The organism is Neglectibacter timonensis (assembly GCF_900048895.1).
Taxonomy (GTDB): domain Bacteria; phylum Bacillota; class Clostridia; order Oscillospirales; family Acutalibacteraceae; genus Acutalibacter; species Acutalibacter timonensis.
The window spans coordinates 120,344-235,686 of the sequence record NZ_LT160639.1 but is presented as its reverse complement, the minus strand read 5'-3'; the positions used below and the strand labels follow the sequence as shown (position 1 = coordinate 235,686).

Here is a 115,343-nt window from a genome sequence, read left to right as displayed (position 1 = left end):
TTTGGAGATGACGGGATCGTCTTCCACCAGAAAAATTTTATTCATTGCAGAGAAACCTCAAAATTTCTTCATAACTGCGCGCCAGAAGGGTGTAGGGGACCTTGTTTTTGTTTTCCGCAACCGAAGGCGCGTACCAGATGCTGTCGAGGCCGGCGTTGGCAGCCCCCTGGATGTCAGAGGAGAGAGAATCTCCGATGACCAGGCCTCTTTTAGCAGAAAAACCGGGAATGCGGGAAAAGACATAATCAAAAAAGCGGATGTCCGGTTTGGCAAACCCGGTATCCTCTGAAATGAAGCAGTCCTCAAAATAGGGCTGCAGGCCGGAACGCTCCAGTCTGGTGCGCTGGGTACTGGCTTTGCCGTTTGTGATCAGGTAAAGAAAATATCCGGCGGCCTTCAGCCGCTTAACCAGCTCCTCCGCACCGGGCAGCAAATCCCCACCCTCTCCCAGCAGCGGGAAGTAGGCTTCATGCAGCGCCTGCGGGTCCCCGGAAAGCCCGTTTTCCTGCAGAAAATCGGCAAACCGGCCCAAATACAGCTGAGGTCTTGTACATTCGCCGCGTTCCAGCTTGCCCCACCAGTTTTCATTGTTCTTCCGGTAGGATTCCAAAAGCTGAGCTGAATAGGGCTTTTGTAAATCCAACCCTTGGGCGAAATAAGTGCGTTGGAAAGCATGGGCACAGGCTGTTTCAAAATCCAGAAGGGTGCCGTCGGCGTCAAACAGCAGGAATTGATAGCGTTTCATGAGCGGTAGCTTCCTTTCTTCAAGGGTTCCTCAGGGCAGCAGAATACGGAGAATGTCCCCGTAGTTTTTCGCTTCATAGGTGTAAGGCACGGAGACGGGATTTTTCCAGGAACCGTCGGGATGGTACCAGATACTGTCCAGCCCGGCATTTTGCGCGCCCTGAATGTCAGAGGCCAGAGAATCCCCAATCACGACGGCCCGTTCCTTCTGGAAACCGGGAATGTGGGAGAAGACATACTCAAAATACAGCGGGTCAGGCTTGGCCGCGCCCACAGCCTCGGATACGAAATAGTCTTTGATGTAGCTGCCTATTCCGGAATGACCGATGCGGGTGTTGGCCGTGCCCGCGTTCCCATTGGTGATGATATAGAGGGGATATTCACTGGAAAGCAGTCGGAGCATTTCCTCTGCACCGGGATAGAGCACGCCTCCTTGGCCCAGGAACGCGAAGTAATCCTCATTCATTTGGGCCGGGTTTCCGGAAAAACCGGTCTCAGCAAGAAAATCGGCGAAACGGCCCAGAAACAACTGGGATTTTGCACACTGACCGGCCTCAAATCGTTCCCACCACTTGTTGTTGTGCTTTTCGTAGAGCTCCAGCATAGCGGGAGTATAGGGGATGAGCTTGTCGAACCCGCAGTGCCGGTACAGCTGCTCAAAAGCCATGAGCATATCCGCGTCGAAATCCAGCAGGGTGTAGTCCAGGTCAAACAGGAGAACGTCGTAGGGCTTCATAGGAGTCACTCCTTTCCAACGGTATTTTCATGGGGTGAAAAGAGGGGAAATCAAAAGATTGCAGCCAGGCAATAGCCGGAGATGGGCCGTGCAGATACAGAAAGTGCCCAGTTTAACCTTTGTCTGTTACAAAAGTCAGGCTGGACCAAGAAACAGGGTGGAAAGCCGGTTCAACAGCGTGCCGGGAACGGCGGCGGGCTTGAGAGCGAACGGGCTTATGATATTCCGCCCTGAAAGCACCCAGCCAAAGGCGGCAGGCACAGCAGAGCTATGTGGAAAGCCAGGAACAGTGGCATCAACACTGTAAATTTGCGGTGCTTCGTCTTATGACGGAACAAGAACATTCCCAACAGCCCGCCCAAGCTTCCGCCAAAAAAGCCGAAGAGCAGAAGCGCCCGCTCGGATATTCTCCACTGTCCTTTCACTGCCCGGCGTTTGTCCAGTCCCATCAAGCAGAAGGAAAGGAGGTTCATAGCCAGCAGAAATCCCAGCAGAAGCGTTTCTGATAAATGGAAAGGCATGGGTTGTCCCCCTTCTTTCAGTGTGTCTGTCACGGGCCTGTAACCGGGAACCGGCATCTGGCGGCAGGCCTGCAGAAAAAGCTGCTGTCTACACTTGTGTGAAAACCTGTCCATTTCAGGTATTCACGCAAAGCAAGGCGCATAGGTATTATCAAATGATACCTGAAAATAAAAGAGCTGTCAACGGAAAGGAACGCCTATGGGAAAGTTCAATTTTAGAAAATACTGCTATGTCTTTTTATGGCTTGCTCTGGTGATGACGGTAGGAGGAGTATGGCTGTTTGGCGGAATGCAGCAGGGAAAAGGCGCGTCTTCCATCTCCTCATCAAGCGGGGAAAACAGCGCGTCCCCTGCTCCGGCAGAGCACACCCTGACCCCTCCCCTGCAGCAGGAAAAACAGGAAATGGCAGGAGTCTGGGTCCCCTATATGTCCCTCACGACTCAGGAGCACACTCAAGAGGCTTTTGAGGACAATTTTCGACGGATTGCGGATACTGCGAAAGAAAAAGGGATCAACACCCTGTTTGTTCATGTCCGGCCATTTTGCGACGCCCTATACCCCTCAGAGCGCTACCCCTGGTCCCATTTGTTGACAGGGGAACAGGGAAAGGACCCGGGATACGACCCGCTCCAATTTATGGTGGAATATTCCCATAAGAACGGAATGGAGTTTCACGCGTGGATCAATCCGCTGCGGATAAAGACTGCAGAAACGCCTGCCACGCTGTCACCTGACAACCCTTATCTCTCCCTGCGGGAAGATTCCCCGTATTACTTTATGGAATATGAAGGCGGAGTTTATCTCAATCCCGCTTATCCATATATCCGTACCCTGATTGCCGACGGAGCTGCAGAAATCGTGGAGCGCTATGAAGTGGACGGCATCCACTTCGATGACTATTTTTATCCCAGCCAGGAGGAATCCCTAGATGCGGAAGCTTACCAGCTGTACGCACAGACAGTGGAAACACCCCTCACACTGGAGGAGTGGCGCCGGACAAATGTGAGCGCTTTGGTGGCTGAGGTCTATGAAAAGGTCAAACAGGCAAATTCCGGCACGGTATTTGGAATTTCTCCTCAGGGGAATATTCAAAACGATGAGGCTATGGGCGCGGATGTAAAAAGTTGGTGTGCGGTTCAAGGCTATGTGGATTACATCTGTCCTCAGCTCTATTATAGCTTTGAAAACAAGGCGCTGGGTTATTCAGAGGCTTTGAAAGAATGGATGGCCCTGCCAAAGCATGAAGGCTTGAAGGTATATGCGGGCCTGGCCCTTTACAAAGCAGGCAGCGATGCGGACGAGGGAACCTGGCAGATGGACAGCGACATTATCAGCCGGCAGATTGAAGCGGCACGGGAGGTGCAATGCAGCGGTGTGATTCTCTACTCCTCCGATTATCTCGATGCGGAGCAGACGCAGAAGGAAGTGGAAAATGCCATGGCTGTGCTTGCCGGCGATGAGGAATAGGATCGATTGGCATGCCGGAAGCCCCATTTGGCAGGGGAAGGATAATGGGCGTGAGAGCTGCACGATAAAGGGATTAGGCGCACTGCGGAAACTGGCGGTGCGCCGTTTTTCGTTTCAGACCTCTGCTTTATTTCCAAAATGAGAAAATATGACAAATATAATTTTCTGGGACTACAAAAAAACTGTATAAGACACAGAGATGACAGCTCTTCGATTGACTAATACCGATTTAAAGTGATATAATCTCCTTTATATCGAAATTATTCAGAAAAGGAGTCAGGCGATATGTGTGAGATCAATGAGATCGGCGCTAGACTGCGAGAATTGCGGGAAACCAGCGATTATACTGTGGAGCAGCTGGCCGCCGAATTGAACGTAAGCCCGGAAGTATACCGTTCCTATGAACAGAACGGCAGGGATATCCCCATCAGCGTCATCTATGAGGTGGCGAACAAGTTCGGCGTGGACTTCGCTGAGATTGTCACCGGTACTCCCGCCCGCCTGGACACCTATCACATTGTCAAGAGGGGCCATGGCCGGGTGGTCAACCGGAACCCGGAATACCACTTTGAGGATTTGGCCTACCGGTATGCCGATAAAGTGATGCAGCCGCTGCTGGTGACCCTGGAGCCCACAGATACGCCTGCAAAGCTGATTACCCATACAGGCCAGGAATTTAATATGGTTTTGGAAGGCACGGTGGTAGTTTGCATCGGCGACAAGGAATTCACCTTGACAGCGGGAGATTCCATCTATTTCAACCCCACAATCCCCCACGGGCAGCGCTGCGGCGGGGAAGAAAAAGCCCGTTTCATAACGGTAATTGCGGAATAGCGGCGGGTATGGGATAAGCTGTTTCCAGTCAGGCGGACGTACCGCCGGATTGGAGCGGACGAACGGTGTGAAGAAAAAGTCTTTGGCGTACCTTTCTTCAGAAAGGTATAGAAAGGATGGGAAAAGCCAATGGATATGCTGTTACATAAATTCCTCCCGCGGATCGAATTTGATTCCTATGAGGATTTCAAAGAAAATTATAAAGTGAACGTGCCGGCGGATTTCAATTTCGGCTTTGATGTAGTGGATGCCTGGGCGGATGCGGAACCGGAAAAGAAGGCGCTGGTCTGGTGCAACGAAGAGGACGAGGAGAAAATTTTTACTTTCACCGATATCAAGCGCCTGTCAAACCGTGCGGCAAATTTTTTCAGGGATTTAGGTGTGAAAAAAGGCTCGGTGGTCATGTTGGTTCTGCGCCGCCGGTGGGAGTACTGGATTTGTGCCACAGCCCTGCACAAGCTGGGCGCTGTGCTGATTCCCGGCACGCTTCAGCTGACCAAGAAAGACATCGTGTACCGCGGCAATGCCGCTCAGGTCTGCGCTGTTGTCTGTGTCAACGACCCGTTTGTCATCTCCCAGGTAGAGGCGGCTGAAAAAGAGATCCCCTCCCTGAAAAATAAGATTCTAGTTGTGGAAAAGCGAGAGGGCTGGCTGGATTTAAACGAGGAGCTGGAAAAGTATTCCGAGGAATTCCCCCGTCCTTCTGGGGCGGAGGCCACCCGCTGGGACGACACCATGCTGGTCTACTTTACCTCGGGTACCACCGGGATGCCTAAGATGGTGCGCCACAATTTTTCCTATCCGCTGGGGCACATCGTCACGGCAAAGTATTGGCAGCAGGTAGAGGAAAATAAATTGCATATGAGCGTTTCCGATTCCGGCTGGGCCAAGTTCGGCTGGGGTAAAATCTACGGTCAGTGGGTCTGCGGCGCCGCTATTTTCTGTTATGACATGCTGGGAAAATTCAATCCCCGCCGGCTGTTGGAGCATCTGGAAAAGTACAGGGTCACCACCTTCTGCGCACCGCCTACCATGTTCCGCTTTATGCTGCAGGAGGATGTGACGAAGTTTGATCTTTCCAGTATCCATCACTGCTGTATTGCGGGGGAGCCGCTGAATCCTGAAGTATTTAAAAAATGGCATGAACTGACGGGATTAAAGCTTTACGAAGGCTTTGGACAGTCTGAAAGTTCTGTTATGCTGGCGAACTTCCAGTGGTTTGAGCCTATCCCCGGTTCCACCGGGAAGCCGTCTCCTCTTTACGACATCCAGCTAATCAGCCAGGAAGGCAATGTCTGTGAGGATGGTGAAGAGGGTACCATTGCGGTGATGGATGTGAAAAACCATCCGCCGGTGGGCCTGTTTACCGGCTATTATCTCAACGAAGAGATGACGAAGGAAAAGCTTGGCGGGCAGTATTATGATACCGGCGACGTGGCTTGGCGGGACAGCAACGGCTATTACTGGTTCGTGGGCCGCAATGATGATGTGATCAAATGCTCCGGCTACCGTATCGGCCCGTTTGAAGTGGAATCGGCCCTGGTGGAGCACCCAGCAGTGGTGGAATGCGCGATAACCGGGACTCCGGACCCGATCCGCGGCCAAGTGGTCAAGGCCACAGTCGTGCTGGCAAAGGGTTATGAGGGAACTCCGGAGTTGACCAAGGAATTGCAGAACTACGTGAAAAAGGCCACCGCGCCTTATAAATATCCCCGTGTGATCGAATATGTGGACGAGCTACCCAAGACCATCGGCGGCAAGATCAAGCGAGCGGAGATCCGCAAAGCGGATGAGAGCTGACCTACAGTCGGCCGGCTGCATTTAGGAAACAGACAGGGTCTGCTGAAAAAAGGGAAAAAGCGGTTTGCTTATCCCCGGCGGACGCCCTGTCTGTCTTTTTTAAAGAGGAACTGCAATTGGGAGAATGGGAAAGGGGGAGATATCATGAATGATCGGAAGCTGGGAGTTTTTCTCTGGTATGGGTATCGGATTCCTGTGCCGGAGCGGATCCGTCAGATCAGGGAGGCCGGCTTTGAGACGGTTCTGCACTGGTGGGACGATTCTTTTAGAGAGGAAGAAGGGCTTTCGAAGGAAGAACAGGCCTGCCTGATCCGCAGCGGAGGCCTTACTATTGAAAACGCCCATCTGCAATTTGACCGGGCCAATGACCTTTGGCTGGATACCCTGGACGGGCAGGCTTTGCTGGAACGGTATCTGTCCGACCTTGACGGATTGGCAGAGTTTCATATACCGGTTGCCGTGCTGCATCCTACACGGGGCTTTGCTCCGCCTCCGGTGACAGAGGCAGGGTTAAAACGAATTCGGCTTCTGGTGGACAGAGCCGAGAAGAGGAACGTCCGCATGGCCCTGGAAAATGTGCGGAATAATCAAACCTTGGTGCAGCTTCTCGACACAATCCCCTCTCCCATGCTGGGACTGTGCTACGATTCCGGCCACGATTTTGTATGGAGCGGCAAACCTTATGATTTGCTGAAGCGATATGGCCATAGGCTTTTTGCCGTACATCTTCACGATAACCGGGGACGTGAGGATGAGCATCTGCCAATCGGCGAGGGAGACGTGAATTGGGAGACTGTGCGACAAGGAATCGGGGATTCCGCATACGCCGGATCTTTTACCCTGGAGGGAGACAGCAACGTGATCCCGCCTACGCGCACTCCACAGGAACACTTGAAGCTGCTGTACGAGGGGGCCGGCCGGCTATTGTCTGGCTTTCCCGGGGAAGCGGACGCAGTGCGGCATTGACGGAAAATCTGGATTTTTTAAAAGAGCGCTGCGAGGCTGCAACGCTCTTTTTTCTTTTCCCTTTTCCTGCTATTTTAAAGTGGAGGAAAAGAGGAAAGATGAAGGTTGACATTTATAGAACAAGGTGTTAAGATGAAGCTGTAGGTAATAAAAGACAGAGACGGAGAGTTCGCGGAGAAAATCAGGAGCTTGGGCGGTCTTACAGGAACAGGACGATTATCGGGCGCGTATGCCGTCCGGAAAGGAAGAGGGTCATAGAAATGAAGAAGAGGAGAGGGTTCGTACTTTTATTGTGTACCGCCGTTTTGGCGGTTTCCCTGTCCGTCTCTGTTTCAGCGGCATTTTCGGATATACCGGAAACAGCCTGGTATGCCCCGGCAGTGGAATACGTGCAGGAGAACGGCATTATGAACGGCGAGGGCGAAGACAGGTTTGACCCGGAAGGGAAAATGACCCGCGCCATGTTTGTACAGGCGCTCTATCGTATGACGGAAAACCGGGACAGCAGTTTCATGGGGTACTGGTACGACTTTTCCGATGTGGATCCCAGCTTATGGTATAGTGAATCTTCTCGGTGGGCATATCTGACGGGGGTGGCGAACGGCTGTGGAGATAACCTATTTGAGCCGATGCAGCCTGTAACACGGGAGCAGATGGCACAATTTTTGTATCGGTATGCTGAAAGGACAGGAAACGAACTATCCGGATTTCCAGAGAAACCGCTTCCTGCAGATTTTCAGGAGGTTTCCGCCGGAGCCAGGGAAGCTTTGGCTTGGGCATGGAACTGCGGGATTCTGCGTGGGGAACCGGGTGGAAATGTGCGGCCCAGGTCCGGCGCTACCCGGGCTGAGGCGGCACAGCTGCTGTCAAACGCTGCTCCGTTATTGGAAAATAGAATGGTAAGGCCCTATGCGCGGGAGAATAAAGAAGCCGCGCAATGGGGGCTGACGGGAGAAAACTATCCACGGGTGGACGGCTCTACCTCCACACTCGGATTAGTGCAGTCTGCCTTTGAAACTATGCACCAGAGCTGGGAGAGCTCTCTGCATCCGGAAACAGCCTCCCGCACCGTGCCCTCCTATGAAAAGCTCATTGCCGGAGAGGTGGATTTGATTTTGGTACCCTATGCTTCAGCCGATGTGCTCCATGTGGCGGAGCAGGCGGGCGTGGGGCTGGAATTCCACAAGGTGGCTTTAGAGGCGCTGGTGTTTATTACCCGCTCAGATAATCCCACGGAGAGTATTACTCAAGAGCAGGCGGTTTCCATTTACCGGGATTACGCCATCCGCAATTGGAAGGAGCTGGGAGGGCCGGACAAAGAACTGGTTCCCATCTGCCGGAACGCAAACAGCGGCAGCCAGTCACAGATGGACAATCTTGTTTTGAACGGGCAGGCCATGCACCCGGAAATTGAAGAAAATTATGTGGAGCTGACCATGCCAGGCATGCTGTATCAAGTAGCGAATTTTCAGTTTGGCGGTATCGGCGGAGAACCCAGGGATTGCTACGCTTTGGGATATACCTTGTTTGCCTATCTGAGCAATTACAGAGAGGATCCCTCTGGTGGTGTGACGGAGAAGCTGAAAATGCTCTCCTACAACGGTGTGGCGCCTACGGAGGAGAGCCTGAAGGACGGTAGCTACCCGTTGACAGACGGTTATTATGCCGTGCTGCGGAAAGATACGCCGGAGGATGCCCCGGCCAGAAAGCTGCTCGCCTGGTTTCAGAGTGATTCAGCCGCTCCAGTCATACGCAGCGAGGGCTTTCTTCCCGCTGCCTAAGCATGGGAGATGCAGTTAAAATATTCGGAGTTGGAGTTTACGGCAAATGTTTCTTTTTGCCGTAAACTCTTTTTTTCTTTTTCAGGCTATGCTATAGTAAGATTGAATCTGTAAAACGAAAAAGAAGAAACTGTGACTGTCCGGCCGTCTATAGGAAAGTCTGGTTTCTTCTCAGAAAAGAAAGGATGGTGCCGCACATGTATCAATTCAATCGGGAAGAGTATGAGAGACGCATGGCTTGGCATACCGATGCCAGATTCGGTATGTTTATCCATTGGGGCCTTTATGCCATCCCCGCACGGGGAGAATGGGTCCGCAGCATAGAAGAGATTCCGAAGGAAGAGTATATGCGTTACTTTGAGGAATTTGACCCGGTGGATTTTGACCCTAAACAGTGGGCGAAAGCCGCCAGGGATGCGGGCATGAAATATGTGGTGCTCACGGCGAAGCATCACGACGGCTTTTGCCTGTTTGACAGTAAGTATACAGACTTTAAATCCACCAATACAAAGTGCGGCCGCGATCTGGTGGCGGAATATGTGGAGGCCGTGCGGGCCGAAGGGCTGAAAGTGGGGCTCTATTTTTCTCTGCTCGACTGGTATCACGAGGATTTTCCTCATTATGGGGACAAACAGCATCCCATGCGCAACAATCCCGCCTATGGGAATGAGGGCCGGGATTTCAACCGCTATCTGGAATACATGCACAACCAGGTACGGGAGCTCTGCACCAATTACGGCAAGCTGGATGTGCTGTGGTTCGATTTCTCCTACGACGAATTGAGAGGCGAGGCCTGGAAGGGCACGGAACTTATCGAGATGGTGCGTTCTCTCCAGCCCGAGGTGATTATCGATAACCGGCTGGAGGTCAGCGGCGAGGGCTACGGTTCCCTGGCAGCCGGAAACCCCACCCCTTATCATGGGGATTTTGTAAGCCCGGAGCAGATCATCCCACCCAACGGCATTCAGGATGTGAACGGAAGGGATCTGGCGTGGGAGGCCTGTGTCACCATGAACAATCACTGGGGCTACTGCCGGGAAGACCGTTTCTTTAAGCCTGCCCCCATGCTGATTAAGAAGCTGGTGGAGTGTGTGTCGAAAGGCGGCAATCTGCTGCTGAACGTGGGACCGGATGCACGGGGATCCATTCCGCCTGCATCTATGGAAATTCTGGCGCAGATAGGCGGCTGGATGCGGAAGAATGGAAAAAGCATCTACGGCTGCGGCAAAGCGGGGATCGAAAAGCCGGACTGGGGCAGGGTGACCCGCCGGGGAAACAAGCTGTACTTCCATATCTTTGAAAACACCGTAGGGCCTCTGCCTCTGTCCGGGGTTCAGAAAGAGGAAATTGACCGGGTGCGGATGCTGGCTGACGGGGCGGAGGTTCCGCTCTCTGACAGCTGGGTCCACAGCGATTATCCCAACATCACCTTTGTGGATCTGGGTCCGGACCCCGTCCTGCCTGATCCGGTGGACACGGTGCTGGAAATTTCCTTGAAATGAGGGCGTGTGAGCTGTGAGTGAGAAAAGGATACTGGAGGTCTGCGTGGACAGTGTGGAATCCGCCTTGGCTGCAGAACAGGGCGGCGCGGACCGGTTTGAGCTCTGTGGAAACCTGATCATCGGGGGGACCAGCCCCAGCCCGGCGCTGTTTCGGGCGGTCAGGCGGGAGACAAAGGCAAAAATCCATGTGCTGCTGCGGCCCAGATTTGGGGATTTTCTCTATACGGACCGGGAGTTTGGCATCCTTCAGGAAGAGGCAGAGTCCTTTCTGGAATGGGGGGCGGACGGCATCGTGTGCGGCTGTCTGACGCCACAGGGGGCTCTAGAGGAAAGCAGAATGCGGCGGCTCGTGGAGCTGGCGCATGGTGCGGGAGCCTGCTTTACCCTGCACAGGGCCTTCGATGTGTGCCGCGACCCCATGGAGACGCTTTCCTTCTGCGAAGCCCTGGGAGTGGATCTGATCCTGACGTCGGGGCAGAAAAATACCTGCCTGGAGGGTATCCCCCTTCTGCGGGAGCTGCTTACCGCGGCAAAGCGTACGGAAATCCTGATCGGCGCCGGTGTGGACGCAGGAGCTGTTCTGCAGCTGCGGGAAGAGCTTCCTGCAGCGAAACAGTTTCATATGAGCGGAAAAACCGTGCTGCAAAGCGGGATGGAATACCGGAAGCAGGGGGTCAGCATGGGGTTGCCCTCTCTCAGCGAATTTGAGCTGTGGCGTACGGAGGAGCGGAACGTACGGGCGGCAAGGGAGGCTTTGGATCGGGCGTGAAGATATCGACGGAATTTAAAAATTATGTAAACTCAAAGTGGGGAAACCGGTTTGAGGTTCTTGGCGCCAGGCAGCAGGAGGTACTCTCCGCTATAGGCGGAGGTACGGAGGAGGCGGCGCTGCTGCTGAAATACCTGTATATTTCCATGCCGCTGTCTGACGCGGGAGATTATCCGGTAGAACTGTTTCGGGAAACAGTTTGCCACGGATTGTTCCTGCGGGAGGCGGTTCCCTGGTGTGCAGAACTTCCGGAGCACCTGTTTTTGCTCTATGTGCTGCCGCCGCGGATCAACACAGAAGAATTGCGCTCCTGCCGGCACTTTTTTTATGAATCCCTTTGGCCCAGAGTCTGCGGTAAAAGCCTGCAGGAGGCGGTGCTGGAGGTAAACCGGTGGTGTGCGGAACAGGCCACCTACCGCTCTACCGATGACAGGACGGCTGCACCGCTGTCGGTTTATCAATGTGGCTACGGCCGCTGCGGGGAAGAATCGGCCTTTTTGACGGCAGCCCTGAGAAGTGTGGGCATCGCAGCCAGGCAGGTCTATGCCCCTTGGTGGTCCCACTGTGACGACAACCATGCCTGGGTAGAGGCTTACGACGGGACGCGCTGGCGTTTCCTGGGAGCTTGTGAGCCGGAGCCGGTCTTGGATCTGGGATGGTTTGTCCATGCGGCCTCCCGGGCGATGACGGAACAGGTGAGAGCCTTCGTACCTGGTACGAAGGAAGAACTTGCATTCCTCTTTCCGGATTCCTCTCCGGAGGATTTGCTGGTAGGGGAGGGAATGGTCACAGAACTCGTAACCTCCCGCTATGCCGTGACGGAACAGCACTGCGTCAGGGTGCTGGGGGAAGACGGAAAGCCTGCGGCCAGTGCAAGAGTGTGTTTTGAAGTGCTGAATATGGCGGGTTTCCATCCTGTGGCTGTTGCCGAGGCCGACGCCGCAGGGGAGGTGCGCCTGCGGCTGGGCTTGGGCAGTGTTCTGATTGTGGCGGCGGCGAACGGCCTATTGGGAGAAAAGCTGGTCAATACGGCAGAGGAGAGGGAGACGGTACTTGTCCTGTCTGAAAAGCCGCCGCTGTCCGGCTGGACAGAGTTTGACTTTATCGCGCCGGAGGATCACCCGCTTTCTGTTGTCTCTTTGACAGCGGAACAAAAGCTGCTTCGGACACAAACGCTTTGCCGCTGTGCCGCACTGCGCAGCGGCCGCGCCCGGCAAGGAGCGGAGGCCGCAACGGAAGAGGAAGCTCTGTTTCTCTCGCTGCTCACAGAGAAGGACCGGGCGGCGCCCCTGCCGGAGGACGTTTGGAAGGACGCTCAAACGGCATTCCAATGGCGGGAGAAATTTCTCCCGGAAGTATTTGAGAGGGCCCTACTTTCATCCCGTATTTCGCGAGAGCCCTTGCGGCCCTGGCGCCAGCTTCGAACTGTGGTCCCCGAAGAGCTGCGAAAGGCCTTTGCAGAAAACCCGGCCAACCTTTGGGAATGGATGAACCGGGAAATTAGGGAAGAAAAAGAAACCTATCAGGCCATCCCTGCTACTCCCGCAGGGATGGCGGCTCTGAAGGCGGCTTCCCCGGAAAACAGAAAAGCTCTGTTTGTAGCTTTCTGCAGGTCTTTGGGGGTACCTGCCCGTTTGGCCGGAGAAAGGGAAGAACCGGAATATTTTCAGGACGGCAGTTTCCGCAGGCTGTTTTCAAAGGAAGCTGTAGGGAGGCTGACGGTGCAGGCCCCCGCTGGACATGCGGGGCTGTACAGACAGAATTGGAGCTTGTCTGAGCTGACGGAACAGGGCTTTCATCTTCTCAGCGCCTCAGACATCCCTGCTGGGGAGGAGGAAACTTTTGTTCTACCCCAAGGCGTTTACCGTATCCTCACTGTCAGCCGCACTCCCGGCGGAAATCAGCTGGCAAAACAGTGTACCATTGCGGTGAAGCAGGGAGAGGAAACCCTTCTGCCCCTCTCCTTCCGGCAGGTACAGATTGCAGACCTGCTGGAACAGTATGAGCTGCCGGACTGTCCTTGGCATCCGGTTGGAAAGAGGGAAGCAGAAGATTCTGCCGCAGCGGTGCTGGAAAACGGAAAAGCAATTTCTGTCTGGCTGGAAACCAGCCGGGAGCCCACAGAGCATATCCTCAATGAACTTCGGGAGGCTGCTGACAGCGTCTGTAGGGCAGGGCTTCAGGTTCATCTGGTGGTAGAGTCCGAAAAAGATCTGGAAGATCCGACCCTGAGAAGAACGCGAGCGGTTCTGCCGGAGGCGAAAATTTGGTGTGGGGATTTTCAGACAGACGTTCCGGCTCTGGCCAGACGGACCTATGTGGATCCGGAGCGTTTGCCTCTGGTTTTGCTCACGGACGGCCGCAGCATCCGGTATGCCTGTTGTGGATATAATGTAGGTACGATAGAGCTGTTGCTGCGTATGTCTGAAATGCTGCAAGAATAAGGATGAAGATATCACCATTTTGAAAGGGGATAAAAGCGTATGGCAAAAGAACTGTTGGAATTGTTGAAGACCAGAAGGAGTATCCGCAAATACAAGGCGGAGCAGGTGAAAACAGAGGAACTGGATGCCGTGCTGGAAGCCGGAACCTACGCGCCGACAGGGATCGGGGCCCAGTCCCCGGTGATTGTGGCGGTGCAGGATCCTGAAACCCGGGAACTGCTCAGCCGGATGAACGCTATCGTCATGGGAACAGAAAGCGATCCCTATTATGGGGCGCCTACCCTGGTTATCGTGTTGGCGGATCCGGAGCGGGGCACATGGGTGGAAGACGGCAGCTGTGTGCTGGACAATATGATGAATGCGGCACATGCCCTTGGGCTGGGTTCCTGCTGGATTCATCGGGAAAGACAGATGTTTGACTCTCCGGAAGGAAAGGATTTACTAAAAACATGGGGGTTGCCGGAAACGCTGCGGGGAGTGGGATCCATTGCCCTGGGATATCCTGACGGCGCTGCTCCCGAGCCCAAGCCCAGAAAACCTGGGTATATCGTTAAAATTGAGAAATCTCGTCAATAAGAACTTAGCCCGCAGATATTCCGGCAGCTTCCGCTGTTTTATCTGCGGGCTTTTTTTTGGAAATTTTACATCACGCCGCTTTTTTCTTGTTTTTCAGCCCTCTCCCAGATATAATAGGAACATCCGTATTACCTTGCGGAAGAAAGGAAGGAGGCAAAAATTGAGACACTTTTTGCGGAAAGTAAGAGAGGAAATTTTCAAATACAAAGCATATGGGCGCATTCGGCGCTTTCGGAATAGAACAGGTAAGACTTGTCTGTTAGGAAGAAGACGCAGAGCGGCTCTGTGGGCCTGCGCAGGGGGGATCGTCTGCATGCTGCTGACTGGCTGTGCGGCGCCAGCCAGCACTGTGCCGGAATCCTCAGAGGAACAGAGCCGGGTGAGCCTGCGCAATGACGGGGCAGAAGCAAAACTGGTATTGGTGGAGCTCGAAACATCACAGGCGCGCACCGACGCCCTGAGGGAGATCGCGGATAAATACGAGGCTGATTTCCCCAAAACGGAGATAGAGATTATTACCCTGAAAAACGCTCAGGAACTGGAGGCTCGCCTGAGTGCAGGCGGACAGACAGACCTGTTGGAATTGCACAGCGGATGGGTTCCAGCTTATGTGGAGAAGGGAATGCTGACGGATATCAAACCTTACATGGAGGTGTGGGACGAATGGTACTCCCTTTCTGCCGCCGCCAAGCAGGGGGCAAGGTGCATGGGAGAAGAACATGTTTATTTGTTACCGGCAAGTACGTCCCAAGATGCCCTCTACTATCGGAAAGATTGGTTTGAAAGCTATAACGATGCCCATCCGGAGTCTACGCTGCTGGTGCCCCGGGTCTGGGAAGAGGTGGAAAAGGCCGCCGCGGCTCTTTCTGATCAGGGAGCCGGCTTGGCAGTGGCTGGAAAGGACCGGCTTGTGGATTATATGGATTCCGTCGTCTGGAGTTCTGTCAATGTGGGGCGGATGGTGGATATCAGTGCGGCTTACTTTTCCCGGGGGTTTGAAGGGAAAAGTATCTTCTCCCTGGAGCAGGCGCAGAAGGGAATGAGCCAGTTTGTGTCGGTGTTTTCGCAAGCTGTGCCTGCAGAGGCGCTTCAATGGGAAGAAGCAGAGGCGGCAGAGGCTTTCCAGCAGGGGAAAACCGCCTTGCTGCTGGCGGGAGAGGATGTATATCCTTTCTTAGAAGAGAACATGGAGGAGGGCGAGTGGGGCGTTGCCGCTTACCCCAGAGGCGGAGCTGGTCTGGCCGTATTCTCGGATGATTTCGCGGGATGGGGCGTGTCCGCTGCTTCGGCGTCGACAGAGACGGCAGTTCATTTTCTATGCTTTTTATCCAACGCAGACAACAATACACATTTGTCAAAGGTGACGGATACCACGCCTGTCCATCTGACCTCCTATGAACTGGATGATTTTTTCCTGGAGGGAAAACGGGCGGTTTACACGGAGATGATGAAGCGCAGCGATTGGTATCAGTTTGCGTCGGAACCTCAGAGGTACGAAGCATATTCCGGGTACAGGCAGGAGGCTAATGATAAGCTTCGGGACCTGCTTTCCGGAAAAATGACCCAGCAGGACTTGCTTTCCTGGTTGGGGGAATATTGGGATTCCGCCTATGCGCAGGAAGGGAAGAAATGGTAAAAACTGCTGCAGAAGTTTTTCTTCTGCAGCAGTTTTACACGGTGAACTTTTATGGGTGAAAGCCATGGCATTTTTCTGCCAGCGATAAAGTTTTGAATCTTAATCACCCTGCGCCGCAGTTTGTTCTGCCCGTAAAAATCCCTTTTTCATTATGAAACAATAGCAAAAGCAGGAAATGTTTGCCGAAGCATAAAAGAAGTATTTGTAAGGAAAAGGGAACGGCGTCCGTCTTTTCTTAAAAAGCCGGGGGTTGAGAAGAGATGGAATCTTTGCTATAATAACAGACAATTGCAAAGGTGAGATAGAATTTTGTCCCTGGAGGAACCATATTATGCTGCATGTGGAATTGCTGGCCTATACGCCAGAACCGGAAAAAACGGTGGCCTGCGCCGCCAAGCTCTGTTATGCCTCGGCGGATATCGGGACCGTAATGGAGGGGCTCACGGAGGAAAAGACCGCCTCCTTCCTGGATATGCTGGGGGAGATCGGGCATGAAAGCCCCATTGAACATGCCAGCTTTACTTTTGGGATCGAAGGCGTATCCCGTTCGCTGCTGGCGCAGATTACGCGCCACCGCATCGCCTCCTACAGTGTGCAGAGCCAGCGCTATGTCAGGGAGGATGATTTCGAATTTGTCCTGCCGCCGGAGATAGAGGGTATTCCTGAGGCAAAGGAGGAATTTCTGCAGGCAATGGTTGAGGACGCCCGGCATTACGAACGCCTGACGGCTCTGCTGAAAGAAAAACACCGGAAGGAATTTCTTGCGCAGGGAGAGGATGAAAAGAGCGCGGCCCGCAAGGCGGAAAAAAAGGCCATAGAGGATGCGCGCTTCGTGCTGCCCAACGCCTGTGCTACTAAAATGATCTGTACCATGAACGCCAGATCGCTGATGAATTTTTTTACCCACCGCTGCTGCAACCGGGCGCAGTGGGAAATCCGTGAGCTGGCTACCCAAATGCTCCGGGAGGTGAAGGCAGTGGCACCCCATCTCTTTCAGAAAGCGGGCCCGCCCTGCCTGCGGGGCGGTTGTCCGGAGGGGAAAATGTCCTGCGGCCTGCCGCAGGAAGTCCGAAAGAAGTTTGAAGCGCTTTGAGTCTGAAAGGGCGGAGCTGTTTCACAGGTTCAATTATTCTGTTTCGGGGAGAGTGTGTTCATGAGCCTGATTGTGCTGGAAGGACTGGATGGAAGCGGAAAGGGCACGCAGGCCCAGCTCCTCTATGAGGCCCTTTCCGCCAGATACGGAAGGGTGCGGAAAATTACATTTCCAGATTACGGTTCCCCTTCCTCTGCCTTGGTAAAAATGTATTTGAATGGGGATTTTGGAAAGAATCCTGAAGAGGTGAACGCCTACGCTGCCAGCGCCTTTTATGCGGTGGACCGGTATGCCAGTTTCCAGATTGACTGGAAGGCGGATTATGAAGGTGGCGTGCCCATTTTGGCCGACCGCTATACCACCTCAAATATGATCTATCAACTGGGGAAATTGCCCAGGACAGAGTGGGAAAACTACCTCTCCTGGGCGCAGGATTTTGAATATGACAAGTTGGGGCTTCCCAGGCCGGATCTGGTGCTTTTTCTCGATATGCCGGTAGAAGTTTCACAGGCATTGCTCTTGGGCAGGTATCATGGGGACGAAGAGAAAAAGGATATTCATGAGAGTGATCTGGCCTTTTTGCGGGACTGTGCGCAGACTGCCCGTTTTGCTGCACAACGTCTGCATTGGCATGTGATTCCCTGTTCGGAGAATGGAGTTCCCCTGGAGAGGGAGAAAATCCATCAGTCAGTGCTTTCCGAGCTGGAAGAACTGCTCTGACAGCGGGCAATATTATGAAATGGAAAGGAAGAAGAAATATGGTCTATGTATTTTTGGCGGAAGGTTTTGAGGAAATTGAAGCCCTAACTCCCGTAGATCTCATGCGGCGTGCTGGACTTGAAGTTGGCTTAGCAGGCGTGGGAGGGCTGGAAATTACCGGTTCCCATGGCATTTCCGTAAAGGCGGATCTTCTCGCTGAAGAGGCGGATATGGCGCAGGCAGAGGCAATTGTGCTTCCGGGTGGAATGCCGGGCACTCTCAACCTGGAGCATTCTTCCGCCGTGCAGGAGAGCATCGACAACTGCGTGGGGAAGGGTGTCCTTGTTGCGGCAATCTGCGCGGCGCCTTCCATTTTAGGACATAAGGGTCTGCTGCAGGGGAAAAAAGCGACTGCGTTTCCGAAATTCCAGCAGGAGCTTGAGGGAGCTGTTCTTTCAGCTGACTATGTCTGCCAGGATGGGAACATACTAACGGCAAGGGGAATGGGTGTTTCCACACAGTTCGGCCTGAAGCTGGTGGAGCTGCTGATTTCCAAAGAAAAGTCCGACGAGCTTAGGGATTCCATACAATGGGAGTCCTAAACCCGTCAAAGCAGGAGCTGCGAAAGAAGCTGCTGGAGGTGCGGGACGGTTTGGAACATCGCAGGGAACGGGAGGAAGCCATTGCGGAAAACTTGCTTTCTCTGCCGCAATACCGGCGGGCCGCCAGCTTGCTGCTGTATATCGGCAGAGCCAGCGAAGTGGGCACTGCTCTTATTCTGCGCCGGGCTCTGGAGCAGGGAAAAGAGGTTTGTGTCCCCTATTGTCCTCCAGGGGACGGCGCCATGTTTTTCTGCCGGATCGATTCAACAGAGGAACTGAAACCGGGCCGGTACGGTATTTTGGAGCCGGATCCGAAGAAAAGTCTGGATCATACGGATTGGCAAACTGCTCTTTGTTTGGTGCCGGGCATAGCTTTTGATCGGTTGGGCTACCGGTTGGGCTATGGAAAGGGATATTACGACCGCTTTTTGGCGGGGAAAAAAATCGTGGCGGCGGGACTGTGCTATCGGGAGCTGGTACAGCAGGAACTGCCCCGGGAACCGCACGATCAAAGGGTGCAGATTCTGATCACGGAGGATGGAAGCTTTGCGGTTTCTCCGCAGTGCCCGGAAAGGAAGGAATTCTATGGACGATCGCAGTAGAAATAACAGGAATGTGCCAAAAGGTACGGGAACTTTTAAACTCAATATTGACGAGAATAAGCTTGCGACAGGTCCTGTACCTGTGCCGGAGCGGAAGAGAGAAGCCTCCGCTTCCTATGCTGAACCTCCCATGAACAAAAAAATCTATTATACGGAAAAAGAACGCAGGGCGGAGGAAAAAGCCCATAAAAAGCGCAATAAGCTGAAAGCAAGAAAAAACCGCCGGGTGTTTTCCCTGGTGTGGCTGGCCATGGTGCTGCTGGTGTCGTTTACATTGGCCAGCTATCTCATTGGCGGTTCCAACGATTTCTTTGCGGTGGGCCGGAACCAGGGAAAAGCGGAAGTGGTGATTCCTGCCAATGTGACGGCTGAACAGCTGGCGGACATCCTCTATCAAAAGGGAGTCATTTCCAAGAAGGAATTCTTCACCATTTATTGCAAGGTGACTGCTGATATGCAGTATTTTCAGCCCGGTCCGTATGAGCTTGCAACCAACTTGGACTATGAGGATATCATTAACAAGCTTCAGGGCGGCAATGAGAGCAGGGAAACAGTTACGGTGACCTTCCCTGAGGGTTATACGGTGCTGCAGGTGGCGCAGCTGCTGGAAGAAAATGAGGTCTGCTCTGCCCAGGAATTCCTCGATATTCTCAACAGCGGGGATTTCAGCGGCTACCCGATGGTTGCTCAAATGGGGGATGCCTCCGGCAAGTATTATAAGCTGGAGGGATACCTGTTCCCCGACACCTATGATTTTTATAAAGGGGAAGAGCTGGCTGATGTGGTGGGCAAGCTGCTGACGAACTTTGAAAAGCGGCTGACGGACGATCTGCAGACCAAAATCGCAAATTCCGGCATGTCCCTGGATCAGGTTGTCACCCTGGCTTCCATCATTCAAGCTGAGGCTGCCAATACCAACGACATGTACAATGTCTCCGCGGTCCTGCATAACAGGCTCAGCTTTGGGGTGGATTATGGGGTGCCGATGCTGCAGTGCGACTCCACCATGTTCTATCCCTATAAGACGCGGGCTGATATTCCGGAACAGGGCGCACTGCCCCATGGCAATTACGATACGTATGAGATCACAGGTTTGCCGGCGGGCGCCATATGCAATCCGGGCCTGGACGCCATCAAGGCGGCGCTGCAGCCAAATACCGACGGCGATGCTGCAGAATATCTCTACTTCTGCCATAGCGCCGACGGTACGGCCTATTATGCCACGAATGAAGAGGATCATCTTGCAAATTTGGTTGAGGCGGGGCTGACGGATTGATGAAGGATACAATAAAAACGATGGAAAGAAAGCCGGAGCTGCTCTCTCCCTGCGGGGACCGGGAGCGGCTCCTCTCGGCTGTACAGTACGGAGCGGACGCCGTGTATCTGGCGGGGAAAAATTTTGGAATGCGCCGGGCTCCCTCTAATTTTGGGGAAGAGGAGCTGCAATGGGCCGTTCAGTACTGCCATCAGCACGGAGTGAAGGTATATATTACCTGCAACACGCTTCCACGGAATTATGAACTTGCAGAGCTGCCGGTATTTTTGGAGTTTTGTGCAAAAATAGGCGTGGACGCCTTTATAGTGACGGATCTGGGCGTTATGATGCTGGCAAAGCAGTATGCGCCCGGAGTGGAGCTGCATGTCTCCACACAGGCCGGCGTGGTGAATTATGAGACGGCCAACGCCTTTTACGAACTGGGAGCCAAACGTGTGGTGCTGGCCAGAGAGGTATCGCTGGCGGAAATCCGGGAAATCCGGGAGCATACGCCCCGGGAACTGGAATTGGAGGCGTTTGTACATGGAGCGATGTGCATGTCCTTCTCTGGAAGATGTTTGATTTCCAACTATTTGACGGACAGGGATGCCAATCGGGGAGAATGTGCGCAGCCCTGCCGTTGGGAATATTTTGTCACGGAACGCCGGCGTCCGGAAGAGAGGTTTTCTCTGGTGCAGGAAGAAAAGGGCGCCTATTTGTTCAGTTCGAAAGATTTATGTATGGTTGAACATATCCCGGAGTTAGTAGAGGCTGGAATCTCCAGCCTGAAGATTGAGGGCCGGGCTAAATCCGCCTACTACGTTGCTTCAGCGACTTCCGCTTACCGCAGGGCAGTAGATTTTCACTGGGAACACCCGGGGGTTCCCCTGCCGCAGGACATTGTGGAAGAGACGGAGAAGCTGAGCCACAGGGAATATTCCACTGGATTTTACTTCGGCGGCGAACCGGGACAGACACCGGAAAATGACAGATATATCCGGCATTATGAGGTGGTGGCTGTCTGCGTGGGAAGTCGGAACGGTTTCATCGAGTTAAGGCAGCGCGGCAGGTTTTTCCGTGGAGAAACTGTCGATGTGCTGCAGCCCCATGCCGATCCAGTTACTGCAGAACTGCAGGAGCTGTGGAATGGGGAGATGGAACCGATTGAAGTGGCGCCTCATGCGGAGATGACTGTGTTTTGGAAAACAGAAGCTCCTATTGTCCCTGGAGCCTATTTGAGAGTCAAGAGAGAAAATGCTTGAGGGGATCGAAAATGTGGGAAAACAGGAGGAAAAGAGAAAAATGCCGCTGCCCATGGTACATTTGGGAACTGCTCATGGAATGATAGAGGAAGGTCTGCTGCATGTTCGGGATTTTCCCGCATTCTATTTGGGCAGCATAGCGCCGGATGGTGTACATATGCGGAAAGATCCAGGACCGGAAGCTAAGGTGGCGTCCCATCTGGGAACACGCCATACGTCTGATTTGACGCCTGTCGCCATGTTTTTACAGCGCCATACAGGCAGAGAGAATGCGGATTTTTTTCTTGGCTATGTGGTGCATGTGCTGACAGACGCCTATTGGAACGAACTGGTTTATGGCCCCTATACCGCTCGGTACGGTGCGGATCCCTCTCCGGTGCAGACGGTCCGGCAGGCCTATTATAGCGACACGGATCAAATCGACTTGCTTTTGTATCGGGAACTGCCATGGCGGGAAAGGGTCTGGGAGTACCTGAGACAGGCGCGGGGACAGGATGTGGGGGAAGTACTTTCGGGACAGGAGGCTGATCTCTGGAAGGACAGAACGCTGAACTGGTATGCCCAGCAGCCGGAAAAGCATCTGCCGCTGCGCTACATTGGCGTTGTAACGGTACGGGAGTTTATGGGGCGCGCCGCTATATGGACCGCCGGATTTATAAGAAAGTACGCCTCCTTGTAAGTCTGGCTGCGGAAAATTTTGCTGGTCTCTGGAAAAAAGAATAATTTTGCTGCCAAATATGCGAGCCATGGAATTTCTTTCCATGGCTCATTTTTTGCCATGATTTTGCAGAGAAATGCATATCTATAAATTGGAAAACGGCAGCAAGAGAAGAAAGGTGGAACAGAAATGAAACGGAAAATAGCGGTGCTTCTGGCGGCAGTCCTGTTAGGAATAGCAGTCATGCCTGGCGTTTTAGCCAGTGCGGATGAGGTGGAAATCTCAGCTCCGTCGGCTGTGCTGATGGAGGCGTCCACTGGGAAAGTCCTCTTTGAAAAAAACTCGCACGAAGTGCGGCCCTGTGCTTCTATCACAAAGGTGATGACCTTATGTCTCACTTTCGACGCCATTGACTCCGGGCAGCTTTCCTTGACAGATACCCTCACGGCGTCGGCCCACGCCTCTTCCATGGGCGGGTCGGATATCTGGCTGAAGGAAGGCGAGGCTATGACGGTGGACGATCTGCTGAAGGCGACGGTGATTATGAGCGCCAACGATGCGGCGGTTGTGCTGGCAGAAAACGTGGGGGGCAGTGAGGAAGCCTTTGTTCAGAGGATGAACCAGAAAGCCCAGGAATTGGGTATGAACGATACTGTGTTTAAAAACTGCAATGGACTCGATGAGGAAGGCCACGTGACCAGCGCACATGATGTGGCGCTGATGAGCCGGGAACTGCTGACGCACCCTAAAATTTTCGATTATACTTTGACTTGGATCGACTATGTACGGGACGGGCAAACCCAGCTGGTAAATACCAATAAGCTGATCCGTACCTATAACGGCATCACCGGTTTGAAAACCGGCACGACCTCTCAGGCTGGAAGCTGCATCACCGCTACGGCAGAACGCAATTCTCTGGGATTGATTTCCGTTATACTGGGAGCTGACAGCACAGATAACCGGTTTAAAGACGCAGCGGCACTGTTGGATTACGGTTTTGCCAATTGGTCCGTGACCGTGCCGGAGACGCCCGAACTTCCTGAAGTGCCGGTGAAAGGGGCCATGCAGGACACGGTGAAGGTTAAAGTTGGGGAGATGCCGAAAATTTTGTTAAAGTCCAGCGACCAGGGAACGGTTGAGGAAAAAGTGGAGCTGCAGGAAACGATTGAAGCTCCGGTAAACGAAGGCGATGTCCTCGGTAAAGTAAAGTTTCTGGTAAATGGGGAGACAATGGCAGAGGTCGAAATTACAGCGGCAGGAAACGCGGAAAAAATCACATTTGGCTCTTCCTTTTTTTATCTGCTGCGCAGTTTTGTGAGTTTTTAGGCTTTCTGAACTTTTCGTAAATATCCATGGACGCCAACTTGCAAATTCCTTTGACTTATTGTAGAATATAAAAAACAGGAAAAATAAAAATTCAGGAGGTCTTAACAATGCCTTTAAAGCTGGAGGACGGGTACCTGAAGGGATTTGTTTCCGGACAGGAATATAAAGCTATGGAACCGCAGGTAAAAGCTGCGCATGAACTGTTGCATTCCGGTACTGGTTTGGGCAATGATTTTATCGGTTGGGTGACGCTTCCCACCGATTATGACAAAGAAGAATTTGCGAGAATTAAGGCTGCGGCCGGGCGTATCAAGAAAAATTCCGATGTTTTTATCGTCATCGGAATCGGCGGTTCCTATCTGGGTGCCCGGGCTGCCATTGAGTTTTTGAAGTCCGACCGTTATAACGACCTGAAAAAGGATACCCCCAACATCTACTTTACTGGCAATAGCATTAGCTCTACCGCTTTGGCAGAATTGGTTTCCATTTGTGAGGGCAAGGATGTTTCCATCAACATGATTTCAAAGTCAGGCACTACCACTGAGCCTGCCATTGCATTCCGCGTTTTCCGGGAACTTCTGGAGAAAAAATACGGAAAAGAGGGCGCAAAGGACAGAATTTTCTGTACAACCGATAAGGCGAAGGGGACGCTGAAGCAGCTGGCCGATAAAGAAGGCTATGAGACCTTTGTGGTGCCTGATGACGTGGGCGGACGCTACTCGGTGCTGACCGCGGTAGGCCTGCTTCCCATTGCGGTGGCCGGCGCGGATATCGATGCGCTGATGGCCGGTGCAGCCAAAGCGGCAGAACTGTATGGAAAGCCTTCTCTGGAAGAAAATGATTGTTATAAATATGCCGCAATCCGCAACATCCTTTACAACAAGGGAAAATGCACCGAAGTGATGGTAAGTTATGAGCCGCGCTATGCCATGATGAACGAGTGGTGGAAGCAGCTGTTCGGAGAGAGCGAGGGCAAGGACAATAAGGGACTTTTCCCGGCATCCGTCGTCTTCTCTACCGATTTGCACTCCTTGGGACAGTATATCCAGGACGGCCGTCGTACTCTGTTTGAAACGGTGATGCTCATCGACCAGCCAAAACAGGAAATAACCCTGGGCAATGACCCGGAAAATGTGGACGGACTCAATTACCTGGAAGGCCGCACCATGGCGTTTATCAATGAAAAGGCTTTTGAAGGTACTGTATTGGCGCATAATGACGGCGGCGTCCCCAATGTGGTGATTCATGCCCCTGATTTTTCAGAGGATACGTTGGGCCAGATTATTTACTTTTTCGAGAAGGCCTGCGCGATTTCCGGCTATCTGCTGGGAGTGAATCCCTTTGACCAGCCTGGTGTGGAAAGCTATAAAAAGAATATGTTCGCTCTCCTGGGCAAGCCTGGTTATGAGGCTGCCAAGGCGGAACTCGAAAAGCGGCTGTCGAAGTAATCAAGGTACTTCCCGCCCTTTTCGGGCGGAATAATAAATTAAGGAGAGTTGCAATATGATTACTCTTTTAACTGGTAAAAAAGGCTCCGGCAAAACGAAAAAGCTCATCGAACTGGCAAATGCTGCGCTCGAAACTTCGAAGGGCTGCGTCGTGGTGATTGAAAAGGGCCTCAAGCTTACCTATGATATTTCGCATGCTGCGCGTCTGGTGGATGCCGATGCCTATAAAATTCAAAGTGCTGATATGCTGTTTGGCTTTGTCAGTGGAATTTGTGCAGGCAACTATGATGTTACGGATATTCTGATTGATTCTACGTTGAAGATTACCGGAACAGGGGCAGAGGTTGTGGAGGAACTGGTGGAGAAGCTCAAGAAGCTTGGTGAGGAAGCAAACACCAATTTCGTACTTTCGATTTCCGCCGCTGAAGATGAAATTCCGGCGTCTGTTGTTGAGTTTGTTGCCAAATAAGGAAAAGAGGGCAGGTGAGGAAAAAGCGGGCTGTAAAATGGCCCCATGATTCTTCACAGAAAATATCCCTTACCGGGAGGCGGCTAAATAGCCGCCTCCTTTTCTGGAGTACCTTTTGTCCAGAGAAAACTCTTGACAAGAGAAATGGAACTTATTATAATATATCAGTACGGCATGAGGTAGGGTTATGGTAATCGATTTAAAAAAGTATTTTTTGTCGGATGACCTGTCCGATACCGTCGAATACGATCTTGATCTTTCCCAGGTTGAGGTGAACGGTGTCAAGCCGTTTCTTGAACCGGTGAAAGTGCGTGCAGTGTTTCATAGCTTTGCGGGATCTGTGGACTTGGGAGCACATTTGCATTACACAGTGACGATGCCCTGTGACCGGTGCAATGAGGAGACTGTACAGGAAAAGATCGTGCGTTTTTCCCACACGCTGGTGCGGGAGCTTAACGAAGAAGAGGATGACGATGATTACATTCTCGTACCTGGAGAAAGGCTCGATTTGGACGAGCTTCTCACTGAGGATGTCCTGCTTGAGATGCCCAGCAAATTTTTGTGTTCACCAGACTGCAGAGGGCTGTGCCCCAGTTGTGGTTTTAACTTGAATTTAGGGGATTGTTCCTGCGAAAAAGAGCAGACAGATTCCCGGCTGGAAATTCTGAAGAAATTGTTGCAGGATTCATCGGAAACAAAATGAAATCTCAATTTTCCATATAAGGAGGTGCTACTCATGGCAGTACCTAAGGGTAAGGTATCCAGCGCAAGACAGAATAAGAGACGTTCGAATGTGTGGAAGCTTCAGGCTCCCGCGCTTATGAAATGCCCTCAGTGCGGAGAATACAAAACACCTCACAGAGTTTGCGGCAATTGCGGCTATTACAACGGCAGAGCAGTCGTGAAGAAAGATGCGTAATTTGTTCTGAAAGAGTGGAGAGAAGGGAACGCGGCCATGCGCTCCCTTCTCTTTTTTCGAAAAAACCGTATGTGGACGCAAACGGTATGGCGCTGAAAATGCGGAAGAAGGAGGATGAGAGGCAATGGCGGTGAAAATTGACGGTGTGGAACCGCACAGCAGGGCTGAAAAAGCGGGAGTCAGAGCGGGGGACATATTGCTTGCTATCAACGGCCATGAAATTACTGACGTTCTTGACTACCGTTTTTTTGAAACGGAGAGGAATGTGCGGCTTAATTTGTGCCGCAGTGGGAAAGAATATAGTGCTGAGATTGTGAAACCTCAATATGCACAGCTTGGGCTTTGCTTTGATACGTATCTGATGGATCAGCAGAGGTCCTGCCGCAACAAATGCATTTTCTGCTTTATCGATCAGCTTCCTCCTGGAATGCGGGAAACTCTTTATTTCAAAGATGATGATGACCGGCTTTCCTTTCTGTTCGGCAATTATATCACGCTGACAAATATTGATGACCGTGAGATCGATCGTGTGCTCAAAATGCATATCAGCCCCATCAACATTTCGGTACACACGATGGATCCGGAGCTCCGCTGCAAAATGATGAATAACAGGTTTGCCGGGGACTCTTTGCGGCATCTGTATCGGCTGGCGGAAGGCGGCATCAGGCTGAACTGCCAGATTGTACTCTGCCCCGGCGTCAATGACGGCCCGGCGTTAGAATCTACTTTGCATAAGCTGTTTGATTTGGGGGAGAGTCTCCTGAGCGTTGCCTGTGTGCCGGTAGGGCTGACACGCTATCGGGAGGGCTTGTATCCGCTGACTCCGTATAACAGGGAAACGGCAGGCGAAGTTCTGGACCTCATTGAGCGTTTCGGAGAGCAATTCAGAAAGGCGCGGGGCAGCCGGACTGTGTTTGCCTCTGATGAGCTGTACCTGATGGCGGAACGGCCCATTCCTCCCTTGGAGTTTTATGAGGATTTCCCGCAGATTGAAAACGGGGTGGGGATGCTGCGGAATCTTCAGGATGAGTTTGACTGGGCGCTGGAGGAACTGCGGTTACCGGAGCAGCCCCGGAAAGTCACGATTCCCACAGGAGAGGCAGGCTATGCTTTTTTAGATTCCATGCTTGACGGATTGCGCGCAAAATGCCATAATTTAACTATAGATCTGGTGCCGGTGCACAATGATTTCTTCGGCGGTACAGTGGATGTGACCGGCCTTCTCACTGGCGTGGATATTGTCGGAGTGCTGAAAGGCAGGGAACTGGGGGATGCCGTACTGTTGGCTTCCAACATGATGAAGAGCGGGGAAGATATCTTTCTGGACGACATGACGCTGGAGGAATTGCGCCGGGAGCTGGGGGTTCCCTCTTTTCGGGTGGAAAACACCGGCGAGGCCCTGGCTGGGGCCATTGCGGGAAACTATGTGTCTGACGCCCCGCGCCATAATCCTTATGAGGGAGCGGGGCAGTGACGGCTTCTGCCTGAGCGTGGGAGGCACGACGGAAAACAGGAACAGGAGCCGCCCTTTCGGGACGAGCTCACAGAGACAGAGAGGCTGCCCCGTTCGGGCAGACAGGAAAGCGGGGTAAGAACTAAGTTATGGGAAAACCGATTGTTGCCATTGTAGGCAGGCCGAATGTGGGAAAGTCTACACTTTTCAATAAAATTGTGGGGCAGAGGCTCTCCATCGTGGAGGATACTCCCGGCGTGACCCGGGACCGGATTTTCGGGGATGTGGAATGGTGCGGAAAAAAATTTTCCGTGGTGGATACCGGAGGGATTGAGCCCGCCTCCAAAGATATCATTTTATCGCAAATGCGGGAGCAGGCGCAGCTTGCCATTGGGGCGGCAGACGCCATTGTGCTGGTGACGGACGTTCGATCCGGCGTCACCGCTACGGACGCCGATATTGCAGCTATGCTGCTCAAAAGCGGCGTGCCGGTGGTTTTGTGTGTTAACAAGTGCGATCAGGTGGGAGACCCGCCTGCGGAGTTCTATGAGTTTTATAACCTCGGCCTGGGAGATCCTATGATGGTTTCCTCTGTCCATGGCCACGGTACCGGCGACCTGTTGGACCGGATCTGCGAGCTTATCGAATTCCCGGAAGAAGAGGAGGAAGAGGGCGAGATCATCAAGGTTGCCGTAATCGGAAAGCCGAATGTGGGGAAATCCTCTCTGGTCAACAAGGTTGCGGGAGAAAACCGCTGCATCGTCTCTGATATCGCGGGGACTACCCGTGATGCAGTGGATACCACGATTGAAAACACCTTTGGAACCTTTACCTTTATCGACACGGCTGGGCTGCGCCGGAAAAGCAAGGTGGAAGATGCCATTGAGCATTACAGCAATCTTCGTGCTGAGATGGCTGTGGAGCGTGCCGACGTATGCCTGATCCTCATTGATGGAGAGGTAGGGTTCACTGAGCAGGACTCCAAGGTGGCCGGTATTGCCCATGAGGCGGGCAAGGGCTGCATCATCCTGGTCAATAAATGGGATGCAGTGGAAAAAGATGACAAGACCATGCAGGAAATGCGCACACAGCTTGAAAAGGATTTTTCCTTTATGTCCTACGCGCCGATCCTGTTTATTTCGGCTAAAACCGGCCAAAGGCTGGATAGGATGTTTGAATTGATCCACTTGGTCGCTTCCAGCAACGCCATGCGGGTAACCACTGGAATGCTCAACGATATCCTGGCCCAGGCTACTGCACGGGTACAGCCGCCCACGGACAAAGGCAAACGGCTGAAAATCTATTATATGACCCAGGCATCCACAAAGCCCCCTACTTTTATCTGTTTTGTCAACGATAAAGAATTGTTTCATTTCTCTTACCAGCGCTATCTGGAAAACCGGATCCGGGATACGTTCGGCCTGGAAGGGACCCCGGTGAGAATGATTGTGCGTGAGCGAAAGGATAAAGAATAGCAGAGGAGGGAAGAGCGCTCTGCCCGGGAATGGGCGGGAGCGCCTATACAATGGAATATCTGGGATATCTTGTTTTGCCCATGCTTCTCGCTGCTGTGGCCGGTTATTTGCTGGGCAGTATCAATTGGTCGATCATTTTGACCAGACTGTTTAAACATAAGGAAGATATTCGCAAATACGGCAGTGGGAACGCCGGAATGACCAATGTGCTGCGCACTGTCGGGAAGGTGCCTGCCATTCTCACCTTTGTGGGTGATTTTGTCAAGTGTGTCGCCGCCGTGCTGCTGGCCTACCTCATTATGTACCTGGCATTTTTTCTGCTGGGCCTGCCCGTCTCTTATGAGCTGGTAAAAGCGGGCCAGTACATAGCAGGGATGGCCTGCGTGATGGGGCATATCTTTCCTGTTTACTACGGTTTCCGGGGAGGAAAAGGCGTGGTTGCTTCCGCGGCGATGATTGCCCTGCTGGATTGGAGGGCATTTCTGCTGGTGATCGGAACCTTCCTGCTCGTGTTCCTCTGGAAACGGATTGTGTCCCTGGCCTCAGTGGTCTGTGCTGTGGCCTACCCTGTGTACACGTTTCTCCTGGTTTACTTTTTCGATTTTTCAGGAAGTCCGCTGCAGGGCAATGCGGGGCGTTCTCTTTGGTATCTGCTGTTTGTAACGGCGGCCTCGCTCTTTATCGGGGGGACTGTGCTCATCAAACATCGTTCCAATATTGGCCGGCTGCGCAGAGGGGAAGAGAAGCCTGTTGTATTTGGCAAAAAAAGTAGTTGATGTCATGCTTTTATAGATAAATCGCCGAAATGCAAAACGCTGTCGGATGACGTAAATTATGTGCAGATTCGGTAAGGTTTTGTGAGTATCAGGGCGTTGGGCGTTCCTGATATTGACTTTTTGACCGGTATGTATTATTATTAACAACGGTCAAATACTAATTTAACAAGTAAAAATGTTCTTCAAACTGACTTGTCCTCAAAGTCGTTAGGAAGTGTAAATTTGGATAAATACGTGATCAAAGGCGGATGCCGTCTGACAGGCGAAGTAAATATCAGCGGAGCCAAAAATGCAGCAGTGGCCATTCTCCCCGCTGTGATTCTTTCAGATTCTCCCTGCCGCATCGAGAATATCCCGGATATTTCCGACGTGAAAACACTCACCTATATCCTGAAAGAAATGGGAGCCAGAGTGGAATACCTGGATCTTCATACCGTGGAGATCGATCCCCGTCCCATTATGACAGACACTGTTTCGGCAGAGATTGCCCGCCGCATCCGTGCTTCGTATTACTTTATCGGCGCACTGCTGGGGCGCTGCCGCAATGCCGTGGTGCCGCTGCCGGGCGGCTGTAATTTTGGCGTACGGCCCATTGACCAGCACCTGAAGGGGTTTGTGGCCCTGGGCTGTGATTACAGCCTTGATAACGGCATGATCTCCGTCTCCGCTCAAAACGACCTTCACGGAGCCAATATCTATCTCGATGTGGTCACCGTAGGCGCGACGATGAATATCATGCTGGCTGCTGTAAAGGCAAGAGGGCTTACAGTAATTGAAAATGCCGCCAGGGAGCCCCACATTGTAGACTTGGCCAACTTTTTAAACACAATGGGGGCGGATATCCGCGGGGCGGGTACTGACACCATTAAGATTCATGGGGTGCAGCGGCTGCGCGGCGTCACTTATTCCATCATTCCCGATCAGATTGAGGCGGGTACGTACATGGTGGCTGCGGCGGCTACGGGCGGCGATGTGGTTGTGAAAAATGTGACGCCGAAGCATTTGGAATCTATTTCTGCAAAACTGGTGGAAATGGGCGTCACTATAGAAGAAGGGGACGACACTGTCCGCGTTTTATGTGAGCGGCCTCTGCGCAAGTGCAATGTAAAGACTATGCCTCACCCCGGCTTTCCTACGGATATGCAGCCGCAGATCACGACGCTTCTCTCCGTTGCGAAGGGGACGAGCATGGTAAACGAGAGCGTATGGGAAAATAATCGTTTTAAATATGTGGACGAGCTCAGACGGATGGGAGCACAGATCACAGTGGATGGCAAGGTGGCCATTGTAGAAGGTGCGGACCGTCTGAAAGGGGCTCCTGTTCGGGCGCTGGATCTCCGCGCAGGCGCGGCGATGGTGATTGCCGGTTTGGTAGCGGAAGGCACCACGCAGGTAGAGGATGTACAGTATATCGAGCGCGGCTACGAGAACATTGTGGAGAAGCTGGTAGAGCTTGGCGCTGATATTTACCGGATGGAAGAGCCGGAACGTACACTGGACAAGATCGGCTGAATTCATTTGAAAAACCTGCAGGGAAACCCGAATTGGGTTTCCCTGCTTTAGCGATTGCAGAAACGAGGATATTTGTATGGCAAGGTTATGCCCCCTGTTCAGCGGAAGCTCAGGGAACAGCTATTACATAGGTTCAAGAAGCGCAGGTTTGCTGCTCGACGCCGGCCGCAGTGCGCGGCAGCTGGACAACATGCTGCGCGTCTGCGGGATTGACCCGTTGGCGGTTCAGGGAATTCTGCTCACTCACGAGCATACGGATCACGTCAATGGCGTGCGGGTGTTTGCCAAAAAATATCATCTGCCCATCATTGCCTCCCAGGGGACCCTGCAGGCATTGGAAGGGGCTTTGGCGGATGCGGAAACTCATGTGGCGGAAACGGGGATGCAGTTGGCGGATATGACGGTCACACCCTTTCACACGTCTCATGACTGTGCGGAATCCCTGGGATTTCGGATTAAAACAGAGGACGACAGGTGTTTTACCTTGTCCACGGATCTGGGATGCCTTTCAGAGGAAGTGATGGAAAACCTGCTGGGGGCAGATTTCGCAGTGATTGAATCCAATCATGATGTGGAGATGCTTCGTAACGGGGGATACCCCTATCATCTGAAACGGCGTATCCTGTCAGACCGGGGCCATCTTTCCAACGCGGCTTGCGCTGCGTTTTTGCCGAAGCTGGCCAGGAGCGGCACGAAGCGGATTTTGCTGGCGCATTTGAGCAGGGAAAATAACACGCGTGCCATTGCGCTGGAAACCGCCCTTGCCTCGCTTGTGGAAGCGGGTTATGTCCCCAATGTAGATTTCTTGCTGGATGCCGCCAGACCGGAGAATACGGATGGGAAAACTATGATCTTTTAGAAATTGCCAAATCTGTTGTGGAAACAGGCGGGTCAAAAACCTTTTACAGAGAAAAACGGGAGGCCCTGTCTGACTGTAATCTCTGTACAAAAGGGGCGAAATGACGCCGGTGGAAAGCGTGGTTTTGTTTCAGTAGTTTGAAGATGGAGGAATTTCTGGTGTTCACTGTAAGGCTGGTGTGTGTAGGAAAGCTGAAAGAGACCTATTGGCGTGAGGCGGTGGCGGAATATGAAAAGCGCCTGCGGCCGTTTTGCAAGTTTGAAATCAGGGAGCTTCCGGAAGAACGGCTGCCTTCCGATCCTTCTTCCGCCCAAATTCAAGCCGCCCTGGAGCGGGAAGGGGAGGCGATTCTGAAGCAGTCGGCCGGGCAATTGATCCCACTTTGCATCGAGGGAAAACAGACGGGTTCTGAAGGGTTTGCCAGACGATTGTCTGCAGCCATGCAGTCCCCAGGCGCCGTTACCTTGGCAATCGGCAGCTCCTATGGCCTCTCCCCGCATGTCAAGCAGGCGGGAGAGGGACTTTCCATGTCAGAGATGACCTTTCCGCACCAACTGGCTCGGGTAATGCTTTGCGAGCAGCTATACCGGGCATTTCAGATCTTGAACCATACCAAATACCACAAGTAAGGGACAGCATTTCCGCTGCTGCTTTCCGAATAAGAAAATGCCTGAGTTGCCCCGAGAGGGAAATTCAGGCATTTTCTTGCCACAGCGGAGGAGATAGATTTGCGGCTCAGCTCTTTTTGCCGGTGTTCCTGCGGTATTCGGTAGGGGAAACGCCCACCATGCTGCGGAATACCTTCATGAAATGCTTTTCATTTTCGAAGCCTGCCTGCAGGCTGATTTCAGCGATGTGCAGGTCGGTGGTAACCAGCAGTTCTTTCGCATGCTGAATGCGGAGATCCTTAAGATAATTGATGAAATTCATGCCAGTATATTCTTTAAAGGCTTGGGAGAAAAAGGAATAGCTGACAGAGATGTGGTTGGAAACCATGGCCATGTTCAGGTCCCTTTGGTAATTCTGCTGGATATAAGCCACAGCCTCCTCCATCTTTCCGGTCTTGCGAGAGGCGCTGTGCTGCTGTAGGATACTTTTGTTGGCTTCTGTGAGAAAATTCCAAAGGGCAGTCTGAAAGTCCTGCAGGGAAGGATAGGAATAAGGATGATACAGGGGATGAAGCCGGTCCACCCTGTTGGCAAGCTTGTTCCGATACAGGGTTTCCACCTGATGAAGCAGATTGGCAATGCTGCCGCTGAAAGAGACTCCGGACAGTTTACCGGAGCCGGCCAAAAGAAAGAATTTGTCCAGCAAGGCCTGAACCTGATCCAACTTTTCTGTCCCTATCAGCTGTGCTATCCGCGCCGCATCCTCCTGGGAGAGCGGCGGAGCCTCCTGTTCCGGCATCCCGTTAGGTTGAATCAATTCCGCATCGGTAAGGAAAGCTCGGGTCCAGCATTCCACAGCGATGCGGCAGGCTTCCGGCAATTGGGAAAAATCTGTTTGGGGGCGGCTTAGGCCGGCCCTTTTTCCAGCAAAGCAGGTCGCGGCTAGATGTGGCCACTGCGGTTCCCGGATCAAATATAGGCAGGCCGTATCATCCACGTTTTCCAGACAAAGAAAGGGCAGGTCCGCTCCTGGGGATTCAAGCTTCTCCCTGCAGGCTGCCACAAGGTAAGGTCCTTTTTCCACCCAAGATTCAAACAGGACCCTGGCGGCCTCTCGCTCGGAAGTAGTGACGTTTGGATTGAGAAGAAAATATTTCAGCGGCTGACAGCCAACACCTTGGGGGCTTGGCCGGGAACGGGATTTCTGGGATTCCTGCAGCATCCCCTCCAGCCGCTGCAGGACCTGGGAAATGTCCTCCCGTTCCACCGGTTTGAGCAGGTATTCTTTGGCGCCGCAGCGAAGCGCCTCCACAGCATAAGAAAAATCGTCATATCCGCTGATGATGACGGTGAGAGGCGGATGGGGGAGGGTTTGCAGCCTTTGAACCAGAGTAATGCCGTCCATATTGGGCATACGGACGTCGGTAAACATCACATCCACCTCTGTGCCGCGCAGGATTTCCAGTGCTTCCTCTCCGTTTTTGCAGTCCAGAATTTCACTAATTTCCACCGGAGAGCGTTGCGCCATTACCCGCAGCCCCTGTCTGATCATTTTCTCGTCTTCCACGATCAAAAGTCTTTTCACAGAATAACGCACACCTTTCTGTTGGGAAAATTTCTGCCCTGCAATTCTGCTGCTCCAATGCTGCCGTAACCATGGTCAGTTTTCGCAGAAGGGGACGGTTATGGATACCTGGGTATAGCGGTCTTTTTCCGCCGCTACCTGCAACCGGTAGGAAGCACCGAAAAAGAGTGTGATACGGTCCTGTACATTTTTCAGACCGATACCATGACTGGAGCTGGGATTGTCAGGACTTCTGCCGTCAATGCGGTCCTGCAGGGCAGTAAGCTGTTCAGTTGTCATGCCACGGCCGGAATCCGTAATTTCAATGCGGAAAGCGTCCTCGTTGTCCACTTGGCAGCGGTACCCCTGGATTTTGATCGTGGCATCCTCTGGCAAGCCTTCTATCCCATGATAAATCGCGTTTTCTATGATGGGCTGCAGGGACATTTTAGGAATGTGCTGATCCAAAAGCTCCTTGGGGATTTCAATGGTAAGAAAGATGCTGTAATCATACCGCAGTCTCATCAGAGAGATATAGTTACGGATATATTCCAGCTCGTCTCCCACAGTCACCAGAGGAGAGGACCACTTCATGCTGTAGCGCAGGAGCTTCCCAAGAGAAGTGACCGCATCGGAAATATCATACTTCTCATCAATTTCTGCCATCATTTTTATGGATTCCAGCACGTTGTAAATAAAATGGGTATTGATCTGGTTCTGCAACGCCCTGATTTCGGAATCTTTGATCAGCCGTTCTCTCTGAACGCTCTCTGAAACCAGAACCTGAATGCGCTCTGTCATACGCCGGATACTGGAAGCGAGAATACCGATTTCATCATTTCCGGTCTCAGGTATCTCTACGCTGAGGTTTTCGGACTGAATGCTTTCAATGGCGGACACCACTCTGTAAAACCGCTTCAGCACCATGTCTATCAGCTTGCTGATGAAGAGGCAGAAACAGATTCCTAAAAGCACAATTCCTGTTACCAGCAGATTTTGCGTGGTTTTAATTCCCTGCATCTTTTCATCCAGCCGGGAGGCGGTAACAAGACCGCCTGGCAGGCCGGACAACGGATAGTAACAGAGTATGTAGGTTCCCTTCTCTGTCTTTTGGATTGAGTGCTGAGGCTCTGCCCGGTTGGCGTCCAGCTGGCTGAGAATGGAGGTTGTTTCAGGTTCCCATGGAACATCCCCGGTGTTGTAATAGAGGCGGCCGTCTGTGGTCAGGAAGCCGTTCCAGGTCTCCTTGTCATTTTGAAATAAAGTGGGGAACAGCAGATCCATCCGGGTGGATACTTCCAGGATTCCCAGATACATGCCGTCAAAGCTGTAGCAGCAGGATACCAGGGAAGCCAGATGCTGCTCATTGTTCCAGGATTCAGAGTCGAACAGCCGGTCCGAATAATTGAAGTGCCAGCCTTCCATCAGGCTGCGCTCCTTCTGATACCAGGGTTGGCGCTGCATGCGGCGCCTGTTGTACAGCAGCGGCATGATCTCGGTAATCCTGTCAGAGTCCATATAGATGCGAGCTTGATACAGGTAAGGGTTGTTGTTGATCAGCCGGTCATTGGCAGTGACCTCTGTCAGCTTGAAATCCAGCAGTTCCAGGGCGTTGGTGTTTTCTTCCAAAACAAATTTTTGGAGGGCTGCCGTGAGGCCCTGGTTGTTCAGAAAACTCTGGGTGGTCAGTACGCAGGCCTGAGCATTCTGTTCCACCTGTGCCGCACTTTTTTCCAAGGCGGACTGGGCGGATTTAATTGATTGCTCCATCTGCGACTGGGCATAATTGTTCAGCAGGACAATGGAAAAAAACAGAGTAGGCACCAGAAATACGATGATCACGATTAGCAGGAGCTGGTATTTCAGACGGAACCTTTGGTATTGATTTTTCATGGTATCACTCTCACAGGTGGGAATGCGTGAACCGGGAGGAACCCCAAAAATGGGAAACGGTATACCGTTTCCAGGGGCTTTTCTAAAGAAAAGCCCCTGGGGCAGTTATAATTCTAACATATTAGCCAACAAATATCCAGTAAACGACATCGTGTTCTGGATAAAAAATCAAATCATAGGGGACTGTCGTTGCTTGTTAGAAAAAAAGAAAAGAGCGGCCCGAAAAATCGGGCCGCTCTCTATCTGTCAGAACGAGCTTTGAAACATGGAAAACAGGGCTCAAAGACCAAGCTTTTCCTTATTCTTTTCATATTGGGCCTGCTGATAAGCCATCCATTTGTCAAATCCAGCAGCGTCGCGGTCCTTCTTCCACTGCTCAAAGATCTGATCGAATTCTTCTTCTGTAGGAGCGAGCAACAGTTTCGGCAGGGTTTTCCCCCACAGAGCTTCGATGTTGGTCTTTATCGTCATTTCTTCCGAATCTGCGGCAGGCGTTGTAATATTGTAAACGGAAGGGTTGAAAGCGTAGTCATAAGTCCACTCTTCTAGCTGGCCGAGGGGGTCTTTGGGCGGATCAGACCATTCAAGCTGCATGGCGTAATCCAGAAGCATCCACATGCCGCCGTTGATCTGGTTTTCAAAGGCGTCGGTGTCTTTGTCGCTGAGTTCCTTGGCCTCTTCAATCCACTTGGGCTTGCCGTCAACCATGGTGTAACCGACGCCCTCAGGGCCGAAATGCATGGTCATCTGGGTTTCAGGCTCCATGAAATAGGAGAAGAACTGGATACAGCGGTCCGGGTGTTCCGTGTTGGCACCGATCATGGTCAGAGTCCAGCCCTGGATGCTGCCGCCGGGCAGGGTGTAATCGTCACCCTTGGAATTTTTGGGACCGTCAATGGCAATATAGATCTTTTCGGGATCATTTTCATAGACAATCTTCTGCTGGGTTGCCATATCTGTTCTCTGATAGAGCATGGAGAAGTAGCGGCCCTGAACGATCTTTTCCTCCATCTGGGAACGCTTGTCAACGAAGATGTCATTGGCCAGCAGGCCTTTTTCTCCGCATTCGCGCAGCGCTTTCAGCCATGTGATGTATTCGGGATCGGTATACCGGTCATACCACTTGCCGTCCACTTCATAGGGGATGGCAAGGAAGTTCTGCAGGTATGATTCCAATGCCCAGCAGCCGGTGTCCCCGAATTCGTGGGTGCCCAGAGGGATCAGCGGGCTGCCGTCCACGTCCGGGAACTTTTCTTTCGCCGCAACCAGAGTATTGACGAAGCCCTCTGGCGTAGTCATGTCGGGCTTGCCCAACGCTTCGTACATATCCTTGCGGACCATGTAAACCTGGTTGGAGGGGATGTTGCCGTACTTCTCATAGTCGCTGAAGGAATAGGAGGCATTGGGATAGCCGTAGACGTTGCCGTCATCCTGGGTGTACCAGTCCAGACGTTCCTGATTGGCAACCTTGTAGAAATAGGGATCGTGCTCATCCGCAAGTTTATTCAGAGGCAATACCATCTCAGCATCGATCATTTCAGCTACTTGGGTATCGGTGCAGCCCAGAGTGATCAGGTCGGGCAGGGTATCGGAAGCGATCATGGTGTTGAGCTTCTCCGCCTCGTTACCTGCGGGGATGATCAGCTCCACATTGATGCCGGTATCCTTTATGTACTTTTCCGTGGCTTTAGAGCCCTCCCATTTTCTCGGGAACCAGGAATAGTTCACGTACCACTGCAGGGTGATCGGCTCGTCGGCATGCTGCTTCCAGCCAGGCTCGGCGTCGGACACGTCTGCCGTGCTGGGTTCCGACCCTTCCTGGGATACGGCGGAAGAAGCAGAGGAACTGCCCTTTGAGCTCTCGGAAGAGCTGCCGGAGGAGGAAGGGCTGCCGCAGGCGGCTGTACTGACCAGCAGAGCTGCAGCGAGCAGCGCGGCCAGCCATTTTTTTGTCTTTCTCATAGCGATTCTCCTTTGATTGAGATTTATCCTTTTACTGCGCCTATCATCATACCTTTGACGAAATATTTCTGCAGGAATGGATAGACACAGACAATAGGCAACGTGGTGACTACCATGGTAGCCAGCTTCAGAGACATGGAGGTGGTGGATTTTACCACATCCGCCGTCTGGGCCGCCATCTGGTTGGAACCCGCCTCCGCCACCATCCGGTACAGATAGGTTTGTATGGGCTGAAGGGAAGGCTTGTTAATATAGATTACACCGGAAAAATAATCGTTCCAATGGTAGACGCCGCTGAACAGGGCGATGGTGGCAAGCACCGGTTTCGAGAGAGGAAGGATGATCCGCAAAAAAATAAGGAAGTCGTTGGCTCCGTCGATTTCAGCAGATTCTTCCAGGGAAGCGGGGATCTCCCGGAAGAAGCTCATGAAAATGATGGCGTTATAAAAGCTGAACATGGCGGGGATGACGAACACCAGAAAGTTGTCCAACAGATTCAGGTTTTTGTAGAGCAGGAAAGTGGGAATCAGACCGCCGTTGAACATCATGGTGATAATTCCCATAGTCAGGTAAAAGTTGCGCCCGATGAGTCGGGTCTTCGACAGACCGTAAGCTACCATAGCCGTGAAAAAAACATTGAGCACAGTGCCCACAAGAGTTCGCAGCACCGTCACGCCGAAAGCAGTGAGGATGGAACTGTCTTTGAACACGGTCTTGTAGTTTTCCAGGGAAAACACGCGGGGCCACCAGAAAATTCCGCCGCGCATGGCGTCGGCTCCGTCGTTAAAGGAATTTACAATGACATACCAGATAGGGTATATAGTGATGAAGCAGATAGCGCACATCAATATGACGATCAGGACATCGAAGATAATTTCGCCGGTAGTGCGCTGCTTACGCCAGTTTTTTGTTGCTGCCGCCAATAGTCTCTCTCCTTTATTAGTAAGATATCGAAAGCTTCCTCAGAGGGCTCAGAACAGGGAACTGCCTTGAAGCTTTGATGTGGTAAAGTTGGCAATTACAAGCAGAATCATGGACACTACCGATTTGAAGAGACCAATAGCAGTGGCGTAGGAATAGCGGCCCACACGCATACCCATTTGGTAAACGTAGGTGTCGATTACCTCGCTGCGCGGCGCATTCAGCACATTTTTCAGAATAAAGATCTGATCAAAGTTGGAATTCATGATGCCGGAGACCGCTAGGATGAACATGATGGCAATGGTGCCCCGGATGGCGGGAAGCGTGATGTTCCAGATCTTTTGGATCTTGTTGGCGCCGTCTACGGTAGCAGCCTCATACATGGACTGGTCGATACCAGAAATTGCCGCCAGGTAGATGATGGCGGACCAGCCCATTTCCTTCCACAGGTCGCTGATTACCGCCAGACCCCAGAAATATTTTGGCTCCGCCAGGAAGGTGATGGGTTCCTTCAGGATGCCGGCGCCTACCAGGATTTCATTGATCATGCCTACGTCGCTGAGCCAAGTGATCATGATGCCTCCTAAAACCACCCAGGATAAGAAGTGAGGCAGATAGGAGATGGTCTGCACCACGCGCTTGAATTTTACGCTCCTGAGCTCGTTGAGAAGAATGGCAAAGAGGATGGGGAGCGGGAAACAGATCAGAAGCTTCAATAGAGCGATTCCCAGGGTATTCACCATAATGTTCCCGAAACTTTCGTCCTGAAAAAAGGCGGCGAAATGTTCGAACCCCACCCAGGGCGCTTCCCAGATGGATTTGGTGATTTTGAAGTTTTTGAATCCGATCACGATCCCGACCATTGGTATGTAGTTAAAAATAAACATCCAGATGATGCCGGGGATGACCATCAGCTGAAGGTACCGCTGCTTCCATAAGCCCTGAAGCTTCGGATGGGCGGATTTCCGTTCTGCTTTCGCTGGCGCAGATACCATAAGCTGTGTCCTCCGTTTCTTGTTAATATTGTGTTCATAAAGTATTATAAGGACAAAAACAGACGGATACAATGCGTCATTTTTTGTATTAGGTGTCTAAATTTATTCTTGCGCCCAGAGGGACTGTCTTTCAGTGGTGGAATTCTACAGTGAGAAAAAACAGACACCTTCAGGGAAATATGCCCCGTTTCATTTTCTGCCGGGCCGTGTTAAGGTAAGAAACAGGGAAGGGCTGTCTGCCCTTCAGGAATGTTAGACAGGAGGAGATTGTATGATAAAGGATGAGTACTGCCTGGTTTGGGAGGATTCTTTTGACAGGGAGGGCATGCCGGATCCTGAAAAATGGAACTGCGTGGTATCCGGCGGAGGGTTCGGAAACCATGAACTTCAGTTTTATACAGCGGAACCGGAAAACGTGTGTGTGGAGGGAGGAAAACTCCGGATCACCGCACGGAAACAGGAGCGTGACGGGCATGCCTATACTTCCGCCAAGCTTACCACGGCCGGTAAAGCTGATTGGCAGTACGGCAAAGTGCAGGTACGGGCAAAGCTGCCCAAAGGGAAGGGGTCCTGGCCTGCTATCTGGATGATGCCCAATGACTGCAGGGGAGATGCGGACTGGCCGCTCTGCGGGGAAATCGATATTATGGAGCATGTGGGATGGGATCAAAACCGGGTCCATGCCACGATCCACAGCGGGCTTTATAACCACAGGCGAAAGACACAGCGGAGCAGCTCTGTAGTTTTGGAAGATGTGTCAGGCGTTTTCCACGATTATGAGCTGGAATGGACGCCGGAGGCTATGCGTTTCCGCTATGATGGGGCAGAGATCGCCTGCTTTTACAGGGAAGAGCCTGGCTTTGAAACTGGAAAGACAGGCTGGCCGTTTGACAAGCCGTTTTACTTAATTCTAAATGTTGCGGTTGGAGGAGATTGGGGCGGTGAAGTGGAGGCGGAAGCGCTGCCCTTTACCATGGAAGTGGAATCTGTGAGGGTGTCTCAAAAGAAGGTTTAAAATCGAAGGAGTGAATCAATATGCAGAGTCATCTGGAACGCCGGGGTGTTTCTCAATATTCTCAAGCGTTTTGTGATCCCCAGGCCTATCATTTTACAGCGGATTTTTACCCAGCGCTCCGCGATCCGGAGCTGGATGTCAGCGATACGCTGCAGGAGGCTATATTTGAGTTGAAACGGGAAAGAGGGTTCGGTGTCCTCTATATCCCGGAACGAATTTATTACATGACAAAAACTGTTTATATCCCCAAGGCGATCCGGCTGATCGGATATGGGGAAAACAGGCCGAGATTTGTCCTGCGTCCCCATTCCCCTGGCTTTCAAAGCCCAGCACCAGAGGATCTGGGCGATGCGCACTACATGTTTTGGTTCACAAATAACATGCCGGCGGGTCCCCAGGAGATTGCAGACGCCAATCCCGGAACCTTTTACAGCGCAGTTTCCAATCTGGATTTTGAAATAAGAGAGGGGAATCCCTGTGCCGCTGTAATCCGCGCCCACTTTGCCCAACACTGCTTTGTCTCTCACTGCGATTTTGAAATTGGAGAGGGCAAGGCCGGAATTGTTGCGGTTGGCAACGAAATGGAGAACCTTTCCTTTACAGGAGGGGATTACGGAATCATCACCGGGAAACCTTCCCCCGGCTGGCCGTTCCTGCTGGCCGACAGCACATTCCGGGGGCAGCGCAGGGCGGCTATTTCCTCCAGGGAGGGGGGCCTTGTCCTGATCCGTACAGAGGTATCTTCCTGCCCCACTGTGTTGGAAGTGAAAGATGGCTATTTTGAAAAACTGTACCTGGAGGACAGCAGGTTTGATGCTATTTCCGGACCGGCCCTGCTCTTTGGCCGGGAAAAGAACGCCATGACCCAGGTCAATCTGCGGAATGTGGTCTGCAGGGATACGCCGGTGCTGGCAAAGCTGAAGGAGAGCGGAAGAGAGATTTGTCCAGAAGGAAAAGTTTACCGGGTGCACCGTTTTCTCAACGGCCTGTGCATGGATTCTCCTGAAGAGGAGCCTAAACTTCGTACGGCTTTGGAATCGGAGGAGATTGACTTCTGGCCGGATGCGGCGGCGAGCGACCTTCCTGGCTTGCCTGCCCAAAAGGAATGGATCAGTGTCAAGTCCTTTGGCGCTGTGGGGGATGGGAAGACCGATGATACCGATGCTTTATGCCAAGCGGCACAGTCGGGAAAGGCAGTGTTTTTCCCTCAGGGCTTCTATCGTGCCGCGGACACCGTGAAAATGGCTGAGGGTACTTCCTTTATCGGAATGAACCCTGTCTCGACGCAGCTTGTCCTCTGGGACGATACGCCTGCATTTTCCGGTTTTGGAACTCCAAAGCCGTTGCTGGAAACGTCTTCCGGATTCAACCTGGTAAACGGCATAGGCCTGGATACGGCCGGACGTAATCCCAGAGCGGTGGGCTGTAAGTGGATTGCCGGCCGGAACTCCTATATGAATGACGTAAAATTTGTGGGAGGGCACGGCAAAATGACCCGGGGGGTGGAATTTGCCCCGGTATACAATGAGAGCCGTACAGGCGATGTAGATCCCGACAGGCTTTGGAGTACGCAGTATTGGAGCCTTTGGATTGCAGAGAACGGCGGAGGTGTCTTCAAAGATATATGGAGTGCAAGTTCCTATGCGGAAGCTGGTATCTATCTTTCCGATACAGCGGTTCCGGGGCGCATGTATGCGGTGTCTGTGGAGCATCATGTGCAGTCTGAGGTAAGGCTGAAAAAGGTTTCCAACTGGCGCTTCTATGCGCTGCAGACGGAGGAAGAGGTGGCGGAAAGTCCGGAGTGCCAACCTTTGGAACTCATTGACTGTGAAAACCTTCTATTTGTCAATCTCTACACGTTCCGGGTAGTATGGGTGGCGAATCCCTATCCGCAGGCTGTTTTGAGCTGGGGGAGCAGGAACGTGGAACTGTTGAATGTGCATAACTATACGCAAACGCCCTATACCATTGACAATACGCTGTTGGAGCGGGATTCGGGGAAGGCGGTCCTGCCCTGGGAGTTGGCCAGGCTGATGCTGCCCGGCACTGGGACGGTCAAACCAGCTTGCATACAGGAGGTTACAAAGCTTGCGGACGGGTTCCGTTTTGCCGGAGCCCTGTGCGCGAATAAGAAGGGCACTGTTTACTTCTGTGACGACTTGGAAATCTATTCCTATGAAGGGGAAACCGGAAAGCTGCGTCCTGCGGCAAAGTTTCCTTTGAAGCCGCTATCCCTGTTCTGTGATTCGGAAGACAGGCTTGTGGTAGTGGCTTACCGTAAACTTCCGAAACCGGAGCAGCATCCCTACGGTGAGCCGGTTCCAGAGGAAGCCCGGGGTTCCTCCTATCATTGGTATATGCGTGATCAGGCTGTCGGCGTCTATGCGATAGACCCTGACGCGCCGGAGGCGTCTATGGTGGTTTTGAAAGCAGGCCCTGCCAAAACAGAAAACCCGGCCGCTGTCTATTATCCTGCCCATCGCTGGCACGATGCCCATGATTTTAAGGAAGCTGTTATGTATCGCTACAGTTCCTTCTACACCGCGCCTGACGGAAAGACCCTGCTGGCAGACAGTTTTGACCTTGGACGTGCAGTATCGCTTCAGGCGGCTGTCCCCGGCGAGTTTTTCTATGCTGTGGACGAATATGATAAGAGGGTGCTCCGGATGCATGTTGAAAAGGACGGCACACTTTCCCGGCAGGAGGATTTTGCAGAACACGGTGAGTTCAGCGCAGTGCGTGCGGGAAACAGCATTTGCGTGGCGGACGGACACCTCTATGTTTTCAATGAAGAAGGGGAGGAACTTCGGAAGCTTTCTCTCCCGGAACGGCCTACCTGCCTTTTGGCGTCGGCAGGCGGAACCTATCTGGCTGTTACAGCCCGAGGCTCCCTGTATGCGGTGAAACTCTGACAACAGAAAAAATCCAAATTGTTTCAACAGGAATCAAAACTATATCCAATGGGAAGCACGGCAAAGAAGGCTTTGCACATACGTTCACCCCTGACGAATTCCAGGAGAATAGAAAAGCCCGCGCCGGCCGGATACCATAGTGTCCGGCCCAACGCGGGCTTTTCGTTATCTGTGCCGATTATGCAATCAGACTGCTGCAAAACCGGCAGGTCCGTGTACAGGGGTGATGGGAAGCGCGCCGCTGCCAATGAAGCTGTGGCGCGCTCAGTTTGGAATTTAGAGAGTCACGCCGTTGAGAGAATCAAGTGCGGCCTTGATTTTCTGTTCTACCATCCTGTATTCCCGGGCAATGTCTTCGGGAGAATCATCGGTCAGGCTCTTCTGGCGCATATACTCCAACGCCAGCATTTTGGCCTCTGCCGCAACTGAATAATCAAAATTTGCTTCTGCCATTTTTTTCACCTCCGTCGCAGAGCGGTTTTTATAATCATATTATAGCACTTTTTTCGAAAAAAACAATTAAATGCTTTGAAAGCCCCTGCTGTAGATAAGCGTTGCTGGTAAAAATTCCGTCAGCTTCACCAAACAGCCTTGAGAAGGACAATTTCATATGATAAAATATAAAAAATAGGTCGTATTAGGCGGAAAGGATGTACCATAGAAAAATCTTATATTTCGAGCAATAAAGGGGCCTTCACTATGTTCTACAACGCTATAAATTGTAATATTTTAATCGGTGATATAGATATGGATTACATATCGTTTGGAAATGGGGATAAGAACCTCATTATTATTCCCGGATTAGGCGATTCGTTGAAAAACGTGAAAGGGACAGCGTTCCCCTTTTCTTTGATGTATAGGTTATTTGCAAAAGACTTCAAGGTATATGTGTTTAGTAGAAAAAACAGAATTGAAAAGAACTATTCTACAAGGGATATGGCGGCGGATTTAGCCACTGTTATAAAACAGCTTGGCATAGGAAAAGCCAGCATTATGGGGATTTCTCAAGGAGGAATGATTGCACAGTATCTGGCAATAGACTTTCCAGAGATAGTAGAAAAACTCATTCTTGCTGTAACTTTATGCAGGCAAAACGAAACCTCAAAAAGAGTGATTTCCAATTGGATTTCACTTGCAAATAAAAATGACTTCAAAGGCATTTTTGTTGATATGGCTGAAAAAATTTATACTCAGAAACGTGCGAGAGTGCAACGCCCCTTTAACCCTATCCTCTCTGCGTTTATGAGACCGAAAAGCCTGCACAATTTCATAATACAAGCCACTGCTTGTATTAACCATGATAGTTCTGCGCTACTCCATAAGATTCAGTGCCCTGTGCTTATTGTAGGGGGCGATGATGATAAAGTTGTGGGGGGAAATTCGTCAAACGAAATAGCACAGTTTATAAAAGGAAGCCAAGTGAAAATTTACAGCGGATATGGACACAGTACTTATGAAGAGGCAAAAGACTTTAACCGCCAAGTTTTGAAGTTTCTAATCTCATAAATGGAACATAATGCACGTGCGTCTTATTGGTATAAGGAGACACAAATTGGAAAATCCCTATATATTGGGAGGGAGATATAGATGGGAATCAGCGAGAATTACGGAAAGTTGTATTTTGGAGAGCTCCTCTGCGGAGAACAGAATTCCATCTGCGATGTGCCGGGAGTATTGGTCGGACATAAAACCTTGGCGCATGAGGAGATTCAAACTGGGGTCACGGCAGTCCTTCCACACGGCGGAAATCTTTTCCGTGATAAGGTCCCCGCGGCGGTCCATGTCATCAATGGATTTGGAAAAACTGCCGGCAGCATTCAGATATCTGAACTGGGAACCCTGGAAACGCCGATTTTGCTCACCAATACTCTGAGTGTGGGAACTGTGTCCGATGCATTGGTACGATATATGCTGCGGCAAAATCCTGAAATCGGTGTGGATACCGGCACTGTGAACCCGGTTGTACTGGAATGCAACGATGGTTATCTGAATGATATCCGCAGCCTGTCCGTCACCGTCAGAGACGTGGAAGAGGCTCTGAACAGCGCTTCTGTACATTGTGAGGAGGGCGCTGTAGGAGCGGGACGCGGAATGTCGTGCTTCGGGCTCAAGGGTGGAATTGGCACGGCTTCCCGCGTATTGGAATTTGACGGAGTTCCCTACACAATGGGGGTGTTGGTGTTGACCAATTTCGGATCGTTGGAGGATTTTACAATTTGCGGGAATCGTGTGGGCGAACAAATTTCTCTGGATCTGGCCTCTGAAGAGGATAAGGGTTCTATTATTGTGCTGTTGGGGACGGATCTGCCCTTGAGTGCACGGCAGCTCTCCCGAGTTGCCCGGCGCGCTGCAGTGGGCATCAGCCGTACAGGCGGTCTGTGCGGAAACGGCAGCGGCGAAATCGCGCTGGCCTTCTCTACGGCGCAATATATTCCCCATGAAAGTGAAGCTGCCGTCCTACAGCTTTCGGTTCTCAGCGAAGCCTGTATGAATCAGGTTTTCCGGGCTGCGGCGTTTGCAACAGAGGAGGCGATTATCAGTTCCATGCTGCATGCTGAGACGGTCGAGGGAAGGGCCGGCAACACACGCAGAAGTCTTTTGGGGTTTTGGCCCTAATCCAATAAAAAGACGGCATAACACGCGATCCGCCTCTGCCGCGCCTATACTGGGAACTCCCAATATACGCTGCTGCAGCTGCAAGCCGGTGCTGTGCCGTCTTTCAATTGCTTTGGCCTTACTGAATAGAACAATCAAGATAATGTTCCAGTTCCTCGTCGTCCTTCTTCTTATCGAGATAGAGGAGAACGGCGGACAAAGCCGCTACTACAGCCGCCACAGCGGCTACGATGCCGATAAATACAGCAAGTTTGCTACCTTTTTTCATACGGGCACCTCCGGAACTTTAGTATGTCTTGCTTATCTTTTATGATACCCAATCCGGCGGGAAAAGTCAACACAGAAAAGAAAGGCGCCTCTATCACTCTATAATCAATGAGAAAGTGGATGGTTTTTCCAAAGAAGCCAGGATAATGTTTTTACAGAATACTCCGTTTCTCACTTCTGGGACTGGCCGTTGCGATTCACGCTTTCCTCTGTCCTGCATAGGATGTAGGTAAACAAGAAAAAAGGATTGTGTGAAATGGACGAGTTGTTTTTCTATATTGGGTTAGCAGCTATCGCTGCGTTGGTTTTCATTTTATATCTCATCAAAGCAGAGCGTTACTGTGCAGGACTTCTGGCTCCGAAGTGGAGGAAAAGGAACGCTTTTCTGTTCAGCGTTACATTCAACACAGCGCTTGCCGCGGGTCTTCTCTATTTGAATTTTCCGGTAGTGCTTAAGCTGATATTGCTTTATGTAGCGCTCCTTTTTGAATTCCAACTGGTTTTTCAGGGAAAACCAGCTGAGATTCTATTTGTCAGCGGTGTATTCATGTTTCATATTATGAATATCAAACTCCTTCTATCCAGTCTATATATTATGGCGTTTGAAGTGAAGTCAGTGCAGGAGTTTGAAGATGACTTTCGGTATAACATCCTGTTGACCACCGTTTTGCTTTTACTGTTTCTCTTTTTGGAAGCATTTGAAAAATTTACGGATCAGCGGAGTATACAGCTGCTGCTGAAAAACAGAGGGCAGCTCCTGTTTGCCACAAGCTCCATGCAACTGATCAACCTTTATTTGCTGCTGCTCAGCATTTCTTATAACGGCCAAGCCTACACCTCTTTGACCGCCCTTTTCCTGTTTTGTACCTCTGTCCTGCTATTCGGCGCATTTTATACCTCGTTCCGTCATGCGGTCAAAATGAGTGTCATGATGGGGTATCAGGCAAAATCCCTTTCTCTGGAACACAAGCTGGAACAGAGCTATCAGAATATCAGAGAACTGCAGGATTCTGTGTTTATAGACGCATTGACCGGCGTGCATAACAGAAAATATGGGATGGAAAAGCTGGAAAGGCTTCTGGAGGAAGCTGCTCCGTTTACAGTATGTTTTCTGGACATTGACCATCTCAAACAGGTGAATGACAAATATGGGCATGGGGAGGGAGACCGGTATCTGGTGAGTGCGGCGGATATTCTTGAGGGAGTTTTCCGCGGCTTTCCAGTGTGCAGAATGGGTGGGGATGAGTTCCTGGTCTTACTGCCGGATACCACAGAGGAGCAAGCGGAGAAGCTTGCAAGAAATGCCTGCGAGAATATGAAAAGCTTACCGTTTTCCTACGCGCCGTCATTCAGCTATGGGATTGTTTCTCAGGGACAGGAGAGAGAAAAGGGTATGGCCGCAATACTGCAGGAGGCAGACCAGCGTATGTACGCCTATAAAAAAGCACAAAGCGGCTGAAAAAAGAAAAAGCAGGAAACACACAGTGTTCCCTGGCTTTGCTTTTCATATACGAAGCTTTCTGCTCTGCACTTTACGCGCTGGCATGAAGCTTCTTATCGAGGGCTGACTTCTTTCTGGCAGCAGTATTTTTATGAAGAATTCCCTTTGCAACAGCTTGGTCGATCTTCTTCACGGCAACACGCACTGCAACGGCCTTGTCAGCGGAGTTATTCTCCAGAGCGGCATTGGCTTTCTTGATCTCAGTTTTGAGCTGAGAATTGGCGGCCTTATTCTGCAGAGATTTTGCAGCGATCACTTTCACACGCTTCTTGGCCGATTTGATGTTTGGCATAGTCACACCTCCTTAATTTCCAACTAACGCAGAAATTATAATACCACGGAAATTTTCAAAATGCAAGTTGTTTTTTTATTTTCTGCTTTTCAAATTGACAAATCACTTCTCATGTTGTAAAATACAGAAGCAGTTAGTGCGAGGCTTTCCGATCAGTGGGAATCCGCTGATCGGAAGAGAGAAGAATATATCTTTTCGTTTTAACGCCTGATGTATAGGAATATGCCTTTATAGTGAAACAGGTGGAATCCTTCCTTTTAGGGCTGCGTTACAACAAATGCCTCGGCGCGCCTGGCAAATGGTCGCTGTGTTTTAAAAATTTGATGAATGCGCCTGTACTTCAGCAGGATAGAGGGTTGACTCCTGATAGTCGGATGGCCTTAATCATGTGAAGTGAGTTTGCTTTTTCTGTGAAAAATTGCATATGTCCTCGTAGCTCAGCTGGATAGAGCACACGCCTCCTAAGCGTGGGGCCGGAAGTTCAAATCTTCTCGGGGACGCCATGAATACCGTAACTGCAAGAGGTTGCGGTATTTTTTTGTCCCGTTTTCGCTGTAGGTCGGAATGTGTTCTGCCCGTGCGGCTGTTTTCCCTGCCGCAGCCTCCTGTGTTATGCTTTTCTTCCCATGTTGTTTTAGAATTTGGAATGAGACCTTACACCTGTTCCCAATTTTAAGGATGCGCTGCACAACAATATCCATAGTGGAACATGCAGGTTATCTATTGCCAGTATATGACAATGACTGCTCAATCCGAGGCAGGACAGAGATGACTGCAAATTACACTTTGAAAGAAGGTCATCTCATTCTTTGTAATCATCCGGATATAGAGATCGATTCTCTGCACCAGATGCAGGGCTTGCCCTTCACACGGATGTAATTTATATACTGCACAGAATATATTAGTTCTGTTTCATGGAGGATGGTTTCTATCTGACTAGCCATGTTTTCCGTCAAACTATTGATATTTGAGACGGGTTTTGTTATACTCTATATTATATATGCATGTGAACAATTATCAATCCGCTGAGAAGCCCGATCATGGACAGCAACAGGAGAAAAAGCTCGATTCTCGAAGATCAAATTTTAGAATGGACGGGTTGGATCATGAAATATGTGACGGAGCAAAGCAATAGTTTTACGGATAGAAAAATAAAGCTCGAATGCCCGACAGAACTGCTTATGCTGAAGACAGGTGTGTTCTGCTGCCTGTTGGATGATGTTCTTACCTTTTGCTGGGGAAACTCCAGCTTTTTTACCACTATTGGGCATTCTGAGGAAAGCTTTTGCAGCCGTTTTCATGATTTGCGGCAATATTATGCGAAGTTTCCTAATGAGTTTGCCGCTATCCGACAGGAATTGGAGCAGGCTCTGGAGGAGGGCTGCTCTGACTTCGAAATGACCATCCGCCTGCCCCTCCCAAATGGCGGTTTTTCTTGGGCACGCCTCTATGGGACCATCCGTAAAGATTCGGTAACGGACAGACTGATTCTTTGGGGAGAGTTGGCTGGGGTTGACGCACTGGTGGCTGAAAAGGAAGAACAGGAACGGCTCTACCGGCAGAAACTGGATTACTTTCACTTTATGTTGGATACTTACGAGGGTAATGTCTATGTCAGCGACATGGACACCTATGAGCTGCTGTATCTGAACCGGAATTCCTGTGATGTTCTGGGCGTACCGGCAGTGAAGGCGGTGGGACGAAAGTGTTATGAGGTCATCCAGGGAAGGACCTCTCCCTGCCCCTTCTGCACCAACGCGAAATTGACTCCAGACGAGTTCTATGAGTGGGAATTTGCAAACCCGGTATTGGAACGAACCTTTATGATTAAAAATCGGGTCATCAATTGGGAAGGACGCCGGGCGCGGCTGGAGCTGTCCCACGATATGTACAGCGAAGAATACAAGCTGGCGAAAAAGGATCAGGAGCGGGATGCGCTGATCCGCAGCGTGCCGGGCGGTTTGACGCGGGTGGACGGCCGGGATATGCGGACCGTCCTCTGGTACAGCGGCAGCTTTTTGAACCTGATCGGCTATACCAAAGAGCAGTTTGAGGGCGAATTGCACTCCCAATACGATTATGTGCATCCGGATGATATGGAGCATGTTACCGCTGTGATGCTGCAGGCCAGAGAGTCGGGAAAATCGACAGCGGTGGAGAGCCGCGTCGTCACCCGGGACGGAGCTGTTAGAATCCTGATGGTGACCTATAGCTATGTGAGCGGTGAGGACAGCTGGGACGGCATCCCCTCTTACTACAGCGTAGGGGTCGATGTGACGGCGGAGCGCACGGAGCAGGCCCGTCAGCGGCAGGCTTTGGAGGACGCTTTCAAGGCGGCCCAAATCGCGAGTGACGCCAAGACAAACTTTCTCTCCTCCATGTCCCACGATATCCGCACGCCGATGAATGCAATCATCGGAATGTCAGTCATCGCCCAGGCAAACCTGCAGTCCCCGGAAAAAATACAGGACTGCCTGAATAAGATCAATGTTTCCAGCCGGCATCTTTTAAGCCTCATCAACGAGGTTCTGGACATGTCCAAGATCGAAAGCGGGAAGATTGATCTTCTCGCCGAGCAAACTTCCCTGCCTGAGATGATCGAGGATGTGATGGATGTGTTCCGGCCATTGGCGGCGGAAAAGCGTCAGGAGCTGCAGGTCAATGCCGACCATGTCCGGCACGAAACTGTGGTGACGGATCAAAACCGCCTGCAGCAGGTTTTGGTAAACCTGCTTTCCAATGCGGTGAAATATACGCCGGAGGGCGGAACGGTAGGCCTTAGGGTCCGGGAGGTCCCCTCCTTTGCAAAAGACAAGGGGCAATATGAGTTCATCGTCACAGACAACGGGATCGGGATGTCTGAGGATTTCATCCCCCATATTTTTGAACCCTTTTCCCGAGCGGAGGAGTCCAGGACAAACCAGATACAAGGCACGGGCTTGGGTATGGCGATCACCCAGAATATTGTGCGCATGATGAACGGCACCATTGAAGTTAAGAGCGCTTTGGGAACGGGTAGCCAGTTTATCGTTGCTGTCCCCTTTGACTTGTGTTTAGAGGCAGAAGAGAACAACGAAGAATTGTCCGGCCTGCCGGTATTGGTGGTGGATGACGACCGGATCATCTGTGAGAGTGCTGCCGAGATTTTGGATGAATTGGGGATGCGGAGCAACTGGGTGCTGTCCGGCAAAGAGGCGGTTCGCTGCGTGGTAGACGCTCATGAGGCCAAAGACGATTATTTTTCTGTGATCCTGGACTGGAAGATGCCGGAAATGGACGGGCTGCAGACCCTCAAGGTAATCCGGAAAAAGCTGGGCATGGATGTCCCCATCATCATTATTTCAGCTTATGATTACTCCGACATTGAAGCTGAGTTCAAAAACGCAGGAGCAGATGCTTTTATCACAAAACCGCTGTTCAAATCAAAAATATCCCGAACCTTCCACCAGATCTGCCAGAGCGGGCGTTCCGATGCTACCGCGCTTCCCACCCGGGAACCCCATTCCAGCCTGGAAGGGAAACGGGTACTGTTGGTAGAAGACAATCAACTCAACCGTGAGATCGCAGCTGAGCTCCTGACCATGCATGGCTTTATCGTTGACACAGCGGAAAACGGCCGATTGGCGGTGGAAAAATTTAAGGTTTTGCCTTCCGGTACATACGATTGTATTTTAATGGACATTCAGATGCCGGTGATGGACGGCTATCAGGCGGCTGAGGCGCTCCGGGCACTGGACCATGAGGATGCTAAGACTGTCCCCATACTCGCGCTCACAGCCAACGCCTTTGCTTCGGATATTGGAAAGGCGCACAGCGCTGGCATGAACGACCATGTGGCAAAGCCCATCGAGGTCGATCAGCTGTTGGAAACTTTGCAAAAGTGGATCAGATAATCCCTTTATTGTAGATCAGGTCTGTACGCCGCTCTCAAATGGACGCCAGATTCTGGGATCGTGAGGAGAGAAAAATGGAAAGACTGCTGAAAGGGCTTAGCCCCGATGGGGAAGCCCTCCTAAATCTAATCCCCGGCGGGGTCATGCAATGCAGAAACGATGCGGGATACACTATTGTTGAGGTCAACGACGGTTTTTTTGATATGTTCGGCTTTACAAAAGAAGAACTGGCTGAACAGTTTCAAAACCGCTTTATTGAGATGATTCATCCGTCAGACCGGCAGATTTTTCTCATCGAAGTAGAACGCCAACTGAACAAGGGAGACCGGCTTTCCCTGAGTTACCGGGTGGTCTGCAAAGGCGGAAGGTATAAGTGGACCGCCAGCAGCGCCCAACTTTTTGGCGACGAGCGGGAGCAGCGGTTTTTCTGTATTTTTCTGGACCTCACAGAGGTGCGGGACACACAGGAAAAGCTGCGTTTGTCGCTGGAACACTTGGAGATTATCATGAACCAATCTTCGGATGTCATCTTTGAGTGGGATCTTGTGGCGGACGAGATCACCGTTTCTCCAAACTGGCTGGGAAAGTTCGGCTATGCGCCCCACTATGACGCCAGATTGAAAAAGGAAGAACTCCTGCGCCATTTCCATCCTGATGATATGGAACCCATGGCTGTGCTGATGGACGAAGTCAAAAAGGGCGCGCCGAATTCGGTCATCGATATCCGGATCAGCACCGCCAAAGAACAGTATATCTGGTGCCGGCTGCGTGCCACCACCCAGTATGACGCGGAGAACAAGCCGCTGCGTGCCGTAGGTACCATCTCAGATATCGATGAGGAAAAACGGACGATGGAAGACCTGCGCCGCCGTGCGGAACTGGACGCTCTCACCGGACTTTATAACCATGCTGAAATGGAACGCAGGGCCCAGCAGTACCTGCAAGGGAACCCGGAGACGATCTGCGCCATGTTCATCATCGATGTGGATAATTTCAAGCAGGTGAACGACAGACAGGGGCATCTGTTCGGGGATGCGGTGCTGGCGGAACTGGCGGCCGGAATGAAGAAACTGACAAGGAAGTCCGATGTGATCGGCAGGATCGGCGGGGATGAGTTTGCGATGTTTTTAAAGGATCTCCCATCCTCCCAGATTGCAGAGGAAAAAGCACGGAAGCTGCTGGATATGTTTGAAAAGCTGTTTCGTGGGGAGAAGTACTCCTTTGAGGTGACCTGCAGCGTCGGACTTGCCATCTATCCATGGGACGGAAACGACTATCAGACCCTATACCATTGTTCGGATCTGGCGCTTTACCAGGCCAAAAGCCAGGGGAAAAATCAATATGTCCGGTATGATCCCAGAAAGATGGCGGCGATGGAGCGGATTGGCTACTCCTCCCTCGGGGCTGCCATCGATTCCGATCAAACCGCAAGCGGCAAGTCCGGCGATTTGGTCAATTATGTGTTTCAGATCCTCTATGATACCAGTGATATAGATGCCGCCATCGATGCGATATTGGAGATTGTTGGCAGGCGATTCGATGTGAGCCGGGCCTATGTGTTTGAGGACAGCGTCGACGGAACCTATACGGTCAATACTTATGAATGGTGCAATGAAGGGATCACGCCGCAAAAGGAGCTTTTCCAGCATTATTCATGGGATAATGTAAAGGATTATCAGGAACTGTTCCGGGACAATGCTGTTTTTTACTGCCGGGATATCCACGCACTCGCTCCGGATCAGACTGCGCTTTTTGAGAGCCAGGGGATCTGTTCGACACTCCAGTGTGCGCTGTGTGACGGCCAAAAATTCCGGGGCTTTATTGGATTTGACGAATGCTCCGGCCTGCGTATGTGGAACAAAGAGGAAATTGGCATGCTTTCCCTCATTGCCCAGATGCTGACGACTTTTCTTCTCAAAAAGCGCGAAGCGGACCGAAACGAGCAGGTCATGGTGCAGCTCAATGCCATCTTGGATATGCAGGACTCTTATATTTACGCCATCCGGAAAGATACCTATGAACTGTTGTATCTGAATCATAAAACACTTCGGCTAGACCCATCTGCACAGGCGGGCATGACCTGCCATAAGGCGTTTTTTAAGCGAGACCTCCCCTGCGAGGATTGTCCGCTTACCGGAGCGACAGAGGTCTATAATCCACAGTACGATGTCTGGACCCGCGTGCATTATTCCACCATGAAATGGGGGGATAGCGATGCCTATCTCATTAACTGCGCCGATATCACGGAATACAAACGGCTGCTGTGTAAGGAGGGAAGTTCAAAATAAAGCGGATAAAGAGCTGTCACGATGCTTGACATCCTGTTGCTGGTGATTGCCGGTATTATTGCGGTGATCTTGAACTTTTTCTCTAATATGCAGAAGAAAATCAGACGGCGTTCCCTCCATTCCGCACAGTCGGTGAATCGCACCTCTCAGCTGTAATCATGCGTCCCGCCTCGGCGCTTTTCTGCTGGATGCTGGTTTCCGGCGCCTGTAGGAACTGTTTCATCAGATCCGGATCATGATAGGCGTACAAGCGGAACAAAGATACCAATCCTTTGCAGAGGGCTCGCGGTTCCTTGTATCAACTGAGATTGGCTGAGGCGGTTTTCAGATTAAATACAGAACAGCAAAAGCTGGGTGATGAAAAACATCTCCCAGCTTTTGAAGAATAATATCTTCTAACGGTCATCCTTTTTCAGCGCTTGATTCTTCAAAAGACTGACGAAACATTTCGGTAAATGGAAGACTGGCGGGCATTCTTTGTTCCAATAAGACGGAAATAAATCGGCCCGCTAAAACAAAATTGCCTTAACAATGAACCAAACGATAATAACCCAGAACAGAATAATAGGGACTGCATAAAACCATTTTTTAGGCTTACCGCCTTTCCATAAGTCAGCAGCAAGTGCAAGGTTCTTTTCCCAGATGGTTTTTGGGATAAAATGTATTGTTATAGCGGCAAAAACAGGCAGCAAAACAAGGTCATCCAAATATCCCAACAGAGGAATGAAATCAGGTATCAAGTCGATAGGCGAAAGTGCATAGACAACGGTTACCGCTGCAAAGAATTTTGCAATGAATGGGGTTTCATGGTCTTTCAGCGACAAAAAAATAGCCGGCAGGTCGGTCTTCACTTTTTGCGCCTTGCTTTTAAGATCCAAATTTCTGTACTCCTCTCAAAGTTGACATTTTTGAGTTTTCCTCAAGGCTATTACTGCTCGATCTATATTTCATCAGGAATCAGAATGCCTTCGGCTCCCGGGATTCCAAGTTGGAATAAAAGATCCAAATTACTGCATAATTCATAGCGCATAAGCTCTTCCAGCTTGGCAGAGAACCGGGGGAAGTCTGCTTTTTCCAAAGCATCGATCAGCGCGTCGAAATAAGGATCATAAACAGCGTTGATAGCCTCCTGACTTCCTTTCATACCACGGAGTGCATAGCCCCAAAAGTTCTGCCGCAGCAGTTCAGAGTACACGATCTGTATCGCCTGGTAGGGAGCGTGTTTTGCGATCAGATCCAGCACAAAATAAGATAGGTTCTCACCGCGCCGGAATTGTTTTTGCTTTTTGAGTTTTTCGCACAACTTATCGGCTAAGTCTGCGTCAAGGGAAGAAAACGTCAATAGGGATACCTCCCTGCAGGATAAGACGAATATCTGCAGCCCTTCCACCATGTCCAAAAGCCGGCGCTGGAGAACGGGCTTGGTAAAATCGCTGTTTTCGGTGGCTTTGTCAAACGGCAGAACCTGTGTGCCCACATACTGAGCGGACTTGATCGCCCCAACACTGCTGAGAAGCTCAAGCGCCCTGCGAACCGTGCTCAGGGAAACACCTTTCTGCTTTGCAAGTTCCTTTTGCGAGGGGAGCAGGCTTCCGACAGGGTAGACCCCCCGGCTGATGGCGATGAGCAGTTCCATTGCCAGGGAATAGCAAAGCTGCTGGCTCTTCTTATAGGAGCTCCAGGTAAAGGAAACTTCCTTTCCTAGTGAAGGTGTGGTGATCCTGGCTTCGTAAAACCGAGTAAGAGCCAGGGTCAGCCGCCCAAGGGAACGATCCATCACGGCGCGCAGCCTGGCCCAATCCCTATTTTGGCAAAGCGATAAGACCTCTGGCAGATAATCGGAAGCCCCATCGAAATACTGCAGGTTTTCCCCAACGCTGAAAAGAGGATCCTGTAAAAACATGAAGATCTGCCAGACAAGGCGCATGAGCAGAGTGTTTCCGAAGGAACTGTATTTTTGGTTGAGGTGTTCCAACATGGCGTAAGGAGCCGCCGATATGTTCTTTTCATGAAGGAGCTGTTCCATCGCCCGCATGGTCTGGGCAGAAGCGTGTTTCAGCCCGATCCACTGGGCATTGCCAAACAGAGGTGACAGGGCGTTTCCAAGGTCCAGCACTGCATGCTTGCGCGCAGCAAAAAAGGCCTGGATAAACTCTTCCGTTTCCAGAGCGCTGTATTCTACTTTTACTGTGGCGCCTACATTTTTAGACAGGGTGATATAACCCTTTTCTTTCAGTGCCAGATAAGCCGCACGAGCCGTATCGATTGACACATGAAACCGTTCACTGGTCTCCTCTATGTTGGGCAGCTTTTCCCCGTAACGATAGACGCCGAATTGTATTTGAGTCAGCAGGACGCTGTAGACGACCTGACGCAATTCCGTACTGTTTCCCAAATCGGTTCCTCCATTTAAAGGTGCAATACAACATATGATAAATTTAGTATATCATTTTTAAATCCTCGTTTCTACAATTTTTTCAACCGCCCGTCAAATGGTTGCTATTTTCGCCCTGGTTTGATATACTTGAATATATATGCATATGGACACTTAGCGCGCTTTCGACTTGCTTTTGGCCTTAGGACCGATAGATTCAAAAGCCGCCGAATGCGGAAGGCTTTCCAATCAGTCGGCCAGAACAAAGAGGTGGATGTCATGGCAGTGATGGCAAAAAGAAAAATCCTGGTGGTAGAAGACAATGATCTCAATCGCAGTCTTTTGTGTGAGATCCTGAAACCGGAGTACGACGTTGTGGAGGCGGAAAACGGCCGTGAAGCCTTGGAACGCCTGCGGCAGTATGCGGGAGATTTTTCCCTGATCCTGCTGGATATCGTTATGCCCGTAATGGATGGGTATGAATTTCTGGCGGCGATAAAGGAGGATCCAAAATTTGACTCCATTCCGGTCATTGTCACCACACAGAATGATGGAGAGTCAGAAGAGGTGGCAGCCTTGTCCTGTGGAGCCGCTGATTTTGTAGCCAAGCCATATAAGCCTCAGATCATCCTGCACCGGGTGGCGAGCATCATCCACCTGCGGGAAACTGCCGCTTTGGTCAATGAATTTCAATTTGATCGGTTGACTGGACTTTCTAGCAAAGGTTTTTTTTGCCGGCAGGTGGAAGAACAGCTGCGCCAGAATCCTGAGAAAGAATACGATATTATTTGCTCGGATATCGTCAATTTCAAATTGATAAATGATGTGTTTGGCATTCCCGCAGGTGACCGGGTCTTGAAGGCAATCGCGCAGTGCTATACCGAAAACACCCGCGGAAGAGGAATTTGCAGCCACTTTCATGCAGACCAGTTCGCCTGTATGATCGAGCACCGTTGGGAATATGAGGAAAGCATGTTTCAGAAAGCCGGCGCGTGGATCAACTCCATTTCCCAGACACAGAGTATTGTGATGAAATGGGGGATCTACCGGATAGAGGACCGGAATATTCCGGTAGAGCAGATGTGCGACCGCGCTCTGTTGGCTGCCCGCAATATCAAGGGACAGTACAATAAATATTTTGCCTATTATGATGAGGCGCTCCGGAGCAGGCTTTTACAGGAGCAAGAGATCGTCGACAGCATGGAACAGGCTTTACAGGGAGAACAGTTTGAAATCTACCTGCAGCCCAAATACAGGATCAAAGACAGCCAGATGGTCGGCGCTGAGGCATTGGTCCGCTGGAATCATCCGAAATGGGGCCGGCAATCCCCCGCGGTATTCATCCCGTTGTTTGAACAAAATGGATTCATCACCCGGCTGGATGAGTATGTTTGGGACAAAGCCTGCGCTGTACTGCGGGATTGGGAGGAACAGGGGCTGTGCCCTGTGCCCATTTCGGTGAATGTCTCCCGGGCAGACATCTATAATGTAGATCTGCCGGATATCTTGATGAAGCTGATTCACAAATATCATCTACCGCCTGCCTGCCTCCATCTGGAGATCACCGAGAGCGCCTATACAGAGAACCCGCGGCAAATCATCAATACGGTAAACCGGCTGCGGGAGTTGGGGTTCATGATAGAAATGGACGATTTTGGCAGTGGCTACTCCTCTTTACATATGCTCCATGAAATGCCGGTGGATATTTTGAAGCTGGATATGAGATTCGTCCAGAGCGAGCCGGTGACACAGGTCAATCAGGAGATTATGCGCTTCATTGTCAACCTCACGCACTTGATGAAACTGGGCGTGGTGGCGGAGGGCGTTGAAACGGCGGAGCAGTTGGAACGCCTGCAGGAGATCGGCTGCGAATGTGTGCAGGGGTACTATTTTGCCAAACCGATGCCGGTCAAAGAGTTTGAGCTTCATCTGAAAAAATCAGGTATGGGCGGGCGGTGACGGATTCCTATGGTATTGGGAAAGAGGGGCATAAATGAGCGGGTTTCAAACGATATTCAATGCCTACGGTGGGGATAACTCGACTGCTATGGGGCGCTTTTTTGGAAATGAGGGCATGTATCTGCGCTTTTTAGATATGTTTTTTCAGGATGAAAGTTTTCAGCAGCTGGAGAATGCGCTGGATGCCGGAGACCTAAAAGATGCTTTCGCAGCTGCTCATACGCTTAAAGGAGTAGCTGGGAATATGGGACTGACACCCTTCTATGAGGCGGTCTGTGTGATCGTGGAACGGCTGCGGACGGAAGAGCCACGCAAGGACTATCCGGTGCTCTGTAAGGCAATCCAGGCAGAGTTTTACAGGGCAGAACTGTTTCGTAAGCAGTTGAAGAAAGGTGGGGAATCATGACGGAAGAGAAACATTCTCCGGGACAGCAAAAAAAATCAGAACAGGAGATAGCAAAGTCATTTGACAGCATCTCCTGCGGTCTTTGCATTTACCGGATCGAGGGAGAACGCCTTTTTCCCCTTTTTCGAAACCGCGCCTTTTATGACATCATGGGGTTTTCTGAGGAAAATCTCCAGCGTCTCGATCATGAGACGCAGTATCTCAATATCCACCCGGAAGATCTGGAAAATTTAAAGCAAAAAATTGAATGTCTACTCCAAAGTGGCGGGGCGATGGAGGATACCTACCGTCTGTGGAATGACAAAAGGCAGGAATATCACTGGATCCGCCTGGATGGAACGCTTCAAATCGACGAGGATGGCTGGAAGCTTTTCTATGGGGTCTACAGGGATGTCAGCGAACAGGAAGAGCTGAAAAAAGAACTGACTATCGCCAACGAGAAGATGGAGGACATCATCAACGCCATCCCCGGAGGTGTTGCAATCTATAAGGTTTCGGATATCTTTGAGACGGTGTATTTTTCAGACCGTGTGCCGGAGCTGTCCGGCTATACCGTGGAGGAGTATCACGAGCTCATCAAAGGAGACGCGGCCAAGTTGACCTACCCGGAGGACAGTCCTATGGTAGTGGAAAAGCTTCAGGAAGCGATCCGGAACCATTCAATAGCAGATTTCAAGTTTCGAAAACAGCATCGGGACGGGCATGTAGTATGGGTCCATATTCAGGCGCGGCAGATCGGGGAGGAAGATGGGTTCCCTCTGCTTTTGTGTGTCTTTCATAATATTTCTGCTTTGGAAGAAACCCAGCGGGAGATGGATCATTTGATCAATTCCATTCCAGGGGGCATTGTCAGCTACCGGGTGGAGGATGGGCGGTTTATCCCCGCTTTCTTCACCGATGGCACGGCGGAACTCTCAGGATATACTCGGGAGGAGTATGAGAAGTCACTGCCCAGCGATGCACTGGAATATGTCTATGAGCAGGATCGGCCACGGGTACGGGCAGCGGCGCTAGCTGCTGTGGAGAGCGGCGAGGTCCTGGATATCTCCTATCGAACGCGCCACAAAAACGGCAATTTGGTCTGGATCCATCTCAATGGCCGGCGGCTGGGGCCTCTATCTGGCTCACCCCGGTTTTATGCAGTTCTGACCAATATAATCTCGGATCGGGATCTGCTGACGAATGAGCATGCGGACGGGATCTATGTCATTGATAAAAACAGCCATGAGCTGCTGTATGTCAACGAATCAAAACAGCTTAATGTGCATGGTGAAATGTGTGTGGGTGAAACCTGCTATGCAGTCATTCATGGGTTAGATTCTCCCTGCATATTTTGTCCGCTGAATATCTATGGGCCAGATGGGCAGGAACACGAAATCGCAGTGGAAAAGACGGGATTTGTGTACACGGCCCGTGCCAAGGAAAGTGTCTGGAACGGCATCCCAGCATACATCATTTATCTGCGGGATGTGACTGAAGAGGCGCAAGCCCGCCGGGAGAAGGAGCGTCTGGAAATGTATTTTCAGACGCTGGTAAAAAATCTGCCGGGCGGTATATCGGTGCTGCGCTATATGCCGGACGGCGGCATCACGCCGGAATATATCTCAGAGGGTTTTGCCGCACTGGTCGGTATGACGGTCAAGGAAACAGAGGAGCTGTACCGGGAGGATTCCTTTGCAGGCGTCCATCCGGAGGACGTGGAGTCCATTCGCAAAGAGCTGGAAGAGCTTCGCAGCAGCGGAGAAGAACACTGCGAACTTTCAATCCGCTTCAGACGAAGCGACGGGAGCTACATGTGGGTGAGAACTCATATTTCCCTTCTAATAGGTTCGGATGGGATCCAGCGGCTCTACTGTATGTATACAGACATTGATCAGTTGATGGCCGAAAAAGAGCAGATGAGCCGGCAGTACGAAGAGCTGATCCTGCAGCACTACCGCATGCCGGGGCCGGATACCCTGGTCCTGGGCCACTGTAATATTACGCAGAACCGGATCCTGGATATCCAGGACTTTACCGGCTCCGACCTTTTGAATACCTTTGGCCGGGTCAGAGAAGCGTTTTTTGCTGGGGTTGCCGGGCTGATCGTGGAGGAAGAAGAAAGGCAGGCTTTTCTGGATACTTATCTGAATGCACCGTCGCTTGAGGCGTTCACACGGGGAGAACGGGAGCAGATCCAGACCTGTTTTGTCCGGCTGCCCCGGGAGCCCAAAGGCTGTTATGCGAAATTTCAGATGAACATGGTGGAGACGCCGGATACCGGAGATATCACCGGAATTTTGTCAGTGATGGACGTGACAGACCAGGTCGTTTCCGAGCAGATCTACCGCAGGTTGTCTGTCACCGGCCACGACTATGTGGCGGATTTGGATCTCAGGAAGGATTTCTACACCCTTTTGACGAGTAACAAACATGTCAGCCGGATCCCAGCACCCAAAGGGAGCCACAGCGAGCGGGTAGCGTTCATGGCGGGATCAGTGGTGGTGCCTAGGGATCGGGAACTTTTCCTAAAATCCTTGGCATTGGAAAAAATTGAGCAAAATCTGATGGAAAACGACACGTATACTTTTGCTTACTCCATAGAAGATGAAAACGGCGGTATCCGGACAAAAAACATGACGGTATCGGCCATTGACCTGCGCCTGGGTCGGGTCTCTCTGGTATGCACCGATATTACGAATTCAGTTCGGGAACAGCAAAACCTTTTAAATGTCCTGGCCTATACCTTTGAACTAACCGGGATCATCAATGTCAGAGACAATGGCTTTATCTTGTATACCAGGCGAATGGTACTGGAAAACCTGCCTCCCTTTAGCTGTGAAGATTACAAGACAATGCAGGAGAACTTTGCGAAAGCCTGCATAGCAGAAAGTCGGGAGGATGCTTACCAGCAATTCGGCTTGGAGACTATGCTCCAAAGGCTCGGTGAAAGCCCTTTCGGCTATGAATTTATCCTCCCCTTCCAGGAGGAAGGCTTGCGGTATAAGCAGATCAATGTACTCTGGGGGGACCAAAGCCATGAGACGATTTGCTTGGTACGGGCGGATGTGACCGAAACATTGGCTGCGGAGCGGCAAGCAAAACTCTCGCTGGAGAAGGCGCTCGCCTCTGCTGAGGAGGCAAGCCGGGCTAAGAGCGATTTCCTGTCCACGATGAGCCACGATATCCGCACCCCGATGAACGCCATCATGGGGATGTCGGCGCTGGCTCCGGCCCATTTGGATGACCGGGTCTGGATGGAGGACTGCCTTCAGAAAATTTCGATCTCCTCAAAGCATTTGCTCAGCCTCATCAATGATGTACTCGATATGAGCCGCATCGAACGGGAACAGGTTTCCTTGAATCCGGTACAGCTGTCGGTCTCTGAATTGACGGGGCATCTGTCTGAGATGATGGCGGCCCAGGTGAAAGAGGCCGGCATTACATTTACCGTCCAAACAGGGACTGTTTCCCACCCTGCTTTTTATGGGGATTCCCTGCGGATCAATCAAATCTTGATCAACCTGTTGAGCAATGCGATCAAGTTTACCCCAGCGGGCGGATATGTGACTCTTCTGACAGAGGAGCTTTCGCCTGCCCGAGGCGATGGCTGGGTCCGTTACCGTTTCACAGTCAGCGACACCGGGGTTGGAATATCAGAAAAGTTTCTCAAGGTTATCTTTGAGCCTTTTACCCGAGATGAAGGTACGGCGCAGATCGAGGGGACCGGCTTGGGGCTGAGCATCGTCCATGGATTGGTGGAGCTGATGCAGGGAGAGATCACGGTGGAAAGCCAGCTGGGAAAAGGGTCTACCTTCCGGGTGGAGCTGGAATTTGAGACTGTAGCAGAAGAAGTGGCTTCTCAGAGAAACGCCTCCAGCCTTACCTTTGAAGTGAATCCGCATATGTTTCCCGGCCGCCGCTTCTTAGTGGCGGAGGACAACGCGCTCAACGCGGAGATCCTGTGCGAAATTTTACAGGATCTTGGCGCTCAGATGGATGTGAGCCCGGACGGCGTACAGGCTGTGCTGGCGTTTGAGAAGGCGCCGCTGGAAACCTACGATGCCATCCTGATGGATATTCAGATGCCGAATATGAACGGATATGAGGCCGCCCGTGCTATCCGTGCCCTGAAGCGGCCAGATGCGAAAGCGGTCCCGATCATTGCCCTGACAGCCAATGCTTTTGCAGAGGATATTCAGACCGCCATTGCTGCGGGTATGAACGCCCATGTGGCAAAGCCCATTGATGTGGCTGTGCTGCAGGCGACACTCGGCAAGGTTTTACATCCGTGAAAAATAAAATTTGTCGGACGGCAGATATCCGGAAAAAGTCCATGTGCGGCCGAAAAGCGAGGAGTTAAATTAGATGCGAAAAACTGTAAAAAACACCGAGAATTCTCTAAGGCGGAGCCAGTGGATAAGCTTCGTCAGTACAGTGGTCCTTGTCCTGCTGATGATTTGTTATTTGATTATGACGATCAGTAACTCCGCTAAGTTGGCGGATCAGACAGAGATTATCTCGGATCATCCCTTCGAGGTAGTGATCTCCGCCGGGGATGTGAAGCTTTATGTCTCTGAAATGAGCCTGCGCACCGGACGGCTGGAGCGTTACTTCAGCCTTGATGATGTGGAGTATGCCAGGAATAATTTGGAGGAACTGGATCGTCAGTTAGAGACGCCGGTGGCCCGGATTGAGGAGTTGTATTTGGGTGATGCGGCGGATGTGCAGGGACTGAAAGACACGCTGGCCCTGCTGCAGACGGAACGGGAAGCGTATCTGGAGTATTGCGCCCGGCCTGACACCACGGGGGAGGATATTGAGGCTTACGCCAAGGAGCATCTGCAGCCGCTCTATGACAGAGCGCTTGGCCAGACGGAACAAATTATTTCTATCGCCCAGAAGAAAAAGGTGGGCTATGGAGAAACTGCGAATGCAGTGCGGCAATCCAACCTCATTGTTTCCGTTATGCTGATGGGACTGATGGTGGCAGTACTGCTGGTTTCCCAGTATGTTCTTCACCGTCAGCGGAAAGAGCTGGTGTATCGCAGTAAGCTGTTTGACAACCTCTCACTGAGCATCGACGACGCATTCATCATCTGGGACGCCAACACCGGGGCTATTGGCTACCGCGGGCTCAATGTGGAGCGGATCTTGGGAAATCAGATGGCTGATCTGGATAGCCTCTACCAATGTCTGAGCGAGAAGGACGCACAGGAATTCCGGGAAGGGGTCAGTGATCCACAATTTTCTTCCCCGTTTGAAAAGCTTGTGGAATATACCAAGCCCAATAAAGAGAAGTGTTGGATGCTGATTAGGGTTTATCGGGTGGAGGATACCAACACTCCGCAGCTCATTACCGTGTTTTCCGACCGCACCGATGAGGTCCGGTCCCGTCAAATCCTTCAAGACGCCATGCTGACTGCAGAGCGCGCCAATATGGCCAAGAGCGACTTCCTCTCCCGCATGAGCCATGAGATTCGTACCCCGCTCAATGCCATTATCGGTATGACCACGATCGCGGCGGCCTCAGTCAGGGATCCTGGCCGATTGGAGGACTGCCTGGCGAAGATCACCTTCTCCTCTAAGCACCTGCTGATGCTCATCAACGATGTACTGGATATGTCCAAGATAGAGAGCAGTAAAATGGTGCTGCAAAATGAGCCCTTTGATATTTTTGAGATCGTCAACGGGTATGTATCCACTGTTTACGCCCAGGCAAAGGGAAAAGGGATCGAATTCACGGAAACCATGGAGGGCTTTGGGCAGGATACCATTTTTATTGGTGATTCTCTGCGGCTCAATCAAATCCTATTGAACCTCAGCTCCAATGCAGTGAAGTTCACTGCCCCGGGCGGAAGTATTCGTCTGGATGTTTCCCGCCACAAGATCGGGAACACCACCGATGTCCTGCGCTTTGTTCTAGCAGATACTGGTATTGGCATGACCAAAGAAGCTGAGGAACGCATCTTCCAGCCGTTTGAGCAGGCCGACGCCTCCATCTCAAAACGCTTTGGCGGCACAGGGCTAGGAATGTCGATCACGAAAAATCTGATTGCCTTGATGGGAGGGCAGATCCAGGTGGAGAGCGAGCCCGGCGTGGGAAGCACCTTTATTGTAGATCTGCCGTTCCAGAAAGGGAAAGAAAACAGCGTGCCAGAACTTGATTTTGCACAGCAAGGCTTGCGGGCGTTGATTATTGATGATGAACAGCAGGTTTGTGAGCAGACCGCCGTTCTTCTGGAAAAGATCAAGATCGAGGCGGAGTGGCGCCTGTCCGGCGCTGAGGGTGTGGAACGGGTGAAGGAGACGCACCGCGAGGGCCGGGATATCGACCTGTGCCTGATCGACTGGAAAATGCCGGATATGGACGGAGTGGAAGTGACCCGCCGCATCCGCCGGGAGGTGGGAAACGATGTTCCCATCGTGATGATTTCCGCTTATGATATCTCTGAAGTAGAGGAAGAGGCTCGGGCCGCGGGCGTCAACGGCTTCCTTCCCAAACCTCTCTACCGTTCCTCTGTCTATGCCACCATTAAGGCGGCGTTGGAGCACAAAGGGCAGCCGATTGGCGCGGGAGAGGAAAAGCCCGTCAGCAAGCCGCTGGAGGGTCTCCGCCTGCTGATGGCGGAAGACAACGCACTTAACTCGGAGATCGCGGCGACACTGCTGCGTATGAGCGGGGCTGCAGTCGAATGTGTGGAGGACGGCCAGCAGGCGCTGGATTCTTTCCTCGCTTCGAAGCCCGGCGATTATGATGCCATCCTGATGGATGTACAGATGCCGGTCATGGACGGTCATGAAGCCACCAGACGTATCCGTGCGTCCAACCATCCGCTGGCTCTCACGATCCCTATCATTGCGACGACGGCCAACGCGTTCAGCGATGATATCTCTCTGGCGCTGGCCTCCGGCATGAACGCTCATGTCAGCAAGCCACTGGATATCGATCAGCTCTGCAAAACCCTTTCGGACTGCATCCACAGAGAGAATAAGTAGGTGGCTCAGTCCCTCTTAAATATATAAAATCAGACAGTTCCGAAACCAAACTCACTTTGCACAGTCTGTTGACAAAGGAGAATTCCTCCGTTGTCGGCGTGACAAAGTTTTATCGAATCGAAGGCGCTGCAAGGGCTGAGGATTTTCGTCTACCTGGTCTATTGGAGAAGAAGCACTCTGAGTCTTTTTTCTTCTGTTCATCTGGTGGCAGATATAGATATTCTGCATTTTTAGATGTGAGATATGGGGAAGACATGTAATCGTTGTGTTATACTATGGATGAAGGGGTGAGCCTATGGAATTGCGAGTGTTGAATTATTTTTTGATGGTAGCTCGGGAGGAAAACATTACAAAAGCGGCCCAGCTATTACATGTGACCCAGCCTACTTTATCCCGCCAGCTCATGCAGTTGGAGGAGGAATTGGGTGTCAAACTGTTTCAGCGGAGCAACCATAGCATCACCCTTACTGAGGAAGGGATGCTTTTAAGACGGCGGGCACAGGAGCTGATTAGTCTGGCGGAAAAAACGAAGCGGGATTTGATGCAGAAGGAGGCAGAGCTGACGGGCGAAATCTCGATTGGCTGCGGCGAGCTGCAAAGCGTCGACTTCCTTGCAAAACTTTTGGCCCGTTTCCAAGCAACGCACCCCCTTGTTCAAATGAGTATTTTCAGCGGCAATGCGGACAGTATCAAGGAACGTATCGAAAATGGACTTCTGGATATGGGGCTTGTGCCCGAGCCTGTAGATATGACAAAATATGCTTTCCTACATGTGCCACAGAAGGAAATTTGGGGTGTGCTGGTTCACAAGGACTCTGAATTTGCCGGGAAACAATCTGTCAGCCCGTCCGACCTGTTACATGTTCCCCTGATGATCTCCGACCGTGATTTGGTTCAGGGGTTCATCGCCAACTGGTTTGGAGTCAATTTTGATGATCTGCATATCGTGTGCCGTTATAACCTGCTTTACAACGCGGCAATTATGGTGCGCAACAAAATCGGCGCAGCCGTCTGCATCAAGCTGGATTGTAGCTATGACGATACCTGCTTTCTTCCGTTTTCCCCACCTGTGGAGAGCGGATCCGTTTTGGTATGGAAGAAGGATCAAATGACGTCCCCAACCACAGCCGCGTTTCTTGAATATTCGCAGAAATGCGTTAGAGACATTTCTATAAATACAATATAAGTATTAGACATATCAATAGATGGGTTTTATACTAAAGGCGTACCCGGGAGGGAGCGCCTTTAGTTTTTTTATTCCGCTTGGAGAGGAGCAAAACACAAAATGACAAAGACGGAAGCGAGTGAGTTTTACAACATTCCTGTAGAGCTACTGGACGAATATGAAAGCTGGGGACTCTGCGGTGAAGTCAAAAAGGTCATGGGCGCATGGCAATATGACGACAGGGACATTGAGCGCCTCAGCATGATCATGACGCTGCACGACATAGGTTTCAGCAACAATGATATTGAAACCTATATGAGGTTAATGCTGGAGGGAGACTCTTCCGAACAAGAGAGGCTGCGGATGCTGAGCGGCAAGCGCAGCAATACGCTGGACGAGATCCATTTTCGGGAAAGGCAGCTGGGCCGCCTGGACTATCTTCGGTTCAAGATGAAAAAGAAAGAAAAGTCATAGCGATAAAAAAAGATTAAGAAAGGATCGACGCGCTTTACCTCATGCCGGCATTTCTCCACATGACCTGGTATTGTATGAGCCTTGGCAAAGCGTTCCAAGAAACCGATTGACAGGGAGGAAAAACATATGCCGCACATTGCGATTACCATGTTCCCAGGCCGGGACGATGAGACAAAAAAAGCTTTGGCGATGAAGGTGCAGCGGTTCATCTGTACGGAGCTGAAGCTGGAAGAAAAATTTGTGTCGGTTTCCATTCAGGACATTCCCATAGAAGAATGGGAACAGTCTATGGAGCGTATCCCCAAGGAAACCATGTTAGTGAAATAGGAAGGAGTTACTTATGAAAAAGTTTTTTGCAATGATTCTGAGCTGCGCGCTGCTCGTCACACTGGCAGCTTGCGGCAGTATGAATTCCACATCCAGCGAAAAATCCACCGGGTCGCAGACAAGAGAGCAGTCGTCGCAGCCTTCGGAGGAATTTTCTACAGCATTCAGCACCTCGGAGGGCACGCCGGACACTACACCGGAAAGCATGCCGGAACCAGAGCCTGGAGCAAACGCGCTGGTGATTTATTTCTCCTGGTCCGGCAACACTGAAACCATTGCGGGTGAAATCGCATCTCAGACCGGCGCGGATACCTTTCAACTGGAACCGGCGACGGCTTATTCCACCGATTACAATACCGTACTCGATGAAGCGCAGGCAGAGCAGCGCGCCGACGCCCGCCCGGAGATTGTGGGCAGCATCGAAAACTTTGACAGCTACGATGTGATTTATCTCGGGTTCCCCAACTGGTGGGGCGATATGCCCATGATCCTTTACAGCTTCCTGGATGACTATGACCTCTCCGGAAAAACCATCGCACCTTTTGTTTCCAGCGGCGGCAGCGGATTTTCGGACGCTCTCAGCGCAATCGCGAGCGCGGAGCCGGGAGCAACGATTACCGACGGCCTTTCTCTTTCCAGCAGCGCATCCCAAACCCCCGGCGGCGCCGTGGCGGATTGGCTTGCCGACATCGGGTTTGCCGAATAAGGAGAGGTCGTGAGGAAAAAAAGCGCGGCACTTCTTCTCTCTGCTGATGCTTCTCTCTTTCACGGCGTGCAGCTAAGAGGAAGGAAACACTTTAGCATGATTCAGTTATAAATAGCATCCATGAATTAGATTTTGTATTCAATGAAATAAATCTCCTGCAAAAAATAGAATAGAAAGGTTGAATAGACATATGGAAAGACAAACCGCAGGGCGTGATGCCCTTGGAACCTTTGCTCCGAAATTTGCGGAGCTGAACGACGATGTGCTGTTTGGCGGGGTATGGGCAAGAGAGAAGCAGCTATCAGCCCGTGACCGCTCCATTGTGACCGTGACTGCGCTGATGGCGAAGGGGATTTTAGACAGTTCTCTGCAATATCACATCGGCAACGCGAAAAAGCACGGTGTCACCGCCGAAGAAATGGCGGAGATTTTAACGCACGCGGCCTTCTATGCGGGTTGGCCCAACGCCTGGGCTGCCTTCAAAATGGCAAAAGAAGTATATGGCGAAGAAGTAGACGGAGGGGAGCACAATGAGTGATAAAAAAATATTAGTGGCGTACTTTTCCTGCACCGGCGTGACGGCAAGGGCCGCGCAAAAATTGGCGGAGGCGGCACAGGCCGATTTGTATGAGATCAAGCCGGAGCAGCCGTACACCCAAGCGGATCTCAACTGGAGCAACAAGAAAAGCCGCAGCAGCCTGGAAATGAACGACCCCACTTCCCGCCCCGCCATTTCGGGCAAGGTGGAAAACATGGAGCAGTACGACACCGTTTTTGTGGGGTTCCCCATTTGGTGGTATGTGGCGCCCACCATCATCAACACCTTTTTAGAGAGCTATGATTTTTCCGGCAAAACGGTTATCCCCTTTGCCACCTCCGGCGGCAGCGGACTTGGCGAAACAGCAAATGGGCTTCGCGCCTCCTGCGCCGTTAAATTTGCCCCTGGAAAAATGCTGAACGGAGTCCTTACCAATGAGGTACTGCAGCAGTGGTTAAACGGTCTTTTGCTTTGAAAGGCGAAGAACAAAAATGTTGCATTTATCATAACCATGACAGAACTCGTGAGGCCACGACGAGACACTATTGCTATTCTAAATCATTGGTCTGAGAGTCCAGTATTCAGATAAGGAGAAACGAATGAACATTTTAGTGATAGAAAGCAGCCCTCATAAACACGGCTCCTCAAATCTGCTGGCGGACAGCTTTATCCGCGGCGCGGAGGAAACCGGGCATACCGTAACGGTATTTGATGCAGGCCATGCCATAATCCGTCCTTGTCTCGGTTGTGAGGTCTGCGATATGTCCGGCCCTTGCTGTCAGAAGGATGATATGGAGACAGTGCGCGGGCTGCTGCTGCAAGCGGATATGGCGGTGTTTGTCACGCCGCTCTACTATTTCGGCGTATCCGCGCAGTTGAAGGCAGTGATTGACCGCTTTTACAGCTTCACCGGGAAGCTGTCTGCCAAAAAACTAAAAACAGCGCTTATTGTGACTGCGTGGGATGCAAACGACTGGACGATGAGCGCAGTGAGCGCCTATTATGAGACGCTTTGCCGCTATATGCACTTTAAAAATCAAGGGATGATTTTGGGGACTGGCTGCGGCACGGTGCCTATGACAAAATCAACAGAGTTTCTCCGCCTGGCCTATGAGTTGGGAAAGAAAATCAGCGGGTAAAGCAATGAGGCCAAAAGTGATTCTAAAAATCGTCCTCGATGTCCTCATGACCTTGGCGCTGCTCTTTCTGATGGGTTATCAATTCTGGGGGGAGGCGCCGCATGAATGGGTGGGCGCGGGCATGTTCGTGCTCTTTCTCATTCACCATCTCCTGAATGGAAGCTGGCACAAAAATCTGCTGCACGGCAAATACACGCCCATGCGTGCCCTGATGCTCGGCATTGACACCCTTGTTTTGATCACCATGCTCCTGCAAATGTACAGCGGTATTGTGATGAGCCGCCATGTGTTCTCTTTCCTCAGAATTGAGGGCGGCATGATGCTGGCGAGGCGGCTGCATATTCTCGGTGCTTATTGGGGGTTTGCCTTGATGAGCCTTCATCTTGGGCTGCACTGGAGCATGTTGATGGGAATGGCAAAAAAACGGTTTGGGCTGGTAAAGCCATCGAAAGGTAGGGCCATTGTGCTTTTTCTTGCTGGGTTGGTGATTGCCGCCTATGGATTGGCGGTATTCCTGCTCCGCGAGCTTCCGTCTTACATGCTGCTGCAGAATGAATTTGTGTTCCTGGATTATGATGAACCAAAGCTTCTGTTTTATCTGGATTACCTTGCCATGATGGGCCTTTTTGTCTTTATCGCCCACTATCTTACCAAGGCGCTCAAGAAATTGAGCGCCCCTAAAGCGAGGAGGAAAGCGAAATGAGAGAGGAAATCACTGTACTGCCTGCGGCAATCAGACCGCCAAGCAGTCTGACCCTCAAAACTCGGAGGCCGACAGGTCTCCCTCTTCAGTTTCCTGACGGTTCGGGACCAGCAGGTGCAGTTTCCAGAATTTGAAAGAATCCAAAACTAAGACCAGTATGCGTGGTGTGTTTCTGTCCAAGAGCAATGACAGAACTCTTTGTAAAACAGAAAGCAAGGCTTGAATTTGGAATTCATGCCTTGCTTTTTTACTATAGGTTGAGAACAGCAGCCTGGATGAAAACCTGATTTCATGTTTGGCTGTTAAAATTGGGCTTGCGTTCAGAGCAATACGAATTCTGCTGAATCGGGTCCATCGGAAAGCTATACTGTGATGACGACGGTTCCTTCTGCTTCCAGGGAGGCAGCAACGGAGTCTGGCACATACCTGTCCGTAACAACTGTATGGATTCCACTTTTTAAATTCAAAGGCACGATGCCGTGTCGTGAAAACTTTTCGCTTTCTGTCAGAACAATTACTCTCTCGGCCTGCAGAGCCATATCCCGGACGGCTTGAGCCCGCAGCTGGTCGCAATTGGTAAAACCGGTGCGGGGAGAATAGCCGTCTGTGCCGATAAAGAAGGTGTCAACACAGAAGTTTTCAGCTCCCTGGCGGATCATTGGCCCCACTAAAACCTGGGAATCCTGCTGGTAGATACCGCCCAGCAGGACGACTTGAAGGTCTGCTTTTCCGCGAATGTAGTTGGCAATGAATGCGCTGTTTGTGATAATGGTCAGTTCTTTTTTTTGAGCGGCTAATTCGACCGCCAACAGAGCGCAGCAACTGCCGTTTTCGATCATCAGGGTGTCGCCGTCCGCAATCAGTTCAGCGGCACGGCGGGCAATTTTCAGCTTGGCTTCATAGTGATAGGCAAGCCGGCCGCTGATATCATTGGTGTTGCGAAGAAGGGCGAATCCGTGTTCCCTCAGAACGACTCCCTGGCGCTCCAACGCATCCAAATCCTTTCGTACCGTAACCTGAGATACCCCCAGCTTTTCCGCTAAGGAAGATACTTCGATTTTTTTTGCTTCGGTCAGCAGCTCTAAAATTTGGTTGGCTCTATTTTTCATTGAAATCCCTATACGCTCCTCTCTATTTCAGAAGTTTCATCCGGATTGAGACTCCTGTCATCAGCTAAAAGAAAGCATGAATACCCTCATTCAGAAAGGCCTGCCGAAATTCCTGCAGATCTTCCTCCTGCAGAGCGGCGGTATCCGCATAGGAATAGGCTTGTCCAAGCATCTCGTATTTCCGTTCCCCGAACTGATGGAAGGGCAGGAGCTGAACCTCCTGTGCGCCGGCCTCCTTCAAACGGCTTGAGAATCCGGCTGCGTCTTTCAAGGAATCATTATAGCCGGGAATCACGGGCAGACGGGGAAGAACTTTTTTGCCAGCACGAATGGCAGACTGCATGTTTTCCAGCGGCAGGCGGTTGGAGCGGCCGGTTCCTTCTCTGTGCCGGTCTCCGTCCCAATGCTTGATGTCGAACAACAGCAGATCCAGGTAAGGAGACACACTTTGAAAAATTTGCGGCGGCACACAGCCTGTTGTTTCCATGGCAGTATGTATCCCTTTGGATTTCAGCGCTTTCAGCAAGGCTGCAGAAAATTCGGGCTGCAGCAAGGGCTCCCCGCCGGACAGGGTGACGCCTCCGCTGCTTTCTTCGTAAAAATCTAAATCCTGCAGGCATTCCTCTACGATGGAGTCTGCTGTTCTCCGCTCGCCTTCCAATTTCAATGCCTGTCCCGGACAGCTGCGGGCACAGACCCCGCAGGCCCTGCACCGGTCAACGGAGATACGTACGGCGGAGCCGGTAAAAGAGATGGCTTGCTCTGAGCACAGTGCTGCGCAGCCACCGCACCGAAGACAGCGGGCGCTGTCCCAAAGCAATTGACTTCCGGCAAATTGGCTTTCGGGGTTGGAGCACCACTTGCAGCGCAGAGGGCATCCCTTTAAAAAAACGACGGTGCGGATTCCGGGTCCGTCGTGGAGGCTGAATTTTTGAAGATTAAATATCATTCCTGTCTCTGAACCGTTCGTCATGGGAACCCGTTCCTTTCTGTTTTTTGGAAAAGAGAATTTCTATCTGCAGTATAGCACGATGGTTAAAAAAAGTAAATGAAAATAGTTTCAAACGTAAATTGATTTTATTTTGTTCGTTATTGTATTGACTTTAATCCAAGAAAAGCATAAAATTAATTCGTAATAAAGCAGTTTTATGTTTCGAACGAAATAAAAATAGGAGGAGAGCCTGTGGGGAATTATTTTGGGGGTCTGACCCCGAGAATGCAAAGCTTCCGTGAGGAACTGTTGAACGTACAGCCTCAGATATGTATCGAGCGGGCGGTAATTGTGACGAAGGTCTATCGAGAGAATCAGGACCAGCCTTTGGCGCTGAAGCGTGCCCTGATGCTGAAAAGTGTGCTGGAACAAATGTCGATCTTCATTGAGCCCCAGACATTGCTTGCAGGCAATCAGGCTTCCTCCAACCGCAGCGCGCCGATTTTTCCGGAATATGCCATGAGTTGGGTGATAGAGGAGTTGGACAGCTTTGCACACCGCGACGGCGATGTGTTCCACATCTCGGAGGAAAATAAGGGCAAACTTCGTGAGATTGCTCCATTTTGGGAGCACAACACGCTGCTGGACCGGGGCCTTGCCGCTTTCCCGCCTCATTCCAAGCTGTTTTATGATCTGGGAATCATCAAATCAGAGGGGAACATCACTTCCGGAGACGCCCACTGTGCCGTGGATTATCAAGGTCTGCTGCGGTTTGGCCTGAAGGAATATGCCCGCCGCGCTCAGGAAAAGCTGAACAGCCTGGACCTGACGGATTACCGTAATATCCACAAAAGTTACTTTTACCGGGCTGTCTTGATCGTTGTGGAGGCGGTGAGAGCTTTTGCAGGGCGGTATGCTTCCCTGGCGGCACAGCTGGCTGAAAGGGAAGAAGCAACTGCCAGGAGGAAAGAACTCAGTGAGATGGCTCGAATCCTGCAGAAGGTGCCCTACGAGCCCGCGGGCAGCTTTCGAGAAGCGGTGCAGGGCCTGTGGCTGGTTCATCTCGTGCTGCAGATTGAATCCAACGGTCACAGCCTGTCTTACGGGCGGATGGATCAGTATCTGAATCCCTACTACGAGGCAGACCTGAAATCCGGCGTTGTGACTGAAGCGGGTGCCTGTGAGCTTTTGTGCAACCTGTGGCTGAAAACCTACACGATCAACAAAATACGTTCCTGGAGCCACACGCAGTTTTCCGCCGGCTCTCCTCTCTATCAAAATGTTACGGTGGCAGGGCAGACAGCAGAGGGGAGGGATGCCACAAACGGCATGTCCCGGCTGATTCTGCGAAGTGTCGCCCAGTGCCATTTGACCCAGCCGAATTTGACGGTACGGTATCACAGTGGTCTTTCCGACAGTTTTTTGGGAGAATGCATCGAGGTGGTGCGCTGCGGCTTTGGGATGCCTGCATTTAATAACGATGAGATTATCATCCCCAGCTTTCTTGAAAAGGGTGTGAAACGGGAAGACGCCTACAATTACAGTGCAATCGGCTGTGTGGAAACGGCAGTTCCCGGAAAATGGGGCTACCGTTGTACCGGAATGAGCTTTCTGAATTTTCCAAAGTCGCTGCTTATTGCCATGAACGACGGCGTTGATCCCAACTCAGGTATTAAACTCTGTGAGGGTGTGGGGCATTTCAGGGATTTCACCGGGTTTGACCAGGTGCTTGCCTGCTGGGAAAAGGTAATACGCGAAATGTGCCGTCAGTGCGTCATTATCGATGCTACCTGCGATATGGTGTTGGAACAGGACACGGCGGATATCCTGTGTTCCGCACTGACAGACGACTGTCTGGAGCGCGGCCTGAACATGAAGGAAGGGGGGGCTGTCTACGACTTTATCAGCGATCTGCAGGTGGGAATCGCCAATCTGGCCGACAGTCTTGCCGCGCTGAAAAAGGTCGTGTTCGAAGACCGCGCAGTGACTCCTGCTGAGCTGTGGACAGCGCTCGCCGCAAATTTTGAAGGGGAGCAAAATGAGAGGATCCGGGCTTTGCTGCAGGCGGCGCCCAAGTATGGAAATGATGACGACTATGTGGACCGGCTGGTTGTAGATGCTTATCAGGTCTACATCGATGAAATGAAAAAATATCATAACACCCGCTACGGCCGGGGACCCATTGGCGGCGTTTACTATGCGGGCACATCCTCCATCTCCGCCAACGTCCCCCAGGGGGCGGGAACGCTGGCCACGCCTGACGGCAGAAAAGCGGGGGAGGCTCTGGCGGAGGGATGTTCGCCGAGCCATGCCGCGGACCGGTGCGGGCCTACCGCAGTATTTAAAAGCGTTTCAAAGCTGCCAACCAAAGAAATCACTGGGGGAGTGCTGCTGAATCAGAAGGTGACGCCGCAGCTGCTTGAAAAGGAAGAAAACCGCAGGAAGCTGATCCTGCTGCTGAGAACCTTTTTCAACCGTCTGCATGGATATCATGTTCAATTCAATGTGGTCAGCCGGGAAACGCTGCTGGACGCTCAACAGCATCCGGAGAAGCACCGGGATTTGATCGTCAGGGTGGCGGGATACAGCGCGTTTTTTAATGTCCTGTCAAGAAAAACCCAGGATGATATCATTGCGCGTACGGAGCAGACCCTGTGATAGGGATTATCGACTGAAAGAAAGGGAAATCTGGTATGAAGCTGATCATAGACGATGCTGATCTCAATCAAATCAAGAGCATTTATGAATACTATCCAGTGGACGGTGTGACTACAAACCCCTCTATTCTGGCGAAAACAGGCCGGCCCCCTTACCAGGTGCTGGAAGAAATCCGCACGTATCTTGGAAGCGAAGCTGAGCTTCATGTACAGGTGGTGGCCCGGGACGCAGCCGGTATGGCGGAGGATGCCTATCGGATTGTGGAGCGGTTGGGCCGCGGAACCTTTGTGAAGATACCGGCCATTCCGGAAGGATTCAAGGCGATGAAACAGCTGTGTTCAGAGGGGATTCGCGTGACGGCTACTGCGGTTTATACGCCGATGCAGGCATTTCTGGCAGGAAAATGCGGAGCGGATTATGCCGCGCCCTACATCAACCGGATCGACAATATGGGTTATAACGGCGTGGAGATCGCCCAAAGAATTCATACGGTCTTTCGGAACAATGGGCTGAAGACGGAGGTGCTGGCGGCAAGCTTCAAAAATTCTCAGCAAATCCTGGAACTGTGCGAGTTCGGTATCGGTGCAGCTACGGCAGCTCCGGCGGTGATAGAAGCCCTGGCAAATAATGCGGCAATCACCGGAGCAGTCGACGCTTTTACCGCAGATTTTGAGAAACTGGTAGGAATAGGAAAGACCATGAGCAATTGCTGAAAAGGGATTGGCGTCAACTTTATCCCTCCGTATCAATCCGATGAAGCCCAATCCTCCTTCGGGGAGTGCAAAGAAAAATGGAAAAACCTTCTGACTGGATAAAGTCGGAAGGTTTTCTTTTTTTTGCCTGCTCTTGAAAAAAAGGAAACAAGCGTGAGGCATTGAGAAGCGTTGACACTTGGAATGGTTCTATTTCTCTTGACAAGCGGGAGAGAATGGATTATATTGAACATTGTTCGGTATGGAGGTGAATTGCTGTGAATACTATAGTCACATCACGGGAGGCGATTTTGAAAGCTTGCTGTTCTCTCGTGATGGAACAGGGGCTGAAAACTTTAAATATCCGTGCAGTCGCTCAAAAATGTGGAATTTCCATTGGGGCGGTTTACCACTATTTCCCATCAAAAGAAGCGCTGATCTCATCGGCGGTGCAGGAAATCTGGCGGCTTCTCTTCCATATGGGAAATAAAACTCCGGCTTCCGGCTCTTTTCCAGAATATGTAGGCCGGCTGTTTGAGACTGTGCAGGAAGGGATGGCGCTGTATCCCCACTTTTTTACCCTGCATTCCCTGGCTTTTTCTGAAACGGAAAAGGAAGAAGCGCGGGATGTAATGGCTCGAAGTTTTGCCCAGGTGAAAGCAGGCATGCTCTCTGTTCTGTGCGAAGATTCCAGGGTAACTCCCAAAGCATTTTCTGAAGCTTTTCCCAGAGAGGATTTCGTGGAGTTCATCTTTGAGAGTCTGATCTCGCTTCTGATGACACAGAGCGGTTCCTGTTCTGTGCTGACAGAAGTCATACGTCGTGTAATTTACTGAGAAAGGGGCTGCTTTTATGCAGGCAATCATGGAAACCTTGTTCGATGCAGCATATCTGATCACGGTGATCACTCTGGGAGTTCTCATGGTGAAGAATGGCCGGGAAAACAAACTTTATTTCCTATTTGGTTGTATGGCGGTGATTTTGGGAGCGGGTGACGCCTTTCATCTGGTTCCCCGGGCTTATGCGCTTTGTACCTCCGGACTGGAAAATTTTACTGAGGCGCTGGGAATTGGAAAACTCATCACATCCATCACAATGACGGTGTTCTATGTGCTGCTCTATTTTGTGTGGCGTATTCGGTACCAGGTTACCGGAAAAAAGGGTCTGACCGGGACAGTGTTGGGGCTGGCAGCTTTGAGAGCAGCATTGTGCCTGCTGCCGCAAAATGCCTGGACCAGTCCGGAACCTCCGCTTGTTTGGGGAATCGTCAGGAACATTCCCTTTGCGGCTCTGGGGATCCTGATGATTGTGTTGTTTTACAAAAGTGCAAAGAATGCCGGAGACAGATCCTACCGGCATCTATGGCTGACCATACTGCTGAGTTTTGCTTTTTACATTCCTGTAGTGCTTTGGGCCGATACCTGGCCCTTGGTGGGGATGTTGATGATCCCCAAGACCTGTGCCTACGTATGGACTGTTCTGATCGGATACTTGGATATGAGGAGAGGGAGAACGGCATGAAAAAATATATCAATGCAGCTTTTGCCTATGCAGCCGCCGCAATGGCGGGAGGCGTCTTTTATAGGGAATTTACCAAAGGCTTTCATTTCACAGAAACCACGGCGTTGGGGAAGGTACATACCCATCTTTTCCTGCTTGGAATGGTCATGTTTCTATTGGTTGCCCTGTTCGCCCGTCAATTCCCCTTGACGGAACAACGCAGCTTTCGAGTGTTCTGGCCTCTTTATCATGTGGGCGTATCTCTCACTGCTGTGATGCTTTTCGTACGGGGCGTTGTGCAGGTGCTGGAACTCTCTCCTGCCAGAGGGATGGACGCGGCGATTTCCGATATGGCGGGATTGGGCCATATTTTGACAGGAGCCGGAATTGTTTTGCTTTTTGTCGCTTTGAGAAAAGCGGTGACGGAAGAGCAAAAAACAGTAAAGTAAAGTGTCAGGCGGAAGAAAACGTATGGGGGGATTCTCCCGTACGTTTTTTCATTTCAGGACATTGCTCAAGAGGTTTCCGAAGGAATTCTCTTGACTTGAAGTCCACTCCAGGGCATATACTGACAGGAAAGCAGTGCTAGGCATATTGGCGCTGCTGTCAATGACGCGGCCTGTGGAAGGGGAGAAAATAATGCAATGACAATTGCAGAGGTCAGCAGAAAGTATGACATTACAGCAGATACGCTGCGCTACTATGAAAAGATCGGTCTGATTCCGCCGGTTCCGCGCAGCAAAAGCGGAATCCGGGAGTATGATGAGGAATCCTGCAAATGGATAGAGTTGATGAAGTGCATGCGGGCGGCCGGCGTGCAGATTGAGGCATTAATTGAGTATGTAGCCCTGTTCCGGCAGGGGGATTCCACCATAGAAGCGCGGAAGGGACTGCTGCGGGAACAGCGCAGCCTGCTGATAAGGCGCATGGAGGATATGCAGAAATCACTGGACCGGCTGAATCAGAAGATTGACCGATATGAAAAAGGCCTGATGGCAAAGGAGAATCAGCTGCGCAGGCAAATTGAGTGAACGGTCCTGCTTTTTTCTAACGGAAAGGCTTTTATTTTGAAAAAGAATCAAATAGGCCTTGACTTAAAGTTAGCTTTAGATGTTATTCTTAAATAAAACAGCGATTCAAAGAGAGGAAGAAATAGTTTGGGGAAAGCCACCTATGAGAATTTGACCTTGGATGAAGAGCGGGCTCTTTACGGGCTGCATCATGCGGAAGTGCGAAACTGTACTTTTGCCGGTCCGGCAGATGGGGAATCTGCACTGAAAGAATGCTCGGAGCTGCTGGTGAGCGACTGCGATTTTGAACTGCGTTACCCGTTTTGGCATGTCCGCAGTACAGAGCTTCACAATTGCCGCATGACGGATACTTGTCGGGCAGCGCTCTGGTATGACAGCAATATCCGGATTGAAGATTCCGTGCTGGGAGGTATTAAAGCCCTGCGGGAGTGTGAAGATGTCTGTCTTGTGCGCTGCAAAATACAATCGCCGGAGTTCGGATGGTTTTGCCGCAAAACCATGTTGGAATCCTGTACGCTGGAGTCTGAATATCCATTTTTTGAGTGCCGGAATCTGGAAATTAAGGATTTGAAGCTGAAAGGGAAGTATTCCTTTCAATATGTGGAAGATGCGGTAATTCGCAATTCTTATTTAGACACCAAAGATGCATTTTGGCACAGTAAGAATGTAACTGTGGTAGACAGCGTTGTCAAAGGGGAGTACCTTGCATGGTATTCGGAAAACCTTCGTCTGGTTCGCTGCAGGATTATCGGCACCCAGCCGCTGTGTTATGCCAGGGGACTGGTGCTGGAAGACTGTGAAATGGAGGGAACAGACCTTTCATTCGAGAACAGCGAGGTGGATGCCACAGTCAGAGGAGAGATCTTGAGCGTGAAAAACCCCGTTCATGGCAGAATAGTTGCAGACCGCATAGGAGAGGTGATTTTGGACGAAAATCTTCGGCCGGGGGCGGATTGCCAAATTTTGTGCAGGCAGACGGAGCTTTGTTCTCAAGCTGTATTGACCTGAGACAGGGCTTGTACTTATCCACGACTTTAAAGTCATAATCAGAAAGGAAGTCATTTTGTATGAAAAAAATCAATCTTGGGAATTCAGGGCTTATGGCCTCGGAGATCGCTCTGGGGTGCATGCGGATCAACGGTATGGAGGTCAACGATCTGGAGGCCTATGTCCATACGGCGTTGGAATGCGGTGTTGATTTTTTTGACCACGCCGATATTTACGGCGGCGGAGAGAGCGAGGCGGTGTTTGGAAAACTGCTGAAGCAGTCGCCGGAGTTGAGGGAGCAGATGGTTCTGCAGAGCAAATGCGGAATCCGGCCTGGCAGATATGATTTTTCCAAGGAACATATCCTGGAAAGTGTGGATGGCAGCCTAAAGCGGCTTCAAACCGATCATCTGGATGTGCTGCTGCTGCATCGTCCCGACGCACTGATGGAGCCGGATGAGGTGGCGGAGGCTTTTACAGCCCTTGAATCCTCTGGTAAGGTACGGTATTTCGGCGTCAGCAACTTCAATTCCAGACAGCTGGAACTGCTGCAGTCCTCACTGAAGCAGAAGATTCTGGTGAACCAGCTGCAGCTGAGTATTATGCATACCGGTATGATTGACCACGCGCTGCGCACCAATACGGATTTTTGCCACGCAGAGGACAGGGATGGGGAAATTCTCGATTACTGCAGGCTGAAAGGGATCACGATTCAGGCATGGTCACCCTTCCAGTACGGTTTCTTTGAAGGCGTGTTTGTGGATAATGAAAAATTCCCGGAACTCAACAAAACGCTTGCGGAGCTTTCTGAAAAGTATGGGATTTCCAAAACGGCGCTCTGCGTGGCGTGGATTCAGCGCCACCCGGCCAGGATCCAGACGATTGTGGGCACCACAAATCCGAAGCGGCTGCAGGATATTTGCACGGCGGGCAACGTAAGGCTTTCCCGTGAAGACTGGTACAAAATCTATCTGTCAGCGGGAAATGAGCTCCCGTAACAGGACACGGCATAACTCAAAAATCCCGGCAGAAAACAAAAACTGTTTTTGTTTTCTGCCGGGAAATTTTTTCTGTCAGGCCTTGTCTTTGGGTTTTGCAATCAGGGCGGCCAGATAACCGAAGAATACGGCGGCGGCAATTCCGGCGGCTCCTGCGGTCACTCCTCCGGTAAAGACGCCGAGAAATCCCTGCTTCCCGATGGACTCACGAACCCCTTCCGAAAGAGCCCAGCCAAATCCTGAGAGGGGGACAGTGGCGCCGCAGCCGGCAAAATCTGCCAGCGGTCCGTAAAGCCCTAAGGCGCCTAAAGCTACACCCAGAGTGACGTATAGCACCATAATCCGGGCTGGGGTGAGCTTTGTCAGATCAATGAGCAGCTGGCCCAATACGCAGATCAGCCCACCCACCCAAAATGCATTCAGGTAATCCATTGCGATACCTTTCCTTTCTTCCGCTTTTTCTTTAGTATTTTCACGAAAGGAAAGAATATACTGTGTTAGAGACGCAGCAATATTCCCATCACGGCGGCGACGGCGATGAAGACGATGGGGTGCAGTTTCTTCCACATACGCATAGCGAAAAAAAGCACGGCGAACAGCAGGATGGCGGGCAGGTTGAACAGGGTCAGAAGGTTTCCGCTGGCCTGGAAGCCTGGAAGGTTCAGCAGAGCTACCTGGAGGATGCTGAAGCAGGCGGCCGCAATCAGAGCGGTTACGGCGGGGCGCAGAGTATAGAAAGCATCGTTTACCAGCTTGTTTTCTTGAAATTTCTTCAGAAAATTGGCTACGATGATAATGATGATGATGGATGGAAGAATCAAACCGACGGTAGCAACAAGAGCTCCCAAAAGTCCGCCAAGGAATCCACCGGCCTGATGGCCGCAGTTATAACCGGCATAGGTGGCCATATTTACACCCAGAGGGCCTGGGGTAGATTCGGAAATAGCAATCATATCTGAAAGGATTTCTACATCAAACCAGGTGTACTTTTCCGCCATTTCATAGAGAAAGGGCAGAGTGGCCAGCCCGCCGCCAATAGCGAACAGCCCTGCCTTGAAGAATTCGTAGAATAACAAAAAGAAGATTTGCATTTCATTTCACCCCGCTTTTCCGGGAGGGCACGAATCTTCCGTAAAAGAGCCCCAAAAGAATCGCACCTAGTACCACCCAAATAGGGGAAAGAGAAAATGCCACAGAAAGCACAAATACAAGGATAAAGAGTAGAATTCCCAGAAGATCCTTGACGCCCTTTTTCCAGAGCTTGATAACGGCGTCTACCACCAGGGCGGCCACAGCGACACGGATTCCGGCAAGGGCGTGGGCTACGTAGATATTGTCTGCGAAATTACGGATAAAAGCAGCCAGAACCAGGATGATAAAAAAAGAGGGCGCTACAACACCCAGTGTGGCGCAGATACCTCCTAAAATTCCTTTTTCTTTATGGCCGATAAAGGTGGCTACATTGACGGCAATGATACCCGGCGTACATTGCCCCACTGCATAGTAATCCAGAAGTTCTTCCTCTGTGGCCCAGCCTCTGTTTTCCACCACTTCTTTCTGCAGCATGGGCAGCATGGCGTAACCTCCCCCAAAGGTGAGGCCGCCGATTCGGGCAAAGGTGAGAAACAGGTCGAGATAACCGCCCTTCTTCATAAGTTCACTTCTCCTCTTCTGTTTATACTGAAAATCAGCTGAGCAAATTGGCCAGCTCGTCCAGATCCCGGACCACAAGGTCCGGTTGAATGGCGCTCTGCGTCAGCAGTTCCGGCGTGGTTTCTCCGCTCATCACCAGAATAGACGTAACCTGCGAGCCGTCCGTCACAGCAATGTCAGTGTATAGGCGGTCACCCACTACGGCAAGCTCTTCGGGGTGGCAGCCGGTTTTCCGAAGCATGTACTGAAGCGTGTGGGGAGAAGGTTTGCCGAAAAATTCACAGGAAACACCGGTAGAAGCCTTTACCAGGGCTGCAATGGAGCCGCAGTCTGGGATAAAGCCATTCTCCACCGGACAATTTAGGTCTGGATTGACGCCGAAGACAGGCCTGCCGGACCGGATAAAAGCGCAGGCTTTGGAAAGCTTTTCATAAGTAAGCGTCGTGTCGAACCCTAAAATCACCAGGTCTGGGTTCTCTTCATCTAAGGGAATGCCTGCATTCTGAAAATCGGCCAGAAGCGATGGCGTCCCCACCACATAGCAGCTCTCTCCGGGACGGTTTTCCTTTAGCCACTCCAAGATGACTCCGTTTGAAAGCAGCATTTTATCTTCAGAAATTTCAATTCCCATGTGGGAAAGCTTTTTCAGGTATGCCTCTCTGTTTTTGGAGCTGTTGTTGGTAAAAAAGCAGTATTCCCTTCCGCTTCTCGTCACTTGGCTGAGAAATCGTTTGGTAAAGGGAAAGAGATGTTCGCCCAGATAGATGGTCCCATCCATATCCAGGACAAACATTTTGATGTGGGAAAGCCGTTCTGTCAGCTGTTCCATTTTTGTCCCCTCCTCAATCTGAAATCATTTTATTCTAACATGGAATAACCTGCACTTCAATCCAAAATATTTGACCTGAAATGACGGACAAAAGCGAAAAAGGGGAATCTGGAATGGTTTCTGTCCGAACTGAAAAAAAGGGTGTTATTTTTGGAAAATATGCGCTATAATACTACTATATATACTGCATCTTACTCATGCCGGAAAGGATGGTATTGTTATGGAATTTTTAAAGACTTTTGGAAGAGCGTTGGGAGACGCCGTTAGTTATGTGGGGGAGAAGAATCGGAAAGCAGCCTATCTCAACCGCATCCGCACGGTAATCAAATGTGAGGAGCAGGCCGCGGAAAAGGAATATCTGGCTTTGGGAAGGTATTATTACAACAACCTGCGGGATCCGTCAAATGCTGTGACAGAGCCCCATTGCGCGGAACTGGAGGCTATCGAAGCGAGGCTGGATGCGGCTCTGCAGCAACTGGAAAAATTTTATAGCGGGGAAGAGATTCCTGCATCCGACGGAAACCGGGAGGAAATTGACCTTTCTGATGTACAGGTTATTCCCGCACCCACAGAGGAAACGGCTGCCGGCGCTTTGATGGAGGAAGAGATTTCCCTGGAGGGGGATATTTCTCCGAAACAGGAGGGTACAGAGCCCGCCTCGCCTGATGAGAATGACAATCTGCCTTTTGAAGGCTGAGTTTGGAGGACTGCATGTCGACGGAGATTACAAAGGAAATAGTCTGCCCGCAGTGCGGGGAGCCGCAGAAGTACCGGCTCTATTCCAGCATCAATGCCGGAGAGAATCCGGATCTCAAACAGATGCTGCTGGATGAGACACTGTTCGACTGGCGCTGCAAACGCTGCAATTATTTTGCCGCCATGGCATACCCCTTCCTGTATACGGATCCCGAGGCGGGATACATCGTTTGCGTCACCCCGGGAGGAAGCGGCAACAATGCAGAGCCAACAGAGGCGGTGAAAAGCTTTACAAAGCGCAGTGTGAAAAATCTGGCCGAACTGAAGGAAAAGATTTTGATTTTCGATGCAGGCTATGATGACACGGCAGTTGAATTGGTGAAAAATGCGTTGTGCGGGATTATTCGGAATACTTACAAGGTATCCCGGGTACATGCCTATTTCAGCCGGGTGGATAACGGGGAAATGGAGTTTGCCATCTTTCTGCCCCAGACCAATGAGCCTGTATATCATTCCACCAAACTGGACGTATACAAGCAGTCCCAGGAAGTTCTCCGGGCGCTAGATTTCGTGGATCCCGCAGGTTTCGTGCGGGTGGATGCAAGGCTTGCAAGGAAGATTATTGAGGATTATCAGAACATTTAGCGACAAAAAAGATCCCCCGGACGGAGGATCTTTTTTTACGCAGCAGGAGAAAAGCCGTGAAGGACTGTTCCCCAGTCATAATTTGCAGGAGCAGAGGAGGGCCGCACCGCGCTGCTGCCTTTCTGAATCACCGGATCTGAGGATAGCCTCCGGTTCCACGGTGAGAGTAAAGACACGTGAAAAAGCCGTGGGGCAAGGATTTGAAGAAAATCCTTGTCCCACGGCTTTCCTGCTGTTTCAACCGGCTACAGCGGCAGATAACCGATTTTTTTCATCACCTTGGAGAGGGTCCGGCGGGCTATAGCCTGTGCCTTGGGCGCATTCTCCCTATAGCATTGTTCCAGGTAGGCTTTGTCAGCAATCAGGTTCCGGTATCGCTCCTGGATGGGGCGCAGTTCCTCGATGACGGCCTCCGCCACAGTTGGTTTGAAATCACCGTAGCCCTTCCCGTCAAATTCTCTTTCAATCTCCTCCATACTCCTTCCGGTAATGGAGGAATAAATCCCCATCAGATTGTTGACGCCGTCTTTGCCTTCTGCAAAACGGACACAGGCTTCACTGTCCGTCACCGCACGCTTGAATTTGCGTATAATCGTATCGGGATCATCCAGCACAGTAATAAAGCTGTTCGCATTTTCGTCGGATTTAGACATTTTCTTTGTGGGATCCTGCAGGGACATAACACGCGCCCCGTGCTCAGCAATGATAGGATCCGGCACAGTAAAGGTGGGGCTGTACAGGCCGTTAAAACGTTCAGCCACGTTCCTGGCCAGTTCCAAATGCTGCTTCTGGTCGGCTCCGATGGGGACGTAGTCCGCCTGATACAGCAGGATGTCGGCTGCCATCAAACAGGGATAGGTGAACAGGCCCGCATTGATGTTATCCGCATGCTTTTGGGATTTGTCCTTGAACTGGGTCATCCGGGAAAGCTCACCGAACTGGGTGTAACAGTTGAGCACCCAGGCCAACTGTGCATGCTCTGCTACCTGGCTCTGAATAAAGAAAACGCTCCGTTTCAGGTCAATGCCGATGGCCAGCATCAGGGCATAGGCTTCCAGGATATTTTTGCGGAAAGCCGCAGGCTCCTGACGCACAGTGATGGCGTGCAGGTCGGCCAGAGCGTAGACGCACTCATAATCGTCCTGCAGGCGTACAAAGTTCTTCAGCGCTCCCAGATAGTTGCCCAAAGTAAAGGTGCCTGTGGGCTGAATCATACTTAAAACACGTTTTTTTTGTGTGGGTTCCATGTTGCTCTCTCCTTTTTTGGATTCTTTCGTGCCGCCTTTGCTTACGGCATCATCTCACGGGCAATCTCGCCAAGGATACGGATTCCCTCGGTAACCTGCTTGTCGGTAGGGGTAGAATAATTGATGCGGAAGGAAGAACAGGGCTCGTTTTCGTCTGTCAGGAAAGCAGTTCCAGGCACGACGCACACGTGACGTTCCAACGCCTTGTTCACGAATTCCATCATGTCAATTTCCTTTGGCAAGGTACACCAGGCAAACAGTCCGCCCTCGAACTTGTTCCAGGTGATAAGAGGCTTCAGGTGCTGTTCCATAGCGTCCAGCAGATTTTTGCTTTTCCTGCGGTATATTTCCTGCAGGCTCTTAAGATGAGCCTCGTAATCATACTGGGTCATAAACCGGTGGCAGACAATCTGTGCCCAGATATTGGAATGGACGTCCTCCCCTTGCTTACAGACCACCATTTTCTGGAACAAAGGCTTGGGACCGATCGCGTAGCCCACACGCATGCCAGGCGCAATCACTTTGGAAAAGGTCCCGGCATACATGACAACACCTTCCTGGTCAAAGGATTTGATCGGGGGAAGAGGCTCGCCCTCAAACCTCAGCTCCCCATAAGGATTGTCCTCCAGCACGATAACGTTGTGATCCCGGCAGAGCTCATAGACTTTTTTGCGCTTTGCAAGGCTCATGGTGATGCCGGAGGGGTTTTGGAAGTTGGGGATGGTATAGAGATATTTTACATTTTTTTCTGTGTTGAGGGCCTGTTCCAACTGTTGTACATCGATACCGTCTGCTTCCATAGGAATCCCTACCAGCCTGGCCCGGTAAGAACGGAAGGTGTTCAGGGAACCGATAAAGCTGGGCGCTTCACAGAGAACCGTATCCCCTTCGTTCAGAAGGGTTTTGGTCAAAAGGTCCATCACCTGCTGTGCGCCGCTTGTGATGAGAATATCGTCTGTTTCTGTACCAGCACCGTACTTTTCCTTCATATATCGCAGAAGATGCTGCCGCAGCGGCAGATATCCCTCCGTTACGCTGTATTGCAGTGCCTCGATGGGGGCGTTCTGCAGCAGCTCTGCCGAAAGGCTGGAGATGGCGTCGTAGGGGAAGGCGTCCGGAGCCGGATTGCCCGCTGACAAGGGGATTACCGTTGGGTCGGAAGAATACTTGAGGATTTCCCGGATGACCGAGGGCTTCAAATTTTGTACACGCTCTGAAAACTGATATTCCATAGTTTGCACTCGCTTTCTGCAATGAGATTCTGTGAAAAAGATGAAAGAGATAATATAAAATAAAAAAAACTCCTGTCCCTTCCGAAAAAGGGACAGGAGAATATTCCTGCGGTACCACCCAAATTGACGGAATTCCTCCGTCCGCTCAATTCCTTAACGCGGAAATACGTCGCACAATACTGCCGCAGCGGGCTGCGGGTTCCAATGCGCCCTCCCGGGGCCATTCACAAGGGGTCTTCCGCCGCATTTTCACCGGTTGCGGCTCTCTGAAGAAAGAGGTTGCCTGCTACTTCTCCCGTTCCAGGGTTTATCGTGTTCTATTTGTCGTTCATTATATGCTTTTCGGAAAAAAAAGTCAATCGCCATTTTGAGAGTGCGTGAGAAAGGAACCAATCTATCCTGTGTGCACAGCCAGACTTCCACTGTTACAGTTTGCCCATTAAAGCGACATAATAAATTTACATAATATTTTTTGGCAAGATAGATCGTTTAGTCTACATAACTTTTATTATGATAGATTTTAACAGGGAAAATGACAGAATATCGCCTCCTGTAAGTGACAGAAACTTCTGAATCTCATGGGTATAATTTCAAGGTAAACGGCATAGCTGGTTTCCCATAATATCATTTGAGGCGGTGTTTTCGGTGGAAGAAAGCAAGGTTCGGCAATTTTTTGGGCGAATGGGGGAATATCTCAATTCCTCCTACGCCAGAAAGATCGTGGTGACAGCTGTCAGCTTTTTGGTTGGCATGCTCTGTTCCCGTGGCCTGGTGTTCGGCAAATATTCTCCTTTTGGTGTGGCGGTGGCGGCTTCTGTACCCAAGGGCGGGCTTTGGGGCGCGGTTTTAGGAGCGTTTATCGGCTACTTAATCCCTTCTCCGGTCTATGTACCGGCTCGATATGCAGCGGCGCTGGTTGCGGTGGCGGCTATTCGTTGGTCCCTTTCCGAGCTGAAAAATGTGAATACCCATCCGCTTTACGCACCTGTGGTTACTTTTCTGCCGCTGCTGCTCACTGGGATGACTATGGTATTCCTCAACGGTTCCATCACCTATTCTGCCGCACTCTATGTGGCGGAATCCTTTTTGGGAGCAGGGTGCGCTTACTTTTTGAACCGCACTTCCAATCTGCTGGTTTCCCGCCGTGAGGATGGGCTGTTTGAGACGGCGGATGTGGCGGCTTTGACCGTGACAGCGGGAATTGTAGTGCTGGCTTTTTCTGACGTCACGATTTCCGGCGTTTCCATTGGCCGGATTTTGATGATTCTGATGGTAATCTACTGCGCCAGAGTAGGGGGGATTGGCGGAGGATCGGTTGCCGGTGTGACAGCGGGGGCGATTCAGGGGCTCTCAACAGCGGGGCTTTCCTACCTTTCCGGGGCTTATGGCCTGGGCGGTTTGATGGCCGGGGTGTTTGCCCCTATGGGAAAGGTGGCAACTGCGGCTGCATTTATCATCTCTCACGGTGTGGCTTCCCTGCAGGCGGGCGGAGAGCCTCAAATACTTACCGGCGCGATTGAAGTGGCGGCAGCCACCATCCTCTACATGTTTTTACCGAAAAGCCGCCGCCTCTCCGAGATGTTCGGCGTGAGGAAGGATACTTTGAGCGGAGGCGCGCTGCGGGGCAATATTGTGATGAGGCTGCGATACGCCGCGGAAGCGCTGACCAACGTATATACCTCGGTGGATGAAATTTCTAAAAAGCTTTCCTCTGTGTGCGCCCCTGACTTGCAAGGGGTATATAATAAATCCACGGAGACGATCTGCGCGGGCTGCGGGATGAGCGCGGTGTGTTGGCGCAAGCACAAGGAGCAGACTCTGCAGAATTTTGCCAGTTTTTCTGTTGTGCTGAAGGAGCGGGGCAAGGTGGAGAGCTCTGACTTTACCAAGGAGTTTGCCGACCGCTGCGGCCGTGTGGGAGAGATGCGGGACGCCATAAACAAGAATTATAACCGTTACCTGATGAAAGAGGCAGCGGAGCTGCGCACAGCGCAGGTGAGGGAAGTGGTGGAAGAACATTTCCGCACAACAGCAGGCATCCTGGAAGAGATGGCGGGGGAGTTCTCCCTCTATGAGCATTTTGATGAGGAAGCTGCCCAGCGCGTTGAAGATATCCTGCGGGACAATGGGGTGACGCCTTTGGAGGTATGCTGCCGCATTGACAAATTCGACCGTATGACCATTGAGGCAGAGGTGGGGAAGGACAGACAAAAACGGATCAATCGCGCCACCTTCACCAGGGAGATCTCCGCGGCTTGCGGACGCAGTTTTTCTCCGCCCTGCGTGAGTGTTGCCGAAGATAAATGCCGGATTCAGATGTGTCAGCGCCCCTCCTTTGAGGTGTCCAGGGGCTTTGCCCAATACAGTGCGGGCAACGGGGCCTTTTGCGGAGACAGCACCAATGTGTTTTACGATGGATGCGGCCGGTTGGTGGCCATTTTGAGCGACGGTATGGGAACCGGAGGACGCGCAGCTGTGGACGGCGCCATGACGGCCGCTATGGCGGAAAGCCTTTTAAAGGCGGGGATCGGGTTTGACAGCATGCTTCAGACAGTGAACTCTGCGCTGATTGCAAAATCCGGCGACGAATCCCTGGCGACAATGGATATCGCCTGTATCGATTTGTTCAGCGGAAAGGCAGAGTTCCGTAAGGCCGGCGCCGCAGGTTCCGTTGTGCGCCGGGGCAGGAGGACGGAGCTAATTGAAGCGTCTTCCATGCCGGTCGGGATCATGCCTTCGGTAGAATTTGCCGTGACAGAACGTGAGCTGACTGCAGGGGATGTGGTCGTTCTGGTTTCCGATGGGGTGGTAGCCTCCGGTACAGAGTGGCTGGTGGATTTCGTAGCCAACTGTGACGAAGAGGAAAACCCCAACACCCTGGCGGAGCGGATTACGGAAGAGGCGAAGAGACGCCGCAGCGACGGGCATGAGGACGATGTGACCGCGCTGGTGTTGGTAGTGATATGAAACCAGGGAAAGAGCGGCATTTTTGTCGCTCTTTCCCTGGTTTCTTTTGATTCATGCCGGTACCTGGAAGCGTCAATTTTTGGACTGGTAAGCCTCAAAATGGACATGGCTGGGATCGTAGCGTTCCGGGACGGGACGTTCTTCGGCGGGATGGCCCACTGCCACCAGCGCCACAGGAAGCACCTCTTCCGGCAGGCTGAGCTGCTGCCGGAAAAAGTTCACCAGCTCGTTTACGATGCCGCACCACACGGCGCCCAACCCAAGTCCATGTGCTGCCAGCAGAATGTTTTCCACTGCAGCGGAGCAGTCGTTGAGAAGTAAGTCGTGATGATCCAGCCTTCTGGTATCTCCGCATACCACAATGGCAAAGGCGGCATGCTCCGCCATTTTTTGGTACTGTGCATGCTCAGAAAAGCACTTCAGCTTATCTCTGCTCCGTACTACGACAAATTCCCAGGGCCTGCAGTTTTTAGCGCTTGGCGCACAGAAACCCGCATGGAGGAGAGTGTGCAGCATTTCTTCGCTTACAGGCTCCCCGGTGTACCTACGGATGCTCCGGCGGGTCTCAATGGCAGTGAGCACATCCATATCACAGCTGTGAAGGACAGATTGTTTCATCGGCTGGTCTTCCTTTCTTTCCTGATAATAAAGAGAGGAGGAAGCGCCATGCAACGCTTCCTCTTTCTCTGGAGTTACTTTGACAATGCATCGAAGTTGGAAACGGCTTTATTGACGGCATCCTTGGAGGACATTGCCACCAGAATCAGATTGCCGTGCCTTGCCACCTTGCTGGATTCCGCTTCCACACAGACCCATTTTCTGGGATTGAGATTTTCCTCAATCTCTTTCTGAATCTCGGCCGCATCCGCGCCTTCCGGCAGGCGTAGCAAAACGACGGAATGGGCGATGGCATTGATTGCTGCATCGGAAGCAAGCCCCTCGCTACCCTCCACATAGTCGATGAAGAGATAGGAAGAAAAGTTTTCTTGGGTGAGGGGTGTTTCCATCACCATGATATCGGGCTCTACCCCTTCTGTGACCTTGGCAAGCAGTTCCTCCAGCGAACCTTCAATCACCGATTCGCTTTCAGAACCAACAGTGCCGCAGCCGGTCAAAAGCAGCAAAGAGAATAGGAGCAGAAGTGACAATAGAGTCTTTTTCATATAAAAATCCATGCGAGCTGGCCTATACAAACCCTTTGGGAAGGATGTGTGCGGCCTCTCGGCTTCCTTTCTTTCATCTGTCAAATTTTTCGTGCGGGCTTCCATCAAAGACAGAGAACCTGTATGACTTATGTTTTCCGGTCATTTGCTGATGTATTCGCGCACATGAAAATCTGCGCCTATCCGTTCGCAGACCCTTTTGCACGCCTCAATTTCCTTTTGGGGCATAGTGCTCACCACAGTCATACGTACGTGTGGAACATTCAGAACCGCAGTACCGGTGAATTTTAAAATTTCTGGGAATGCCTCCAGGCCGAATTTGCTGTGGCAGACAGCGTCGTATCCTTCCGGCGTACTGGCATTCAGGCTGACAGAAACCGCGTCAACCCGCCCGTCAAGTTCCAGCGCGGCGCGTCTGCCGGTGATGAGATTGGCAAGACCGTTGGTATTGATACGGATGAAGTGAGAACCGTGCTCCTTGATCCGGTCACAGAGCCACATCATATCGTCCCAGCGGCAGGCAGGTTCCCCGTAGCCGCAGAAGACAATCTCATTGTAGCTGTTCAAATCCTTTTTCTGTAACTCTTCCCAAATTTCTTCTTTGGCAGGCTCCTTTTCCCTATACCAGAGATTTTTCGCATACAGGCTGCCGGAACTGTTATTTCGCAGGCAAAAATCACAGCTGTTGGGGCACTGGTTTGTCAGGTTGATATAGAGGTTTCTGCCATATTCATAGGTAATACTGGTTTCACTTTCCATATTGCGCTCCATTTCTGTCATTGGGTTTTCATGCTATGCCAAACAGGCGCCGGGTATTTTCTGCGGCTGCATGCAGTACAGCCTCTGCGGGAATTCCACGAATCTCGCCGATTTTTTCCGCAACATAGGCGATGAGGGAAGAATCGTTCCGTTTGCCGCGGAAGGGCACGGGGGCCATATAGGGGGCGTCTGTTTCCAAAAGCAGCCGTTCCAGTGGGATTTCCCGGGCTGCCTCGACGGAATGCCGGGCATTTTTGAAGGTGACAGCTCCGCCTAAGCCGATATACATGCCCAGCTTGAGGATTTCTCTGGCGGTTTCCACACTGCCGGAAAAACAGTGTACCACGCCGGAGGGCCGGTACCGCTGCAAAAATTCCAGCGTATCGGCATGGGCTTCCCGGTCATGGATTATCACAGGAAGAGAAAGCTCTTCAGCCAGTTCCAGCTGGGCGGAAAAGACTTTTTTCTGCCGTTCCTTGGGGCATTCCTCTAACCAATGATAATCCAGACCGATCTCGCCCACGGCCACAATTTTCTCGCATTTAAGCCACTCCCGGAGCAGGTTCAGCCAATTGTCCGGAAGTTCCCGGGCGCATTCGGGATGGATGCCCACTGCGCCGTAGAGGTATTCATAACGCTCTGTCAGGGCCACCGTATCCTTGCAGCCCTTCAGGTCCGCCCCCATATTAAGAATGCCGCATACGCCCTTTTCAGGAAGGACGCGGCCCAGGAGTTCCTCCCGGTCCGCGTCGAATTGCGCATCGTCATAGTGAGCATGGGAATCAAAAATGCCGTATTTTTCATTCCCGCTGGAGGCGGCTCCTGCAAGATTTTCCGGCTGGCCGCAGTTGGATAACGCCGTCAACAAAGCTTGGCCCCCGCCGGGATGGAATCATCTGCCATGACCAAGTGCAGACATTCCTCGCCTTTCTCTTTATGGACGGCAGAGATCAGCATACCGCAGCTTTCCAGCCCCATCATCTTTCTGGGGGGCAAGTTTACAATGGCTATCAGGGTTTTGCCTATAAGGTCCTGGGGCTCATACCATTTATGGATTCCAGACAGGATCTGCCGGTCTGTGCCGGTGCCGTCATCCAGGGTAAATCGAAGGAGCTTGTCGCTTTTCTTTACCGCCTCGCAGGCTTTCACCTTGACGACACGGAAATCGGATTTGCAGAAAGTATCGAAATCCACCTTTTCCGACAGCTGGGGTTCCACTTCTATTTCAGGCAGGGGCAACGCAGCCAGCCGCTTTTCTTCAACCTTGGCGATGACCTCGTCCACATCCAGACGGGCAAACAAAATTTCAGGGGTTTCCGTCACCTTGTTTCCACTGGGATACAGGCCGGTTTTGTCAAGATTCTCCCAGGTCCGGGGCTGAGCGTTCAACTGCCGGAAAATGTTCTCGCAGGTGCCGGGCATGAAGGACTGTAACAGGGAAGCGCCTACGCAGATACAGTCTACAAGGTTGTAGAGTACAGTGGCAAGCCTTGATTTGCTGTCCTCGCTTTTTGCCAGAACCCAAGGCATGGTCTCGTCGATATATTTGTTGCAGCGTTTGAACAGCGCAAAGATTTCCGTAATGGCGTCCGCTGCCTTCAGGTCTGCCATTTTCGCGGCGGCCTTATCGCGGCAGGCAGTGACAACAGCTTTTAAATCGCCGTCCACGGGCTCACAGACCCCAGTGTTCTCCACCACGCCGCCGAAATATTTGTTGCTCATGGAAATGGTGCGGTTAACCAGGTTGCCCAAAGTATTGGCCAGGTCGGAATTCGTCCGCTCCGTCACCAACTCCCAGGTCAGGTTGCCGTCATTGTCATAAGGCATCTCGTGCAGCACGAAATAGCGAACTGCATCCACACCGAACATCTCCACCAGTTCGTCGGCGTAGATGGTGTTTCCCTTGGATTTGCTCATCTTGCCGCCGTTCATCAGAAGCCAGGGATGCCCGAACACCTGCTTCGGCAGGGGCAGATCCAAAGCCATCAGGAAGATGGGCCAGTAGATGGTGTGGAAACGGATGATATCCTTGCCGATCAGATGCAGGTCTGCGGGCCACAGCTTTGTAAACTGTTCGTCACTCTCCCCACCGCAGTGATAACCGATACCGGTAATGTAGTTGGTCAAAGCGTCCAGCCACACATATACCACGTGCTTGGGGTCAAATTCCACCGGGATCCCCCATTTGAAGGAGGTGCGGGAGACACAGAGATCCTGCAGGCCTGGCAGCAGGAAATTGTTCATCATTTCGTTCTTGCGGGAGACAGGCTGAATAAATTCCGGGTGGCAGTTGATGTGGTCGATGAGGCGCTGGGCATATTTGCTCATCTTGAAGAAGTAGGCTTCTTCCTTGGCGGGGTGGACCTCCCGGCCGCAGTCAGGACATTTCCCGTCTATGAGCTGGCTTTCCGTGAAGAAAGATTCGCAGTCCGTACAATAGAGGCCCTCATAGGCGCCCTTGTAGATGTCGCCCTGGTCGTAGAGCTTCTTGAAAATTTTCTGGACTTCCTTTTCATGATACTCGTCGGTGGTGCGGATAAAGTGGTCATAGGATACATTCATCAGGTCAAACTGTCCCTTGATGATGCCGGCAACTTTGTCCACAAACTCTTTTGGAGTAACGCCCTCGGCTTCGGCTTTCAATTCGTTCTTCTGGCCGTGTTCGTCGGTTCCGGTCTGAAAATAAACGTCATAGCCTTCCAGGCGTTTAAAGCGGGCGATGCTGTCTGCCAGTACGATTTCATACACGTTTCCAATGTGCGGTTTACCGGAAGTGTAAGCGATCGCTGTTGTGAGATAATATTTACCCTTGCTGTTCATAGTGTTCCTCCAATGCCGCGGGGCGGCTTTGTTTTACGTATGCCAGCCGGTGTATGGCGGCGGACTCCCGCCATACACCGGCTGTTTCCAGGATGCGCCGGCAAAACAGCCGGAACAGCCTGTGCTCCTATCCTGGTCAAACAGGTTCGTAACCTGTTTCCGTTACAATGTTTTTTAAATCTTTTGCGCTGATTTTTCCGGCGTCATAGACGATGTCGGCGCACTTATCTGAAAGGCTTACCTCGGCCTTCAGAACGCCTTTTGCATCTAAAAACGCCTTCTGCATTCGTGCGGAGCACATCTCACAGTGCATCCCGTTGATGCCAATTTTGATTTCCTGTCTGTCTTTTTTTCCAAACATGAAAATTCCTCCTCTGTGGGCATTATCTGAACAGGAGAACGGATACTGCAGAAAGAATCATCAAACTCGCAAGCACGGACGCCGTGATGCGAATAAACAGCTTCCGCTTCCTGTCGTTATAGCCTTTCATGGAAAACTCCTCCGCATGCATGGTTTCAAATACTTCCTTATTTTATCATTTGCCCTAAAAAAAGTAAAGGCGCGATTTGACAAGAGAACGTTCAGGGGCTAAACTTTCTTTAGCAATTTTGTGGGAAAGGATTTTGTGACAGATGACGTATCAAATAAGAAGCGCAGCAGCGATACACGATATTTCCGGTGTGGGGAAATGCTCTCTGACGGTTGCTCTGCCTGTATTGTCGGTCTGCGGGGTGGAAACCTCCGTGCTGCCTACGGCTGTGCTGTCCACCCATACGGGCGGGTTTGAGGGATTTACCTACCGGGAACTAACGGAGGACCTTTTGCCTATGGCCAGGCATTGGAAACAGGTGGGCTGTGAGTTCGGTGCGCTTTACAGTGGGTTTCTTGGAAGTGCGGCACAGATCGGTATCGTAGAGCAGATTTTTCAAATGTTTCAGGATAAGAAGACGCTGGTTTTTGTGGATCCTGTTATGGGGGATAACGGAAAGCTTTACCGGACCTACACCCCCGAAATGGCGGACGGAATGGCCGGACTCTGCAGGGCTGCGGACGTGGTGGTGCCGAACCTGACGGAGGCCAGCCACCTGCTGGGTGTTCCGTATCGGGAGGGTCCATATTCCTCAGGATATGTGGAGGATGTGCTGAGGAGACTGTGTGAAATGGGGCCTGAAATGGCGGTGCTCACCGGCGTCTCACTGGACCGGGAACAGGTGGGGACAGCCTGCCTGGACGGCAGGACTGGGGAAATGCGGTTTTTCTTTCGCCAGCGGGTGGAGGGCCTTTATCACGGTACAGGGGATCTGTTTGCCTCTGCACTTTTGGGCGGCCTTTTAAACGGTATGTGCCTTTTTGAGGCCTGTGAAATTGCCACAGAGTTTACCTGGCGCTGCATCCTATCTACCCGGGAGCTGAGCAAGGATACCAGGTTTGGGCCGAAATTCGAAATTCATCTGCCTTGGTTAGCTGCAAGGATGGAGCGGTTTCGAACTACCCATCTGGAGGAAAAACAGCGTCCATGAGAGAGGCGGGAGGATGGAGCGGCCAGCCGCAGTGCTTAGAAAAAACCAGTTTTGGAAAAGCTGTTGCAAAAGAGAGAAAATTGCGGTAAAATAAAGGACAACTGCTTTTGCAATTTAAAGCAAAAAAATGGCTGGGCAAAGCCGGGACGGCCGCGGCCGATATCACAGAGGATGGGAGTCTGATTCCGTGTTTTTTCAAAAAGAAATCGAAACCATGAAGCGGGCGGATATTGAGGCGCTGCAGCTTGAGCGTTTGCGCCGCATGGTGGATTACTGTTATGAGAATGTGCCTTTCTATCACGCACGCCTATCTCAGGCGGGAATCACTTCGGGGAATAAAATAAAAGCGCTTTCCGACCTGCAGTATATCCCGTTCACCACGAAGGAGGATATCCGGGACAACTATCCCTTTGGTCTGCTGGCGAAGCCCATGAAGGATATCGTGCGGATTCATGCTTCCTCCGGCACGACGGGAAAACCTACCGTTGGCGTCTATACGAAACAGGATATTGATAACTGGTCCGATTATGTGGCGCGCATTGTCACGGCGGCAGGCGTTACACAGGAGGATATTATTCAGATTTCCTTTGGCTATGGCCTGTTTACCGGCGCGCTGGGCCTGCATTTTGGGTTGGAGAAGGCAGGGGCCACGGTCATTCCGGCGTCTTCCGGCAATTCGGAAAAGCAGCTGATGATGCTTCGTGATTTTGGTGTTACCGGTTTGGTGGCCACCCCTTCCTATGCGCTGTATTTGGGAGAGCTGGTGCAGGAGAGCGGCTATCCGAAGGAGGCTTATGCCAAACTCAGGCATGGCATCCTCGGCAGCGAGGGTTGTACGGAACAGATGCGGGGGCGTATCGAGGAAACTCTGGGAATACGGGTTACAGACAATTACGGCATGACGGAGCTTACCGGCCCGGGCGTATCGGGAGAGTGTGAATACCGCTGCGGCCTGCACTTTGCAGAGGATGCGTTCCTGCCGGAAATTATAGACCAGGAGACGCTGGAACAAAAAGCGCCTGGAGAGGCGGGTGAACTGGTAGTGACCACTCTGACCCGGGAAGGCATGCCGGTGCTGCGGTATCGTACCAAGGATATCACCCGGCTGAACTACGAGCCCTGCAGGTGCGGCAGAACCCATGTGCGCATGGACAAGGTGATGGGCAGAACCGACGATATGCTGATCATCAAGGGAGTAAACGTATTTCCCTCCCAGATTGAAAGCGTCCTGGTGGCAACGGAAAACGTGGGACCTCATTATCAGCTGGTGGTTCGCAAGAAGAATTTCATGGACAATTTGGAGGTCAAGGTAGAACTGGTAGATGGTTCGCTGCTGGAAAGCTTTGGGGAACTGGAGTCTCTGCAGAGAAAGATTCATGACCGTCTGAAGAGTGTTCTGGGGCTGGAAACCAGGGTGACCCTGGTGGAACCCAAGAGTCTCGAACGGTTTCAGGGCAAGGCAAAGCGAGTGCTGGACCTGAGAAATCAACCGGAGGAATAAGTGCGCTTTTACAGCGTGGAAAGGAATTTACATATGGAAAAACAACTTCTGTTGGGCAACGAGGCGGTTGCCAGAGGTCTTTATGAGGCGGGAGTGCGGGTAATCTCCAGCTATCCCGGCACGCCCAGCACGGAGATTACGGAAGCGGCGGCCAAGTATGATGAGATGTTCAGCGAATGGGCTCCCAACGAAAAGGTGGCGGCAGAGGTGGCCAGCGGCGCGTCTCTCGGCGGCGCACGTTCTTTTTGCGCCATGAAGCATGTGGGCCTGAATGTGGCGGCGGACCCGGTATTCACCATGAGCTATATCGGCGTAAACGCCGGTATGGTTCTGGCTGTGGCGGATGATCCGGGCATGCATTCCTCTCAGAACGAGCAGGATTCCCGCAACCACGCCAAGGCGGCAAAGCTCCCCATGCTGGAACCTGCGGATTCTCAGGAGTGCAAGGAATTTACCAAGCTGGCTTATGAACTCTCCGAAGAATTTGATACGCCTGTCATCCTTCGCCTATGCACACGCGTTTCCCATTCCCGCAGTATTGTGGAATGCGAGGATCGCACCGAACTCCCTCTGAAGCCTTATGAAAAAAATCCTGCAAAGAATGTGATGCTGCCTGCTTTTGCAAAGCCGAAGCATGTGGCGGTGGAGCAGCGGCTTCTCAAGCTGACGGAATGGGCGGAAAAGGCCGGGATCAACTGTGTGGAGGATCACGGCGCCAAGGTTTCCATCATCACTTCCGGTATTTCATATCAGTATGTGAAAGAAGCTATGGGGGACAGCGTCAACTATCTCAAGCTTGGGATGGCCTATCCGCTGCCGGAGAAGCTGATCCTGGATTTTGCCGCAAAGGCGGAAACCGTCTATGTGGTTGAGGAACTGGATGATTTTATCGAGACCCATTGCAAGAAGCTAGGGCTTTCTGTCATTGGCAAAGAAAAATTTCCCCGCTGTGGGGAATTCTCGCAGAAAATTGTCAGAAAACTTCTCACCGGGGAGGAGGCGGAAAGCGTCTCCCTGGAACAGCAGATTCCCGTGCGCCCGCCTGTGATGTGCTGCGGCTGCCCTCATCGGGGCGTGTTTTACGCTCTGAAGCGGGAAAAAGTTTATGTCAGCGGCGATATCGGCTGTTATACGTTGGGAGCGTCCGCGCCGTTGAACGCTATGGATTCCTGCATCTGCATGGGCGCTTCCGTCTCCGCCCTGCACGGCTACAATAAGGCAAGAGGCGCAGAGGCGGAAAAGAAGTCGGTAGCGGTAATCGGCGATTCTACGTTTATTCATTCCGGCGTTACCAGCCTGATTGATATCGCCTACAACCGTTCAAATTCAGTGGTCATCATTCTGGACAACTCCATCACCGGCATGACAGGCCACCAGCAGAATCCCACGACGGGATACAACATCAAAGGGGATCCCGCTGCGGCAGTGGATTTGGAGGCGCTGTGCCGCGCAGTGGGGATCGGCAGGGTCCGTGTGGTAGACCCCTATGACCTGAAGGCTGTCACAGCAGCCCTGAAAGAGGAACTTCAAGCAGAGGAACCCTCTGTAATCATCAGCCGCAGGCCCTGCGCGCTGCTGAAATATGTCAAGCATTCTGCCCCGCTGAAAGCGGATCCGGAGAAATGCATCGGCTGTAAGGCCTGTATGGGAATTGGCTGCCCTGCAATCAGCATGCGCGGCGGAAAAGCAGTGATTGACGCCACCCAGTGCGTGGGCTGCGGAGTTTGTACCTCTCTCTGCGCCAAGAATGCCATCGCCTGACTTTGGAAAGGACGGAGAAAAATATGAGTGAAGTGAAAAGCGTAATCATCGTAGGCGTTGGTGGACAGGGTACGCTGCTAGCCAGCCGTATCCTGGGCTATGCCATGATGAATGAGGGGTTTGACGTAAAGGTCAGCGAGGTGCATGGGATGAGCCAGCGGGGAGGCTCCGTGGTGACCTATGTGCGCTATGGTGAAAAGGTGGCCTCTCCCGTGATCGAAACAGGCGAGGCGGATGTAGTGCTGGCGTTTGAACAGTTGGAAGCAGCCAGATTTTTGCCCTATCTGAAGGCTGGAGGAACCCTGGTGACCAGCACGCAGCGGATTGATCCGATGCCCGTTATCACAGGAGTGGCAGAGTATCCGGAGGGGCTTCTGGAGGCCATCAGTGGAAAGGGTGTAAAGCTGCTGGCGGTGGACGCTCTTTCCCTGGCAGAGCAGGCAGGTTCGGCAAAGGCCGTCAATGTGGTGCTGATCGGCGCCATGGCCAGGGGAATGGACGTAGAAAAAGAGATTTGGCTCAATGCGTTGGAGCACTGTGTTCCTGGAAAATTTCTGGAGATGAATAAAAAGGCCTTTGAACTGGGCTATCAGGCCTGAGGTTTTCCTGATAAGCTCAAGAAGAGACACCTTCCTTTTGACTAGATGTGTCTTAATCGTATGGAAGCGTCTCATTCCGTGAACAATCCGGTCTCTGGCAGAGTGCTGCGGAAAGCAGGGCTGCTTCTGGAAGGCCGGGACGAAGGCTATTACCGCTACAGAAACGGATTTCAGGACAGCGGCCTGTACGGGCTGACCAAAAGCCGGTATCTGCAGCAGAATGAGGAAGAAAGTACAAACGATACCAAGCGAAGAAAGGAATGTCCTACCCATGCCTAACTATTTTGAGCCGGAGATTGAATGCGCCTCCCGGGAGACTCTGCGGGAAATCCAATCTCAGAAGCTGGCTGCCATGGCGAAGCGCTGCTATGAAAATGTGCCCTTTTACCGAAAAAAATTTGATGAGATCGGGCTGAAGCCGGAAGATATCAAGTCTATCGACGACCTGTCCAAGCTTCCTTTTACGGTCAAGCAGGATCTGCGGGATACCTATCCTTTCGGTATGGTAGCAGTGCCCCGCAGCGAGTTGGCGCGGGTGCATGCCTCCTCCGGAACGACCGGAAAGCAGACTGTGGTGGCCTATACCAGGCACGACCTGGATGTATGGGCCCACAGCGCGGCCAGGTCCATTGTGGGGACTGGCGGCACGAAAGACGACTTTGTTCATGTTTCCTACGGGTACGGCCTTTTTACCGGCGGCCTGGGCCTCCATGACGGCGCGGAAGCCCTGGGGGCAACTGTGATTCCGGTTTCCTCTGGGAATACGAACCGGCAGGTGCAAATCCTGCAGGATTATGAATCGGACATTCTGTGCTGTACTCCCTCCTATGCCATGTACATCGGTGAAACGGTGCGGGATAAGGGGATTGATCCCAAGAGCCTTAAGGTGAGGATTGGAATTTTCGGCGCGGAGCCTTGGACGGAGGAGATGCGCCGTGAGATTGAAAATGCCCTGGCCATCCGGGCCTTTGACATCTATGGCCTCTCTGAGATTGCAGGCCCGGGCGTGGCCTGCGAATGTGAGGAACAGGCAGGCATGCACGTGCAGGAGGATTTCTTCTATCCTGAAATTATCGATCCGGTCACCGGGGAACAGCTGCCGGATGGGGAAGAGGGCGAGCTGGTGTTTACCTGTATCGGCAAAGAGGCCCTGCCTCTTATCCGTTACCGTACCCGGGATATTGCTTCCCTAACCCATGAGACCTGTAAATGCGGCCGTACCCTGGTTCGCATGACGAAACCCAAGGGCAGGACGGACGACATGCTTATCATCCGCGGAATCAACGTATTCCCCTCTCAGATAGAAAGCGTGCTGCTGGATCTGGGTATGGCTCCCAACTACCGCATGATCGTGGACCGCCAGAACAACCTGGACACCCTGGAAGTTCAGGTGGAGATGAACGAGTCCATGTTTGCCGACACGGTGCGAAGCCTGGAGCGGGTGGAGAAGACCATTGCGAATGCGCTGCAGTCCACTCTGAATATTGCTGCAAAGATTACCCTTTTGGAACCGAAGTCTATCGAACGCTCGGAAGGAAAAGCAAAACGAGTCATCGACAAGCGGAACATAGTGTGATATACTCATAATAACGAAACCAATATCGGGAGGTAGTGATTTTATGCAGATCCAGCAGCTTTCCGTCTTTATCGAAAACAAACCGGGCCGTTTGGCGGAGATTACAGAGGTCTTGGCCGAAGCGGGCATCGACATCCGCGCCATCTCTGTAGCAGATACCAGTGATTTCGGAATCCTTCGGGTGATCGTAGATAAGCCCAAAGAAGCTGTGGCTGCTCTGAAGCAGCACGGTATGACGGTTTCCCTGACAAACGTTATTGCGGTAGGTATCGATGATGAGCCGGGCGCATTTTCCAAGGCGGTACGCCTGTTGGCTGACGAGGGCTTTGACATGGAGTACATGTATGCTTTCATCAGCAGGGACAAGGGGAAAGCCTTTGTGATTATCCGGATGAACAACGGTCAGAAAGCGGCCGAGGTTTTGAAGGAGCGCGGGTTTGACATCCTGTCACCTGAAACGCTTTACAACATGTAAGCGGCAGCTGAGCAAAACTGATGTTCTTCGGAAAAAGTGAGAGGTAGATAAAATCCCCGATGCAGGTTCGGAAACCTGCACCGGGGATTTTTACTTATCCAGAACGAAAAGGCGGGGATAAAAGAACGTCTTATAGAGATACAGACCCTTTAGCCGGTCCATACTATGAAGCGGCGTTCTGCACGGATCTGACAAGTTCCGCCGCTTCTCTGGCCGAGGTTTCGACGGCGGCCCAATCCTCTCGCAGAATATCCTGTTCCGAACAGAGCCAGCTGCCGCCGCAGGCAATCACGTTTGGCTGCCGGAGATAGTCTGCGGCATTGGAGGGGCTGATTCCTCCTGTGGGCATGAACTTGATCTCCCGGTAGGGGCCGTACAGCGCTTTCAGCAGCTTGACGCCGCCTACTACCTCTGCAGGGAAAAGCTTCAAAGTAGTGAGTCCCATCCTGAGCGCCGCTTCAATTTCGGTGGGAGTGGCGCATCCGGGATAAACTGGGACTCCCTGCTCCAGGCACCAGTTCACGACGGCAGGATTGGTGCCCGGGGAAATCACAGCAGCAGCGCCGGAGGAGACGGCCAACTTGGCCTGCTCCGTATTGAGCACGGTTCCAGCGCAGACAAACATATCCGGCACTTGTTCTGTGATGGCCTGGATGGAGCTTGCGGCTGCGGGCGTACGGAAGGTGATCTCCGCGGCGCCGATGCCTCCGGCCAGCAGGGCCTTGGCAAGGGGGACGGCAAGCTGGGCGTCGTCCAGCTTGATAACGGGAATAATCCCTGTCTTTTTCAAAATGTTTTCTACCTGGGTCATTATGATGCTTCCTTTCTTTGTCCTTTCAGCCGTATTGGCCGAAAGCTCAGTCCATATAGCCGCCCTTCATGGGGGAGGCGGCGTTTGCGGTAAAAAGCCCCAGTACGCCGGTTTTATATTTGGGTTCCCGGGGCTTCCAGGTACTGCGGCGCTGATCCAGGATGAGTTCTATTTCAGCAGGCTTCTTTCTTTCCCCCTGGACGCCGCAAATCCGCAGAACCCGTTTGGGAATGTCGATTTCAATGAGGTCGTTTTCCTCCACCAGGGCGATGGGACCGCCTGCCGCTGCCTCCGGGGAGATGTGGCCGATGGCCGGGCCCTTGCTGGCGCCAGAAAAGCGTCCGTCCGTCAGCAGCGCAATGGAGGCGGAAAGCTCCGGGTCGGAGGAGATGGCTTCCGTAGTGTAGAACATCTCCGGCATGCCGCTGCCCTTTGGCCCCTCGTAGCGGATAATCACCGCGTCCCCAGGCTGAATTTTATGGGATAGTATAGCGGAAATCGCATCTTCCTCACAGTCGAATGGCCGGGCTTTCAGCACGGCGCTGTGCATTTCTTTGGGAACGGCGCTGTGTTTCACCACGCTGCCCTGTGGAGCAAGATTGCCCTTGAGGACGGCGATCGCGCCGTTTTTGCCGATAGGCTCGTCAAAATTTCGGATAATGTCGGTACGCTTCAGACCTGTCTTCTGCAGGTGCTCGTCGCAGCGGTCATAGTAGCCGTTTTTCTTCAGGTCTTCCAGGTTTTCTCCCAGGGTTTTACCGGTGACTGTCATCACATCCAGATGAAGCATTGACTTGATTTCTTCCATGATGCGCGGTACTCCGCCTGCATAATAGAAATATTCGGCAGGCCATTCTCCAGCGGGACGGATATTCAGCAGATAATGGGCGTTCCGGTGCATGCGGTCGAAGGTGTCCGCGTCGATTTCAAGGCCAAATTCACGGGCAATTGCGGGAATGTGAAGCAGGGTGTTGGTGGAGCCGGAGATGGCGGCATGCACCATGATAGCGTTTTCAAAGCTGTCCAAAGTCACCATACGGCGTGCGGTCATACCTTCCAAAGCCAATTCCGCCGCCCGCTTTCCAGCCCATCTTGCCACTTCTTTCAATTCCCCGCAGGTGGCGGGCATCAGCGCGCTTCCCGGCAGCATCAGCCCCAGAGCTTCCGCCATAATTTGCATGGTAGAGGCTGTACCCATAAAAGAGCAGGCTCCGCAAGAAGGGCAAGCATGGTGCTTATAGTAGGCGAACTGTTCCTCGCTGATCTCTCCCCGTTCGAACATGGCGCTGTATTTGCCGATTTGCTCCAGAGTCAAAAGTTCCGGTCCGGCCTCCATCACGCCTCCAGTCACTACGATGGAGGGAATGTCAATGCGTCCGATGGCCATGAGCTGGGCGGGGACAGATTTATCACAGCTGGATAGAAACACACCGGCGTCAAAGGTTGTGGCCTTTGCGTGAATTTCAATAAGGTTCGAGATGGTGTCTCGGGAGGCCAAAGAATAATTGATGCCGTCATGTCCTTGTGACATGCCATCGCATATGTCTGTGGCGAAGTACAGAGCTGCTTTAGCGCCGTTTTTATTGGCTTCTTCGGCTGCAAGCTGAGAGAATTCCAGCAAATGGGCGCTGCCCGGATGGCTTTGCCCATAAGTGCTCTCTATGAGAATCTGGGGCTTTTCCAGGTCTTCCACCGTCCAGCCCATTCCCATGCGCAGCGGATCCATTTCAGGCGCTGTCTTTCGTACTTCCTGGCTTTTCAACATGTTAGTTTCCCCCAAAAAAGACGGCTGGTCTGCCGTGCTGCTGACCCAGCAGGCCGGAACCGCATGATATAATGCTATTATACAATATTCCCGAACCGGGAGCAACGGAGGATTCCTATGATTTTCAGGAGAAAGCTGTTGTTCCGGAAATACCCGGCTTCCAGAGAAATTGACTTTTTCATTCCTTGCCGGTATACTGGAGTAATTGGAAAGAAACCTGGGAACGGTAAGATTTGGGAGTTGATGGTTTCATGAGGAAAGTGAAAGTACAGAACGTTGATTTCGGGAAAGGGATGCCAAAAATAGCTATCCCGCTGACAGGGGAAAGACTGCCGGCCTTGTATGAAGAACTGGAATATGTAAGAGCTTTGCCTGCCGACCTGTTGGAGTGGAGGGCGGATTACTATCTCGGGAACCTGTTGGAAGTGCCATCCCTTCTCAGAGAGAATGTGGGAGAAAAGCCTCTGCTCTGTACGGTACGTACACGCAAAGAGGGAGGACAGGCCGCGCTGACGCCGGAGGAATATGAAGCGGCGGTAACTGCTTTGATCGGGACGGGAAAGTTTGACCTGGTGGATTTAGAACTTTCCTGTGGACAGGAAAGGCTGCTGCGGCTGCTGCGGCTGGCCCATGAGGGGAAGATGGCCGTGGTGATTTCAAAACATGATTTTGAGAAGACACCGCCGGAACATGAAATTTTTTGTACGCTGCTGGAGATGGAGCGGCTGGGGGCAGAACTGCCGAAGTATGCTGTGATGCCTCAAAATGTCCGGGATGTTTTGGCACTGCTTTCGGCTACGGAACGGGCATCACGGGAATTTGGACCCGTCGTCACCATGTCGATGGGAGCGTTGGGCAAAATCAGCAGGGCAAGCGGTGCATATTTCGGCTCCTGTATTACTTTTGCCGCTGGAAAAAACGCCTCCGCACCCGGACAAATCAGCGCTGAGGACCTGAAGGCGGTCCTGCAGGATTTGGACCCGGCCCGCTGAAGAAAATGCAGGCCGACGCTTTGCTGAATGTGCGGGGAGTCAAGTCGGAAAGGCAGAAATAGCGGAAGAGAGGTTGAACAGAACCATGAAAAATGATATCGATTCCATTCTTGACTCTATGTTCCGGGATGGAAAACTTAATTTTGGCGCTGCGAAGCGCAGAAATGAGCAGACACAGCAGGCGCTGGAATCTGTACAGGAGACAGGGGATAGCCTGTCCCGTTCTCTGCAGAGCAGTATAGCGCAGCTGACGCAGGAGGCCAAGGCGGATATGCAGGCTTTGGACCAGCGGTTGCAGGCAGACGGACTGAAGAAGGATGTTCCTGCCGGAAATTCAGGCAATCCGGAGCAGACCGACGCGGCGTTTCAGACAGCCGAAGAGGAAACGGCCCGGAAGGTGCTGGGGCAGAAAGAATTCGTCTCTGCCGTAGCGCTGGCTTTCCGGCGTCCCTTCGTGGCCGGTTTCCGCAAGGAAATGCCCATGGGCAGAATTGCGGTTCTGGGAAAGCCGGGAACCGGCCGGCACAGTGCGGTGGAGGCTATGACAGCTTCCCTCGCCCGGCAGGGTGTGCTGAAAAGCCCGAAGACAACTGCGTTGGATCTTTCCAGATATGGAGACTCCTCCAGCGAAAAGCTGATTGCGCAGGATGTCTATACTGCTCTGAAAAGCGGATCTTCAGCAATCCTTTTTGAACAATATGAAAAATGCGGTACAGCGGTTCTTTCCATGCTGTCGGAGCTGTTTCGCACGGGAAGTATCCCGCTGGCTGGGCGTTATGCGGAGCAGAAGGGAATGCTGGTGGAGATTGGTTCGGCTCTGGTACCGGGTGCGGTTTCGTCCCTGTCTGCGTCGGGAAAATATCTGTTCCTGCTCACAGACCGTTCCTTGGATAAGCTGGCAAACGATTTTGGAGCCCCCTTTCTTGCGGCGTTGGACGATATTTGCGAGACAGGGGAATTTTCCCAGGACAGCCTGCGGGAGATCGCTGGGCGGATGCTGAAATTGTTTTGCGAAAGGACGGAAAAACAGCTGCGTTTTACTTTTACTTATGACACGCCGGCGGCTGAAGCTCTTGCAGCATTTTATCGTCCCGACAGGGGGATAGCTGCCATGGAAGAATACACGGATGCTCTTTACCGTTCCCTCAGCGAGTATAAACTGAAACAGAAGGTGCAGCGTGCTTCGGGAAAGATTATAGTGGAAAATGGGCAGCTGATGCTTTCCGGTGAAGAAGAAGCTTTTGCGTTCCGAATAGGAGTTTTTGCCCCCAAGGCCGCGGAGGGAGCTGTAGAGGCCGTCAAGAAGGAGCTTTCGGAAATTGTGGGGCTTCAGACCGTCAAAGAATATGTCTTGTCTCTGGAAGATAATTTCAAAATGCAGCAGCTTCGGAAGGAAAAGGGACTTAAAGCGGATTCTCCCTCCATGCATATGATTTTTACTGGGAATCCCGGAACGGGAAAGACAACTGTGGCACGGATCGTGTCCCGCTATCTGAAAGCCATCGGCGTGCTCGCAGGCGGCCAGCTCGTCGAGGTGACCCGGGCGGACCTGGTGGGAAAATATGTGGGGCATACCGCCCCGCTGACGCAGAAGGCGATCCAATCTGCCCTGGGAGGCGTATTGTTTATTGATGAGGCCTACTCCCTAAGCCGTGGAAAAGACGACAGTTTCGGCCTGGAGGCAATCGACACTCTGGTTAAGGGAATGGAGGATCACAGGGAAGACCTGGTGGTGATCCTGGCGGGGTATTCCCGGGAGATGGAAGACTTTTTAAAGGCAAATTCCGGGCTCCGCTCCCGGTTTCCCAATATGATAGAGTTTCCTGATTATACGGCCCGGGAGCTGCTGGAGATCACCAAAAGCATCGTCAAGGGGAAGGGATACCGGCTGGACCCTTCCTGTGAAGAACCGCTGCTTTCCTATTATGAACAAAAGCAGCAGGGAGAAGAAGCCCGGACAGGAGGCAATGGCCGTATGGTCCGCAATAAGGTGGAAGAAGCGGTAATCGCCTGTTCCCGCCGCAATGTGAGAGAACCCGAGGAAAAAAGAGATTTGGAACTTCTGCTTCCGCAGGACTTCGGTTTTCCGGCACTGCCTGGAGAAGAAGAAGGCTGAAGTCCGGAGAATCATATACAAAAAAGAAAGTGCGGTGTTCGGCCGGACTTTCTTTTTTATTTGCCTTGTAGCTTTTCTTGCTGCTGCAGGGTATTTCTTATAGAGAGGAGGGTAATTTGTGGAACAATCGACGTGCGCAGATCAGTTCCAGGAGCAGGTGGTAGAGAAGTATTCAGAAATGGTGTACCGGTTGGCCTTTTCACAGTTGCGCAGCAAAACCGATGCGGACGATGTCTATCAGGAAGTGTTCTTCCGTTATTTTCGCAGGCAGCCCTCTTTTCAATCGGAGGAACACCGGAAGGCTTGGCTTTTACGGGTAACCATGAACTGCTGCAAAAAATTGTGGGCTTCCTCCTGGCGGAGGAAGATTGTTTTTTGGGAAGAAGGGGAGGAGACGTTCTCTTTTCCGGATCCGGAAGTAAATGAGCTTCGAGAGCAGCTTTTGCGTTTGCCGTCTTCTTACCGGGCGGTGGTACACTTATTCTATTTTGAAGACATGAGCGTGGAGGAGGTGGCTCAAATTCTGGGACGTAAACCATCGACTGTTCGGACGCAGCTGACCAGAGCAAGGCGCCTGCTGCACAAATATTTTGATGAGGACTGATGAAAGGGGTATATCAATTGAACTTTTCAGAGCGATATGAGCATATGAACCGGCAGGTTTCGCCGGCTCCGGAATTAAAAACAAAGATCTTGCAGGCAGTGGAATCTGGAAAGAAAAAAAGAGGCATTCGGCCTGCCGCAGTGCTGGCTGCCGCTCTGGCCTGCCTGCTGGTATTCACGGTACCTGTCTGTGTGCTGGCTGCCGAGAATCCTGGCTTCAATTCCATGCTTTACGAGGTGTCGCCCGGTTTGGCACAGTTTTTTAAACCGGTCGATTTGAGCTGCGAGGACAACGGAATCCGTCTGGAAGTGGAATCTGCCGCTGTAGAAGGGGATACCTGCCAGGTGTATCTTACCTTGCAGGATTTGACGGGGGACCGCATTGATGAGACCGTGGATCTCAACGACAGCGCAGGCATTCGCCAGGCACGCGACTGCATCACCAACTGCCGCCTGGTGGAATATGAGGAGGAAACAAAGACGGCGCGCTTCCTGCTGACCTCCACAGCAATGGATGGAGGCAGCATTGCAGGGGATAAGATTACGTTTTCCATTTCTAATTTTTTGAGTCATATCACAGAATATAAGGATGTGGAAATACCGGTCGATTGGGAAAACCTGCCCCAAGAATCCCCTTCCAGGGATGCTGTATATACAGGCGGCGGTGGCGCTGCCGGAGAAACGCTTTCGGAAATCCGGAAAGCTGGCCTGGTTCGTGTACTGAAGCCGATGGAACCTGCTGCCTGGCCGGTGGAGGGAATAGAGCTGACGGGGATCGGATTTATAAATGGACAGCTCCATGTTCAAACCGCCGTAAAGAATGTCTTTGAAAACGATAACCATGGCTATTTTTGGCTGGAAGACCGGATGGGGAACAGGACAGAGTGCCTCTATAACGCCTATTTCCGATTTGACGAGGACGACAGCGCTCTTTCCAGGCAGGATGCCGTCTTCGATAGTTCCAGGGAAGCGTTGAGGGGCTCTACCCTGCACGGAACCTTCTGGGTTTCAGGAACCTTTACGGAAGGAAATTGGGAAGTGACGTTCCCGGTTCAGGAATGAAGAGGAAAAAACAGGCGAGCTGCGGAAAAACCTTTCCGCAGCTCGCCTGTTCTGAATTTGTTATTTCTCAAAAAGTGGGGGCAAGCAGCCGCTGCAGCATCGCAGCTGTTTCGGAACGAAGGATGGTACCCTGGGGGGCCAGGGTGGTGGCTGTGCGGCCGTTCAGTATTTTTTCTGCCACGCACCAGGACATGGCATCCTTTGCGTAGTTTGAAATTTTATTTGCGTCGGTATAAGCAGAGAGCTGGCCCTGGGAGGTAACGTCTGAACCATGCACCAGGTCCTGATATCGGTACAGCATTACGGCAAAATCCTGCCGGATAATTCTGGCCCCGGGAACAAACAGGCCCTTCTCATTGCCGTTGACCACACCGTTTTCCGCCGCCCAGGCTACCGCCTCACTGTACCAGGTGTTTTGAGGTACATCGGGAAAGCTCTCCAAACTGTTCGGCTTCGGCTGTCCTTCCATTCGCCAGAGCAGAGTGACCAGTTCAGCGCGGGTGGCAGGGGACTCCGGACTGAATTCTGTGGGGGTTACGCCGTTGACAAGGCTGTTTTCATAGCAATAGACGACAGAATCAAAATACCAGGAGAATACGGAAACATCAGAAAACGGCAGGGGGTGAGACTTGGCAGTCAGGGTGAGAGACGTTTCTTCCCCTGTGGTAAAACTGTTTTGGAAGCTTGCCATATGTCCGCCGTCGGGCTGAAGAGCAGGACTGTAGGCATCGCACTGGTAAATATAACGGGAATTCTGTGCCAGCAGAAAGGAACCGTCCGCCCTCATGGGAACCTCTTCTTTGTTGGGGCGGTAGACGCTGAACAGGGCCTTTGGATTTTCATTTTCCAAATGGAGCACGGTCTGTCCCGAAAGGCTCTGGGTGAAGGCCTTGATGCAGAGGTTGCTGTAATCCCAGTCTGCCGTGCTTATTTCGGCCCAGGAACGGCCATTTTCGGATAGGAAAGAGCTGTGGGAAGGGGCGTCCACGTAGCGGTAGTAATCTCCAATATTGCATTCCACCGGAATACTGGCGCCGTTTCTAAGAGAATATTTGACAATGACGGCGAACTGATCCCCGGTGAGTTCAATAGGCGTATCAAGCGTGACGGAAAGGTAGCCCAACATATCTGCGGATCCGCTGGCAGCGGGCGTCAGCCCGGAGAGGCTAAGGCTGCCGTCCGTCACATAGATTTCATAGGAAGTGCTGCCCCATAGGGAAAGATTGACAGAGGTAAGCAGTTCTGTGCCGGCTTCCTTGGAGAATACATTGGCGGCCCAATAGGTGGCGGTATCCTGGTTGGAGACAAAGCTGCTGTTGATTCCCATGGGGTCAAGGACATAAGCCTTGTCATAAGAAATTTCAGAGCCGGCACCTGCGACAGTGCTGGAGAGTTCGTAGATGGAAAGTTCTTCATAGGAGACGTAGAAGAACCCGTTCTCCTGGACGTCGGATCCCCAGCTGTTCTGGATGATCCAGGCGCCGTCGCTTTGAGGCTTATAGCCGCTGTTGAAATTGTTCCGGGAAAAACCATCGTCCCACCCTACCAGGAGAACGGCATGGTTTGTGGTAGTCTTGCCGTTGGGGTTATAAAAACAGTTGTACTCTGTGTTGAAATACTTGTTGCTGTCTACCCAGTCAATGCCCACGTCCAGTGTGCCGTAATCCAGCACAGCCTGCTTCATCTGCTTCATCAGGGCGGAACGGCTGGCTGATAAGTTCCCTTCATCCAACTCCGGCAGGAAAATGTAATCTGTCACCTCTGCGGTGGGGGAGAGAAGCAGCTCTGCCCGTGTAGGGTAGACAACCTGTGGTTTTCCATTTGCATCCAGCGGATAATTCTGAAAAGCCATAGAACCGGAATTGTCCACAGGGCCAAGCCCGCCCATTAAGTAGAGGGAGGCGACCATCTGATTACCGCCCGCATCTGCTTCCCGATATAAACCATTGGAGAACATGAGATCCTGTGGAATGATTGCTGTGGTGAACTCCATATGTCTCGGAGAAAAGGAATAACCGGTTTCTCCTGGTTGGTTTTCTTTAAAATTTAAGTAGCCCGCCAGATTCTCCACTGCGGAAAATGTCCAGCAGGAACTGGTGTTCCCCTGGTCTAGTACCGGGGGAAGGTAGCCCTCTGTTCTGGCATCGTAAGAAGAAGGAAGGTCAGCGCCCCCCATTTTGCCCGAGGGAGTTTCGAGACTGCTGGGGCGGGGAAGGGGAAGGGGCATTCGGGTTTGAACCTGTGTTTCTTCCTCGAGCTCCAGATAATCCAGATAGTCTTCTGAGGGGGCCGTAAGTTCCCCATCAAGGGTTGCTCTGTCTTCTTCATAGGCCAAGACGCCGGAGGTTGGAAGAAGCATAAGAGCCAGGCATAGAAAAAGGACGGGAAGTTTATTCCGTTTCATACTGTCAATTCCTTTCCGAAAATTGCTCCAGGTATTCGTCATAGGTAGTCATGCGGTCGATCACGCCGCCCTCCGGCAGCAACTCAATGATACGGTTGGCCACTGTCTGCACAAATTCGTGGTCATGAGAGGTGAAAAGCACCACTCCCTTAAAGTCGATCAGCCCGTTGTTTACCGCGGTGATGGATTCCAAATCCAGATGATTGGTAGGCTGGTCCAGCAGCAGCACATTACTGCCGAACATCATCATGCGGGAAAGCATGCAGCGTACCTTTTCTCCGCCGGAAAGGACGTTGACAGGCTTGTATACGTCCTCGCCGGAAAACAGCATCTTTCCCAGAAAACCGCGGAGGTAGGTTTCGGTGGTATCCTTGGAATACTGCTCAAGCCATTTGATGATGGTGTCGTCGTTGCTGCCAAAATAGGAAGAATTGTCCTGTGGAAAATAGGACTGGCTGGTGGAAACACCCCACTTAAAGCTGCCCTCATCCGGCTCTAATTCCTCCGTCAAAATTCGGAACAACGTGGTGACGGAAAGTCCGCTGCGGGCCAGAAAGGCGATCTTATCCCCTTTGTTGACCCGGAAAGAGACGTTGTCCAGCAGCTTGACGCCGTCTATTGTTTTGGAGAGCCCCTCAACGGTTAGAATTTCCTTGCCTGGCTCCCTGTCCATTGTAAAGCTTACATAGGGATACCTGCGGGAAGAGGCGGGCATCTCTTCGAAGGTGAGCTTCTCCAAAAGTTTTTTCCGGGAAGTGGCCTGGCGGGATTTGGATTTGTTGGCGGAAAAACGGCGGATAAACTCTTCCAAATCCCGTTTCTTTTCCTCCGCCTTTCTGTTCTGGTCCCGCAGTATGCGCTGCATCAGCTGGCTGGATTCATACCAGAAATCGTAGTTCCCCACATAAAGCTTGATTTTGGTGTAATCGATATCCACGATGTGCGTGCAGACATTGTTGAGAAAATACCGGTCGTGAGAGACCACAATGACGGTGCCCTCATAATCCAGCAGAAAATTTTCCAGCCAGTTGACCGAATGGTTGTCCAAACCGTTGGTGGGCTCGTCCAAAAGGATGATGTCCGGCTGTCCAAACAGGGCGCGTGCCAACAGCACTTTTACCTTCTGGGCTTCCGTGAGGGAACTCATCTCGCTGTAGAGCATCATGTTATCAAGCCCCAGACCCTGCAGCAGCTTGCCTGCTTCGGTCTCGGCGTCCCAGCCGCCCAATTCGGCAAATTCAGCCTCCAGATCGGCGGCGCGGATGCCGTCCTCCTCGCTAAAATCTTCCTTTTCATAGAGGGCGTCCTTTTCCTTCAGCACCTCGTAAAGGCGGGGATTTCCCTGGAGAATTGTTTCGAACACGGTATACTGCTCGTAAGCAAAGTGATCCTGCTTCAGGACGGACATACGGCTTTTTTCATCCACGACCACCTCGCCCTTGGTAGGCTCAAGTTCTCCGGAGAGAATTTTGAGAAAGGTGGATTTTCCCGCGCCGTTCGCGCCGATCACGCCATAGCAGTTGCCGGGCTGGAACAGCAGGTTGACATGGGAGAAAAGGTTTTGTCCATTGAAGCTCAAGGCCAGGTCTGAAACAGTTATCATAGTGATCTAAAATCCTTTCTGTACAAAACGTACTGCAGATAAAAGATCCCGCGCCCCCACGGAGCGCGGGATCTTTTATCTGTTTCACTCAACACGCTTAATAAAACAAATTTACTTTATTCAGATCAGAAAAAGGCAAAGCTACTTTCTTTCAAGCACTTTGACAATTTCACCGATAAACATACGGTGCAAATCCATTTGCGGATACCATCTTTTCAGGTTTTCCGGCTGCAGAAAACTTTCAGCCGTCATATCCTGGCGGTATAACTTTCTGCAGAGAAAAACAAGCTTTGCCTGTTCATAGTAGGGCGCAATATCGCCAAAGACCGGCGTGAAGCCGGTTTCCTTATCCTTGTCGAAATCCCGCCCTGATTTGGTGCCGCAGAAATTGAGAGCGCTGCGGTATTCCTCATCAAAAAAACAGAGGGAATAGCAGTCGTTTTTCTCTACAAATTCCAGGGTGTAGCGCTGCGGACGGATATAGACAGTCGAGACATAGTTTCCCCAAAGCTCTCCCACGCCTCCCCAGCTGGCGGTCATGGTATTATGCTTCTGCTCGTCTCCGGCGGTGATGAGCATCCAATCCCGGTTGATCAGCGTAAAGGGATTTGCTGTAAGCTGTTCCGGGGTTATTTCACGGAATGCCATATTGATCAATCCTTTCTGCAGAGGAATCTCCATTCTCTAAATAATCTTATGCTTTCATGATAGCCTTTATCCGGAGAATTTGCAAGGGAAAAGTGAAAAAGCGGCGGAAAAAGGATTCCTTACATCCGGAACTCCTGTTTTTTCCGGCATTTACAAATTGTTTACGGTCCTTTCATATTCCGGTTATATTATGTTAAAATAATACTAAATTAGAAAAAAGAAATTACGTTGAACCTTATTAGGGAGAAGGAGCGCGCCATGCTGGAACTGCAGCATATTAAAAAGACTTACCATGTGGGCACTGTGGA

The 115,343-nt window shown here is 51.7% G+C and carries 104 protein-coding genes, 1 tRNA gene and 1 other annotated feature (2 of these 106 running past the window's edge); of the genes, 72 read left to right on the top strand and 33 right to left on the bottom strand.

Annotated elements, in window-relative coordinates; translation table 11 throughout:
- The 4 genes from BN3911_RS06210 to BN3911_RS06195 all read right to left on the bottom strand — a co-directional run.
- On the bottom strand, positions 1-45 hold the 5' portion of the coding sequence (locus BN3911_RS06210) for a response regulator transcription factor (RefSeq protein WP_066862848.1). It extends 627 nt beyond the left edge of the window; only the first 45 of its 672 coding nucleotides appear in the window; it begins with the start codon at positions 43-45; its stop codon lies beyond the left edge, outside the window.
- Positions 38-745, bottom strand: a complete 708-nt coding sequence (locus tag BN3911_RS06205; RefSeq protein ID WP_066862845.1) for a YjjG family noncanonical pyrimidine nucleotidase — start codon at positions 743-745, stop codon at positions 38-40. Before BN3911_RS06205 ends, BN3911_RS06210 begins: the two co-directional genes overlap by 8 nt.
- Positions 746-775: 30 nt before the next feature.
- Positions 776-1,480, bottom strand: coding sequence for a YjjG family noncanonical pyrimidine nucleotidase (locus tag BN3911_RS06200; RefSeq protein WP_066862842.1), 705 nt, complete (start codon positions 1,478-1,480; stop codon positions 776-778).
- Positions 1,481-1,695: 215 nt separating this feature from the next.
- The gene (locus tag BN3911_RS06195; protein ID WP_066862840.1) at positions 1,696-2,001 is read right to left on the bottom strand and encodes a DUF1294 domain-containing protein; all 306 of its coding nucleotides are present in this window, start codon (positions 1,999-2,001) and stop codon (positions 1,696-1,698) included.
- A 199-nt stretch (positions 2,002-2,200) separates the two neighbouring features.
- Between BN3911_RS06195 and BN3911_RS06190 the strand changes: the two genes are divergently transcribed.
- The 28 genes from BN3911_RS06190 (at position 2,201) to BN3911_RS06060 (ending at position 32,814) form a co-directional block, all read left to right on the top strand.
- Positions 2,201-3,469 (top strand): glycoside hydrolase family 10-like protein, encoded by a 1,269-nt coding sequence (locus BN3911_RS06190; protein ID WP_066862837.1) that lies wholly within the window; start codon positions 2,201-2,203, stop codon positions 3,467-3,469.
- Positions 3,470-3,754: 285 nt separating this feature from the next.
- The gene (locus tag BN3911_RS06185) at positions 3,755-4,303 is read left to right on the top strand and encodes a helix-turn-helix domain-containing protein (protein WP_066862835.1); all 549 of its coding nucleotides are present in this window, start codon (positions 3,755-3,757) and stop codon (positions 4,301-4,303) included.
- A gap of 135 nt (positions 4,304-4,438) precedes the next feature.
- On the top strand, positions 4,439-6,103 hold the full coding sequence (locus BN3911_RS06180; protein WP_242871100.1) for an AMP-binding protein: 1,665 nt from the start codon (positions 4,439-4,441) through the stop codon (positions 6,101-6,103).
- 144 nt (positions 6,104-6,247) lie between these two features.
- A complete protein-coding gene (locus tag BN3911_RS06175) occupies positions 6,248-7,069 on the top strand; it encodes a sugar phosphate isomerase/epimerase family protein (protein ID WP_066862826.1) in 822 nt (273 codons plus the stop codon).
- Between the two features lie 260 nt (positions 7,070-7,329).
- Positions 7,330-8,850 carry an S-layer homology domain-containing protein gene (locus tag BN3911_RS06170; RefSeq protein WP_082942133.1) on the top strand — a complete coding sequence of 507 codons (1,521 nt, stop codon included), beginning with the start codon at positions 7,330-7,332 and terminating at the stop codon, positions 8,848-8,850.
- 197 nt (positions 8,851-9,047) lie between these two features.
- Positions 9,048-10,352, top strand: a complete 1,305-nt coding sequence (locus tag BN3911_RS06165) for an alpha-L-fucosidase (protein WP_066862823.1) — start codon at positions 9,048-9,050, stop codon at positions 10,350-10,352.
- Between the two features lie 13 nt (positions 10,353-10,365).
- Complete coding sequence (locus tag BN3911_RS06160; RefSeq protein ID WP_066862820.1) at positions 10,366-11,121, top strand: copper homeostasis protein CutC; 756 nt, start codon at positions 10,366-10,368, stop codon at positions 11,119-11,121.
- Positions 11,118-13,565, top strand: coding sequence for a transglutaminase-like domain-containing protein (locus BN3911_RS06155; RefSeq protein WP_066862817.1), 2,448 nt, complete (start codon positions 11,118-11,120; stop codon positions 13,563-13,565). Before BN3911_RS06160 ends, BN3911_RS06155 begins: the two co-directional genes overlap by 4 nt.
- Before the next feature lie 39 nt (positions 13,566-13,604).
- Positions 13,605-14,141 (top strand): nitroreductase family protein, encoded by a 537-nt coding sequence (locus BN3911_RS06150; RefSeq protein WP_066862814.1) that lies wholly within the window; start codon positions 13,605-13,607, stop codon positions 14,139-14,141.
- A gap of 313 nt (positions 14,142-14,454) precedes the next feature.
- Complete coding sequence (locus tag BN3911_RS06145) at positions 14,455-15,777, top strand: extracellular solute-binding protein (protein WP_066862811.1); 1,323 nt, start codon at positions 14,455-14,457, stop codon at positions 15,775-15,777.
- A gap of 331 nt (positions 15,778-16,108) precedes the next feature.
- Complete coding sequence (gene thyX / locus BN3911_RS06140) at positions 16,109-16,870, top strand: FAD-dependent thymidylate synthase (RefSeq protein WP_066862808.1); 762 nt, start codon at positions 16,109-16,111, stop codon at positions 16,868-16,870.
- Positions 16,871-16,930: 60 nt separating this feature from the next.
- Positions 16,931-17,590 (top strand): dTMP kinase, encoded by a 660-nt coding sequence (locus BN3911_RS06135; RefSeq protein WP_066862805.1) that lies wholly within the window; start codon positions 16,931-16,933, stop codon positions 17,588-17,590.
- A gap of 38 nt (positions 17,591-17,628) precedes the next feature.
- On the top strand, positions 17,629-18,171 hold the full coding sequence (locus BN3911_RS06130) for a DJ-1 family glyoxalase III (protein WP_066862802.1): 543 nt from the start codon (positions 17,629-17,631) through the stop codon (positions 18,169-18,171).
- Positions 18,159-18,773: a 5-formyltetrahydrofolate cyclo-ligase gene (locus BN3911_RS06125; RefSeq protein ID WP_066862799.1), complete on the top strand. Its 615-nt coding sequence runs from the start codon at positions 18,159-18,161 to the stop codon at positions 18,771-18,773. The genes BN3911_RS06130 and BN3911_RS06125 overlap by 13 nt, the downstream gene beginning before the upstream one ends.
- On the top strand, positions 18,757-20,049 hold the full coding sequence (gene mltG, locus BN3911_RS06120) for an endolytic transglycosylase MltG (protein WP_066862796.1): 1,293 nt from the start codon (positions 18,757-18,759) through the stop codon (positions 20,047-20,049). Before BN3911_RS06125 ends, mltG begins: the two co-directional genes overlap by 17 nt.
- Before the next feature lie 20 nt (positions 20,050-20,069).
- A complete protein-coding gene (locus BN3911_RS06115) occupies positions 20,070-21,290 on the top strand; it encodes a peptidase U32 family protein (protein ID WP_066862793.1) in 1,221 nt (406 codons plus the stop codon).
- Positions 21,283-21,969 (top strand): zinc dependent phospholipase C family protein, encoded by a 687-nt coding sequence (locus BN3911_RS06110; RefSeq protein WP_066862791.1) that lies wholly within the window; start codon positions 21,283-21,285, stop codon positions 21,967-21,969. Before BN3911_RS06115 ends, BN3911_RS06110 begins: the two co-directional genes overlap by 8 nt.
- A gap of 168 nt (positions 21,970-22,137) precedes the next feature.
- Positions 22,138-23,274, top strand: a complete 1,137-nt coding sequence (locus BN3911_RS06105) for a D-alanyl-D-alanine carboxypeptidase family protein (RefSeq protein WP_066862788.1) — start codon at positions 22,138-22,140, stop codon at positions 23,272-23,274.
- 107 nt (positions 23,275-23,381) lie between these two features.
- Entirely contained in the window at positions 23,382-24,722 is a 1,341-nt protein-coding gene (locus BN3911_RS06100; protein WP_066862785.1) for a glucose-6-phosphate isomerase, read from the top strand.
- Between the two features lie 55 nt (positions 24,723-24,777).
- Entirely contained in the window at positions 24,778-25,191 is a 414-nt protein-coding gene (locus BN3911_RS06095) for a hypothetical protein (RefSeq protein ID WP_066862782.1), read from the top strand.
- Positions 25,192-25,378: 187 nt separating this feature from the next.
- Complete coding sequence (locus BN3911_RS06090; protein WP_066862779.1) at positions 25,379-25,894, top strand: YceD family protein; 516 nt, start codon at positions 25,379-25,381, stop codon at positions 25,892-25,894.
- 33 nt (positions 25,895-25,927) lie between these two features.
- Positions 25,928-26,110: a 50S ribosomal protein L32 gene (gene rpmF, locus BN3911_RS16785; protein ID WP_074039118.1), complete on the top strand. Its 183-nt coding sequence runs from the start codon at positions 25,928-25,930 to the stop codon at positions 26,108-26,110.
- A 124-nt stretch (positions 26,111-26,234) separates the two neighbouring features.
- Complete coding sequence (locus BN3911_RS06085; protein WP_066862776.1) at positions 26,235-27,584, top strand: DUF512 domain-containing protein; 1,350 nt, start codon at positions 26,235-26,237, stop codon at positions 27,582-27,584.
- 128 nt (positions 27,585-27,712) lie between these two features.
- A complete protein-coding gene (der, locus tag BN3911_RS06080; protein WP_066862774.1) occupies positions 27,713-29,038 on the top strand; it encodes a ribosome biogenesis GTPase Der in 1,326 nt (441 codons plus the stop codon).
- A 50-nt stretch (positions 29,039-29,088) separates the two neighbouring features.
- Positions 29,089-29,814 carry a glycerol-3-phosphate 1-O-acyltransferase PlsY gene (gene plsY, locus BN3911_RS06075; RefSeq protein WP_066864227.1) on the top strand — a complete coding sequence of 242 codons (726 nt, stop codon included), beginning with the start codon at positions 29,089-29,091 and terminating at the stop codon, positions 29,812-29,814.
- A gap of 222 nt (positions 29,815-30,036) precedes the next feature.
- On the top strand, positions 30,037-31,326 hold the full coding sequence (locus tag BN3911_RS06070; protein WP_066862770.1) for a UDP-N-acetylglucosamine 1-carboxyvinyltransferase: 1,290 nt from the start codon (positions 30,037-30,039) through the stop codon (positions 31,324-31,326).
- 76 nt (positions 31,327-31,402) lie between these two features.
- Positions 31,403-32,185, top strand: a complete 783-nt coding sequence (locus tag BN3911_RS06065) for an MBL fold metallo-hydrolase (protein ID WP_066862768.1) — start codon at positions 31,403-31,405, stop codon at positions 32,183-32,185.
- A 158-nt stretch (positions 32,186-32,343) separates the two neighbouring features.
- Complete coding sequence (locus BN3911_RS06060; RefSeq protein ID WP_147578559.1) at positions 32,344-32,814, top strand: 23S rRNA (pseudouridine(1915)-N(3))-methyltransferase RlmH; 471 nt, start codon at positions 32,344-32,346, stop codon at positions 32,812-32,814.
- A 106-nt stretch (positions 32,815-32,920) separates the two neighbouring features.
- Here BN3911_RS06060 and BN3911_RS06055 read toward each other — a convergent pair whose 3' ends face one another.
- The 5 genes from BN3911_RS06055 to BN3911_RS06030 form a co-directional block, all read right to left on the bottom strand.
- The gene (locus BN3911_RS06055) at positions 32,921-34,378 is read right to left on the bottom strand and encodes a response regulator transcription factor (protein ID WP_066862762.1); all 1,458 of its coding nucleotides are present in this window, start codon (positions 34,376-34,378) and stop codon (positions 32,921-32,923) included.
- 75 nt (positions 34,379-34,453) lie between these two features.
- Positions 34,454-36,250 carry a sensor histidine kinase gene (locus tag BN3911_RS06050; RefSeq protein WP_066862760.1) on the bottom strand — a complete coding sequence of 599 codons (1,797 nt, stop codon included), beginning with the start codon at positions 36,248-36,250 and terminating at the stop codon, positions 34,454-34,456.
- Positions 36,251-36,529: 279 nt separating this feature from the next.
- Positions 36,530-38,212 carry a type 2 periplasmic-binding domain-containing protein gene (locus BN3911_RS06040; RefSeq protein ID WP_066862755.1) on the bottom strand — a complete coding sequence of 561 codons (1,683 nt, stop codon included), beginning with the start codon at positions 38,210-38,212 and terminating at the stop codon, positions 36,530-36,532.
- 23 nt (positions 38,213-38,235) lie between these two features.
- On the bottom strand, positions 38,236-39,135 hold the full coding sequence (locus BN3911_RS06035; RefSeq protein ID WP_066862752.1) for a carbohydrate ABC transporter permease: 900 nt from the start codon (positions 39,133-39,135) through the stop codon (positions 38,236-38,238).
- A gap of 48 nt (positions 39,136-39,183) precedes the next feature.
- Entirely contained in the window at positions 39,184-40,128 is a 945-nt protein-coding gene (locus tag BN3911_RS06030) for an ABC transporter permease (RefSeq protein WP_066862749.1), read from the bottom strand.
- Positions 40,129-40,399: 271 nt separating this feature from the next.
- Here BN3911_RS06030 and BN3911_RS06025 point away from each other — a divergent pair, with 271 nt between their 5' ends.
- Positions 40,400-41,143: a glycoside hydrolase family 16 protein gene (locus tag BN3911_RS06025; protein WP_207644504.1), complete on the top strand. Its 744-nt coding sequence runs from the start codon at positions 40,400-40,402 to the stop codon at positions 41,141-41,143.
- A gap of 20 nt (positions 41,144-41,163) precedes the next feature.
- Entirely contained in the window at positions 41,164-44,055 is a 2,892-nt protein-coding gene (locus tag BN3911_RS06020; RefSeq protein ID WP_066862746.1) for a glycosyl hydrolase family 28-related protein, read from the top strand.
- Between the two features lie 276 nt (positions 44,056-44,331).
- Here the strand turns inward: BN3911_RS06020 and BN3911_RS17170 are convergent, their stop codons facing one another.
- Positions 44,332-44,508, bottom strand: coding sequence for a hypothetical protein (locus tag BN3911_RS17170; protein ID WP_154669697.1), 177 nt, complete (start codon positions 44,506-44,508; stop codon positions 44,332-44,334).
- 246 nt (positions 44,509-44,754) lie between these two features.
- On the opposite strand from BN3911_RS17170, the gene BN3911_RS06015 reads away from it, so the two are divergent.
- Together BN3911_RS06015 and BN3911_RS06010 are read left to right on the top strand one after the other, a co-directional pair.
- Positions 44,755-45,561: an alpha/beta fold hydrolase gene (locus BN3911_RS06015; protein WP_066862743.1), complete on the top strand. Its 807-nt coding sequence runs from the start codon at positions 44,755-44,757 to the stop codon at positions 45,559-45,561.
- An 81-nt stretch (positions 45,562-45,642) separates the two neighbouring features.
- Positions 45,643-46,671, top strand: a complete 1,029-nt coding sequence (locus tag BN3911_RS06010) for a DmpA family aminopeptidase (RefSeq protein ID WP_066862741.1) — start codon at positions 45,643-45,645, stop codon at positions 46,669-46,671.
- A gap of 118 nt (positions 46,672-46,789) precedes the next feature.
- Here the strand turns inward: BN3911_RS06010 and BN3911_RS17365 are convergent, their stop codons facing one another.
- A complete protein-coding gene (locus BN3911_RS17365) occupies positions 46,790-46,939 on the bottom strand; it encodes a hypothetical protein (protein WP_187127692.1) in 150 nt (49 codons plus the stop codon).
- A gap of 255 nt (positions 46,940-47,194) precedes the next feature.
- Here BN3911_RS17365 and BN3911_RS06005 point away from each other — a divergent pair, with 255 nt between their 5' ends.
- Complete coding sequence (locus tag BN3911_RS06005; protein ID WP_066862739.1) at positions 47,195-48,397, top strand: GGDEF domain-containing protein; 1,203 nt, start codon at positions 47,195-47,197, stop codon at positions 48,395-48,397.
- A 73-nt stretch (positions 48,398-48,470) separates the two neighbouring features.
- Here BN3911_RS06005 and rpsT read toward each other — a convergent pair whose 3' ends face one another.
- Positions 48,471-48,731, bottom strand: coding sequence for a 30S ribosomal protein S20 (gene rpsT, locus BN3911_RS06000; RefSeq protein WP_066862736.1), 261 nt, complete (start codon positions 48,729-48,731; stop codon positions 48,471-48,473).
- Positions 48,732-49,157: 426 nt separating this feature from the next.
- Here rpsT and BN3911_RS05995 point away from each other — a divergent pair.
- From BN3911_RS05995 to BN3911_RS17680, 4 genes are all read left to right on the top strand, one after another.
- Positions 49,158-49,234: transfer RNA gene (locus tag BN3911_RS05995), tRNA-Arg, on the top strand.
- 603 nt (positions 49,235-49,837) lie between these two features.
- Positions 49,838-52,624: a response regulator gene (locus BN3911_RS05990; protein ID WP_066864222.1), complete on the top strand. Its 2,787-nt coding sequence runs from the start codon at positions 49,838-49,840 to the stop codon at positions 52,622-52,624.
- A 74-nt stretch (positions 52,625-52,698) separates the two neighbouring features.
- Positions 52,699-54,912 carry a sensor domain-containing diguanylate cyclase gene (locus tag BN3911_RS05985; RefSeq protein ID WP_066862733.1) on the top strand — a complete coding sequence of 738 codons (2,214 nt, stop codon included), beginning with the start codon at positions 52,699-52,701 and terminating at the stop codon, positions 54,910-54,912.
- Between the two features lie 21 nt (positions 54,913-54,933).
- Positions 54,934-55,068: a hypothetical protein gene (locus BN3911_RS17680; RefSeq protein WP_256191750.1), complete on the top strand. Its 135-nt coding sequence runs from the start codon at positions 54,934-54,936 to the stop codon at positions 55,066-55,068.
- Positions 55,069-55,421: 353 nt separating this feature from the next.
- Here the strand turns inward: BN3911_RS17680 and BN3911_RS05980 are convergent, their stop codons facing one another.
- Both BN3911_RS05980 and BN3911_RS05975 read right to left on the bottom strand, forming a co-directional pair.
- A complete protein-coding gene (locus BN3911_RS05980) occupies positions 55,422-55,790 on the bottom strand; it encodes a YkvA family protein (RefSeq protein WP_066862730.1) in 369 nt (122 codons plus the stop codon).
- Positions 55,791-55,852: 62 nt separating this feature from the next.
- Complete coding sequence (locus BN3911_RS05975; protein WP_066862727.1) at positions 55,853-57,307, bottom strand: GntR family transcriptional regulator; 1,455 nt, start codon at positions 57,305-57,307, stop codon at positions 55,853-55,855.
- Between the two features lie 258 nt (positions 57,308-57,565).
- On the opposite strand from BN3911_RS05975, the gene BN3911_RS05970 reads away from it, so the two are divergent.
- The 12 genes from BN3911_RS05970 (at position 57,566) to BN3911_RS05915 (ending at position 71,681) form a co-directional block, all read left to right on the top strand.
- Positions 57,566-59,245 (top strand): two-component system response regulator, encoded by a 1,680-nt coding sequence (locus BN3911_RS05970; protein ID WP_338086348.1) that lies wholly within the window; start codon positions 57,566-57,568, stop codon positions 59,243-59,245.
- Positions 59,246-59,279: 34 nt separating this feature from the next.
- Positions 59,280-59,651, top strand: a complete 372-nt coding sequence (locus tag BN3911_RS05965) for an Hpt domain-containing protein (protein ID WP_066862724.1) — start codon at positions 59,280-59,282, stop codon at positions 59,649-59,651.
- Positions 59,648-63,925, top strand: a complete 4,278-nt coding sequence (locus BN3911_RS05960) for a PAS domain-containing hybrid sensor histidine kinase/response regulator (protein ID WP_074039117.1) — start codon at positions 59,648-59,650, stop codon at positions 63,923-63,925. Before BN3911_RS05965 ends, BN3911_RS05960 begins: the two co-directional genes overlap by 4 nt.
- A gap of 73 nt (positions 63,926-63,998) precedes the next feature.
- Positions 63,999-66,629 (top strand): hybrid sensor histidine kinase/response regulator, encoded by a 2,631-nt coding sequence (locus tag BN3911_RS05955; protein WP_066862721.1) that lies wholly within the window; start codon positions 63,999-64,001, stop codon positions 66,627-66,629.
- A gap of 295 nt (positions 66,630-66,924) precedes the next feature.
- A complete protein-coding gene (locus tag BN3911_RS05950; protein ID WP_066862718.1) occupies positions 66,925-67,815 on the top strand; it encodes a LysR family transcriptional regulator in 891 nt (296 codons plus the stop codon).
- Between the two features lie 99 nt (positions 67,816-67,914).
- The gene (locus tag BN3911_RS05945; protein ID WP_066862716.1) at positions 67,915-68,268 is read left to right on the top strand and encodes a MerR family transcriptional regulator; all 354 of its coding nucleotides are present in this window, start codon (positions 67,915-67,917) and stop codon (positions 68,266-68,268) included.
- 126 nt (positions 68,269-68,394) lie between these two features.
- Entirely contained in the window at positions 68,395-68,595 is a 201-nt protein-coding gene (locus BN3911_RS05940; protein ID WP_066862713.1) for a tautomerase family protein, read from the top strand.
- A gap of 13 nt (positions 68,596-68,608) precedes the next feature.
- The gene (locus tag BN3911_RS05935; RefSeq protein ID WP_066862709.1) at positions 68,609-69,301 is read left to right on the top strand and encodes a flavodoxin; all 693 of its coding nucleotides are present in this window, start codon (positions 68,609-68,611) and stop codon (positions 69,299-69,301) included.
- 190 nt (positions 69,302-69,491) lie between these two features.
- Positions 69,492-69,839: a carboxymuconolactone decarboxylase family protein gene (locus BN3911_RS05930; protein WP_066862706.1), complete on the top strand. Its 348-nt coding sequence runs from the start codon at positions 69,492-69,494 to the stop codon at positions 69,837-69,839.
- Entirely contained in the window at positions 69,832-70,314 is a 483-nt protein-coding gene (locus BN3911_RS05925; RefSeq protein WP_066862703.1) for a flavodoxin, read from the top strand. Before BN3911_RS05930 ends, BN3911_RS05925 begins: the two co-directional genes overlap by 8 nt.
- A 124-nt stretch (positions 70,315-70,438) precedes the next feature.
- Positions 70,439-70,978 carry a flavodoxin family protein gene (locus tag BN3911_RS05920; RefSeq protein WP_066862700.1) on the top strand — a complete coding sequence of 180 codons (540 nt, stop codon included), beginning with the start codon at positions 70,439-70,441 and terminating at the stop codon, positions 70,976-70,978.
- Positions 70,979-70,982: 4 nt separating this feature from the next.
- On the top strand, positions 70,983-71,681 hold the full coding sequence (locus tag BN3911_RS05915) for a DUF4405 domain-containing protein (protein ID WP_066862697.1): 699 nt from the start codon (positions 70,983-70,985) through the stop codon (positions 71,679-71,681).
- 362 nt (positions 71,682-72,043) lie between these two features.
- Here the strand turns inward: BN3911_RS05915 and BN3911_RS05910 are convergent, their stop codons facing one another.
- Together BN3911_RS05910 and BN3911_RS05905 are read right to left on the bottom strand one after the other, a co-directional pair.
- The gene (locus BN3911_RS05910) at positions 72,044-72,790 is read right to left on the bottom strand and encodes a DeoR/GlpR family DNA-binding transcription regulator (RefSeq protein WP_066862694.1); all 747 of its coding nucleotides are present in this window, start codon (positions 72,788-72,790) and stop codon (positions 72,044-72,046) included.
- A 64-nt stretch (positions 72,791-72,854) separates the two neighbouring features.
- Positions 72,855-73,763, bottom strand: a complete 909-nt coding sequence (locus BN3911_RS05905) for a glycyl-radical enzyme activating protein (protein WP_066862691.1) — start codon at positions 73,761-73,763, stop codon at positions 72,855-72,857.
- 243 nt (positions 73,764-74,006) lie between these two features.
- On the opposite strand from BN3911_RS05905, the gene BN3911_RS05900 reads away from it, so the two are divergent.
- From BN3911_RS05900 to BN3911_RS05865, 8 genes are all read left to right on the top strand, one after another.
- The gene (locus BN3911_RS05900; RefSeq protein ID WP_066864216.1) at positions 74,007-76,379 is read left to right on the top strand and encodes a glycyl radical protein; all 2,373 of its coding nucleotides are present in this window, start codon (positions 74,007-74,009) and stop codon (positions 76,377-76,379) included.
- Between the two features lie 35 nt (positions 76,380-76,414).
- Positions 76,415-77,092, top strand: coding sequence for a transaldolase family protein (locus BN3911_RS05895; RefSeq protein WP_066862688.1), 678 nt, complete (start codon positions 76,415-76,417; stop codon positions 77,090-77,092).
- Positions 77,093-77,349: 257 nt separating this feature from the next.
- A complete protein-coding gene (locus BN3911_RS05890; protein WP_066862685.1) occupies positions 77,350-77,907 on the top strand; it encodes a TetR/AcrR family transcriptional regulator in 558 nt (185 codons plus the stop codon).
- 16 nt (positions 77,908-77,923) lie between these two features.
- Positions 77,924-78,592, top strand: a complete 669-nt coding sequence (locus tag BN3911_RS05885; protein ID WP_066862682.1) for a hypothetical protein — start codon at positions 77,924-77,926, stop codon at positions 78,590-78,592.
- Positions 78,589-79,020: a DUF2871 domain-containing protein gene (locus BN3911_RS05880; RefSeq protein WP_066862679.1), complete on the top strand. Its 432-nt coding sequence runs from the start codon at positions 78,589-78,591 to the stop codon at positions 79,018-79,020. Before BN3911_RS05885 ends, BN3911_RS05880 begins: the two co-directional genes overlap by 4 nt.
- 195 nt (positions 79,021-79,215) lie before the next feature.
- Positions 79,216-79,602: a MerR family transcriptional regulator gene (locus BN3911_RS05875; RefSeq protein ID WP_066862676.1), complete on the top strand. Its 387-nt coding sequence runs from the start codon at positions 79,216-79,218 to the stop codon at positions 79,600-79,602.
- Between the two features lie 126 nt (positions 79,603-79,728).
- Positions 79,729-80,610 carry a DUF3737 family protein gene (locus BN3911_RS05870; RefSeq protein WP_066862674.1) on the top strand — a complete coding sequence of 294 codons (882 nt, stop codon included), beginning with the start codon at positions 79,729-79,731 and terminating at the stop codon, positions 80,608-80,610.
- Between the two features lie 59 nt (positions 80,611-80,669).
- Positions 80,670-81,587 (top strand): aldo/keto reductase, encoded by a 918-nt coding sequence (locus BN3911_RS05865; protein WP_066862671.1) that lies wholly within the window; start codon positions 80,670-80,672, stop codon positions 81,585-81,587.
- 75 nt (positions 81,588-81,662) lie between these two features.
- Here the strand turns inward: BN3911_RS05865 and spoVAE are convergent, their stop codons facing one another.
- The 4 genes from spoVAE to BN3911_RS05845 form a co-directional block, all read right to left on the bottom strand.
- A complete protein-coding gene (gene spoVAE, locus BN3911_RS05860; protein ID WP_066862668.1) occupies positions 81,663-82,019 on the bottom strand; it encodes a stage V sporulation protein AE in 357 nt (118 codons plus the stop codon).
- 65 nt (positions 82,020-82,084) lie between these two features.
- Entirely contained in the window at positions 82,085-82,678 is a 594-nt protein-coding gene (locus tag BN3911_RS05855; RefSeq protein ID WP_066862666.1) for a chromate transporter, read from the bottom strand.
- A 1-nt stretch (position 82,679) separates the two neighbouring features.
- Positions 82,680-83,240 carry a chromate transporter gene (locus tag BN3911_RS05850; protein WP_066862662.1) on the bottom strand — a complete coding sequence of 187 codons (561 nt, stop codon included), beginning with the start codon at positions 83,238-83,240 and terminating at the stop codon, positions 82,680-82,682.
- Between the two features lie 34 nt (positions 83,241-83,274).
- Entirely contained in the window at positions 83,275-84,069 is a 795-nt protein-coding gene (locus BN3911_RS05845) for an HAD-IIA family hydrolase (protein ID WP_066862660.1), read from the bottom strand.
- Positions 84,070-84,289: 220 nt separating this feature from the next.
- On the opposite strand from BN3911_RS05845, the gene BN3911_RS05840 reads away from it, so the two are divergent.
- A complete protein-coding gene (locus tag BN3911_RS05840) occupies positions 84,290-84,766 on the top strand; it encodes a hypothetical protein (RefSeq protein ID WP_066862657.1) in 477 nt (158 codons plus the stop codon).
- Positions 84,767-84,780: 14 nt separating this feature from the next.
- Complete coding sequence (locus BN3911_RS05835) at positions 84,781-85,410, top strand: CpXC domain-containing protein (RefSeq protein WP_147578535.1); 630 nt, start codon at positions 84,781-84,783, stop codon at positions 85,408-85,410.
- A gap of 245 nt (positions 85,411-85,655) precedes the next feature.
- On the opposite strand, the gene trpS is transcribed toward BN3911_RS05835, so the two are convergent.
- Both trpS and BN3911_RS05825 read right to left on the bottom strand, forming a co-directional pair.
- Positions 85,656-86,657 carry a tryptophan--tRNA ligase gene (gene trpS, locus BN3911_RS05830; RefSeq protein WP_066862652.1) on the bottom strand — a complete coding sequence of 334 codons (1,002 nt, stop codon included), beginning with the start codon at positions 86,655-86,657 and terminating at the stop codon, positions 85,656-85,658.
- A 41-nt stretch (positions 86,658-86,698) separates the two neighbouring features.
- The gene (locus BN3911_RS05825; RefSeq protein ID WP_066862649.1) at positions 86,699-87,889 is read right to left on the bottom strand and encodes an aminotransferase-like domain-containing protein; all 1,191 of its coding nucleotides are present in this window, start codon (positions 87,887-87,889) and stop codon (positions 86,699-86,701) included.
- Between the two features lie 85 nt (positions 87,890-87,974).
- Positions 87,975-88,201 (bottom strand) — a binding site (T-box leader).
- Positions 88,202-88,534: 333 nt separating this feature from the next.
- Here BN3911_RS05825 and BN3911_RS05820 point away from each other — a divergent pair.
- The gene (locus BN3911_RS05820; RefSeq protein WP_242871084.1) at positions 88,535-90,856 is read left to right on the top strand and encodes a SpoIIE family protein phosphatase; all 2,322 of its coding nucleotides are present in this window, start codon (positions 88,535-88,537) and stop codon (positions 90,854-90,856) included.
- Positions 90,857-90,928: 72 nt separating this feature from the next.
- On the opposite strand, the gene BN3911_RS05815 is transcribed toward BN3911_RS05820, so the two are convergent.
- The 6 genes from BN3911_RS05815 to BN3911_RS05790 all read right to left on the bottom strand — a co-directional run bounded on the left by BN3911_RS05815 (position 90,929) and on the right by BN3911_RS05790 (position 95,959).
- Positions 90,929-91,474, bottom strand: a complete 546-nt coding sequence (locus tag BN3911_RS05815) for a nitroreductase family protein (RefSeq protein WP_242871083.1) — start codon at positions 91,472-91,474, stop codon at positions 90,929-90,931.
- A 74-nt stretch (positions 91,475-91,548) separates the two neighbouring features.
- A complete protein-coding gene (locus BN3911_RS05810; RefSeq protein WP_147578534.1) occupies positions 91,549-92,019 on the bottom strand; it encodes a hypothetical protein in 471 nt (156 codons plus the stop codon).
- A gap of 141 nt (positions 92,020-92,160) precedes the next feature.
- Positions 92,161-92,778 (bottom strand): TatD family nuclease-associated radical SAM protein, encoded by a 618-nt coding sequence (locus tag BN3911_RS05805; protein WP_066862640.1) that lies wholly within the window; start codon positions 92,776-92,778, stop codon positions 92,161-92,163.
- Between the two features lie 28 nt (positions 92,779-92,806).
- Complete coding sequence (locus BN3911_RS05800) at positions 92,807-93,568, bottom strand: TatD family hydrolase (RefSeq protein WP_066864210.1); 762 nt, start codon at positions 93,566-93,568, stop codon at positions 92,807-92,809.
- 71 nt (positions 93,569-93,639) lie between these two features.
- Complete coding sequence (metG, locus tag BN3911_RS05795) at positions 93,640-95,598, bottom strand: methionine--tRNA ligase (RefSeq protein ID WP_066862637.1); 1,959 nt, start codon at positions 95,596-95,598, stop codon at positions 93,640-93,642.
- A 136-nt stretch (positions 95,599-95,734) separates the two neighbouring features.
- Positions 95,735-95,959: a heavy-metal-associated domain-containing protein gene (locus BN3911_RS05790; RefSeq protein WP_066862634.1), complete on the bottom strand. Its 225-nt coding sequence runs from the start codon at positions 95,957-95,959 to the stop codon at positions 95,735-95,737.
- 272 nt (positions 95,960-96,231) lie between these two features.
- Here BN3911_RS05790 and BN3911_RS05785 point away from each other — a divergent pair, with 272 nt between their 5' ends.
- The 7 genes from BN3911_RS05785 (at position 96,232) to BN3911_RS05755 (ending at position 103,031) form a co-directional block, all read left to right on the top strand.
- Positions 96,232-97,119: a pyridoxamine kinase gene (locus tag BN3911_RS05785; protein ID WP_066862631.1), complete on the top strand. Its 888-nt coding sequence runs from the start codon at positions 96,232-96,234 to the stop codon at positions 97,117-97,119.
- A gap of 187 nt (positions 97,120-97,306) precedes the next feature.
- Positions 97,307-98,620 (top strand): phenylacetate--CoA ligase family protein, encoded by a 1,314-nt coding sequence (locus BN3911_RS05780; RefSeq protein WP_242871081.1) that lies wholly within the window; start codon positions 97,307-97,309, stop codon positions 98,618-98,620.
- A gap of 33 nt (positions 98,621-98,653) precedes the next feature.
- The gene (iorA, locus tag BN3911_RS05775) at positions 98,654-100,381 is read left to right on the top strand and encodes an indolepyruvate ferredoxin oxidoreductase subunit alpha (RefSeq protein ID WP_066862628.1); all 1,728 of its coding nucleotides are present in this window, start codon (positions 98,654-98,656) and stop codon (positions 100,379-100,381) included.
- Between the two features lie 23 nt (positions 100,382-100,404).
- Positions 100,405-100,980 (top strand): indolepyruvate oxidoreductase subunit beta, encoded by a 576-nt coding sequence (locus BN3911_RS05770; protein WP_066862626.1) that lies wholly within the window; start codon positions 100,405-100,407, stop codon positions 100,978-100,980.
- A 78-nt stretch (positions 100,981-101,058) separates the two neighbouring features.
- Positions 101,059-101,259, top strand: coding sequence for a GNAT family N-acetyltransferase (locus BN3911_RS05765; protein ID WP_187127691.1), 201 nt, complete (start codon positions 101,059-101,061; stop codon positions 101,257-101,259).
- Positions 101,252-102,556, top strand: a complete 1,305-nt coding sequence (locus BN3911_RS05760; RefSeq protein ID WP_066862621.1) for a phenylacetate--CoA ligase family protein — start codon at positions 101,252-101,254, stop codon at positions 102,554-102,556. Before BN3911_RS05765 ends, BN3911_RS05760 begins: the two co-directional genes overlap by 8 nt.
- Positions 102,557-102,599: 43 nt before the next feature.
- Positions 102,600-103,031 (top strand): ACT domain-containing protein, encoded by a 432-nt coding sequence (locus tag BN3911_RS05755; protein ID WP_066862618.1) that lies wholly within the window; start codon positions 102,600-102,602, stop codon positions 103,029-103,031.
- A gap of 163 nt (positions 103,032-103,194) precedes the next feature.
- On the opposite strand, the gene eda is transcribed toward BN3911_RS05755, so the two are convergent.
- Positions 103,195-103,842, bottom strand: coding sequence for a bifunctional 4-hydroxy-2-oxoglutarate aldolase/2-dehydro-3-deoxy-phosphogluconate aldolase (eda, locus tag BN3911_RS05750; protein WP_066862615.1), 648 nt, complete (start codon positions 103,840-103,842; stop codon positions 103,195-103,197).
- Between the two features lie 46 nt (positions 103,843-103,888).
- Complete coding sequence (gene ilvD / locus BN3911_RS05745) at positions 103,889-105,604, bottom strand: dihydroxy-acid dehydratase (protein WP_338086350.1); 1,716 nt, start codon at positions 105,602-105,604, stop codon at positions 103,889-103,891.
- 254 nt (positions 105,605-105,858) lie between these two features.
- On the opposite strand from ilvD, the gene aroD reads away from it, so the two are divergent.
- The 4 genes from aroD (at position 105,859) to BN3911_RS05725 (ending at position 110,380) form a co-directional block, all read left to right on the top strand.
- The gene (gene aroD, locus BN3911_RS05740; RefSeq protein WP_066862609.1) at positions 105,859-106,599 is read left to right on the top strand and encodes a type I 3-dehydroquinate dehydratase; all 741 of its coding nucleotides are present in this window, start codon (positions 105,859-105,861) and stop codon (positions 106,597-106,599) included.
- Between the two features lie 85 nt (positions 106,600-106,684).
- The gene (locus BN3911_RS05735; protein ID WP_066862606.1) at positions 106,685-108,715 is read left to right on the top strand and encodes an AAA family ATPase; all 2,031 of its coding nucleotides are present in this window, start codon (positions 106,685-106,687) and stop codon (positions 108,713-108,715) included.
- Positions 108,716-108,833: 118 nt separating this feature from the next.
- Complete coding sequence (locus tag BN3911_RS05730) at positions 108,834-109,319, top strand: RNA polymerase sigma factor (RefSeq protein ID WP_066862603.1); 486 nt, start codon at positions 108,834-108,836, stop codon at positions 109,317-109,319.
- Between the two features lie 17 nt (positions 109,320-109,336).
- Positions 109,337-110,380 (top strand): DUF4179 domain-containing protein, encoded by a 1,044-nt coding sequence (locus BN3911_RS05725; protein ID WP_187127690.1) that lies wholly within the window; start codon positions 109,337-109,339, stop codon positions 110,378-110,380.
- A gap of 67 nt (positions 110,381-110,447) precedes the next feature.
- Here BN3911_RS05725 and BN3911_RS05720 read toward each other — a convergent pair whose 3' ends face one another.
- The 3 genes from BN3911_RS05720 to BN3911_RS05710 all read right to left on the bottom strand — a co-directional run bounded on the left by BN3911_RS05720 (position 110,448) and on the right by BN3911_RS05710 (position 115,035).
- Positions 110,448-112,784, bottom strand: coding sequence for an S-layer homology domain-containing protein (locus BN3911_RS05720; protein ID WP_066862598.1), 2,337 nt, complete (start codon positions 112,782-112,784; stop codon positions 110,448-110,450).
- 4 nt (positions 112,785-112,788) lie between these two features.
- Entirely contained in the window at positions 112,789-114,387 is a 1,599-nt protein-coding gene (locus BN3911_RS05715; RefSeq protein WP_066862595.1) for an ABC-F family ATP-binding cassette domain-containing protein, read from the bottom strand.
- Between the two features lie 141 nt (positions 114,388-114,528).
- A complete protein-coding gene (locus BN3911_RS05710; protein ID WP_066864205.1) occupies positions 114,529-115,035 on the bottom strand; it encodes a flavin reductase family protein in 507 nt (168 codons plus the stop codon).
- Between the two features lie 258 nt (positions 115,036-115,293).
- On the opposite strand from BN3911_RS05710, the gene BN3911_RS05705 reads away from it, so the two are divergent.
- A protein-coding gene (locus BN3911_RS05705; RefSeq protein ID WP_066862592.1) for an ABC transporter ATP-binding protein/permease crosses the window boundary here: on the top strand, positions 115,294-115,343 show its 5' portion. 2,299 nt of this gene lie beyond the right edge of the window; 50 of the gene's 2,349 nt are visible here — the first part of the coding sequence; the start codon lies at positions 115,294-115,296; the stop codon falls past the right edge of the window.

What these genes read in the sequence shown, in the direction of transcription:
- BN3911_RS05755 (WP_066862618.1), top strand. Translation starts at nt 102,600, where the DNA reads ATGCAGATCCAGCAGCTTTCCGTCTTTATCGAAAACAAACCGGGCCGT.
- metG (WP_066862637.1), bottom strand. Translation starts at nt 95,598, where the DNA reads ATGAACAGCAAGGGTAAATATTATCTCACAACAGCGATCGCTTACACT.
- BN3911_RS05905 (WP_066862691.1), bottom strand. Translation starts at nt 73,763, where the DNA reads ATGACGAACGGTTCAGAGACAGGAATGATATTTAATCTTCAAAAATTC.
- BN3911_RS05855 (WP_066862666.1), bottom strand. Translation starts at nt 82,678, where the DNA reads ATGCAAATCTTCTTTTTGTTATTCTACGAATTCTTCAAGGCAGGGCTG.
- trpS (WP_066862652.1), bottom strand. Translation starts at nt 86,657, where the DNA reads ATGGAACCCACACAAAAAAAACGTGTTTTAAGTATGATTCAGCCCACA.
- BN3911_RS05790 (WP_066862634.1), bottom strand. Translation starts at nt 95,959, where the DNA reads ATGTTTGGAAAAAAAGACAGACAGGAAATCAAAATTGGCATCAACGGG.
- BN3911_RS05950 (WP_066862718.1), top strand. Translation starts at nt 66,925, where the DNA reads ATGGAATTGCGAGTGTTGAATTATTTTTTGATGGTAGCTCGGGAGGAA.
- BN3911_RS06200 (WP_066862842.1), bottom strand. Translation starts at nt 1,480, where the DNA reads ATGAAGCCCTACGACGTTCTCCTGTTTGACCTGGACTACACCCTGCTG.
- iorA (WP_066862628.1), top strand. Translation starts at nt 98,654, where the DNA reads ATGGAAAAACAACTTCTGTTGGGCAACGAGGCGGTTGCCAGAGGTCTT.
- BN3911_RS05815 (WP_242871083.1), bottom strand. Translation starts at nt 91,474, where the DNA reads ATGAAACAATCTGTCCTTCACAGCTGTGATATGGATGTGCTCACTGCC.
- BN3911_RS05895 (WP_066862688.1), top strand. Translation starts at nt 76,415, where the DNA reads ATGAAGCTGATCATAGACGATGCTGATCTCAATCAAATCAAGAGCATT.
- BN3911_RS05960 (WP_074039117.1), top strand. Translation starts at nt 59,648, where the DNA reads ATGACGGAAGAGAAACATTCTCCGGGACAGCAAAAAAAATCAGAACAG.
- BN3911_RS05965 (WP_066862724.1), top strand. Translation starts at nt 59,280, where the DNA reads ATGAGCGGGTTTCAAACGATATTCAATGCCTACGGTGGGGATAACTCG.
- BN3911_RS05910 (WP_066862694.1), bottom strand. Translation starts at nt 72,790, where the DNA reads ATGAAAAATAGAGCCAACCAAATTTTAGAGCTGCTGACCGAAGCAAAA.
- BN3911_RS06115 (WP_066862793.1), top strand. Translation starts at nt 20,070, where the DNA reads ATGGAAAGAAAGCCGGAGCTGCTCTCTCCCTGCGGGGACCGGGAGCGG.
- BN3911_RS06025 (WP_207644504.1), top strand. Translation starts at nt 40,400, where the DNA reads ATGATAAAGGATGAGTACTGCCTGGTTTGGGAGGATTCTTTTGACAGG.
- BN3911_RS05770 (WP_066862626.1), top strand. Translation starts at nt 100,405, where the DNA reads ATGAGTGAAGTGAAAAGCGTAATCATCGTAGGCGTTGGTGGACAGGGT.
- BN3911_RS06100 (WP_066862785.1), top strand. Translation starts at nt 23,382, where the DNA reads ATGCCTTTAAAGCTGGAGGACGGGTACCTGAAGGGATTTGTTTCCGGA.
- BN3911_RS06110 (WP_066862791.1), top strand. Translation starts at nt 21,283, where the DNA reads ATGCTTGAGGGGATCGAAAATGTGGGAAAACAGGAGGAAAAGAGAAAA.
- BN3911_RS06095 (WP_066862782.1), top strand. Translation starts at nt 24,778, where the DNA reads ATGATTACTCTTTTAACTGGTAAAAAAGGCTCCGGCAAAACGAAAAAG.
- BN3911_RS06180 (WP_242871100.1), top strand. Translation starts at nt 4,439, where the DNA reads ATGCTGTTACATAAATTCCTCCCGCGGATCGAATTTGATTCCTATGAG.
- BN3911_RS05885 (WP_066862682.1), top strand. Translation starts at nt 77,924, where the DNA reads ATGCAGGCAATCATGGAAACCTTGTTCGATGCAGCATATCTGATCACG.
- BN3911_RS05805 (WP_066862640.1), bottom strand. Translation starts at nt 92,778, where the DNA reads ATGGAAAGTGAAACCAGTATTACCTATGAATATGGCAGAAACCTCTAT.
- BN3911_RS06010 (WP_066862741.1), top strand. Translation starts at nt 45,643, where the DNA reads ATGGGAATCAGCGAGAATTACGGAAAGTTGTATTTTGGAGAGCTCCTC.
- BN3911_RS06175 (WP_066862826.1), top strand. Translation starts at nt 6,248, where the DNA reads ATGAATGATCGGAAGCTGGGAGTTTTTCTCTGGTATGGGTATCGGATT.
- BN3911_RS06090 (WP_066862779.1), top strand. Translation starts at nt 25,379, where the DNA reads ATGGTAATCGATTTAAAAAAGTATTTTTTGTCGGATGACCTGTCCGAT.
- rpsT (WP_066862736.1), bottom strand. Translation starts at nt 48,731, where the DNA reads ATGCCAAACATCAAATCGGCCAAGAAGCGTGTGAAAGTGATCGCTGCA.
- BN3911_RS05900 (WP_066864216.1), top strand. Translation starts at nt 74,007, where the DNA reads ATGCAAAGCTTCCGTGAGGAACTGTTGAACGTACAGCCTCAGATATGT.
- BN3911_RS06040 (WP_066862755.1), bottom strand. Translation starts at nt 38,212, where the DNA reads ATGAGAAAGACAAAAAAATGGCTGGCCGCGCTGCTCGCTGCAGCTCTG.
- BN3911_RS17365 (WP_187127692.1), bottom strand. Translation starts at nt 46,939, where the DNA reads ATGAAAAAAGGTAGCAAACTTGCTGTATTTATCGGCATCGTAGCCGCT.
- BN3911_RS06130 (WP_066862802.1), top strand. Translation starts at nt 17,629, where the DNA reads ATGGTCTATGTATTTTTGGCGGAAGGTTTTGAGGAAATTGAAGCCCTA.
- BN3911_RS05970 (WP_338086348.1), top strand. Translation starts at nt 57,566, where the DNA reads ATGGCAGTGATGGCAAAAAGAAAAATCCTGGTGGTAGAAGACAATGAT.
- BN3911_RS05720 (WP_066862598.1), bottom strand. Translation starts at nt 112,784, where the DNA reads ATGAAACGGAATAAACTTCCCGTCCTTTTTCTATGCCTGGCTCTTATG.
- BN3911_RS05810 (WP_147578534.1), bottom strand. Translation starts at nt 92,019, where the DNA reads ATGAAAAAGACTCTATTGTCACTTCTGCTCCTATTCTCTTTGCTGCTT.
- BN3911_RS05920 (WP_066862700.1), top strand. Translation starts at nt 70,439, where the DNA reads ATGAACATTTTAGTGATAGAAAGCAGCCCTCATAAACACGGCTCCTCA.
- BN3911_RS05925 (WP_066862703.1), top strand. Translation starts at nt 69,832, where the DNA reads ATGAGTGATAAAAAAATATTAGTGGCGTACTTTTCCTGCACCGGCGTG.
- BN3911_RS17680 (WP_256191750.1), top strand. Translation starts at nt 54,934, where the DNA reads ATGCTTGACATCCTGTTGCTGGTGATTGCCGGTATTATTGCGGTGATC.
- BN3911_RS05825 (WP_066862649.1), bottom strand. Translation starts at nt 87,889, where the DNA reads ATGGAATATCAGTTTTCAGAGCGTGTACAAAATTTGAAGCCCTCGGTC.
- spoVAE (WP_066862668.1), bottom strand. Translation starts at nt 82,019, where the DNA reads ATGGATTACCTGAATGCATTTTGGGTGGGTGGGCTGATCTGCGTATTG.
- BN3911_RS06125 (WP_066862799.1), top strand. Translation starts at nt 18,159, where the DNA reads ATGGGAGTCCTAAACCCGTCAAAGCAGGAGCTGCGAAAGAAGCTGCTG.
- BN3911_RS06185 (WP_066862835.1), top strand. Translation starts at nt 3,755, where the DNA reads ATGTGTGAGATCAATGAGATCGGCGCTAGACTGCGAGAATTGCGGGAA.
- thyX (WP_066862808.1), top strand. Translation starts at nt 16,109, where the DNA reads ATGCTGCATGTGGAATTGCTGGCCTATACGCCAGAACCGGAAAAAACG.
- BN3911_RS05840 (WP_066862657.1), top strand. Translation starts at nt 84,290, where the DNA reads ATGGAATTTTTAAAGACTTTTGGAAGAGCGTTGGGAGACGCCGTTAGT.
- BN3911_RS06065 (WP_066862768.1), top strand. Translation starts at nt 31,403, where the DNA reads ATGGCAAGGTTATGCCCCCTGTTCAGCGGAAGCTCAGGGAACAGCTAT.
- BN3911_RS05875 (WP_066862676.1), top strand. Translation starts at nt 79,216, where the DNA reads ATGACAATTGCAGAGGTCAGCAGAAAGTATGACATTACAGCAGATACG.
- BN3911_RS06205 (WP_066862845.1), bottom strand. Translation starts at nt 745, where the DNA reads ATGAAACGCTATCAATTCCTGCTGTTTGACGCCGACGGCACCCTTCTG.
- BN3911_RS05935 (WP_066862709.1), top strand. Translation starts at nt 68,609, where the DNA reads ATGAAAAAGTTTTTTGCAATGATTCTGAGCTGCGCGCTGCTCGTCACA.
- BN3911_RS05735 (WP_066862606.1), top strand. Translation starts at nt 106,685, where the DNA reads ATGAAAAATGATATCGATTCCATTCTTGACTCTATGTTCCGGGATGGA.
- BN3911_RS06150 (WP_066862814.1), top strand. Translation starts at nt 13,605, where the DNA reads ATGGCAAAAGAACTGTTGGAATTGTTGAAGACCAGAAGGAGTATCCGC.
- BN3911_RS05835 (WP_147578535.1), top strand. Translation starts at nt 84,781, where the DNA reads ATGTCGACGGAGATTACAAAGGAAATAGTCTGCCCGCAGTGCGGGGAG.
- BN3911_RS06015 (WP_066862743.1), top strand. Translation starts at nt 44,755, where the DNA reads ATGTTCTACAACGCTATAAATTGTAATATTTTAATCGGTGATATAGAT.
- eda (WP_066862615.1), bottom strand. Translation starts at nt 103,842, where the DNA reads ATGACCCAGGTAGAAAACATTTTGAAAAAGACAGGGATTATTCCCGTT.
- aroD (WP_066862609.1), top strand. Translation starts at nt 105,859, where the DNA reads ATGAGGAAAGTGAAAGTACAGAACGTTGATTTCGGGAAAGGGATGCCA.
- BN3911_RS05760 (WP_066862621.1), top strand. Translation starts at nt 101,252, where the DNA reads ATGCCTAACTATTTTGAGCCGGAGATTGAATGCGCCTCCCGGGAGACT.
- BN3911_RS05785 (WP_066862631.1), top strand. Translation starts at nt 96,232, where the DNA reads ATGACGTATCAAATAAGAAGCGCAGCAGCGATACACGATATTTCCGGT.
- BN3911_RS05865 (WP_066862671.1), top strand. Translation starts at nt 80,670, where the DNA reads ATGAAAAAAATCAATCTTGGGAATTCAGGGCTTATGGCCTCGGAGATC.
- plsY (WP_066864227.1), top strand. Translation starts at nt 29,089, where the DNA reads ATGGAATATCTGGGATATCTTGTTTTGCCCATGCTTCTCGCTGCTGTG.
- BN3911_RS05915 (WP_066862697.1), top strand. Translation starts at nt 70,983, where the DNA reads ATGAGGCCAAAAGTGATTCTAAAAATCGTCCTCGATGTCCTCATGACC.
- BN3911_RS06135 (WP_066862805.1), top strand. Translation starts at nt 16,931, where the DNA reads ATGAGCCTGATTGTGCTGGAAGGACTGGATGGAAGCGGAAAGGGCACG.
- BN3911_RS06190 (WP_066862837.1), top strand. Translation starts at nt 2,201, where the DNA reads ATGGGAAAGTTCAATTTTAGAAAATACTGCTATGTCTTTTTATGGCTT.
- BN3911_RS06050 (WP_066862760.1), bottom strand. Translation starts at nt 36,250, where the DNA reads ATGAAAAATCAATACCAAAGGTTCCGTCTGAAATACCAGCTCCTGCTA.
- BN3911_RS06105 (WP_066862788.1), top strand. Translation starts at nt 22,138, where the DNA reads ATGAAACGGAAAATAGCGGTGCTTCTGGCGGCAGTCCTGTTAGGAATA.
- BN3911_RS06170 (WP_082942133.1), top strand. Translation starts at nt 7,330, where the DNA reads ATGAAGAAGAGGAGAGGGTTCGTACTTTTATTGTGTACCGCCGTTTTG.
- der (WP_066862774.1), top strand. Translation starts at nt 27,713, where the DNA reads ATGGGAAAACCGATTGTTGCCATTGTAGGCAGGCCGAATGTGGGAAAG.
- BN3911_RS05845 (WP_066862660.1), bottom strand. Translation starts at nt 84,069, where the DNA reads ATGGAACAGCTGACAGAACGGCTTTCCCACATCAAAATGTTTGTCCTG.
- BN3911_RS05945 (WP_066862716.1), top strand. Translation starts at nt 67,915, where the DNA reads ATGACAAAGACGGAAGCGAGTGAGTTTTACAACATTCCTGTAGAGCTA.
- BN3911_RS06005 (WP_066862739.1), top strand. Translation starts at nt 47,195, where the DNA reads ATGGACGAGTTGTTTTTCTATATTGGGTTAGCAGCTATCGCTGCGTTG.
- BN3911_RS05710 (WP_066864205.1), bottom strand. Translation starts at nt 115,035, where the DNA reads ATGGCATTCCGTGAAATAACCCCGGAACAGCTTACAGCAAATCCCTTT.
- mltG (WP_066862796.1), top strand. Translation starts at nt 18,757, where the DNA reads ATGGACGATCGCAGTAGAAATAACAGGAATGTGCCAAAAGGTACGGGA.
- BN3911_RS06020 (WP_066862746.1), top strand. Translation starts at nt 41,164, where the DNA reads ATGCAGAGTCATCTGGAACGCCGGGGTGTTTCTCAATATTCTCAAGCG.
- BN3911_RS05940 (WP_066862713.1), top strand. Translation starts at nt 68,395, where the DNA reads ATGCCGCACATTGCGATTACCATGTTCCCAGGCCGGGACGATGAGACA.
- BN3911_RS06085 (WP_066862776.1), top strand. Translation starts at nt 26,235, where the DNA reads ATGGCGGTGAAAATTGACGGTGTGGAACCGCACAGCAGGGCTGAAAAA.
- BN3911_RS05880 (WP_066862679.1), top strand. Translation starts at nt 78,589, where the DNA reads ATGAAAAAATATATCAATGCAGCTTTTGCCTATGCAGCCGCCGCAATG.
- BN3911_RS05930 (WP_066862706.1), top strand. Translation starts at nt 69,492, where the DNA reads ATGGAAAGACAAACCGCAGGGCGTGATGCCCTTGGAACCTTTGCTCCG.
- BN3911_RS05985 (WP_066862733.1), top strand. Translation starts at nt 52,699, where the DNA reads ATGGAAAGACTGCTGAAAGGGCTTAGCCCCGATGGGGAAGCCCTCCTA.
- rpmF (WP_074039118.1), top strand. Translation starts at nt 25,928, where the DNA reads ATGGCAGTACCTAAGGGTAAGGTATCCAGCGCAAGACAGAATAAGAGA.
- BN3911_RS05990 (WP_066864222.1), top strand. Translation starts at nt 49,838, where the DNA reads ATGAAATATGTGACGGAGCAAAGCAATAGTTTTACGGATAGAAAAATA.
- BN3911_RS05850 (WP_066862662.1), bottom strand. Translation starts at nt 83,240, where the DNA reads ATGAAGAAGGGCGGTTATCTCGACCTGTTTCTCACCTTTGCCCGAATC.
- BN3911_RS05715 (WP_066862595.1), bottom strand. Translation starts at nt 114,387, where the DNA reads ATGATAACTGTTTCAGACCTGGCCTTGAGCTTCAATGGACAAAACCTT.
- BN3911_RS06145 (WP_066862811.1), top strand. Translation starts at nt 14,455, where the DNA reads ATGCTGCTGACTGGCTGTGCGGCGCCAGCCAGCACTGTGCCGGAATCC.
- BN3911_RS06030 (WP_066862749.1), bottom strand. Translation starts at nt 40,128, where the DNA reads ATGGTATCTGCGCCAGCGAAAGCAGAACGGAAATCCGCCCATCCGAAG.
- BN3911_RS06165 (WP_066862823.1), top strand. Translation starts at nt 9,048, where the DNA reads ATGTATCAATTCAATCGGGAAGAGTATGAGAGACGCATGGCTTGGCAT.
- BN3911_RS06195 (WP_066862840.1), bottom strand. Translation starts at nt 2,001, where the DNA reads ATGCCTTTCCATTTATCAGAAACGCTTCTGCTGGGATTTCTGCTGGCT.
- BN3911_RS17170 (WP_154669697.1), bottom strand. Translation starts at nt 44,508, where the DNA reads ATGGCAGAAGCAAATTTTGATTATTCAGTTGCGGCAGAGGCCAAAATG.
- BN3911_RS05955 (WP_066862721.1), top strand. Translation starts at nt 63,999, where the DNA reads ATGCGAAAAACTGTAAAAAACACCGAGAATTCTCTAAGGCGGAGCCAG.